Here is a 115,343-nt window from a genome sequence, read left to right on the forward strand (position 1 = left end):
TGATGAATGAACTGATGGCAAAGCACAATGAAGCACCACCCTCAATTCAATAGGGTGTTGCACTCAGAGCCTGCATCCGCCGTATTTTGAGATTTTTCTATTATAATTGTGATGGATTTGAAAGCCAAGATGTTCATGTTGTTCCAGTGAGAGTATCCAATACGGTGAGAGACGGCTACGACTTAGTATGCAAAAAAGATTCTACCCTATTATGGTTGGCGCGTTAATATGCGCCAACCATGGTTAGGCGCTTTTGTGCATGTCGATCAATTGTTTACTCATTCTTTTTCTCTTTTCGTACAGAAATAGTTTCTGTACTGACGCATAGAATCTTATTCTTTTGCGTAATGCAATTTTCTGAGTTTTAACTGGCCACGGAGTTTTGCGACGATAACTTTTATATAATTCCTTCAATGGATGCAAGCTATGCGCATCCCAAGGTTTACTGTTTTTCCCCATATAGTGAACCATGATCGGTTCCTGAATTGATTTCAAGAATTCATTTTTATCTCTATGCTGCTCGGTCATACGTTTTTCTAAAATTTTATAGGCAGGTCGTTGAGCATTCCAAGTCAACGGAAGACGATACCATTCCCCTTGGGCGACTTTGTTGATTGCGCATTGTTCATTGTGTGCACACAATTCAGGGTGAGCTAATAAAAACTCCAGTCCTCTCTTTCCTATTTTTTCTTCTTTCCACTGCTTCATATTGATAAGCATTAATCCACAGTTGAAGTAATCACCTTTTTTCAAACCAAGGCGTCTATATGGAGATCTACCGATATTTTCCACGGCAGCAATTGTGAAACTTCTCCCACTGGTTTCCCTGTATATATCCAATAAATCGCCAACGACAACAGTGTCACAATCCAAGCATAGAACTAGTTCTTCATCATCAAGCAATTCATCAAGATAGAATCTGAAGTAAATTGACTTGCCGTAGCGCTTTATTTTTAGACCACTAAATTTACTGTCGTCTAGATAAACAAATGCCACATGAGATCCATATTTTTCTATCATGGATCTCAATGTTGATCTTGTGCCTGCTTTGAGCCCAGCGTCGCCAATGATAAATTTGAGCTTTTCAGGCTCTTTACAATTGATGATTGCCGATATAATAGTAGTGGCTAGATGTGCGGCATAATTTTCATCGCATGATATGAATATAGGTAGCATCAATTCCTCTCGTGTAAAATACTTTTGATATTTATATATGATAATGTTTGTGTGTTTTCTAATCAATGCTGCGAGGTTTTCTCTTAGAATGGTTACTGTTCGGTTACAAAAGCAACTCTGGATATCTGCTCAGTGCGAGGATTGTGCTACTGACACGGAGGCTTAGCCCTTGCGGCTAAAGGTGAGGAGGCAGGGTGGTGGTACTTAACTTGTAAGCCTGCTTCCGCTAGAATGCGCTCAATTTACCAGCCTTCCCGCTGCTATCGTCCGAGCCGGCGGGAGGTAGTGCTGCGTATCGTTTGCACCATCTTCTGTCCCAAGAGGTATTTCCATGAGCGTCCATGCCATCAATCATCCACTGGTCCAGCACAAGCTCGGCCTGATGCGTGCAGCAGGCATCAGCACCAAGAGCTTCCGTGAGCTGGCCAGTGAGGTCGCCAAGCTGTTGACCTATGAGGCAACCCAGGACCTGGAGCTGGAAACTACCACCATTGATGCCTGGAGCGGCAACGAGCTGGATGTCCAGACCATCAAGGGCAAGAAAGTGACCATCGTCCCGATCCTGCGCGCCGGCCTGGGCATGCTGGATGGCGTGACGGACCTGATTCCCCCGGCACGCATCAGCGTCGTGGGTCTGTACCGTGATGAAGAGACGCTGGAGCCGGTGCCGTATTTCGAGAAGTTCGTGTCAGATCTCGACGAGCGTCTGGCCATCGTGATCGACCCGATGCTGGCAACCGGCGGCTCCATGATCGCCACGCTGGACATGCTCAAGGCCAAGGGCTGCCAGCAGATCAAGGTCATCGTCCTGGTCGCGGCACCTGAGGGGATCGCCAAGGTGCAGGAGTCCTACCCGGATATCGAGATCTACACCGCCTCCGTCGATGACCGTCTCGACGAGAACGGTTATATCGTGCCGGGTCTCGGCGATGCCGGCGACAAGATCTTCGGCACGCGCTGAGCGCCCGCCAGAGATGACAACGCCCTGCGCATCTGCGTGGGGCGTTTTTGTATCTGTCTGACCTGTCTGAGCAGTCAGGATCAGGCGGTTGACTCTTCCGCCCGTGAAAAGAAGTGCTGCCATGTCGTCTTCATCACCGTCCTCTGATACTTCCTCTCCCCATGCGTCGTCTGCCCATGTGCCCTTGCCGGAACAGGAAGGGTTCTCGCTGACGACTCTCGTCACCGGCGCGCAGATGCTGTTCGTCGCCTTTGGTGCGCTGGTGCTGGTCCCGCTGCTGACCGGGCTTGATCCCAACGTCGCCCTGTTCACGGCCGGTGTCGGCACCCTGGTCTTCCAGTGCGTGACCAAGGCCAGCGTGCCGGTCTTCCTCGCCTCATCGTTTGCCTTCATTGCGCCCATCCAGAGCTCGGTCGCCAACTTCGGCATTCCTGCCACCATGGGCGGTTTGTTCGTCGCGGGGCTGGTCTATGTGCTGCTGGCGCAATGCATTCGTCTCAAGGGTGTCGGCATCGTGCATCGCCTGCTGCCGGCTGTCGTGGTCGGGCCGGTGATCATGGTCATCGGTCTGGCGCTGGCACCGACGGCGGTGCAGATGGCCACCGGCGAGTTCAGCGACAACATCTCGCATGCCCAGGCGCTGACATTGTCATTGGCCAGTCTTGGCGTGACGCTGGTGCTGTCGATCTTCGGACGTGGCATGTTGCGTCTGGTGCCGATCCTCGGCGGTATCCTGACGGGATATGTGCTGGGGCTGCTGATGGGAGTGATCGATCTCTCGCCGGTGCATGCGGCTGCGTGGCTGGCACTGCCAAGCTTCACTGCGCCGACCTTCGAATTCTCCGCCATCCTGTTCATGATTCCCGTCGCCATCGCGCCTGCCGTCGAGCACATCGGCGACATGGTGGCGATCGGCTCGGTGACACGGCGTGACTACCTGAAGAAGCCGGGGCTGCATCGCACGCTGCTCGGTGACGGTCTGGCGACGTCGGCGGCGTCATTGTTCGGCGGTCCGCCAAATACCACCTATTCCGAAGTGACCGGCGCGGTGATGCTGACTCGCAACTTCAACCCACGTGTGATGACGGTCGCGGCCTGTGTCGCGATCTCGCTGGCCTTCATCGGCAAGGTCGGCGCCGTGCTGCAGACGATTCCCACGCCGGTGATGGGCGGCATCATGTGCCTGCTGTTCGGCTCGATCGCGGTGGTCGGCATGAACACGCTGGTGCGCGCGGGAGATTCGCTGACCGCACCGCGCAATCTGGTGATCGCCTCCTTGATCCTGGTGTTCGGGATCGGTGGCATGCAGGTCGGTGGTGGCCAGTTCACGCTGCAGGGCGTGAGCCTGGCCGCCATTCTGGGCATCGTGCTCAACCTGATTCTGCCACCGGCGAAAGAGGGAGAATGATTACCATCTGATGAGTGGTCGCAGGGAACATTTCCGCGAATGACGGTTCAGATAAATGCAACTCCCGTGTGCTGAGCGACTGGCACATGCGAGTTGCATTTTTCGTTTTCCTACCCGACGCCAGCTATCGTTTTCGCATGTCTTGCACGCGGCACAAAGCGGTACTGGTGGACATTCGAAGGAGTGATGCTTGCGTACCCTGGTCGTAGTGAGAAGCCTGAAAATGGGCGGCATGGAGCGAGTGGCGGTCAATCTTGCCGACAGTCTGGCCGCGAATGACCACGAGACGCATATGGTCATCTGGCGCGGTCGTGATCAGGTGCTTGAGCCACAGGATGCCAGCGTCCAGCAGCACATCGTGCCGATTCAGCAACGCGTTCAGCGTTCCGTCGGCGGCGCCCTGACGACACTGGCGTCACGCCTGGTGCTCAATCCCGTAATCCGCCGTTCCAATTTCGTGTGGGTCGGCAAGGCCGGTGGCGAGGAATTCGCCGCTTGGCTCGAGGAATTCGAGCAGGAACACGGCAAGGTTGACCGCATCATCTTCCGTGGCCTGGGGACCTTCGAGCAGGTGTGGGGGTTCAAGGATCCTCGTGCACGTTACGTGCTGGAAAATCGCGTCAATTTCAGCGGCCCGCAGTGGAAGCAGCGCATGTTTGCCCGCTGCCTGCTGGAGGACAAGCATCTGGTGGCGGTGTCCGAGGATGTGGCGCAAGGGGCACGAGACATTGCTCGCCAGCATGGGGTGACACCGGCGCATATCGAGACGATCGTCAATGCCTGCCCTATCTCCCGGATTCGCGAGCAGGCCGCCATGGATGAGCCGGATATCCCCGCTGAGCCCTTCATTCTCAATGTGGCGCGTCTGGTGCCGCAGAAAGATCATGCTCTCTTGCTCGAGGCTTATGCCCTGGCCAATCCGAAGGAGCCGCTGGTGATCGTGGGGGCGGGCAATTGCCGTGAAGCCCTGGAAGCCCAGGCTGAAAGGCTTGGCATCTCAGAGCGGGTGATCTTCGCCGGTCAGCGTGACAATCCCTATGCCTGGATGCGGGCCGCCAAGCTGTTCGTGCTCAGCTCGCGTGTCGAAGGCATGGGGATCGTGCTGATGGAAGCATTGGCCTGCGGCACACCGGTCGTGTCGGTGGATTGCCGTGGCGGAATACGCGAGATCCTGAAGGGCGAACTGGAACACGCCATCGCACCGCATTCCGCCGAAGGCCTCGCGCGACGCATGAACGAGTTGCTGGCAGACGAGGGTTATCCGGTTCGCGAGGAATGGCTGGCTGATTTCTGCCCGCACACCATGGTGGAGCGTTTCCTGGCCGAGCCGGCCACCAATGAGCCCTGGGGCGAGGCGCGCGAGCAGTCGCCTGATGCTGCGGGCCAGCCTCACTCCCGAGCTGCAAGAGGCTAGCGACGCGCTTTATGCCAACTCGGCCGCGCTGGCTTGGGTCTTGCCGGTCAAGGCCATGCTGGCCAGGGTTGAGCTGGCAGGGCCGATCAGTTCTCGAGCGAAGCCTGGCCTAACGACTCTTTGCGATGCATAGCCACTGGCAATCCGGGGCCTCGGCAGCGTCGGAGGTCCCGTGGTGAGTAACTTCACGGCTTGCGGCTTCAGGGATGTCGAGCTCACCGCTGGCGGCTTGCGATGCTTCAGGCTTGCGCCAGTGCAGTTGATAGCGCTCCCCGGCATGCAGTCGCGCAGCATCACCACATTCGAGAAGTGCCTCCTGGCAGGCCGCCGTCGCGGGGAGCTCGATACACAGTGCGCCGTGCGTGACCAGCACCAGGCTGTCATGCGTGGCCTGCAGATAGGCTCTGCACTCCGGTGCGAGGCTGCCCAGTTCGATCTGGGGCAGTGGCGATGTCTGCCGGAATTGATCGATGCGCCGCAGCGTGAGACCCGGCCCACAGCCCGCAATCGGCTCATGCTCGCTGTCACGCAGGATACGTGGTGGATCGACGGGCACCTCATCGCTGAAGAAGTCGCTCAGCGAGACCGGAAATACCTCGAGAATCTTGCTCAGTGAGCTGACGGAAGGGCTGACCGCGTCCTGCTCGACCTGCGAGATGGTCGAATTGGTCACCTGGGCGCGCTTGGCCAGTTCGCGCTGAGAGAGGCCGTGACGCATCCTCAGTTCGCGCAGCCGCTTGCCCAGCGTGGGAGACGCTGCCATTTTCTCGTCGTCAGTGGGCTGCGCTGCCTTGCCGGCAGTGAAAGGTTCGGGGGCAGTGCGGGAGGTATCGTGCGACATCAGTGGTGCCTGATTGAGTGAGCATGCGCGCAGGCTAGCACGCGGGCGGGAGTCCGTGGCAGTGCCCCTCGCCACGGCCAGTGTGTTCATCAGCCGCGTGTAGCTCAAGGCGAGCGACTGCTGCCCCCGGCGCTGAGCGTCTCGAGCAGATGGCGCCCTTGATCATCCTCGTGATGCCGGCGTGCGATGCACGGCAGCCACAGGCAGAAGGTGGCGCCGCCACCGGGCGTATCTTCCAGCCATAGCCTGCCTCCCAGCTGGGTGATCAAGCCCGATGAGACCGACAGACCGATGCCCGAGCCATTGGCGCGCGTGGTGAAGAAGGGCGTGAAGATGCGCGACTTCAGGTGCTCGGGCACGCCAGCCCCGTGATCGATGACGCGTATCTCGACACCCGCCACGGGGGCGAGCTCCTCTGTTGGCGTTGGCACTGCTGCTGGTACTGAGGCTGACGCTGGCACTGAGGGTGATGTATCCGGACGGCTGTTCGGCTCGCCGTTCATCACGGCCAGCGCTGCATCACGATCACGGCTGGTGATGCACAGCGTATCCGGCGCAGGCGCCATCTCGATGGCGTTGATCAGCAGGTTGACCAGCACCTGGGTCAGTTGCGCGCGATCGGCCTCGATCAAGCGGGTCGCCGCCAGCTCATGCTGCAATCGATGGCCATGATGATCCAGCGCATGCCTGACCAGCACCTCGACACTGTGGATCGCCTCATCGGGATGAATCTGGCTGAGGTGAGGCGCACCGAGCGATGGCGTCAGTGAGTTGCCATCGCCAATGTCATTGGAGGCGAGCGGATCGCGCGCGTACTGACGCAGGTTGTCGACCAGCGCGCGAATGCGTTCGACCTGATGGATGATGGTGGCGATTTCCTCGCGTACCGGCTCGGCCTGTTCGCCGAGAATCACCTCGATCAACTCGACATGGCCCAGAATCACCGCGGCGGGGTTGTTGATCTCGTGGCCGATACCCGCCGTCAGTTCGCCCAGTGCCGCCAGTTTCTCGCGGGTCAGCAGGCGTGCGCGCGCTTCACGCAGCAGGCGGACGTGCTCCTCCAGTGCCTGACTGCGTTCGCGCAGCGTGGCGGTCTGGGCGCTCAGATCGCGGGTGCGGTCCTCGACCTGGGCTTCCAGCGTCTGGGCCGCGAGCTGTATCTCATGGCGGTGCGCTTCCAGTCGCGCCAGCATGGCGTCGAATTCCTCGGCCAGTTCATCCAGCTCATCACCGTGTCGCTGCGCCGGCCCCAGAGAGGACAGTGGGCCTATGCGCAAGCCCTCCTGTGATGGTGTATCACGCACCGCATGCACCACACGGCGGATCTGTCGGATCGGCTGCATCAGACGCTCGATGCTGCTCCACACCAGCAGCACCCCCAACAGGCTGACCGCGATCAGCACCAGGCTGATATGTGTCAACGTCTCGCGATAGAGGCGCGCGTAGGGCGCCTGTGGGTAGCCTGCGTAGATCATGCCGATCCGCTGGCCATCCAGAGAATCCAGCGGGGCATAGGCGGCCACGAACCAGTCACGCACCACGAAGGCACGATTGATATAGCGCTCGCCATTGCCGATCACCTGACGCTTCACCTCCAGCGAGGCGCGGGTGCCCAGCGCACGCTCGCCGCTGGCGTCGGTGACATTGGTGGCGATGCGGACATCATCGAGAAACAGGGTGATGGTGCCGGTGCCATCTTCCGGCAGAGTACCGGGGCCATAGAGCAGATCGCGGATTTCATCGACCAGACGCGGGTCGCGATTGAGCAGGCGGCCCGCATCCAGCACGCCCAGCAGCTTGCCCTCGCCATCGAGGATGGGCACCAGCGCCCGCAACAGCATGCCGCGGTTCTCCTCGCGGCGGGCACTGGGTTGTGCGTAGGGCGTCTGGCGCAGCGCAAGACGCGCGCGTTCGGCAAGCGCTGGATCCAGCGTCGCCAGCGAGTCGCTGGACAGCATGTCGAGGCCATCCAGGCTTTCGCCGCGCGCCAGTTGCGGAATCAGCGCGGCGACACCGGGCGTCTGACGCAACTGTTCTGTGGGCAACCAGCGCAGCCAGTCGGCATTGAGGGTGTCCCGCATCGTATCCAGGCGCGGTGTCAGACGTGGCAACAGCTGTGCGGATTGCTCATCGGGTGCCACCAGCTGGCGCAGGTTGCGGCGCATCGCCTCCAGGCCATCCCGCAGGCGCTGATGTTGGCTTTGCAGCGTGCGGCTGGCGACATCGAGATCGCTGCGCACGTTCATGTATAGCTGGCGGTCGGTATAGGCCGTGGTCCAGTAGGCGGTCAGGCCGACCAGCGCCAGCATCAGCGCCAGTAGCGGCGCCAGTGTCAGCAGCAGCAGCCTGCGCCGCAGCGAACCGGCGAAGTAATGGCGCAGGCGCTTGATCATGCGCTGCCGTCGGCTCCGTAGGGAGCGGTAGATGCAGTGGCGGGGGCTGGTTGATCGCTCTCGATGCTGCTCTCAGCACCATTCTCAGCGCCGCTGTCCCCGCCGCTTTGCTGCTCGGCGCGCCAGGTGGACAGTTTGCGATCCAGCGTCTTGCGCGAGATGCCCAGCTGGCGGGCGGCGGCTGACTTGTTGTTGGCATGCCGCTCCAGTACCGCGCACAGATGGGCCTTTTCCACCGCATCCAATGACCACTCGAGCGGATAGCCGCTGCTGGCGGCCTCTTCCATGGTGGTGGTCGCGTCTCCGCTGTCGTTCCATGTCGGGTGGCCTGATGCCTGTTCAGTCTGACTCTCGGCCGGCAGGGTATCGCCGGGCAGGCGACCGAGCAGCAAGGCGCGCTCGATGACGTTCTTGAGTTCCCGCACATTGCCGGGCCAGGAATAGTGGCACAGGCGAGTGAGGTCTGAGTGCTGCCAGGGCACGGCGGGGAGGTTGAGCTCACGCGACAGCTGGCGCGAGAAGTGCTGGGCCAATGCCGGGATATCCTCCGGGCGCTCGCGCAGGGCCGGCAGTGTCAGGCTCAGCACGTTGAGGCGATAGTAGAGGTCTTCGCGGAAGCGGCCCGCAGCCACCTCCGTCTCCAGTGTGCGATGGGTGGCGGCCACGATACGCACGTCCACCGCCTGTTCCTGCTCGCCACCGACGGGGCGCACGCGGCGCGTTTCCAGCACTCGCAACAGCTTGGCCTGCATCGCCAGGGGCATCTCGCCGATTTCATCCAGAAACAGCGTGCCGCCATCGGCGAAGCTGAACAGGCCATCACGGCCACGGTGGGCGCCGGTGAAGGCCCCCTTGAGATGGCCGAACAGCTCACTCTCCAACAGCTCCGGGCTGATCGCGCCGCAATTGACCGGCACGAAGGCCCCGCGCCGACCGGACAGGCGATGCAGGTCACGCGCCGCCAGCTCCTTGCCGGTGCCGGACTCTCCCAGGATCAGCACCGGCGAGGGCGCGGGAGCAACGCGCGCGATGATATGCGCCAGCTCCTGCATGGCAGGGCTCTCGCCCTTGAGACTGGCCTCTTCCTGTTGATGGCGGGCATTGTCGCGACGGAGCAGGAAGTTTTCCCGCGTCAGTTGGCGGCGCTCAAGGCAGCGGTCCAGCGCAGCCTGCAACTGTTCGAGACGAAACGGCTTGATGATGAAATCACAGGCCCCGGCCCGCAGCGCGCGCACAGCGGTCTCGAGGTCGGCGTAGGCGGTCATGAAGATGACATCGCTGACCGAAGAGGGCGCAAGCGCCTCATCCCAGTCCAGGCCATCGCGCCCCGGCAGGCGAATGTCGAGCAGGATGAGGTCGAAATGCAGACGCGAGCGCAGGGCTTCGGCCTGCTCGATACTATCGGCGCATTCGATCAGCGCAAAGCGCGAAGACAGTGCCTTCTCCAGATAGCGGCGCATGCCGGGCTCGTCGTCGACGATCAGTACCGAGGCGGTGGGGAGGGGGTCGCTGCCGCTACGCCGGGTCTCACGGGGTGTGGAGGGGGCGTGGGCAGTCATGGCGTTCCTCGGGTCAACAGGGCAGTAATGGTCGCAGGGGGAATCATCTCTATCATGCGGGCATTGTGGCGTGCCGCTCACTGGTAATCTAGCGCTGGATACCACATTGCTGCCTCTTTCTGCATACGCTTGCCGCAGGCAGAGCCTTGCAGCCTTGTCAGCACGCGGCGCTGGCAGGCAGGGTTGGCAGGCTGGCCCGTTACGCCACGCAAGGCCCGGTGATGACGCGTCAATTGGGTCGTCATGGGTCAGTGGGGGCACGCCTGGGCTTATTGTCAGTATTTTTCCGGCCATCCCGGCTGTGCCATCTCACCAACGCCATTCGCTCCAGTCGATATAGCGACGTCATCAGGGCGCGAGAAGGGCGAAAGGGGCGAGAAGGGCGAGAGGGGCGAGAGGCGGGTGCCGGCAAATCTGCCTGCTGGTGAAGATTCCGGTATCATCGCCGGCTGTCTTGTGAGCCAGCCCCTGTATCAGCCTCGATGCCAAAGCCTGAAAGCCTTTATTTGATAGTCCCTTTCGGCACCAGAGCGCTTTCGGCATGTCGTTTGCAGAGTCAGCATTCACGTTGATGTCATCAAGACCGTCACGCCAGAAGAAATATTCAGGGAGCATCATCCATGTCGCAACGCCATACCTTGTCTTCTCGTCGCCTGCTGGCCACCCTCGCAGGCCTGTCATTCGGTGCGCTGAGCATTCTGCCGGCCCATGCGGCCGACGACATCATCCGTCTGGCCACCACGACCAGCACCTACAATTCAGGTTTGCTCGATCACCTGCTGCCGGAGTATGAAGAAGCCCACGATGTCACCATCCAGGTCATCGCGGTCGGTACCGGCAAGGCGTTGCGCATGGGACAGGATGGCGATGTGGACCTGGTAATGACCCACGCCCCGGGCGCCGAGCGCAAGTTCGTCGATGCCGGTTACGGTGTCGAGCCGCATGGCGTGATGTACAACGACTTCGTGCTGCTCGGCCCTGAATCGGACCCGGCGGCCATTGACGGCATGCAGGATGTGGACGCCGCACTGGGCAAGATCGCCAGCGCCAATGCCGGCTTCATCTCGCGTGGCGATGACTCCGGCACCCACAAGAAGGAATTGGCCCTGTGGCAGAGTGCCGATGTCACCCCTGACTTCTCCGGCTACAAGGCCGTCGGCCAGGGCATGGGCAAGGTGCTGAGCATGGCCAGTGAGCTGCAGGACTACACCTTGAGCGATCGGGGCACCTGGCTTGCGATGGAAGACAAGCTCGAGCTCGAGATTCTGGTCGAGGGCGATGCGCGTCTCTTCAATCCCTATCAGGTGATTCTGGTCAATCCGGCCAATCATGATGGGCTCAACACCCGTGGTGCGCGTGAGCTGGCCGAATGGCTGATTTCCAGCGAAGGGCAGCAGGCGATCGATGATTATCGTCTCAAGGGCAAGGCGCTGTTCCATGCCAGCCATGGCGAGACCGGCTTCGATGCTCGCCAGACAGCGGATCGTGCCTCTGAGCGCACGCCGGTGAAGGCGCAGGACGCACAGGCTGAGCCGCGTTCGTGAGCTTGTGGCAAACCACGCAGGAGGCCATGAGCCTCCTGCTGAGCATGGATGGCGCGCTGTGGGAGATCATCGGCGTGTCGTTTCGTGTCTCGCTGATGGCGATGTTGATCGCGGTGCCACCGGCACTGTTGATCGCCTTCGTGCTGGTTCGCTGTGCCTTCCCGGGGCGATGGCTGTTGATCTCGCTGATCAATACCCTGATGGCAGTCCCCACCGTGGTGGTGGGGCTGCTGCTGTTCATCCTGTTGTCGCGCGCTGGTCCGCTGGGCGACTGGCATCTGCTGTTCACCCAGCCGGCGATGGTGATCGGGCAGATTCTGCTCGCCCTGCCGATTCTGGTAGTGATGCTGCATGCCGCGCTGGCGGGCGTCGACAAGCGTGCCTGGGAGACGGCCTTGCAGCTTGGGGCGTCGCGCCGGGCGGCGTTGTGGCGGCTGGTGATGGAGGCCCGTTTCGGCGTAATGGCGGCGTTGGTGGCCGCGTTTGGTAGAATCATCGCTGAAGTGGGTTGCGCCATGATGGTGGGTGGTAACATTGCCGGTTTCACGCGCAATATCACCACGGCCATCGCGCTGGAAACCCTCAAGGGCGAGTACGCCCAGGGGGTCGCCCTGGGCATGGTATTGCTGGTGTTGGCGCTGGCGCTCAATCTGATGCTGGGGCTGTTGCGCGGTCGCGGTCAGCTGGTAGTACAGGCGTGACCCGCGGCCTCGCCGCCAGTCACATTCTGCTCCCGCAGCCTGCAAGCCGCCTGCCTGCCAGTTGAGACAAGCACACCAGCACTGATCGCGTCAGGCTGAATCGTCGTATGGAGTCATGATGTTCCCCCCTAGTTCTTCGTCCTCGTCTGTTCCCCCGGGCGACTCCTCCTGCCCGGTGGCGGGGACTGGCTTCGCGCAAGCCTCGTCGTCTTCTGCCCAGGTACTCGATGCTGACGCAAGCGTTGCCCCTCTGTTGCGTGTGCGCGACCTCGAATATCGCTTGCCGCCTGCGGCGCAGGCATCCGGCGAGGGCGCCGAGGCGCAAGGGCGCCTGTTGTGGCATGTCGCGGCGCTGGATTGGGCACCGTCCCCGGCGTCCGGCTGGGTGCACCTCAAGGGCGACAACGGCAGCGGCAAGACCACGCTGCTGCGCGTGCTGGCCGGCATGCAGCCAGCGACAGGCGGCAAGCTTGAATGGCAGACCCGTGACGCTCATCCGGTGCGCTACCTGCACCAGCAGCCGTATCTGTTCGACACCAGCGTGGCCGGCAATCTGGTGCTGGCGGCTCGCTGGCAGCCCGACAGTGGCTCTGCCGGCCAGCAGCGCGATCAGGTCGAGGAGATGCTGCGCTGGAGTGGGCTGAGTGATCAGGCCCGACAGCCCGCCCGCTCATTGTCGGGAGGCGAGCGAGCGCGCCTGGCATTGGCGCGCGCCTGGTTGTCGCGTCCGCCGGTGCTGTTGCTGGATGAGCCTGCCGCCAATCTGGACCAGGCCGCCGTCGAGCAGTTGGCGTTGCGACTGGAGCAGATGTGCCAGCAGGGGTGTGCGGTGATCCTTTCCTCGCATCAGGACAATGCCTTGAGTCAGGGCTCGAGTGCGCGCTGGACGCTGAGCGCTGCCAGCCTGCACACTGAGCCCACAGCGGGCTGAGTTGCCTTGAGGGGCTGAGTTGCCTTGAGGGGCTGAGTTGCCTTGAGGGGCTGAGTTGCCTTGAGGGGCTGAGTTGCCTTGAGGGGCTGAGAAAGCCCTGTTCATCAGCCGCTTGCACTGGATGGCCTGCCAGCAGCCCTGCTGCAGGACATGACCTGCGCCTTGGCGCACTCGACCGGGATACGCTTTCATGCCGAGCTCCAATCACACCTCTGACGCTACACCACTGCCGAGCGATGCCGAGCAGCTCAAGGCCTCGCTCACGCCCGCCAATATCACCGGGGTGGTGCTGGCCGGTGGCCAGGCGCGGCGCATGGGTGGCGTCGACAAGGGACTGGTCACGCTCAATGAGGTGCCACTGATGGCGCATGTGCTGGCGCGCCTGACTCCTCAGGTGGGTGAGCTGCTGATCAATGCCAACCGCTCGCACGCCGAATATGCCGCCTATGGGCATCCGCTCGTCGAAGACAGCGAGCAGGGTTACCACGGCCCCCTGATGGGCATGGCCAGTGCGCTGGCGGCAGCGCGGACGCCCTGGGTGATGATGGTGGCCTGCGATGTGCCGCACCTGCCCAATGAACTGGTCGAGACGCTGAGCGTGGCGCTGATCGATCATGCCAACGGCGATCAGCTCGAAGGCTTCACTGTCGAGGGCGGTCACGCAGTCGATGCCGGGCCTGCGCTCTTGGCCGTGGCGGCAGACGAGTTCCGTTACCATCCGGTGATCTGTCTCATGCACCGTGGCCTGCTGCCTTCGCTGCAGGCGGCGCTGGTCGCTGGCGAGCGCAAGATCGACCGTTGGTTCGATCAGCATGTCTGGCTCAAGGTGCAGGCAGGCAGCGAGCAGGACTTCGCCAATCTCAACACCCTTGAAGAATGCCGTGAGATGGAAGCCGGCTCGCGCTGAGCGTGCTTCTTTCCTGACGTCCTCTGCGTGTCATCCGTTCCCGCTTGTACGCCCAAGGTGTGTCATTGTGATGCAGGTGGTTATCGCTGGGGGCGTCTCTTCAGGAGTCTGGCGGGTTATTGTCTTTGCCTGCCCGGTATTGATGGCCTTGGCGTTGCACCTTTCACGTGTCGTGTCTGGCGGTTCTGGCGGGTGTCTTGCCACTCTGCGTCGTTGCCCCCATTGAACCCTTGCTCATATCGAGTCGTTGCCCCATTGAAATGAGCGCCGTGCGTGTTCACCTTCATGGCATCCGCTCAGCCCGCATTGCATCGTCATCTTTTCCCTTGCGGGCGCGAGAGCGCTGCGGTGAGCCCGTCGACAGGCCGCCATACGCCGGAATCATCAAGAGAACCTTCATGCCTGAGTCCTTCTCCATGACTGACCAGCGTGCTGATACCGCTGTCAGTGCTGAACATCCTTCCCGCCGTAGTGATGCAACCGCCCCGCGTGGTGGTATTTGTCATGAAGTCGGGATGTCGCCCGCCTGGCAGGCACGTCTGGCGGCGTCAGCGTGTCCACTGTTGGGCATCGCGGCCTGGAGCGGCACCGGCAAGACCACGCTGCTCGAACAGCTGCTGCCCGAATTGAGAGCGCGCGGCCTCCGCGTCGCTGTCATCAAGCATGCGCATCATGCCTTTGATGTCGATACGCCGGGCAAGGACAGTCATCGTCTGCGAACGGCGGGAGCCGTACCGATGCTTGTGGCATCTTCCAGGCGTTATGCGCTGATGATGGAAACGCCGGACCAGGCAGAGGCCGATCTGGAGCAGCTGGTGGCGCAGCTCGAGAGGCTGGAGGTGGACCTGATTCTGGTCGAGGGCTTCAAGCAGTGGCCGCTGCCCAAGCTTGAGCTGTACCGCGAGGCCGTGGGCAAGCCGCTGCGAGCCCCGGAGGACCCCTGGATCCATGCGCTGGCGACACCGGCGGCGCAGCTGCCGCCTCGTGATGATGTGCCGCAGGACCTCAAGCGGCTGGACCTTGACGATCCTCAGGCGCTGGCTGCCTGGATCGCTGCCTGGCCGGTGCACTGGCGTCTGGAAGGCGGCAAGCCGCGTGGCGAGGTGGGCGCATGAGCCTGTCGTGTTTCGATCCGCGTTTCGGTGAACGCATGCTGAGTGTCGATGAAGCCTTGAGCGTGCTGGGGGAGAGCCTGGCGGGCGTGAGGCGCACGCCGCGCAGCGAGCGTGTCGCTCTGGCGCAGGCACCCGGACGTGTGCTCGCCGAGACGGTCATCTCGCCGCTGGATGTTCCGGCGCAGACCAACGCAGCGATGGACGGCATCGCGCTGGCACGGGCTTCATTGCCAGACGCGGAGAGCGGCGAGCCCCTGAGCGATCGCGGCGAATTGAGCGATCACTGCGAGCTGAGCGTGATCGGCAGCTCGCTGGCGGGCCATCCCTGGACGGGTCGAGCGCTCGCCGCGGGGGAGGCCATGCGCATCACGACCGGCGCGGCCTTGCCTGCAGGCGCCGACACCGTCGTCATGCAGGAGCAGCTCGAGTATCGCTCCACACAGGGCGAAGCCGGCGAGCAGGTGGTGATCGAAGGCGTGGCCAGCATTCGCCGTGGCCAGAATGTGCGTCAGGCCGGTGAGGACATCGCGCGCGGCGACCGGGTGATGACGCCGGGCCAGTGGCTGACGCCTGCCGCCGTGGGCGTGCTGGCGTCGCTCGGGCTCGCCGAGGTCTCCGTCTATCGGCCGCTGACGGTGGCGATCTTCTCCACCGGTGACGAGGTCACGGCTCCCGGCGAGACGCTGCCGGCAGGCGGCATCTATGACGCCAATCGCTTCAGCCTCGTGGCGCTGCTACATGACCAGGGCATCGAAGTGCTGGATCTCGGCATTCTGGGCGATGACGAGGCGAGCGTGAGTGCTGCCCTGCGTGATGCCGCGAAGCGTGCCGACATGGTCATCACCTCCGGCGGCGTGTCGGTGGGCGAGGCCGATCATGTGCGCAGTGCTCTCGCTGCCTGTGGTGAGCTCGCGTTGTGGCGCATCGCCATGCGACCCGGGCGTCCGCTGGCGTTCGGCATGTTGCGTGCCACTCCCGCCGGCGCCGAGTCGTCATCTGGCCAGGTGCCGTTTTTCGGCTTGCCGGGCAATCCGGTGGCGACCATGGTCACCTTCCTGCAGTTCGTGCTGCCCGCGCTACGCCTGTTGTCGGGCCAGCAACGGTTGGCGAAGGGTGAGGCGAATGCCTCGGCGACGACACTGGCGCAGTGGCAAGCCCCGCGCCTGCAGCTGATCGCCGGCGAGACGCTGCGCTCACGTGCCGAGCGTGTCGACTATCATCGCGGCCAGATCGTGCTGGATGACCAGGGGCGTCAGGTGGTGATGACCACAGGTCGGCAGGGCTCGGGTATTCTGACCTCGATGTTGCTGGCCGAATGCCTGATCGAGATCCCCGCCGGCTGCGCCACGCTCCACGCCGGCGAGCCGGTCATGGTGCAGTGGCTGGGCAGTCGCGGCATCGTCTAGACGATGCCCATGCAGTGGTCATGCCAGCTGATTCATGAAAAGATAGTCTGCTAATTTTTTTGGTCGGTCCTGCTCATCAGGGCTTGCCTGCCTGCTTCTTCAGGCTTTGGTATTTCTGAGATTGCCGCCAGTCAGGCGCACCCGATACGGATACGAGACAGCTCATGAGCCTTACTCATCTCAACGCACGCGGCGAAGCCCATATGGTGGATGTTGCGGACAAGCAGGAAACCCGCCGCGAGGCGCGAGCCAGCGCACGCGTCAGCATGCTGCCTGCCACGCTTGCCCTGCTCGCCGAAGGTGGCTTGCCCAAAGGCGATGTGCTGGCGACGGCGCGTATTGCCGGTATCCAGGCGGCCAAGCGCACTCATGAGCTGATTCCGCTCTGCCATGCCCTGATGCTCTCCAAGGTGACGGTCGACTTCACACTGGACAGCACCAACAGCTGCGTGGAAATTCAGGTGCTGTGCCGCCTCAATGGACGTACCGGTGTCGAGATGGAGGCGCTGACGGCGGCCTCGGTGGCGGCCTTGACGCTCTATGACATGTGCAAGGCGGTCGACAAGGGTATCGTGATCGGCGATATCCAGCTCGAGACCAAGACCGGCGGCAAGAGTGGAGACTGGCAGCGTCCGGAGGAGGCTGCCGCTTTCGAGCAGACGCCCGCTGAGCCAAGCCGTGCTGAATCAAGCCGGGCCGAGCCAAGCCGTGCTGCGGCAGCTGAGCCCAACGAAGTGAGAGTGACAGCGGGACAGGCCGCTTCGGCGGCACGCGATGATGCCACCGTGCGGGTTCTCTTCCTGGCGGAACTGCGGGAGCGGCTGGATCTCGATAGCCTGGCGCTGAACCTGACGACCCTGTCGGAGGCGACGGTCGGGGGCCTCAAGCGCACCCTGGCGCTGCGTGACCCGCAGCTTGAAGCGCTCAATGACACCCGCGTGCTATGCGCCGTCAATCAGGACATGGTGCGCGATGACCATGCACTGAATGCCGGTGATGAAGTCGCCTTCTTCCCACCGGTGACGGGGGGGTGACATGACCCAGGTCGCAAACGAAGCCACGCAGGCCTTTTCGGTCAGTATTCAGGCCTGCGATTTTGATCTGCGTGTCGAGCAGGATGCCCTGACGCGTGGGCGCGGCAACATCGGTGCCGTGGTGTCCTTCACGGGGCTGGTGCGTGATTTCAATCAGCGTCCGGATGTCGTCGCGCTGACGCTGGAACACTATCCCGGTATGACGGAGCGCAGCCTCGAGCGCTTGATCACAGAGGCGCGCGAGCGCTTCCCGCTCACCGGGGTGCGTATCATTCATCGTGTCGGACGGCTCGAGCCCGGCGACAATATCGTGCTGGTGCTGGTCGCCAGTGCACATCGTCAGGCTGCCTTTGCGGGCTGTGACTTCCTGATGGACCACCTCAAGTCGCGAGCGCCTTTCTGGAAAAAGGAGCACACCGCCACAGGAGATTATTGGGTGCGAGAACGCTCGAGTGATCGCGAGGCACTCGAGCGCTGGCATCCCGAGTCCGCGGTGACGGCAGAGGGTGGAGCGGCAACCCCCTTTGCCGAGCAACACAAGGCTGATGACTCATTGGCCGAGGCCAGCCGCGAAGAGCGACAATCAGCGCTGGCAACACCCAAGTTTTCGGGAGAGTCATGATGGAAACCCTGGTCGATGACTTCGGTCGTCGCATCCGCTATGTTCGCCTGTCAGTGACGGACCGCTGTGACTTTCGCTGCGTCTATTGCATGAGCGAAGAGATGACCTTTCTGCCGCGCGATGAGGTGTTGAGCCTCGAAGAGATCGCGTTGCTGGCGCGCGCCTTCGTGGAATTGGGGGTCGAGAAGATTCGCTTGACCGGAGGGGAGCCGCTGGTGCGGCGTGATATCGGCAAGCTGGTCGATGAAATCGGCGCGCTCGAGGGCCTCAAGGACTTCTCGATGACCACCAACGGCGCGGGCCTTGCCAGGCACGCCGCGCAGTTGAAGGCCGCCGGCATGTCACGGCTTAATATCAGCCTTGATTCTCTGGACCCGGAGCGCTTCAAGGCGCTGACGCGTACCGGCGACCTGAACAAGGTGATCGCCGGAATCCGTGCTGCGCGCGAGGAAGGTTTCCGCATCAAGCTCAATGCGGTGGTGCTGAAAGGTCGCAATGATCACGAAGTGGTATCGCTGGTCGAATTCGCGCGTCAGGAAGGGTTGGACATCAGCTTCATCGAGGAGATGCCGCTGGGCCAGGTCTCGGATCACGGTCGTGACGAGACCTTCTGCTCCAGTGATGATGTCCAGGCGCGCATCGAGACGCGTTATCCGCTGATTCCCACACTTGAAGACAGCCTGGGGCCGGCACGCTATTTCCGCATGGCGGACAGCGAATCACGGGTGGGATTCATCTCACCACACAGTCATAACTTCTGCTCGACCTGCAACCGCGTTCGCGTCACGGTAGAGGGGCGTCTGTTGCTGTGTCTTGGCAATGAGCACTCGCTTGACCTGCGGGACATCATGCGTCGTCACCCGGGGGATATCGAGCCGCTCAAGGCCGCGATCATCGATGCCATGCATCTCAAGCCCGAGCGTCATCACTTCACGACGGACGGTGATGTCCAGATCGTTCGCTTCATGAACATGACGGGAGGCTGAGTCCCTTTTTCGTCATCAGTCGTGGCGCTCATGTTGATCGAGCCTTCCCGGATAACTCACAGGCGCTCACAAGAACCCCGCTATCAAGCGGGGTTTTTGTTGGTCTATCCTATGGAAACACTGCCTTGCTTTTGACAAGGCTTGTTAGTTCATATTTAGCGCTTATACTTTGCTGCATTATCACATCCAATGCGATGACTCGCAGGGATTCCAGCTCAGTGCATATGGTGGAGGTAGCGAAATGACAGCCGATTCTCTCGAAAAGATCGCCCGTAACAAGAATGTTGCTCGTGCAGCAGCGCGTCAGCTGTCCATGGAACAACTGCACAAGCTCTCCGAGGTCATCAATGAGGTGATCGAGCAGAAAGCCGAAGAAGACGAGCAGCGCCGCGAGGAAGAAATCGCCAAGGAGCGCAAGCTTGCCGAGATTCGTGATGCGATGATCGAAGCTGGCCTTTCCGTGGATGACCTGGTCAGTGATCAGCCCAAGCGTCGTGGCCGTCCGCCGAAGAACAAGTCCGTTTGAGCCCTTCGGTCTGACGTCATGGAGGTGGCTGAAGCGCTTGAGAACGAGATTGCCAGTCGGCAATCTCTCCATCACCAGCCCCTGAGCGCCTCCCAGCAGCAGAAAAGCCCGCCCGGTATTTCCCGGGCGGGCTTTTTCATGCTTCGCTTTGCGCAGGGCAGTGAGCTCGAAGCGGCCATCACTTCAATGATGGCGCGATACTCACTCCTGATTCATGGCCATGATATGCAGGAAGAGCACCGGCTCATGGCGCAGGTGGTTGCGCAGCCAGCGATTGATGCGTCCATCGAGTTGCTGCTTGAGTTCACGTTCATTGCTGGCATCCAGGCCTGCCAGGGTGTCATCCAGCCACTCGGCGAAGCTGTCTTCATCCAGGCTTGAGGTGCCGCTGATATCCAGCATCAAGCGGCCGATGCGAACCCAGCCGGCTTCCTGCAGCGTGACGGGCAACGCGAGCGAGACGCTGCCATGCCGGCCGAGACGCGCGCGGGCACGGCGGTCCATGGAGTCCAGCGGACGCACCTTGTCATGCTCGATGATGCGTTCGTGCAGTGTCAGTCGTTTCTCCACCGACAGCCCCTGAGCATCGAGGCGAATCACGTCACCATTGACGGGAATCAGCGGTGCCTCGATGCCCAGGGACTGTGCCACCTGGGTGTGAGCGAGCTGGTGGCGATATTCGCCATGCACCGGCAGCAGACGTACCGGCTTGAGCCAGCCATAGAAGGTGCGCAATTCTTCCTGTGCCGGGTGGCCGGAGGCGTGCAGCTCCGGGAACTGCTTCTCTTCCATGATGCTGACGCCGAGTCGTGTCAGGGCATTGTGCAGCTTGCCGATGGCCAGTTCATTGCCGGGAATCGCCTTGGAAGAGAAGATCACGGTGTCGCCGGCAGCCAGCTCGAAGTCCGGATGCCGGGAATTGGCCAGGCGTGACAGTGCCGCGCGCGGCTCGCCCTGACTGCCGGTGGCGATCACCATGACCTCTTCCGGGGGCAGATAGCCCAGGTCCTTCACCGGTACCAGTGGTGGGAAGTCCTCCAGATAGCCGAGACCGCGGGCGACGCGCACCATGCGCTCCATCGAGCGACCCAGCAGCGTGATGCGGCGACCATTGCGTGCGGCGGCGCGCCCCAGTGCCAGTATGCGGGCCAGATTGCTGGCAAAGCAGGTCACGACGACGCGACCGCGACAGCCGGCCAGCGTCTTCTCCAGTGCGCGCGCAACCTCGCCTTCACTACGCGAATGGCCTGCCAGTGGCGCATTGGTGGAGTCGCCGACGACCAGATCGACCGGCGCCAGTGCCTGATAGCGCTCCGGATCGGTAGGCTTGCCGATCAAGGGCTCCGGATCCAGCTTCCAGTCGCCGGTATGCATCACGCGATATTCCGGCGTGACGATCAGCAATGAGCAGCTTTCCGGAATCGAGTGGGTCAGCGGCAACAGTCGCAGCGCGAAGGGGCCGGATTCGAAGCCTTCATCCACCTCGATGATCTGCAGGCTGGAGGTTTCCAGCTCGCGCTCGGCAAACTTGGCGCGCAGCAGGCCAGCCGCCAAGGGCGTGGCGATGATCGGGCAGCGCCACTTCGGCCACAGCCAGGCGACTGCGCCGATGTGGTCTTCGTGGCCATGGGTGATCACCAGCATCTGCGGGCTGATGCCCAGGCTTGCCAGGGACTCGATATCCGGTACCTGCAACGGACCTTCCGGCAGGTCCTGACGAATCATCATGCCGCAATCCACGGCGATCCAGTGATCCTGATAACCATACAGCGTCAGATTCATGCCGATCTCGCCGCAGCCACCCAGCGGTAGCAGGTGCAGCGGCGGACGTTGTCTCTGACGGACTTGAACGCGGGGTTTCAACATGGATGTCATGCCATCTATAAAATGTGGCTCAACTATACGGGAATCCCGCGAAGCGCCACAAATGGCGCTGTTGTCCGGTCGCGTCGATTCGATAGCGGCCCAGCCGTCCGCGTGACGCCTTGAGGTGGGCCGGCGTGATGGCCGCTGATCGCAATGTCGTATTGACCATATGGACAGAATCGGGGCGCAACACTGTTTCAGGCCGCGTGATCAGCTACAATAGCCCACCTTTGCCGAGGGGCTGCTTACGGGCGGTGTCATGATTCCTCGCGCAGGCCGGCGTTTCGCCGGCTGAACATCATTCCCGCTATCACAATGGTTGAACTTACGATGTCTCACGCCTATCGCCTGGTGGTGTCCTGCCCTGATCAGGTCGGAATTGTTGCCCGAGTTTCCACTTTCATCGCCGAGCAGGGCGGGTGGATCACCGAAGCCAATCAGCATTCTGATCTTGGCGCCGGCCGTTTCTTCATGCGCTATGAGATCAACCCCGAAACCATCGGCCTGAGCGCCGATGAACTCGGCAAGCGCTTCGCACCGATCGGTGAAGAGTTCAGCATGCAGTGGCGCGTGCATGACACCGCTGCCAAGAAGCGTGTCGTGCTGATGGTTTCCAAGGACTCCCATTGTCTGGTGGACCTGCTGCATCGCTGGCAGTCCGGTGATCTGGATTGCGAGATTCCCTGCGTCATTTCCAATCACGATGACATGCGCTCGCTGGTGGAATGGCACGGCATTCCGTTCCATCACGTGCCGGTCGACAAGAATGACAAGGCTCCGGCCTTTGCCGAAGTCGAGCGTCTGGTGGAAGAATCCCGGGCCGATTGCATCGTGCTGGCGCGCTACATGCAGATCATTCCGCCGAGCCTGTGTGAACGCTATGCCGGTCGCCTGATCAACATCCACCACAGCTTCCTGCCTTCCTTCGTGGGTGCCAAGCCGTATCACCAGGCCTTCGGGCGCGGGGTCAAGCTGATCGGGGCGACCTGCCATTACGTGACCGAAGAACTGGATGCCGGCCCGATCATCGAGCAGGACATCCATCGCGTCACACACTGCCATACCGCCGAGGAACTGGTGCGCATCGGCCGTGATGTCGAGCAGAAGGTGCTGGCCCGCGGCCTGCGCTGGCACCTGCAGGATCGTGTGCTGATCCACGGCAACAAGACCATCGTCTTCGCCTGAGCCTCGCTTGCTCAACGCATGAGTCTGTCATCGACCTGAGGTCGTGACGATGAAGCCGGTACCTATCTCAGGTGCCGGCTTTTTTGGTCGCGGGAAATGCCTGACGGTCATCTGGTTGCCAGTGGAGATGTCGAGCAGGTCGGTATCGTCAGGACGCGCATGCCAAGGGAATGACTGGGAGGCCATGCACTGGGGGCTATTGACGGAGGGAGAGGTTCAACGAGGAGAGATTCAATAGTCCATCAGGTTAAATGCAATTCAAGTCAAACTTTAGGGTCAGTTTTCTCAGTCCTTGTCATTAGACAGATGTGTGTTTGATGACATGAGGGTATGAAACCACTGCTCAAAAGGCCGAGGTTGGCAATCCGCCATGAACTCCGTTTCATGGTGTCAGTCCCATGAGGTTGATTCTGCACCAGTGTTTCATCCGTGATATCTCATGCTGAAGTATGGGTGCGCGTGGTGGGGCGAAGACTGACCTCACGGGATTTTCTGATGTACATAGCCGTTGTTGGCCGTCCTGCGGCTGCAAGTAGTGAGCACTCAAGTGATGGGCATTCTCAGGTCGAAGAGAAAGAGTGGGCAGTCGAGACACAGGACCTGCTGGCGATGCTCGCGGAGCGAGCGCCATATCTCGCTTCGCACGCCGATGCGACTGGATTTCCTGCGACTGACGTTTCTGCGGGCAGCCAATGTGATGCCATCCATCTGGCGGTTCAGCCGGCGGGTAATCTGACGCTGCAGGAGGCCGAGCGCCTGCTGAGCGATATCCGAGCCACGGCGCCAGGTGCGCTGATGCCCGTGATCGTGACGGGGACAAGCTCTCCTTCCATCGAGGCACTGGCCAATCAATGGCCGGGCAGCCGTCTGCTTGACCTGTCAGATGTGGAGAAGCGGCTGGAGGCCTCGGCGCCAGCTGAGCAACACGAGGCTGGGCTGTCGGCGAGCGCCGAGCGGCTGCTGCGTTGGTGGCGCCTCTATCCCGACCATGTCCTGCAGTTCTCCCTGTCACCTGCACTGATGGCCGGGTGTGAATGGCCTCTGTTGAGTGCATGGGGCATGACTGCCAGCGAGCAGCATGATCTGCTTGCACTGTTCGTTCAGCGTGGCTGGACCCGCGAGGTGACGCTCATGACACGTACGCGTCATTGCCGACAGTGTCGCAGCGTGCACCTCAACTACATCGATGTCTGCCCGCGTTGCCGCCATCTGGATCTCGTGGCGCTCGATGGGCTGCACTGTTTCACCTGCGGTCATGTGGATCGTCTGGATCACTTCACGCATGACGAACGACTCGTCTGCCCGAAATGTCATGTCCGGCTGCGGCATATCGGGGTCGACTATGATCGACCGCTGGAATCGCTGGCCTGCGGGAAATGTGATCTATGGCTTGTAGAAGGCGAGGTGGAAGTCCAGTGCATGAATTGCGGCCAGTTGCAGCAGCCCGGAGAGCTGATCCAGCGGCGTGTAGCCTCGCTGGCGCTCAGCGAAGCCGGGCGTCGCGTCGTCGCCTTGCCGCGCAAGGAAGGCATGCCCGAGCAGATGGCGGGACAGCAGGTCTCACGCGCCGAGCTGCATCACATGCTGGACCTGCTGGTGCCTCTCGCCCGTCGTCATGCCCACCGCCATCTGCTGATGGTGATGTCCTCCGGTGCCCTTTCTTCTCGCTCGGTGGCGTCTCCGCTGCCGGCTTCATCACCGGCAGCGTCAACGAGCGCCATGGCCCAGCGTCTGACGAGCCTGCTGCGTGATACCGACCTTGTCTGTGAATACGACGCCGGCCATTGGCTCTTCCTGCTGCCCCATACCCCCCGCGAACACTTTGCGGATATCGCGCGCCGCATCAAGTCATTGACCGACCTGGCAGAGGACGACGCGGGGCTGGATATCGCGCTCGAGATGCATGAGCTACCCAGCGAGCGCTGCTCAGGCAAGGCGCCATACTGGCTGGCGCAATTGCTGGACGATCAGGCGTCTGGTCAACCGAGTGGCAAGATGCCATTTGAGGCCGAGGCATGAGAGAGCTGGATATCTTTGTCTCGCAGGTATTGATGGAAATGCACTGGGTCAGTGGCTCGATGCTGCACTCGCCGTGGGTGGCGGTATCCATCCTGCCCTTGTTGATTCTCTTCGAATTGCCGCTGGCCGCCATCGTGATTACTGGCATGGTTGGCCATCTGCGCGATCGCGGCTGGGGCAGCGCCCATGATGGCCAGGCCATGCCCGAGCGCTATCCCTCCGTCAGCTGCCTGGTGCTGTGCTATTCCGAAGGCGAGGGGGTGGCCGCCAGCGCCGAATCCTTGTTGCACCAGGATTATCCCGGCCACGTCGAGGTGATCATGGTGATCGATGGCGCCACGGCCAATCACGAGACGTTGGCAGCTGCCCGGCGCCAGGCCAGTGCCTTTCGGCAGCATGCCAACCGTACCCTGCGGGTGGTGCCCAAGTGGCAGCGCGGCGGGCGGGTCTCGTCACTCAATACCGGGCTCGGGCTTGCTACCGGTGAGCTGGTGTATGCGTTGGATGGTGATACCGGCTTCGCCAGTAACATGGTCACGCGCAGCGTGGTGGTGTTCGAAGACCCCGATGTGCTGGCGGCTGCCGGCAACTTGCGTATTCGCAATCGCAAGGTCTCGCTGGCGACACGCCTGCAATCCCTGGAATACCTGCTGTCGATCGAATATGGCCGTACCGGGCTGGCGCGCTGGAACCTGATCAACAACATCTCGGGGGCCTTTGGCATCTTCCGCACCGATATCGTGCGTCAGGTCGGCGGTTGGGACACCCATACCGCGGAAGACCTGGATCTTACCTTGCGTCTCAAGCAGTACCAGCGTCGCCATCCGCATATGCGACTTGCGTTCATCCCCGAGGCTGTCGGCTTCACGGATGGTCCGGAAACTCTGCGCAGTCTGGCGAGTCAGCGCATGCGCTGGGAGGGTGATCTCTATTTCATCTACCTGCGCAAGCATTGGCGCGGCATGCGGCCGCGCTTGATGGGCTGGCCCGGTACGCTGTTCACGATGACCTACGGATTGGTGCAAAGCGTGGCGCTGCCTTTCCTGATCGGTGGCTATGTCATCTGGTGGTACGCCACCCAGCCATTGGTGCATGCGGTGTCGATCAGCGTGCTGCTCTATCTCATCTATCTACTGTTGTGCAGCTGGTATGCGCTGGCCGGGCTTTGCTGTGTCAGTCGCGATATTCCGGTCGCTCTCAGGAACATGGTCTGGCTGCCGCTGCTTCCGTTCTACCAGCTGAGCATGCGTCTGTTGGCACTGGTCGCGATTCTCAATGAAATGCTGCGCCGCAGCCACGAAGAAACCAGCATGGCCCCGTGGTGGGTCCTGCGCCGAGGAAAACGCTTCTGATGGATATTCGATTTGACCCGGAAAAGTCTCGTCACCCGGACCAGCAGTCCGGGCTGAAGGTTCCTTACGCCAAGGCCAGGCGGGGCGGAGGACGCTGGCGCTGGATAGGGCTGATGGCCTTGGTGCTGGTGCCGGTGGTGGCCTTCTCCTGGTATGCGCTGCGAGACCGCTTGCTGCTGTTGGCCCCGGCGGTACTGACGCACGAGCCCCTGGTGATCACCAGTCCGCGTGATGCGCGTGTCGTTGATGTACCTCAGCGTGCCGGCCAGCGCGTCAGGCAGGGCACCACCCTGTTCGTGCTTGAGGATGGTGAGCTGGAGGCCGATCGCACCGCGCTCAAGGAGATTCTGGCCACGCTTCCCGACAAGGGGGCACAGCAAGAGAGCGAGTCGCTGGTCGATACCGCTCGCCAGCGGGTCGATGACGCTGAGGCTGCATTGCGCTTCCAGTCTGGGCTGGCTGACAAGTTCGATGACTTCCGTCGCCAGGGTGAGGTCCCCCTGACGGATCTCGCCAGTATCCACGTGGCTCGTGCTAGTGCTCAGGATCAACTGTCGGGAGCGCGTGAGAACCTGCTGCTGCAGCTGCGCGAGAATACGCGCTCCGAGCTGGCTGGCCCGGTCGTTCAGCGCCGTCAGGATCTGACTCGCCAGCTGGCGCGTATCGAAGCCAGCATCGCGGCGATGTCCTTGATGGCGGTTCAGGATGGCCTGTTGGCCAAGAGCTACGTGCAGCCCGGTCAGCAGGTGAGTGCTGGCGAACCCTTGGGCGTGCTGGTGCCTGCCAATGCGCCGGAACTGCATGCCTATTTCTCGCCGAAATATGTCGGCAAGGTGGCTGTCGGGCGAGTGGCCGAGGCGCATTTCGCGGATGGCCGCAGTGTCTTGGCGCGTATCGTGGCGCCGCCGGAGCTGACCCAGAAGCTGCCCTCACAGCTGGCGGGCCCCTTCGATGCCAATCAAGCGATGCTCGAAGTCAGGTTGCGCCCCCTCGAAGCCATCGACGTTCAGCATGATGTGGAAGGTCTGCCGCTGGAGATTCGTCTGCGTTCTCCCTCTGCGCTCTGGGGAGATTGGGGCGATGAAGGCGAAGCGGGTACCACTGCGGCAGAGCGCTCTTCGTCCGAGGCGAAAGCGGGAGCATGACCGCGAACGATCAAGGAGCTAGAACAACCCCAGCTGCTGGGCGTCCTCGCGGGCCTTGAGACGTACGCCGACGCCCAGCAGGCGGACAGGGCGGTGGCCGCGTTGCCAGGCTTGCTCCATCAGCAGAGCGAAGCTGTTGGCGCTCGGCAGCGTGGTGGTCGAGGCGGGGAGCAGGCTTTCCAGCGTGGTGCTCTCGAAGTTGCTGAAGCGGATCTTGACGAACTGCTTGGCCAGCACCGGCTGGTCATGACGGGCGTGACGGCTGGTCAGGCGTTCGAGCAGGGCGGGCAGGCGCTCCAGGCAGGCTGGCAGGTCAGGCAGGTCGTGATCGAAGGTGTGCTCGACACTGATCGACTTGCGTTCGCGTTCGACACGCACCGGTCGCTCATCGATGCCGTGCGCCAGTTCGTGCAGGCGTGTGCCGAACTTGCCGAAGTGCTCGGCCAGTGTTGTCAACGGTGTGCCGCGCATGTCTTCGCAGGTGGTGATGCCCAGGCGTGTCAGACGCGCCAGCGTCGCCGGGCCGACCCCGTGCAGCTTGCCGACGGGCAGCTGGCGGATGAAGGCGTCGCTGGTCTCGGGCGTGATCACCGTCAGGCCGTCGGGCTTTTCCCAGTCACTGGCGATCTTGGCCAGAAACTTGTTGGCGGCCACGCCAAGGGAGAGGGTGATGCCGGTGCGCCTGAGCGCCTCTTCCTTCAGCCAGCGCGCCATCCAGGTGGCGCTGCCCTGAAAGTCAGTCACGGCGCTGACATCCAGATAGGCCTCATCCAGCGAGAGGGGCTCCACCAAGGGCGTCAGTTCATGGAAGAGTGCCTGGATCTCGGCGGAAACGGCGCGGTAGCGCTCGAAATCCGGGGGTACCAGAATCAGCTGTGGGCAAAGGCGCAGCGCTCGGGCGGTCGACATCGCCGAGCGTACGCCGAAGGCGCGCGCGGGATAGTTGCAGGTGGCGATGACGCCGCGTTGCTCGGTGCGGCCACCGATGGCGATGGGCACCTCGCGCCACTCGGGATGGCGGAGCATCTCGACGGCGGCATAGAAGCAATCACAGTCGGCGTGGAGGATCTTGCGCATGCGCGCATCATGCTAAAATACTGGATGGCTGTCCAGTGCTTGTGCCCACTCATTGCGCTTGAGCAGGCTCACCAACGATAACGCCCGACAGTGAGGAGAGTCCCCACTGTCGGGCGTTGGCATGGCTGGCATCTTGCTTGGGCGCGAGACTGGCGCTCAGCGGATTACAGCGTCATCGCGGCCACCCAGCCGAACACGATCAGCGGGATGTTGTAGTGGAGGAAGGTCGGCACCACGCTGTCCCAGATGTGGTCGTGCTGCTGATCGACATTCAGGCCGGCCGTCGGGCCGAGGGTCGAGTCAGAAGCCGGTGAGCCGGCATCTCCCAGCGCGGCGGCGGTGCCGATCAGCGCGACGGTGGCCAGCGGCGAGAAGCCGAATTGCAGCGCCAGCGGCACGTAGATGGCGGCAATGATCGGAATGGTCGAGAAACTGGAGCCGATGCCGAGAGTGATGAACAGACCGACCATCAGCATGACCAGCGCGGCCAGCGGCTTGTTGTCACCGATGATGTGGAAGGAGGCGTCGACCAGGGTCTGGATGTCGCCGGTGGCCTTCATCACGGAAGCGAAACCTGCCGCCGAGATCATGATGAAGCCGATCAGCGCCATCATGCGCATGCCGGAGGTGAAGAGGTCATCCGCTTCGTTCCACTTGAACAGGCCACCCAGCGAGAGGATGGCGAAGCCGACCAGGCCGCCGAGAATCATCGAGCCGGAATACAACTGAATGCCGAGGGCGGCGATGATGGCGATGCCTGCCATGACCAGACCGCTCTTGGATGGCGTGTGCATGGGCGTGTGGTGCGGTACGTTGCTGGACTTGATCTCGCGGGTCGCGTAGTCACGCGGCTTGCGGTAGGAGACGAACAGCGCCGTCAGCAGGCCAAGGAACATGCCGCCGACGGGAATCGCCATCGCCATCGGCACCATGCCACGGGTCACGTCGAGACCGAGCGACTGGCCGGCATCATTGATGTTGGCCAGCAGGATGTCGTTGAGGAAGATGGAGCCGAAACCGACCGGCAGCAGCATGTAGGGCGCGGTCAGGCCGAAGGTCAGTGCACAGGCCACGGCACGACGATCCAGACGCAGGCGGTTCATGGCGACCAGCAGCGGCGGAATCAGGATCGGGATGAAGGCGATGTGAACCGGAATCAGGTTCTGGGAGGAAATCGCGACCAGAGTCACGCTGCCCAGCAGGCCGTACTTGATGGCCGTCTGGCGGCGCGGCGTGCTTTCGCCATTGAGCAGGCCGATCAGGCGTGCGGCGAGCAGGTCCGGCAGGCCGGAGCGAGACAGGGCGACGGCGAAGGCACCGAGAGTGGCGTAGGCCAGTGCGACCTTGGCGCCGCCGCCGACACCGTCATTGAAGGCGCCGAGCGTGTCGGTCAGGGACAGCCCGCTGAACAGACCGCCGACCAGGGCGCCGGCGACCAGCGCGAAGACGACCGAGACGCGAGCCAACGACAGGCCGACCATGACCAGGACGGCCAGAATTACCGCATTCATGCGAGTACCTCTATGTGGGGTTGTGCCAGCTTTGGGAGTGTTGCGGACAGAGCGGGCGAACTGTGGGTGCGTGGCCACCCGATCCCGGGGCAATGCCTCGCATGACGTGTACATTCGTGACGAATGCCTTGCTGTCGCAGTGTTCCTGCGGCTTCCTCCTGAATGCCGTCAAAAACGGCGCATAATCTTACCAGAAGGGCAACGCAAGCTGAATGGCCGATGAACGTGGGCGCTGCCAAATGGCACAAGTTGGCGTGCCATGACGGCTTTTTGTAGAATGCCACGCTGCCCGGCGGCTGCAGTCGCAGGCGTTATTCAACAGGAGTGCGCATGCTGGAGCTGGAAAATGCCCGCGTCATCGGCATGGGAAATGATCGGCGTGTCTATCAGGACCCGAACGACCCCCATCGCTGCATCAAGGTCCCGCGTTACCCTGACAAGGGCAGCCGCCAGAATGAACGCGAGCAACGCTATTTCGAGGGCCTGGTCAGACGTGGCATGCGCGACTGGTCCTATGTGCCTGCCTACCACGGCAGTATCGCCACCGCCGAGGGACTCGGGCTGGTCTTCGATCTGATTCTCGACAGTGACGGCTCCACGTCACGCCGACTGCGCGAGGTGCATCTCGAGACCCCCGAGCGCCTGAGCGCCGAGGTGCTGGTGAGCGAGCTGGCCAATCTCTATCGTTATCTCGAGAAACGCTGGTTGATTCCGTCTGATCTCAATGATCGCAATATCGTGGTCCAGTTCAGCGACGACCAGCCGCCCAGGTTGTGGCTGATCGACGGTGTCTCGAATCCTGACTTCATTCCGCTGGCGACCAGCGTCGCCTGGCTGGCACGGCGCAAGGTCGCGCGTCGCTATCGTCACTTCCTCAGGAAACTGGTCAAGGGGGGGCAGCTCTCGCCAGAGGATTATCAGGCACTCGAAGCCCGTCTGTGGGGGTGAATGCCTCTGATGGTGATGGCTCTCGAGACTGGTGGGTCTCGAGGGTGACTGCCCCTGATGGCGCTTGTCGCTGATAGCAATGGCCTTTGATGAACATCGTCTTTGATGAACATCGCCAGGAGCAGTCATGTTGTGTATCAGTGTATCAGTGCTCCAGGGCCTCGAAGTAGCTGGTCATCGCATGGGTGATCTGGCGCAAGTCCTGCGGCGAGGTGATATAGGCCGGCATGGTATAGAGCCAGCGCCCGAAGGGACGTAACCAGACGCCCAGTTCACGGGCATGGGCCTGAGCGCCTGCCAGACTGCTGGCATCGTGCACTTCTATCACCGCCGTGGCACCCAATACGCGTATATCGCGAATGGCGGGATGGGAGAAATTCAGCAGGGTGTCGCGCAACACTTGATTGAGCTCGTCAATCTTGCCCAGATAATTCTCTTCCTCGAATACCGCGAGACTTTCCAGTGCTACCCGACAGGCCAGCGGATTGCCCATGAAGGTCGGGCCGTGCATGAAGGCGCTATTGGCATCCTCACCATCAAATGCATGGAAGATATGACTCTGGGCCAGGGTGGCGGCATGTCCCAGATATCCCCCCGTCAGTCCCTTGGAGAGCACCATGATGTCAGGAGAGACATTGGCGTGTTCACAGGCAAACATCTTGCCGGTCCGACCGAAGCCGGTCGCGACTTCATCGAAGATCAATACGATTCCGAACTCATCACATAACTCGCGTGCCGCCTCGAGATAGTAGGGCGAGTACATGTTGAGGCCACCTGCCGCCTGTAACAGTGGCTCCATCAACAATGCCGCTATCTCATGCTGGTGTGTTTCCAGGCAGGCGCGCAATGCGCTGATATCGTCTGCTACCTCTTCACGACTGGCACTGAAACCGGCAGTCGGCGCCGGTGCGAAATGATGTCTGGGCAGGAAATCGGCGAACAAGGAATGCATGCCTTCCTCGGGGTCACACACTGCCATGCAGCCCGCCGTATCGCCGTGATAGGCCTTCATCAATGACAGCATGCGCGTCCGCCCCCGCGTGTCATTGCGGTCTTTGCGCTGTTGCTGATATTGCACTGCCATCTTCATGGCGACTTCCATGCCCACCGAGCCGCTATCGGAGAAGAAGACATGATTCAGGCCCTCAGGGGTGACACGCACCAGCGCATCGGCAAGCTCCTTGGCCGGTCGATGGCGAATGCCCCCCAGCATCACATGGCAGAGTTCTGCCGCTTGCTGCTGGATGGCCGCGACGAGACGCGGTTGTCCGTAGCCATGGATCATGCACCACCAGGAACATGTCGCATCCAGCAGTGTCTCACCTCCCGCCAGTGTCATGCGGGCTCCCGTGCCGCCGGCCACCTCCAGTGGCGCTGGCATGTCCTGCATCTGGGTATACGGGTGCCAGAGAGAAAGTGAGTCCGTATCGCGGGTCGGCATCTGGGAGAATGGCATGGAGTATCTCTGCGAGTGGCGGGATAGTGGTGTGGTGTGATGATGGCTCAATCTTTGTCAACTTTGACCATTCTATCAGGTTGACGGTTTTTTTGAAGTGACGCTTTCTGGAGAAAGTGTTGCATTTCGCACCACTATTAGTTCGTCACCTGCTTTAGTATGGACTGCTGTTGTTCGTTCAGGTGCATGCTTTTCGAGGTGCGCAGGCAATGATTGCCCTTCATCAAAAGTCTGTACTGTGACGCTGTCACGCCGAAGGGAAAAGTGGTTGCATAATACTTCCTTGTGGGTTGTCGTCATGAATTGTGCATATCCCGTGAATATTGGAGGCCTAGTCATGGCGGGCCCTCAAGCCCGATATCAGGTCGTGGCAAAGAGTTCTTCGTGTTGTTGCAGTGAGCCTTTTGGCAGACCTGTCTTCAGTTGTGACAGGAGATAATGAAGTGCCTGGGCGGTGAGTACTGTTTTTTTGTTGGCTATTGCATTGATCGGAAAGATTGCATACTTTGGGAACATGTTATTTAAGACTTCACCTTGCAGTTGACTCGGTCTATAATCGCCCTTGATCCGGTGTGGGCGCTTAACTGTCCCGAGTGTCCTGCACAAGTCTTTACGAAAACGCGCTGTTAAACATGTACGGCAGATGAATATCCACCGAACCTCTTTCAACATCGTGTTTTCGTGACTCAACTGTCTGTCCCGACATCCTGGAGATACTCATGTCCCTGTTGACTGATTTCATGCAGAAAGAGCAAGAGCTCAAGAAACTTCAAGAGCAGCTGGAAAGCCTGCGCAATGATGACCGTCTGAAGAACGAACTCGAATTCAAGGACAAGCTGGACGCGCTGATGGGCGAGTACGGCAAGTCCACTCGTGACGTCATCACTCTGCTGGACCCGAAAGCGTCCCAGGCGCCGGCTGCTGCCGCACCGGAAAGCAAGGCCGGTGGTGTGCGTCGCAAGCGCAAGCTGAAGGTCTACAAGAACCCGCACACCGGTGAAGTCATCGAGACGCGTGGTGGTAACCACAAGCAGCTGAAAGAGTGGAAGGAAGAGCACGGTGCGGAAACCGTCGAATCCTGGCTCGAGCGCACTGAAAGCTGAGCACTGGCTTTGTTGCCAGCCAGCTAGCTGACGCTGCCAGACATGAAAAAGCCCCGCAATCGCGGGGCTTTTTCATGTCTGGCGTTTGGCTGACGCCAGAGGGCGGACTCCCTATTTTGAGCAGGCCTTGGGCAGGTCTTGAACAGAGCGATAGGGCGCTTTCCCGTGAGACTCACTGTGAAATTACAGCGTCAGAAAGCGCCACTATCGGCAGTCGTCATGCCCGAGGGCTGTCATGAGGGCTATCAGCTATCACGCTGATTGAGGTCCACCAGGCGGCCGATGGCGAGAATCTTGCCCGTCGGTTTGCCGGTCGGCGAACCGCCTTCTGGCTCCAGTGTCATCTCAAGCAGCTGGCCCGGACTCATGCTGCCGATCTGCTCGGCGCTGAGTTCTATACCGGCAATCGGGTCGACCAGCCCCAGTGAGCGCGGCCCTTCTTGCGGGTCGGTCAGGGTCCACAGTTCGATGACGCGATCCGTCGGACGCTCGATGGAGACCTTCGGTGTCAGCTGCAGGCCACCGCTGGGCGTGACATTGGCCACCCAGGTCGGCGTACCCGGATCTTCCAGTGTCTGCAGAATAGCGACCATGCGTTGTGCATCGCCGTCAGGTGTCTGGGTAGCCACTTCCGGCGAGGTGCCTTCCAGCGACGCGCTGGGCGAGAAGGGCCCCATCTGCATGACCAGCGCCAGGGCGAGGCCTGCCCCCAGACCCAGCCCGAGGCCACCGCCGAGCCAGCGCAGCAGCCAGGGCGCCTTGGTCGAGGCGCTTGTATGCTCTGCGTCATGTCGAGCGGCGGTATCATGGGCGGCGGAGGACTGCTTGAAGCGCACCAGGCTGGCGTCGATGCGCTTCCATAATGAGTCCGAAGGGGGCTCCGGCGGCAGGCGGTCACTCACGCTCAGCCAATGTTGCTGCCAGCGCAGGGCCATGCGTGCGGCAATGTCATCGCGCTCGATCCAGGCGCGCACTTCGGCCTCGCGTTCAGGGTCCAGCAGCCCGAGGGCATGCTCGCCCAACAGCAGGTTCTGTTCTTCGGGGGATTCGGGAATCAGGGGGCTATTCATCGTGACAGGCACTCCTGCAGTAGCTTGAGACCGGCGCGGATGCGTCCCTTGATGGTGCCAAGCGGTGCGCTCAGCTTCTCGGCGATCTGTTCGTGTGTCAGTCCCTTGAAGAAGGCCAGCAGAATGGGCTCGCGTCGTGGCACTTCCAGCTCACCCAGGCAGTCGCTCAACTGATGGGCCGTCTGGCTGTCATCGGCCGCGGTTTCCGGGTTGGCGAGCAGATCGGCCAGGGTGTCGAGCGCATCGCTGTCGCCGCGTGGCGTCCGCCCCTGGGCACGCAGTTGGTCCAGTGCGCGATAGCGCAGGATGGTAAACAGCCAGGCGCGACCATTGCCGAGTTCACGGCGATACTGGCCCGCGTTGGACCACAGCTTGATGAAGGCGTCATGGACGGCATCTTCGGCCTGGTTGCGGCTGTTCAGCAGGCGCATGGCGAGCGCCAGCATGCGGCCCGATTCGAGATCATAGAGGCTGCGGAACGCGGCCTCGTCTCCGCGTGCACAGGCTTCTATCGCACTGGCGTGGTCAAAGCTTTCCGCGTCTGGCGGACTGACTGACGGCTTCTGTGCTGGCATGGGGCGGCCGGCTCCTTTGGCAGGGGGTCCATTGTTCAGCTGACGGTATGTGCACCGCCGGGGAATGGCAAGTTGCATGATAGAGGCCTTTGTTCGGGAAAGAATCAATGCCCGTGACACTCGGGATGGCGGTGCGTCAATTGCGGGGGGATAGTCAGGTAACGTCCCGCTTCCCACCTTGGATGTTCGCGGCCGGTTTTCAAATGTGTCTGGGCGTGGCGTCAGCCGGTCACCTCACATCTGATGGGAAAAGCGCGGCGCGGCTGCATTGCTGCTCGCGCGGTGAGTCCGCATAATGGCCGGCATGACAGCCTGGGAGGCGTGATGAAGCAGCAATTCAATACGATCGGCGTGATTGGCCGACTGGGCAGTGCCCAGGTGGTGGATACGCTCAAGCGCTTGATTCGCTTTCTGGATTCCCGTGGCCTGGCCATGGTGATCGAGGAACGCACTGCCACGCTGCTGCTGGACCACGGTCTGCAGGTGGCCAGCCGCCGTCAGATGGGCGAGCAGTGTGATCTGGTGATCGTGGTCGGCGGTGACGGCAGCCTGCTGGGGGCGGCACGTGCGCTGTGCCGCAGCGGTACCCCAGTGCTCGGGGTCAATCGTGGGCGACTCGGCTTTCTGACCGACATTCGCCCCGATGAGCTCGAGGAGAAGGTGGCCGAGGTGCTGGGCGGCGACTATCTCAGCGAGCAACGCTTCCTGCTCGAGGCCGAGGTCTATCGTGACGGCGAGCGCATCGGGGCGGCCGATGGCCTCAATGACGTGGTGCTGCACCCCGGCAAGGCGGCGCGCATGATCGAATTCGAGCTGTTCATCGATGGCCAGTTCGTCTATTCCCAGCGCTCGGATGGCTTGATCGTCGCCACGCCGACCGGCTCGACCGCCTATGCGCTGTCCGGCGGCGGCCCCATCGTGCACCCGCGCCTCGAGGCGATCACCTTGGTGCCGATGTTCCCGCACACCCTTTCCAGTCGTCCGATCGTGATCGATGCGGCCAGCGAGATCATCCTGCATATCAGTGCCAGCAACTCGACCTATCCGCATATCAGCTGCGATGGCCAGACCCAGGTGGTGGCCAAGCCCGGGGATGTGCTCAAGATTCGGCGCAAGAATGAGCGTCTGACGCTGATTCATCCGCTGGAGCACAACTATTTCGAGATCTGTCGCACCAAGCTCGGTTGGAGCAATCGCCTCGGCGAATGACCTCAAGGCTGACACCATGCAAGCATTCGTGCCGCCACAGGATGGCTATGATCTCATCGGCGATATACACGGCTGCGGCGCCACTCTGGCGACGTTGCTGGAGACGCTCGGCTATCACATCGTCGATGGCGTCTATCGCCACCCGACCCGCAAGGCCATCTTTCTCGGTGATATCATCGATCGTGGTCCGCGCATCCGCCTGGCGGTGCAGCTGGCCAGCAGCATGGTCAATGCCGGCGAAGCGCTGATCGTGATGGGCAATCACGAATACAACGCCCTGGCGTATTGTCGGCGCGCACGCCCGCGTGCAGGCGGGGAGCATCGTGATTTCCTGCGCTCGCATACCTCACGTCACAATCGCATCATCCGCGAGACGCTTGACCAATATCAGCATCATCCCGATGAGTGGGACGAGGCGCTGCGCTGGTTCATGCGCATGCCGCTGTGTCTGGAGCTGCCGCCGCTGGCCCATGGCCAGAGTGGGCTGCGCGTGGTGCACGCCTGCTGGGACGAGCCGCTGGTGCGTACCTTCCTGGAGCGCTACCCCGATGGCTGCATCGATGAAGACTTCCTGCACGAGTCCATCGAGCACGACAGCTTCGCCTATCGTGTGCTGGACCGCATGACGCGCGGCGCGAATCTGCGCTTGCCGGAAGGAGTCGAGATCCACTCCGGCGATGGCTTCACGCGCCGAAGCTTCCGCACGCATTTCTGGGCACGTGAGCCCCGCACCTACGGCGATGTCGTCTTCCAGCCCGACAACCTGCCCGGCGAACTGGAATCACGCTGGTTGAGTGAGCAGGAGCTGGCCAATCTGCCTTACTACGGGCCGGAGCAGCCGCCGCTGTTCCTCGGACACTACTGGTGCGAGGGCTTGCCGGCGCTGCCGGCCCCCAACATCGCCTGCCTGGATTACAGCGCGGTCAAATTCGGGCGCCTGGTGGCGTATCGCTTCAGTGGCGAAGCCACGCTGGATGCCGCCAACTTCGTGTGGGTGCCGGTACCGCGTGAGCCTTCCCGACGCCCCGTGCCGGAAGAGCTGTCCCGCGACACACTGTCGAACCCGTCATTGGCCAATGGCGCCAGTCAATAGCACTGGTCATTGGCTTGGTCGTTGGCACGTCCCAATAGCGTCAGTGATGCTGGCGATGGATGATGATTGTTTTTTACAATCACATGTCAGTGAACCAAAGCCCGATTGCGCACTCTGAGTAAGTGTTCCCTTGAATGATCCTTGCTCAGTCCGGTGCCCCCCACCGGGCTTTTTTTATGTCTGTCACAAAGCCCAGACGACTGCGGCGCTGTGGTAGCTTTTCGCAGGCTGGTCTGACTTCTCCTTGTTTATCAACGTGTACTGAGTCTGTTCAGTCGCGTGTCATCTTCAGAGGCATATATGTTCAAGGTTCTGACGCTGCCCGAATCCTTCGACAGCCGCCCCCTGCGTGAAGCCCTGTGGGCCGAGAAGATCGGTCACCAGATCACCCTGAGCCAGGCTCGCCCGACAGAGGCTGCGTCTGACGAGGATGCCGAGAGCCACGAGGGCGGCCAGGAGCTGTGGCTGGCTGACCCCGAGCAACTGCCGCGCGTCATCGCGATGCTCGAGCGCCAGTCACGCGGTGAGCCGTTGCGGGATGCCTCCGCAGGCGCCGCGACGCGTGGTACCGCCAGTTCTCAGTCCCTCATCGCCCTGATGCGCCAGACGCCGCTGACCTGGCTGGTCGGTCTGGCCTGCTGTATCACAGTGATGTTCCAGTATGCGCTGGGCCAGGCGGCGGTCTTCGAATGGCTGGCCATCGTGCCCTTCGAGCTTGTCGGCAGTCAGCACATCGCACCCGAGCCGCTGTCCGTGACGCTGGCGGGGGAGTGGTGGCGGCTCTGGTCGCCGTCGTTGATGCACTTCGGGGTACTGCACCTGGTGTTCAACCTGTTGTGGCTGTGGGTGTTCGGGCGTCAGATCGAGGCCATCGATGGTGGTTGGCGCTTCGCGCTGGTCGTGGTGCTGAGCGGCGTGGCGGCCAATCTGGCGCAATATGCCACCGGCAGCGTACTGTTCGGCGGGTTGTCGGGGATCGACTTCGCCGTGATCGGCTATGTCTTCATCGCTGCGCGCCGCCGCCCGGCGCTGGGCTATGAGATGCAGCGCTCGCTGATGATCTTCATGCTGATCTATCTGGTGCTGTGCATGACGCCGCTCTCGAGTGCCATCGGCCTTGGCACCATTGCCAACGAGGCCCATCTTGGCGGCCTGCTGACCGGCCTGCTGCTGGGCTGGCTGCTCCCCAGACGCAGCGCAGGCTGAGCGTTGGCGATTCGGCCCTAGGGATGACACCTCTGGAAATGACACTGCGCTAAATGACAATGCTAGAATGGCGGCCATCCCCAGTGACTCCGATGGCCCGCCTTCGGCAGTCGTGGACCCGCATCAGGAGAGTATGTGATGAGCAACATGTCCTTTGACGGCATGATCGAGCAGATGACGCCGACCATCTACGAGAGCCTCAAGCAGTCCATGCAGCTGCGCAAATGGCCGGATGGCCGTGTGCTGACCCAGGAGCAGGTCGAGCTGTGCATGGAAGCCGTCATCAAGTACGAAGCGCACAACAACGTGCCTGTCGAGTCGCGTGTCGGCTTCATCGACAACGGCACCTGTGGGCCGCGTGATGATGACAGCGCCGCAAGCGATGAGCCGGAGCAGATCAAGTGGGTCAACTGACGCTGGATGATGCCCTGAGCGCGGATGAGGCCTCTGGCACGGCTCAGGACGTCAGTGCCCAAGCTGTGGCGCCTATCACGCTGAGTGGCAACATCCGCAAGATGTCCATCGTGCCTGTCGGTGAAGCGCTTGCGATCGATACCTCGTTCGAGGCGCCGTCGGTCACGCGGGAGCCGCTGGCGGCCAGCTATGGCCTGCGCCTGGGCGAGATCACCCAGCCGCTGAATGCCTATATCGGCCACAAGGTGCGCCTGAGTTTCACTGGTCAGATCCACTGCAGCCATTGTGGTCGCAAGACCAAGAAGAGCTTCGCCCAGGGGCATTGCTATCCGTGCTTTCGCAAGCTGCCGCAGTGCGATGGCTGCATCATGAAGCCGGAGACCTGTCACTACGCCGAAGGTACCTGCCGTGATCCGCAGTGGGGCGAGGAACACTGCTTCCAGCCGCATATCGTCTATCTGGCCAACTCCTCCGGCCTCAAGGTCGGCATCACGCGCAAGACCCAGATGCCGACGCGCTGGTTCGATCAGGGCGCCATCCAGGCGCTGCCCATCGTCGAGGTGTCCAATCGCCTGCAGTCGGGGCTGGTCGAGGTGCTGTTCAAGCAGGCGCTGAACGACCGCACCAACTGGCGGGCGATGCTCAAGGGCGATGTGGCCGAGCTGGATCTGGAAGCCGAGCGGGACGCCTTGCTGGCCCAGATGTCAGAAGGCCTGGCAGCGCTGCAGGCGCATTGCGGCGAAGGCGCCATCCGGGTGCTGGACACCACGGCGCTGGCCTTCGAGTTTCCGGTGCGCACCGCGCCGAGCAAGGTCACCTCGTTCAACTTCGACAAGACGCCAGTGGTGGAAGGCGTACTCGAAGGGCTCAAGGGTCAGTATCTGATTCTCGACAGCGGCGTGATCAACCTGCGCAAGTTCACCGGCTATGAGATCGAGGCCCAGCTCGGCGAGCAATGAGCCGCGGCTGAGCCATAGCCAAGAGCACAGCACCGCACACACGACAGCGCCCACCCTCCTTCACGGAGGTGGGCGCTGTCGTTTCTGTGCCTCTGGTTTCTGGTTTCTGGTTTCTGGTTTCTCGCTTCTTGCTACAGGCTTGCAGGCTCGGGGCGTGTCAGCCCAGTACGGGCTGGCGGCGCGCCTGCATGCGGGCCAGAAAGACCTGCATCACGCGCCGGTAGAGCTCGCGTCCCAGCACCGCATCCTCGACGCCGGCATCCAGATTCGGGTTGTCGTTGACCTCGATGACCACCACGCGGTCCTCCAGCTGCTTCAAGTCGACGCCATAGAGGCCATCGCCGATCAGGCGGGTCGCCTTCAGGGCCGCCTTGATCACGGCCGCTGGCACCTCGCTCGGGTCGACTGTCGCGAAGCCGCCGGAGCGGGTGCGCGCGCCGCTGTGGTCGTAGATCTGCCAATGGCCGCGTGCCATGTAGTAGCGGCTGGCGAACAGCAGCTTGCCGTCGAGCACGCCGATGCGCCAGTCGAACTCGGTCGGCAGCCACTCCTGCAACAGCAGCAGGGCGGAATCCTGGAACAGCCGTTCGGCTTCGCGCACCAGCGTCTCCGGGCCATCGATCTTGACGATGCCACGGGAGAAGGCGCCATCCGGCACCTTCATCACCAGCGGGTAGCGCATGTGCTGACCGCGCTCGGCCAGCTGGCGCAGTTCGCCCCGATGGATCAGGCGACCCTGCGGTGCACTCTGGCCGCGTGCCTTGAGAAGTTCATGCAGGAAGACCTTGTTGGTGCAGCGCAGGATCGACTGACTGTCATCGATCACCACCAGCCCTTCATGCTCGGCACGCTTGGCCATGCGATAGGTGTGGTGATCCAGACTGGTCGTCTCGCGGATGAACAGGCCATCGAACTCGGCCAGGCGGCCCTCGTCGCGTCTGGTGATCAGACTGACATCGATGCCCAGTCGGCGCCCCTCGCGGATGAAGTGCTTGAGTGCGGTCCGGTTGGACGGTGGCAGCGCCTCGTCGGGATCGACCAGCATGGCGAGATCGAAGCGGTAATGGCGGCGTGCCTTGGGCGTGCGCCACACCTTGCGCGAATGGCGATTGAGCGCCTGGGCGAAGCGGTCTTCATCCGCCGTTGCCAGGTGGCTCAGGGATTGCGGGCGCACTCGCTTGAGCACCCAATGATCGCCACGGCCTTCAAGACGCACCTCCAGCAGCGGGCAGGGCAGACGCTCGAACAGCTTGCGTGCGAGACGCGCAAGCGCGGGGTCTGCGCTCTCGCCGAAGGTCAGCAGCAGGTCGAGTCGCGGCGGCTTGCCAGCTCCATGCAGCACGCCTTGCGGGGCGGGCAGTGCGCCCTTGCGGGTCAGCTCCTCGAGCAGCACGCGGATGCCGCCCAGCTCCATGTCGATCAGCGACTTGCGTGACAGCTGATTGAGGGTTTCCACTGACGGCAACGCCTTCTGACCGCGCGCCTGGGCCAGCAGCGAGACGTAATAGCCGATGCCCAGGTAATCCAGCCCGCCACACAGATTGATGACGTGGGTGGCGGGCTGCGGTGCATCGTCGGCGCGCTGGGCTGGCGCATCGCTTGAGAGTTCGGAAAGAAAGTCATGGGCGCTGATGACATCATCACTGGGATAGAAGGCGCGCCAGTCAGAAACACGGTCAACCACGATACGCAGGCGGGACATTGCGAAGCCTCGCAAGGCGGGCACCGAAGCGGTGCCGAGTCCGCGCATCATGAGAAACAATCCCCGTCATCGCAATAGGCTGGAAAGTGAAATAATTTCATGCAAAGAGACCAAGACAAGACGCTTCTGCATGCCCAGAATGCAGCGCATTGCTACCGCCCCGCGACACGCTGAACATCAAGCAGCGTCAGGGCGCTGACAGGCGGGAGAGCCTGCACCATGACCCCCATTCTGCGCCCGGCCATCCGGGCCGATCTCGACGCTCTGGTAGAGCTCGAGGAAGTCAGTTTCGACAGCGACTGGTTCAGTCGTCGTCAGCTGTCCCACCTAATACTGCGTGCCCATGCCCGTACCCTGGTGATCATCCAGCCCGATGACGATGTCATCCCATCCACAGCGGCGGTGGACGATGTCATGGCCGCGCTATGGCCAGACGGTAGCGTCGAGCGTGATGACGCTACGCCGCTGCGCAGTGTGCTTGGCTACGGCACCGTACTGTTTCGGCGCAATTCACGCCGGGCGCGACTCTACTCCTTCTGCCTGCACCCGGAATCGCGTGGCCGAGGCCTTGCCCAGCGCATGCTGACAACGCTTGAGCAGCTGGCCATCGCCCAGGGCTGTACGCAGTTCGATCTTGAGGTGCATACCGGCAATGGCGCGGCGATCACGCTCTACGAGCGACACGGCTTCGAGAAGTGTGGTCGCCTGCGCGATTACTATGCCGATGGGGCCGCCGCCTGGAAGATGCGCAAGGCACTGACGGTAGATTCGCCGGCGCCAGTGGCTGAGAAACTCGCGGCCGATGAGGCCGGTGAAGCGCACTGGGGGCCGCCCTCGACGGTGAATGCCGGCGCCGCCTGAGCCGGGGGCATGGCGCGCGTGGCCCCCATGGGCTAGGATGCGCTGTTTATTCTTCATGGCTTCAAAGGAATCGCTCCCATGCCGTCATTCGATATTGTCTCCGAACTCGACAAGCACGAAGTTCAGAATGCCGTCGATCAGGCCAATCGCGAACTCGCGACGCGCTTTGATTTCAAGGGCGTGACTGCCAGCTTCGAACTCGAGAAGGAAGAGAACGTCAATCTGGAAGCCGATGCCGACTTCCAGTTGCGTCAGATGGTCGAACTGCTCAAGGGCCGTCTGATCGCGCGTGGCATCGACGTGCGCTGTCTGGAAGAGAAGGATGCCGACACCGCTGGTGTGCGTGCCCGTCAGCAGCTGGTGCTGCGTCAGGGGCTGGACCAGCCGACCGCCAAGAAGATCGTCAAGGCGCTCAAGGATGCCAAGCTCAAGGTCCAGGCGCAGATCCAGGGCGAGAAGGTACGCGTCACCGGCAAGAAGCGTGACGACCTGCAGGGCGCCATGGCACTGCTCAAGGGCGATGAGAGTATCGATCTGCCGCTGCAGTTCAACAACTTCCGCGACTGATCCAGCGCTCAAGTGACTGGCGGTCGCCATTATCAGCACCGTTCGCTATCGGCGTGCGGTGCTGTATTCGTTTGACTCGCTGATTTGCGGTTTCGTGAGAGTCACTGACTCGCATGTTTTCTGGCTCAACGGATTCGCTTTGAAAGCGTCATGTCTCGTTGCTGGGGCTACGCTTGTCCAGCCCGGTGCATCACTCGAGACGACCGGACGCGTCGCTTTCAAAGCGTTTCACCCTATTCGTACGTGATATCTGCGCCATGCGGGCCGCTACGGCACCCGCCAACGCGCAAAGAGAGGTTATATGTCTGCTCCGCTCGCTATCGGCCAGCGCAACACCCTGACGATCACCAAGCGGGTCGGCTTCGGCGTCTTCCTCGATGGTGGGGATCGCGGGGAAATCCTGCTGCCGACACCTTTCATTCCGGCGGGGGCCGACATCGGTGACGAAGTCGAAGTCTTCGTCAGCCTGGATGATGAAGACCGCCTGCTGGCCACCACGCGCTATCCGCGTGCCATGGTCGGCGAATTCGCCGCGCTCAAGGTGGTCGAGGTCAATGACATCGGCACCTTCCTCGACAATGGCCTGGGCAAGGATCTGCTGCTGCCCTACGGCGAGCGCAAGCGTGAGCTCAAGGCCGGTCAGTTCGCCATGGTGCACGTCGGTCTCGACAAGCACAGTGACCGCATGGTGGCCTCGATGCGCCTGGATCGCTGGCTCGACAAGACGCCGGCCACCTACGCGGTGGGCCAGGAAGTCTCCGGTCTGGTCGCTGCCCGCACCGACCTGGGCATGAAGATCATCATCGACAACGCCCATTGGGGCCTGGTGCACCACGACCGGATCTTCACGCGTCTGCGCATCGGCAACCGTCTGCGTCTGTGGGTGTTGAAGAATGACGGCAACGGCAATGTCGATCTCACGCCGCAGGCGCCGGGCCCGGCTGGCCATCAGCAGCTGGCGGACCGCATTCTGGCTGCGCTGGAAGCCAGCCAGGGCGTACTGCCGCTAGGCGACAAGAGCGAACCGGAAGCCATCAGCGAAGCCTTCGGTGCCAGCAAGGCCAACTTCAAGCGCGCCATCGGCCATCTGAAGCGTGAAGGCAAGGTCACGCTGGCGCCCACCGAGACGCGTCTGGTCAAGTAAGCACTCCTGTCAGCCAGTGCTGCCGCTGCCACCCTCGGGAGACCGACGGGTGGCAGTTTGCGTTTCAGGCTGCTGCATGGCACCAATGACGGCGTATCATGAGGGAATCTTGTGCTGAGTCACCCCATTCGCTCCTTCACCTTCGACAAGGAATGTCTGCATGACTGTCTCTGCTTCTGCTGCCTCCGCTTCTGCTGGTTCGCCGCGCCTGTTGATTGCCCCTGACAGCTTCAAGGAAGCGCTGGCAGCCAGTGATGCCGCCGAGGCCATGGCGCGTGGTGTTCGCCGGGTGCTGCCCGAGGCACAGATCGACCTCTGCCCGCTGGGGGATGGCGGTGAGGGCACGTTGGCGGCATTGTTGGCGGCGGCCAGTGAAGCAGACCCCATCGAGGCGCGCAGCGCTCAGGTGCGTGATCCGCTCGGGCGCGACGTCACCGCCCAGTGGGGCTGGCAGCCGGGTAGCCGCACGGCCATCGTCGAGCTGGCCGAAGCCAGTGGTCTGCATCTGGTCAGCCTTGAAGAGCGCGACGCGCGTGTCGCCGATACGCATGGCGTAGGCGAGCTGATCCTGGCGGCGCTGGACGCCGGTGCCGAGCGGCTGATCGTCACGCTGGGCGGCAGTGCTACCAACGATGGCGGCAGCGGCATGCTGCGTGCGCTCGGGCTGCGTCTGCTCGACGCTGAGGGGGAAGAGCTGCCCGCGGGAGGCGCGGCCCTCGCGCGTCTGGCGAGTCTGGACGTCAGTGCGCTGGACCCACGCCTGGCCAACCTCAAGGTGTCTGCCGCGGTCGACGTCGACAACCCTCTGTGTGGCCCGCGCGGCGCGAGCGCCGTGTTCGGCCCGCAGAAGGGCGCCGATGCCGCGGTGGTCGAGGAGCTGGATGCGGCTCTGGCCCACTTCGCGCGCCTGAGCGCTGAAGTGCTGGGCGAAGACCAGCAGCAGTTGGCCGGAGCAGGAGCCGCAGGCGGCATGGGCTACGCGGTGGCGACCTGGCTGAACGGCGAGTTGCGTCCGGGCATCGAGCTGGTGATGGAGCGCCTCAACGTGAGCGAACGTCTGGCGGGCTGTGATCTGCTGATCACCGGGGAAGGCGGCCTGGATGGCCAGAGCCTGGGCGGCAAGACCCCCATCGGTGCGGCGCGAGCCGCGCGAGCCGCCGGGGTGCCCGCCATCGTGCTGGCGGGGCGACTGGCCGAGGGCTGGCAAGCCGCCCATGATGAGGGGGTCAGTGCCGTCTTCACGCTGTGTGACAGTGCCATGCCGCTTGAGCAGGCGCTGGCGCGCACCTCGGAGCTGCTGGCTGACCGCTGCGAGGCCATCATGCGTCTCTGGCAGTTGGCGCAGCCCGACTGAGCGCAGCCCGACTGAACGCAGCCCGACTGCGGCGTCGAATCCGGCAGCAGACACCGGCCCACGGCCCCCGTGGCGGGGGGCGTGGCCTTTCGCGATATCGGCAAGCCCGTTACCATGCACGCAGTTGCTATCAGGCGGATAGTCAGAAAGTACTTTCCCCATGAACGACTTGGCGTTTGACTGATAGCAGGAAGCACACGGTGTGTGACCGCAGGTGGTGAGGAACCGACATGATGATCTTTCGGCGCATGAAGCGTATCTGCTGGCTTGGCCTGGCCTGGTTGTTCTTCGGCATCGGCTTCGCTGGCATGTTTCTGCCGCTGCTGCCCACCACCGTCTTCATGCTGCTGGCGCTGGCCTGTGCCAGCCGAGGTTCACCGCGCTTTGCGCGCTATATCCGGGAACATCCCCAGATCGGGCCGACACTGGTGGCCTGGGAGCGCGAACGCGCCATTCCGCTGCGCGCGCGCATCATGGCGGTCAGCATGCTGGCCGTCTCGATGTTGATCATCCTGTTCACCGTGTCAGTGCTGGCCGTCAAGGTCTCGCTGCTGGTCTTCCTGTCGCTGCTGGCACTCTGGTTGGCAACGCGCCCGGAGCCCAAGGGCGAGGGGGCGAACCTTGCCGTCGGTGGCGAATCCCTTCCGCGCGAATGAGCGCTTCATCGCGGGCAGGTGAGGTGTCTGCTCCCTCGCTGTCCGCTGTCTTCCTGCCGTGAGGAGTCTCCTCCCGCGGCGCTGATTGCGGAGTCTTTGATGTCACAACCTGCAGCGATTCATCTGGCCGATTATCAGGCACCCGCCTGGCGTGTGCCGGACACCCGCCTGACGTTTGATCTGGCACCGTCCGCGACCCGTGTGACGACCGTGCTGACCCTCGAGGCCAATCCCGATGCCGCCGTGGGCAGTGATGCCACGCCGCCGCTGGTGCTCAATGGCGAGCATCTGACGCTGGAGTCCGTGCGTGTCGATGGGCGAGCGCTCGCCAGTGATGAATACAAGCTCGACGAGACTCACCTGACGCTGGCCGGCCTGCCGGCCAGCTGTGAGCTCGAGACGGTGGTGGTGATCGATCCGGCCGCGAATACCGCGCTGGAAGGCCTCTACGTGTCCTCGGGCATGTTCTGCACCCAGTGCGAGGCCGAAGGCTTCCGTCGCATCACCTACTACCCGGACCGCCCGGACGTGATGTCGGTGTTCACCACCACCATCATCGCCGACAAGGACAGCTACCCGATCCTGCTCTCCAACGGCAATCCCGTCGAGCGTGGCGAGCGCGAGGGCGGTCGTCACTTCGTCACCTGGCAGGACCCGCACCCCAAGCCGTGCTATCTGTTCGCGCTGGTGGCGGGTGACCTGGTCAAGCATGACGACAGCTTCACCACCATGAGTGGCCGTGAAGTCGCTCTGGAAATCTGGGTCGAGCCGGAAAATCTCGACAAGACCCAGCACGCCATGAACTCCCTCAAGGCCTCCATGAAGTGGGACGAGGAGGTCTACGGTCGTGAATATGACCTCGACATCTTCATGATCGTCGCGGTCAACGACTTCAACATGGGCGCGATGGAGAACAAGGGCCTCAACATCTTCAACAGCGCCTGCGTACTGGCCAACCCCGATACCACCACTGACGCCGCCTTCCAGCGCGTCGAAGGGGTGGTCGCGCATGAGTACTTCCACAATTGGTCGGGCAACCGTGTCACCTGCCGTGATTGGTTCCAGCTGTCCCTGAAGGAAGGCTTCACCGTCTATCGTGACCAGACCTTCTCCGCCGACATGAACTCGGCGCCGGTCAAGCGTATCGAAGACGTCGCCATGCTGCGTACCGCGCAATTCGCCGAAGATGCCGGCCCCACCGCACACCCGGTGCGCCCGGCCTCCTATATCGAGATTTCCAACTTCTACACCCTGACCATCTACGAGAAGGGTTCCGAAGTGGTGCGCATGGTCGCCAATCTGCTCGGGGAGGAAGTCTTCCGTCGTGGCAGTGATCTCTACTTCGCGCGCAACGATGGCAGCGCCGCCACCATCGAGGACTTCATCAGCGCGATGAGCGAAGCCTCCGGTCGCGACTTCAGCCAGTTCATGCGCTGGTACTCCCAGGCCGGTACCCCGAACATCGCCGCCAGTGGCGCCTTCGATGCCCAGGCTGGCACCTATTCCCTCACGTTGCGTCAGTCCACGCCGCCCACGCCGGGGCAGGCGGAGAAGCTGCCGCTGGTGATTCCGGTGCGCATGGGGCTGGTCGGCGCCGATGGCAGCGATCTCACGCTGACCCTCGACGGCGAAGCGCTGGGCACGGAAACCGTACTGGAGCTGACCGAGGCCGAGCAGACCTTCGTCTTCACCGGTCTTGCGGGCGATGCCGAGCCGGTGCCGTCGCTGCTGCGTGGCTTCTCGGCGCCGGTCAAGCTGGCCTTTGACTATAGCCGTGAGCAGCTGGCCTTCCTGATGCAGTACGACAGCGATGGCTTCAACCGCTGGGATGCCGGTCAGCGTCTGGCCATGGCAGCGATTGAAGACCTGATAGCGGCCTGGCAGCGTGGCGAGCACGAGGCCCAGCTGGATGAGCGCCTGCTGGCCGCCTATCGCTTCCTGCTCCAGAGCGAGGCTTCCGATCGTGCGGTGCTGGCCGAGATGCTGACGCTGCCCTCGGAGGCCTATATCGCCGAGCAGCAGAGTGTCGTCGATGTCGATGCCATACACTGGGCGCGCAAGACCGCCAAGGCGCAGCTGGCCAGCGCACTGCGTGACGACTTCGTGGCGCTCTATCACGCCAATGCACAGCAGGGCGACTACGCGCCGACCTTCGAGCAGATGGCGCGTCGCAGCCTCAAGAATGCCGCGCTCAGCTATCTGATGAGCATCGAGGATGAGGAGGGCGTGCGTCTGGCCCAGGCCCAGCTGGCGGCGGCCCACAACATGACCGACGTGCGTGCCGCGCTGACGATGCTGGTGCACTCCTCACGCACTGATCTGGGTGACCCGGCGCTCAAGTCCTTCGCCGAGCGCTGGTCGCATGATCCGCTGGTGATGGACCAGTGGTTCTCGATCCAGGTCACGCGTCCGCAGGCCGATGTGCTGGACCGCGTGCGCTTCCTGATGGAGCACCCGGCCTTCTCGTTGACCAACCCCAACAAGGTGCGTGCCTTGATTGGCGCCTTCGCCGGCCAGAACCGCGTCAACTTCCACCGTCTCGATGGCGAAGGCTATCGTCTGCTGGCGGATGTGGTCATCGAGCTCAATCGCCTGAACCCGGAGATCGCGGCGCGCATCATCACGCCGCTGACGCGTTACAAGCGCTTCGATGCCAAGCGTCAGGACTTGATGAAGGCAGAGCTTGAGCGTATCCGTGGCGAGAAGCTCTCGAACAACCTGTATGAAGTCGTAGAGAAGGCGCTGGCCTGATCCTCTGAACTGACCCTTGAAGACAGGCGGCAGTCGTCGCGCCATGGTGATGACTGCCGCTGACATGAAAAAGCCCCTGCCGATCGGCAGGGGCTTTTTCATGTCACGAGCCTGGCGCGAGTCCCGTCAGGGTATCGCTTTCAGGGGCATTGCGCGCGTCAGGCAATCATCCAGCCCAGGAAGGTCAGGCCGATGAAGGTCATCAATAGTCCGCCGATGATGGAGCCTCTCAACAGCGACGTGATGCCCTTGAAGAGCAGATAGAGCCCCAGCGCCAATCCCAGCAGGCTGAACAGCGATGTGCCAAGTCCCAGCTCGCCGGTCAGGCCATTGAAGAATCCCGATAGGGCATCATCGAAGTTGGCGAAGAAACCGCTCAGGCCTTCGACGATGAAGCGAATGGCGGCACCGAGCTGGGTGCCGATCCAGTTGAAGAAGTCTTCCATAACGCATGATGTCCAGACAGAAAAGAGGCCCCAGTGTGCCATGAAAGACGCGGATGCGCTGTCATCCGAGTTGATACCTGGCGGTGAATGCCTCGATCGCCATCGGCTTGTCCATCAGGTAACCCTGCAGGGCATCACAGCCCATCTCCAGCAACAGCTCGCGCTGCCTGGGGGTCTCGACGCCTTCCGCCACCACGCACATGTCCAGCTCACGCCCCAGCTGCACCATGAAGTTCACCATGCGGCGATTCATCTCGTCGTTCTCGAGATCATTGACGAAGCTGCGGTCGACCTTGAGCTCATCGAAGGGCAGGTGTTTGATGTAGGTCAGGGAGGAGAAGCCGGTGCCGAAATCATCCAGCGACAGGCGCAGGCCCAGCGAGCGCAGTTCGTGCATGCGTGCCACCGTGGCAGGCATGTCGGTGGCGAAGACGTTTTCGGTCAGCTCCAGCTGCAGATATTGCGGGTCAAGCGTATGTTGGTTGAGTGCCTTGGCGACGTTGCCGGCGCAGTGAGGGGAGTCCAGCTGCTTGACGCTGACATTGACCGACAGATAGAGCCTGGCGAAGGCGGTGCCTCTCTGCCAGTCCTCCAGCAGCTTGCAGGCCTGCTCCAGCACCCAATCGCCGAGGCTGTCGATCAGCTGGCTCTTTTCGGCCAGCGGAATGAATTCATAGGGCGAGATATTGCCGAGCTTGGCGTGTCGCCAGCGCAACAGGCACTCGGCACCGACCAGCTTGAGTCCTCGATCGAACTGCGGCTGCAGTTCCAGGTACAGCTCTTCGTTCTCGATGGCGCTGCGCAGGTCATTCTCCAGCTGTACGGCGCGCTCAAGCTCCACGCGCATGCTGGGGTCAAAGCGGACGGTCTGGTTGCGCCCGCCCTCTTTGGCGCGATACATCGCGATATCCGCACGCCGGATGAGCTCCTCCGCACTCAGGTGGCGATCATGGAACATGATGCTGCCCAGGCTTGCCGAGCTGTGATGCTGCAGCGGCTGCGACTGTGGGCCTGTGAGCGAATAGGGTTGGTTGAGTACCTGCTGCAGGCGCTCCAGCAGCTCATCCAGTTCGCGACAGGCAATCTGCGGGTCGTGGCTCAGGGGCTGTACCAGGATGACGAATTCGTCCCCGCCGAAGCGCGCCACCAGATCGCTGTCACGCACCGTTGAGCTCAGGCGATGGGCCACCTCGATCAACAGATGGTCGCCGGTGGTATGTCCCAGCAGGTCGTTGATCTTCTTGAAGTGGTCCAGATCGATGAAGATGAGTGCGCCGTGGGTGTCACGGGCATCGGTGATGATGATGGCCTGCTGCAGGCTGTCGATCAGCGTGGCACGGTTGGCCAGCTTGGTCAGCGAGTCGAAGCGGCTGTGCTGGTGCAGCAGGGCCTCTGATTCGACGATACGCGTGATATCGGTGATCGAGCCGATCATGCGCAGCGGATTGCCTTCGCTGTCCCGTTCGGTGACATCGCCCTTGTCGATCACCCAGACGACGTCGCCACCGCGGGTCAGCATGCGGTGGCGGTGATAATAGGCCGTCTTGCCCGCCATGCAGTCCTGGATGGCGATCATCGCCTCGGGCTTGTCCTCGGGGTGAAGCAGGCTTGCGAATTCTTCCAGGCTGTTGCTGAGCTCGCTCTCCGGGATGCCCAGAATCTGTGACCAGCGGCGATTGTGCGTCACGGAACTGGTCAGGATATTCCAGTCCCAGAAGCCTTCCAGCGAGGTGTCATAGATGTGATCGATCTGGCGGGTCTTGCGCTCATGTTCACGGACTTCTGCCGTGATGTTGTGTGCCAGAACGGCGACGAGCGGCTGGCCGTGAATGTCATGGAAGGGCAGCTTGATGGAGCGGAAATGGTTGACCTCGCCGGTGGTGCCGTCGGTGGCATCCTCGAAGACCGTCTCGCGCTCGAACCTGCTGAGCACCTGCTCCACGCTGCGCCGAAAGAAGTGGCTCTGCTCGGTGTTGCCGGTGTAATGGCTGTCGTCGCGCCCGATGATGTCTTCGAGCGTAGTGCCGTAGAAGTCGGTCAGGGTGCGATTGGCGAAGCGGAACAGTCCCTTGGCATCCTTGATGAACAGGATGTCGGGGTGGGTGTCGACCAGGGTGCGCAGCAGGTGGTTCTCGGCTTCCAGTGCCTCGAGACGTGACGTCATCTCCTGCAGGCGCGAGTGCAGGCTGCTGTCATCAGGCTGGTGGGATTCGTCTGAGCCTTCTGGGCGCGGAGGGCGGCGATCCCCGGCATCGGAAGGTGCGGTCATGGCAGGTTCCTGAGGCGACGGTCTGTGCTCCCAGTCTACGTTGCCGCTCGGTTGAATAGGCGAGGAGGCGGGGCCCATGTTCAATCAACGATCACGCATGCAGTCCACCCGAGAACGGGCTCTCGCCAGGCGCCCGGTGATCAAGTTCCAGTCATCAAGCCCCTGGTCATGAAGAAGACATCAAATCCTCATGTCTTGTGGCGTTACAGGTCGACCTTGTCCTTGTACTCGCAGAGGTCCTCGATGATGCAGCTGCCGCAGCGCGGCTTGCGTGCCACGCAGGTGTAGCGGCCATGCAGGATCAGCCAGTGGTGGGCGTCGACCAGAAACTCCTTGGGCACATGGCGCATCAGCTTGTGCTCGACCTCCAGCACGTTCTTGCCCGGGGCGATGCGCGTGCGGTTGGAGACGCGGAAGATGTGCGTGTCCACCGCCATGGTCGGCTGGCCGAAGGCGGTGTTGAGCACCACGTTGGCGGTCTTGCGGCCCACGCCGGGCAGCGCTTCCAGCGCCTCGCGGGTCTGCGGTACCTCGCCACCATGCCGTTCGATCAGCATGCGGCAGGTCTTGATGACGTTCTCGGCCTTGGTATTGAACAGGCCGATCGTCTTGATGTACTCCTTCAGACCCTCGACGCCCAGCGCGAGAATGCTCTCCGGCGTATTGGCGACCGGATACAGCTTCGCCGTGGCCTTGTTGACGCCTACATCCGTTGCCTGCGCCGACAGCAGTACCGCGATCAGAAGCTCGAAGGGCGTTGACCAGGCAAGCTCGGTGCGTGGCTCAGGGTTCTCGTTGCGCAGGCGGGTGAAGATCTCGAGGCGTTTCTGGGCGTTCATGTTATCTCGGGTACGGCGGTAAGGGCTTGGGAGCGGGCGTCGTCGACGCAGGCTGTCAGCCATCGGGCTGACAGTCTGCGTGAGCGTGGCTCAGGAGATGGTGCCGGTCACGCGCACACGACGCGACACCTTGGGCGCATCGGCGTTGGCTGCCTTGCGGCGCTGCTCGAGTCGCTCATCGATGGTCTTCTTGCCCGCGATGATCAGCCCCATGCAGAAGAAGGCGCCCGGTGGCAGCACCAGGAACAGGAAGGAGTAGTCCGGGAAGATCGTCAGCTGCCAGTCGGCGGCCATCGGCCCGACGAGCAGTTCCATGCCGGCAAACAGCGTGCCCTGGCCGAACAGCTCACGCATGGCGCCCAGCAGTACCAGCACGGCCATGAATCCCAGTCCCATCATCAAGCCATCGGTGGCGGCCGGCAGCACGGGGTGCTTGGCGGCGAAGGCATCGGCACGCCCGAGAATCGCGCAGTTGGTGACGATCAGCGGAATGAAGATGCCGAGAATCTGATAGAGCTCATAGGTGTAGGCCTTCATCAGCAGCTCGGCACATGTCACGAAGGAGGCGATGATCATCACGAAGGCCGGCAGGCGCACTGCAGAAGGCACCAGATTGCGGATCAGTGATACCGCCACGTTGGAGCCGATCAACACCAGCAGCGTGGCAAGCCCCAGCCCGATGGCATTGACGACGCTGGCGGTGACGGCCAGCAGCGGGCACAGGCCCAGCAGCTGCACCAGCGCCGGATTGTTGTCCCACAGCCCGTCGCGGCTGATCTTGCCAAGCGAGATATCACTCATGAGGGTCGTCTCCGCCGTGTTCAGAAGGCGCTGATGGCGTGAGTGTGCCATCAGCGGTGGGTGCTTGCGTGCCTTGCTGGGCCCTGGCGGCGCGGCGGGTCGCGGTCAGAGTCTCGCTGTCGCCTGCCAGCAGCGCCGTGCGGTGCGCCATGAAGTAGATCAATGCCTGACGAACGGCACCCACCACGGCACGCGGGGTGATGGTCGCGCCGGTGAACTGGTCGAAGTCTCCGCCATCCTTCTGCACCTTCCACTCCACCGAGCTGAGCGTCTGGTCATCGAATTCGTGGATCCAGTCGGACTTGCGCGCTTCGATCTTGTCGCCCAGCCCCGGGGTCTCGGCGTGCTTGACGGCGCGTACACCAGCCACGCTGCCATCGGCACGGATACCGACCAGCAGGCGGATATCGCCGCTGTAACCCTTGCCGGTCACCACCGGCAGCAGCACCGCGACGGTCTCGCCATTCCTGGTGGCTCGCCAGCCGGTATCGGCACTCTCCAGACCCAACACCTGGGAGGGTGGCAAGGCGAAGGCCGCGTCGAGCAGGTCATTGTCGTGCAGCGACGGCGGGATGATCTCGGCCAACGCTGCGCTCTGGGCGGCACGCTCGTTGTCGGCGATGGTCTCGGCGGTGGTCATCTGGGTGACGGCGACCACACCTGCGGTGACGACAGCGAAGACCGCCAGACCCAGCGCGGCCCGCGCGATGGTGTGCTTCAGGCCCTGCGCGGCCTGGGCTTGCTGTTCGGGCTGATCAGGCGTCAGGCTCATGCCTTGTCCTCCAGCTTGATGCCGCGACGGGCCCTCTTGTGACCATAGCTGCGTGGCTGGGTGTAGTAATCGATGAACGGCACGCTGAAGTTCATCAGCAGCACCGCGAAGGCGATGGCGTCTGGATAGGCGCCGAAGGTGCGAATCAGGTAGATCAGCACGCCGATGCCGGCGCCGTAATAGAGCTTGCCCTTGTTGGAGGTCGCCGCCGTGACCGGGTCCGTGGCGATGAAGAAGGCGCCGAAGATCGCCGCACCGCACAGCAGGTGGAACAGGGGGCTGGCGTGCTGCTCACCATCCACGAAGGCGAAGATGGCGGAGATCACCGCCAGGCTGCCCAGCATTGCCACCGGGATATGCCAGGTGATCAGGCGACGCGCCAGCAGCACCAGGCCGCCGAGTCCCCAGGCGATGGCCGTCTGCTGCCAGGCCAGCAGGTTGGCGGCGGGCAGCAGGCTCGGGTCTGCCCAGAATTCGCTGCTGGAAAGCTCACCCTTGTTGCGGAAGGCGTCCAGTGGCGTGGCGCCGGTCAGGGCATCTGGCGTGGCGATCACGCCGAAGAACTGCCGCAGGCTGTCAGTGAAGCCAAGCGCGAAGCCATCGGGAGACGACCAGCGCGACATCTCGACCGGGAAGGAGATCAGCAGCAGCGCATAGGCGACCATCGCCGGGTTGAACGGATTCTGGCCCAGGCCACCGTAGAGCTGCTTGGCGACCACGATGGCCGCGATCACGCCGGTCAGCACCAGCCACCAGGGTGCCAGCGGCGGCAACGACACCGCCAGCAGCACGCAGGTCACCAGCGCGGAATTGTCCTTGAGAAAGAAGCTGACCGGACGGCCACGCAGCTTGAGCAGCAGCGCCTCGAGGGCGACACCCGCCAGACAGGCGAAGACGAGGTTGAACAGCACACCCCAGCCATAGTGCCAGCACAGCACGGCGATACCCGGCAGCGTCGCGGCCAGCACCCAGGCCATCACGCGCGAGGTGGCGGTTGGCCCGTGGGCATGGGGGGAGCTTGCATGCATCAGGCTCATGAGACGGTCAGATCCTTGCGGTAAATGGGCAATGACACGAGGCGTGCTTCAGGATGAGTCGCCATTGGCGCGGTAATTGGGCTCGGGACACTCATTGTGCGTCCACCAGTGCCTGCACCTCGGCCAATGACTCGCGGGCGTGTTCCAGATTGCGGCGTGTGCGGTCGACCTTGGTCGCCAGGCGCTGACGGTTTTCGTCATCCGCCTCGCTCAATGCCGCCTGGGCCTTGCGGTGGGCCGCCTCGGCCGCCTTGACCGCGATGCTGACCTGCTTGTGACGCTTGGCGAGGTTCTCGGCGCGTGATGCCTCGATCTCGGCCTGAGAGAGCGTCACGTTGCTGGCCATGCTGCCGCGTCCCACAGAACCCGCGGCAGGCTTTGGCGCCTCGGGAATCAATTCGCCCGCGTTCTTGGCGGCAGGCGTCGCGTCAGTGCTGCCAGCTTGCGCGCTGTTGAGGCGCACTTCGGCGGCGCGCAGGTTTTCCTGGGCCGTGGCCAGCAGGGTCTGGAGGTCCTCGATATCGCCTTCGCCACTTTCGCTGGCGCGGGCCAGGGCCTTTTCGGCCTTCTTGACCGCGATATTGGCCGCAGCGCGCGCTGTCTTGAGTGCCTTGATGTCGGCGCTGGGTGCCGTAGCTGCCGGTGCAGCAGCGTTGGCAGAAGAGCCAGCCGCACCTGTATCAGTGGTTTGAGCAGAGCCAGTTGCAGCGCTAGCCACAGGGCCTTTATCTGCGCCAGCGGCGTCGGTCGCCGCCTTGAGATCACCTTCAGCCTTGTCCAAACGGGACTTGGCCTCGGTGACGCTGGCCTCCAGCGCCGTGATGTCACCCTCACCGCTGTCCTGAGCGATCTTGAGGGCCTTCTCGGCCTTCTTGACCGCGATATTGGCGGCGGCACGCGCCGTCTTGAGCGCCTTGAGGTCGGCTGCCGGGGCTGCCGCGCCTGTCGAGGAAGTGCTGGCCGGTGCAGGGGCAGCTGACTCGCTGGCAGCCTTGAGGTCGGCTTCGGCCTTGGCCAGTTTCGTCTTGGCCTCTGCCACGCTGGTCTCCAGGGCCGGGATATCGCCTTCACCGCTGTCCCGGGCGGTCTTGAGGGCCTTCTCGGCCTTCTTGACGGCGATATTGGCCGCAGCGCGTGCTGTCTTGAGTGCCTTGAGATCGGCTGCCGGAGCAGCAGCGCCTGTCGAAGCGCCGGCGGTCGCAGGGGCAGCTGACTCGCTTGCCTCACTGGCGGCCTTGAGAGCGCTCTCGGCGCTGGCAAGCTTGGTCTTGGCCGCGGTCACGTTGGCCTCGAGCTTGGCGATATCGCTCTCGGAGCTCTCACCGCCATCCTGGGCTGCCTTGAGGGCTTTTTCGGCTTTCTTGAGGGCGATATTGGCCGCAGCGCGCGCCGTCTTGAAGGCCTTGATGTCGGTGGCCGGTGCCGGCTGGGCAGCAGCGGTCGCTGTGGAGGCCGAGGCCGTGTCTGCGGCGGTGCTGGCATCGGCGCGAGCGGCGGCGGACTTCTGGGCCGCTTGAGCGCGTTGCTGGCGCTTGGCTTCCTTCTCGGCTTCCTCGCGCGCCATGCGCGCCTGCTTGAATTCAAAGCGGTGACGAGCGCGTTCGGACTTGCGCGCCTCGTGCTGGGCGCTGCGAATCTCGCCCTTGGCGAAGCGGTAATACTGCACCAGCGGAATCTGGCTGGGGCAGACATAGGAGCAGGCACCGCATTCGATGCAGTCCGCCAGATTGTAGAGCTCGGCCTTGTCGAACTCGCGTGCCTTTGAGAACCAGTAGAGCTGCTGCGGCAACAGCTCGGCCGGGCAGGCCTGTTCGCACATGCCGCAACGGATGCACGGTTGCTCAACCGCCGGTGCCGGCAGTGACTCGGGAGAGGAGGCCAGCAGGCAGTTGGTGGTCTTGATGATCGGCAGGGCGTCGCTCTCGAGCGTGAAGCCCATCATCGGCCCGCCCATCACCAGACGTGCGATGCCCGTTGGCGCCGGCGCCGCCAGACGCAGCAGGTCTGCGATGGAGGTGCCCAGGCGCGCCTCGACATTGTGCGGGTGCTGCAGCGCCTCACCGGTCAGGGTGACGACGCGCGAGATCATCGGCTCGCCGAAACACACCGCGCGCTGCACGGCGCGCACGGTACCCGGGTTGTGCACCACCACGCCGACATCGGCGGGCAGGCCACGGCTGGGCACTTCGCGGTCCGTCAGCAGCTTGATCAGCTGCTTCTCGCCGCCGGAGGGATACTTGGTCGGTACCACCACGACTTCGAGGCGTGAATCCAGCGGCGGCAGGCGCTTGTCGGCGCGGCGGGCGCGAATCGCCTGTTCCAGCGCGATGACGGCCTCGGGCTTGTTGTCCTCGATACCGATCAGGATGCACTCGGGGCCGATCAGGCTGGCGAGAATCTCGAGCCCTTCGATCAGCGCTTCCGGATGCGTGCGCATGGTCAGGTCATCGGCGGTGATGTAAGGCTCACACTCCGCCGCGTTCAGAATCAGGGTGTCGATGGCGTGGCGCTCACGCACGCGCGCTTTCACCGCGGAGGGGAAGCCGGCGCCGCCCTGACCGACCACGCCGGCGTCCTGCAGGCGCTGGATCAGGTCCTGGGCTTCCTGCTGACGCCAGTCGCGCCAGGCTTCCAGGCGCGCCCATTCATCGATTTCACCCTCGCGCTTGATCACGATGCACAGGTCTTCCAGGCCCGAGACGTGGGGGACCTGGCGTGGCTCGATGGCGGTGACCACGCCGGTGATGCTGGCATGCACCGGGGCGGAGATCATGCCCTGGGCGCGGGCGATCAGCTCGCCCGTCTTGACGCGCTGGCCGATCTCCACCAGCGGCTGGGCGGGCGCGCCGATATGCTGGCTGAGCGGCAGCACCACCTCACGGGGCAGCGGGGCGGCCACCAGCGGGGCGCGGTTGGAGAGCGCCTTGTGCTCCGGCGGATGGATACCGCCGTGGAAGTCGAACACGCGCGGCACGCCCTGACCCTTCTGTGTGTGTCCAGCCTCCGCCGTGGCAGCGGAACCTGAGGAAGTCACCATGGATTTGAGTAACGACAGAACCATCAGGCGACATTCCTTGCAGATGTTTCAGTAGAATCGGCGGCATCGGTCACGATCAGGTTGCCGCTGAAGCGGGCGTTGTCGCGGGTCGGGCCCGCCGGTTGCGGCCAGTGCCAGCTGCGGACATCAGTGGCGACCGGCACCATGTCGATGCAATCGACCGGGCAGGGTTCGACACACAGGTCGCAGCCGGTGCATTCGTCGGCGATCACGGTGTGCATGTGCTTGGCGGCACCGAGAATGGCATCGACAGGGCAGGCCTGGATGCACTTGGTGCAACCGATGCACTCGTCCTCGCGAATCACTGCCACCTTGGGGGTGTTGTCGGCATCGCCATCCAGCGGCGTGGCCTCGCGGCCCAGCAGGTCGGCCAGCGAGGCAATGGTGCTTTCGCCGCCCGGCGGGCACTTGTTGATCTCGTCACCTTCGGCGATGGCCTGGGCGTAGGGCTTGCAGCCCGGATAGCCACACTGGCCACACTGGGTCTGCGGCAGCAGCTGGTCGATCTGCTCGACGATGGGGTCGCCCTCGACCTTGAAGGCCACGGCGGCAAAGCCGAGCAGGCCGCCGAAGACGACGGCCATGGCCACCAGTGCAACGATGGCGGAGATCAGCGTATGGTCGTTGAAGAATTCGAGCATGTCAGATCTGCACCAGTCCGGAGAAGCCGAGGAAGGCCAGCGACATCAGGCTGGCGGTGATCATCGCGATGGCCGGGCCCTGGAAGGGGCGCGGCACATCGGCGACGGCCAGGCGCTCGCGCATGGCGGCGAACAATACCAGTACCAGCGAGAAACCGACGGCCGCGCCGAAGCCGTAGAGCGTGGCTTCCATGAAGCTGGAATTGCGGTTCAGGGTCAGCAGCGCCACGCCGAGTACCGCACAGTTGGTAGTGATCAGCGGCAGAAAGATGCCCAGCACCTGATAGAGCAGCGGGCTGGTCTTCTTGACTACCATCTCGGTGAACTGCACCACCACGGCGATCACCATGATGAAGGCGATGGTGCGCAGGTACTCGAGCCCCAGCGGCGCGAGAATGAAGTGATAGGTCAGGTAGGCGCACATCGACGACAGCGTGAGCACGAAGGTGGTGGCCAGCGACATGCCCATCGCGGACTCCAGCTTGTTGGAGACACCCATGAAGGGGCACAGGCCGAGGAATTGCACCAGTACGAAATTGTTGACCAGGATGGTGCTGATCAGGATAAGAAGGTATTCACTCATCAGGGGCGTCGCTCGGTCAGGGTGTTTCGAAGGCGCTTCCGTGCTCGCGGCATGCGTGAACCGGCGCTCGCAGGCGATCGGGGCTGGTGCTGCCGCAAGCTGTCAGGAAGCTGCAGGGCAGGGGATCGTCGAGCGCGGCGGTATTATACGCAAGATGCTGCTGGCCGACAGCCTGTAGCGTGGCAAGCAAGGCGTAGTGTTGCCAGCATGAGACGACCATTGTTTCGCGTTTTGCTTGGTTCTTGAAGTAATAAAGAAGAATTCCTTTATTACTTTTATTGATTGTGACGTGATCAGAGACTTTCACGTCATCCAGGGGTGGCACAAGGAGCGGGATATGCGCAGGACAGGAACACGCGGCCGTCGGCCGTTATGGGTCATCATCCTGGTGGTGGCGATGGCGGGCATCTCGCAGCTGACGGGCAATGGCAACTTCTCGCTTTCCCAGCTGTGGAATGACTTCCAATCGCCGCAGGCCGAGGCGACGCAGGGGGAAGGCGCCTCCTCGGCGGACGAAAGCCGACTCACGCGCGCCATCAGTGCGCAGCAGAGTGATGTTCAGGTACGTGGCACGGGGGAGGTGATACGTCTCCTCCGGGATGATCTCAAGGGCAGCCGTCACCAGAAGTTCCTGATCCGGGTCGCGGGTGGCACCACCATTCTGGTGGCGCACAACATCGATCTGGCGCCGCGCATCGACAGTCTTCAGGTCGGTGATCGCATCGGCTTCTACGGGGAATACGAGTGGACCGACAAGGGCGGCGTGATCCACTGGACGCACCATGATCCCGGTGGCCGCCATGTGGATGGCTGGCTGGAGCACGCGGGTCGCCGTTACGAGTGATCGTGATACTGCCAAGTCCTGAGCCAGATGCTTGTACGACAACGCCCCGCCAGAGAGTCTCTGGCGGGGCGTTGTGCGGAAGAGGCTTCAGCGAGGCTGAATCAGTGCATCATCACTGCATCAAGTGACGCGCTGCCCCGGCTTGGCACCGGTGTGCGGCTCCAGCAGGTAGATGCCTTCGTCGTCCCCGGCGGCCAGCACCATGCCCTCGGACACGCCGAAACGCATCTTGCGCGGCGCCAGATTGGCAACCATCACGGTCAGGCGACCTTCCAGGGCTTCCGGCGCGTAGGCGGACTTGATGCCGGAGAATACGGTGCGCGTCTCGCCGCCGATATCCAGCGTAAGCTTGAGCAGCTTGGCCGCCTTCTCGACGTGCTCCGCCTTGATGATCTTCGCCACGCGCAGGTCGGTCTTCATGAAGGTATCGAAGTCGATCTCCTCGGCGATCGGGTCGGCGTCGAGCGGACTCGGTGCGGCAGCGGCTTCGGCTTCCGCCTTGGCGGTGCCGTCCTTGATCTTCTGTTCCTCGACCAGCACTTCGCGCGAGGCTTCGAGCATCTTGTCGATGCGCTCCGGCTCGACGCGGGTCAGCAGCGGCTTGAACTTGTTGATCGCATGATCGGTCAGCACGCTTTCACGGCTGGCCCAGTCGAGGCTCTCGAGGTTCAGGAAGTCGCGTGCCTTGTCGGTCAGCTCCGGAATCACCGGCGCCAGATAGACCATCAGCTGGCGGAACAGGTTGATGCCCACGGAGCAGACGTCGAGCACTTCCTGCTCGCGGCCGTCTTCCTTGGCCATCGCCCACGGTGCCTTGTCGGCGATGTAGGTGTTGGCTTCATCGGCCAGCTCCATCACCTTGCGCATGGCGCGCGCGAACTCACGGGCTTCGAAGTCCGCCGCGATGCCTTCGCCGGCGGCGATGAAGCGTTCGACCAGCTCCGGCTCGGCGCAGGTCGCGGACAGCTTGCCGCCGCCGAACTTCTTGACGAAACCGGCGCAGCGGCTGGCGATGTTGACCACCTTGCCGACCAGGTCGGAATTCACGCGGGCGGTGAAGTCCTCGAGGTTGAGGTCGAGATCATCGACGCCGGAAGTCAGTTTGGCGGCGAAGTAGTAGCGCAGGTATTCCGGGTTGAGGTACTGCGCGTAGGTGTCGGCCTTGATGAAGGTGCCACGTGACTTGGACATCTTGGCGCCGTTGACGGTCACGAAACCGTGGCAGTTGACGCCGGTCGGGGTGCGCATGCCGGCACCTTCCAGCATCGCCGGCCAGAACAGGGCGTGGAAGTAGACGATGTCCTTGCCGATGAAGTGATAGACCTCGGCGTCGGAATCGGCCTTCCAGTAGCTGTCGAAGTCGATGCCCTGCTTCTCGCACAGGTTCTGGAAGCTGGCGAGATAGCCGATCGGCGCGTCCAGCCACACGTAGAAGTACTTGCCCGGCGCGTCGGGAATCTCGAAGCCGAAGTAGGGCGCATCGCGGGAGATGTCCCACTCGGCCAGACCCGCCTCGAACCATTCCTGCAGCTTGTTGGAAATCTGGCTCTGCACGCGGCCGCTCCTGGTCCACTCCTTGAGGAACTCGGCGAAGTTCGGCAGCTTGAAGAAGTAGTGTGTGGAGGTGCGCATTTCCGGCGTGGCGCCGGAGATGGCAGAGACCGGATCGATCAGCTCGGCCGGGGTGTAGGCCGCGCCACAGGCTTCACAGTTGTCACCGTACTGGTCTTCGGTCTTGCACTTCGGGCAGGTGCCCTTGATGAAGCGGTCGGCGAGGAACAGGCCCTTGACCGGATCGAACATCTGCTCGATATCGCGCGTGGCGATATGACCGGCATCGCGCAGCGCCAGGTAGATGCGCTCGCTGTGGGCGCGGTTCTCCGGCGAATGGGTGGAGTGATAGTTGTCGAAGCCGATGCCGAACTTGGCGAAGTCGGCCTGATGCTCGTCACTCACACGCTGGATCAGCTGCTCGGCGGTGACCCCTTCCTGCTCGGCACGCAGCATGATGGCAGTGCCGTGGGCGTCATCGGCGCACACGTAATGGCATTCGTGGCCACGGCTTTTCTGGAAGCGTACCCAGATGTCGGTCTGGATGTACTCAAGCAGGTGACCCAGGTGGATCGACCCATTGGCATAGGGCAGGGCACTGGTAACCAGAATCTTGCGCGCTGACATGAGGCCTCGTCTTGACGGTAAAGGGCGCCTGCTGCGCAGTGCGCAGCGGCTCGCCGGGATGACTCGTGATAAGGGGCGAACGCATCGCCCCGTCGGAATGGGCGCTACTATATCGCGAAGGCGCGGGCGGCGCGAAGGGCGCGTCGCGTCACCGGCAACGCAGCCGTGCGCAACTGTGAGGTTGCAACGCGTGCCGCTGCCCTCATGAAGAAATCAAGGACATTACATTTTCCGTTCCTGGAGGTCAGCATGCCAGCTCAGCTATCCGTCGCCGGTCAGATCAATCGTCTCATCCGCCAGGTGATGATGCCCGGCAGCAACGCCCGCCCCAACGAGGAGCCCGGCCCGGAACTCGCCATGGCCGTCCTGATGTTCGAGGTGGTGCGCGCCGATGATCATCTCGATGTACGCGAGCGGGAAGCCTTGGCGCGCCAGCTGGCCGAGCGCTTCTCGCTGGGGGATGAGGAACTTGCCAGCCTGCTGACCCAGGCCGAGCAGGATGCCGAGCAGGCCACGGACCACTACCGTTTCGTCAAGCAGCTCAACGAGCACATGAGCCTTGAGGAGCGCAGCGAGCTGATCGGCATGCTCTGGGAGCTGGCCTACGCCGATGGTGAACTGGACCCGCAGGAAGAGCATCGCATCCGTCGTCTTGCCGGACTGCTGCATGTCAGTCACAGCGAGTTCATCCGCACCAAGCTGGCGGCTCAGCCGGACAAGTAAGCGACACCCGCTTTCATGCAGACGCCCCCGTTGCCGATGGCAGCGGGGGCGTCGTGTTTTCGACATCTGGTCGCGGAGTCGGCTGGCACTCTGCAGCGGTCATCCAGCAGCAGTGGCTCGCGCTCAGTTGCGATAGAACAGGTGTTGACCGATGCGCGCGGTGCGCACGAAGCGCTTGGCCCAGTAGGGCGTGGCGTAGCGGGCATGGAAGTAGAGGGCGCCGTCGGTGACGTCTTCCAGCTGATGATTGAGTGCCTGGCGGGCCACGTCGCGGGCCTCGGCATAGGCGGCGGGTTCGCGAATGCGGTCGGAGCGCCCGTCACACCACCAGGAGAACTGGCAGCTGCCGCTTTCGCCACCCTGCTTGACCACGCCGCACAGGCTATCGGGGAAACGCGGGTCGGCGGCGCGGTTGATCACCACATTGACGATACCCTGCATGCCGCTTCTGCCTTCGCCCTTGGCTTCCCAATAGGCGGCGCGCGCCAGGCAGGTCAGCGGGTCATCCACCGGTCGCTGGCCGTTGGGGTCGATCGCCTTGGCGCCGGCCTTGCTGAGCAGCAGGCTCTCGGGCACATCACTCTCGCTCTGCACCAGCAGGCGTTCCAGCTGTTCGGCCTTGACGGCTGCCTTGGCCGCGGTAGTCGGTGCGGCAGGCGCGTCCGAGGCGTGTGGTGCGGAGCAACCCGCAGCCAGTGTCAGGCCGAAGATCAATACCAGATGACGAAGCGTGCGAGCGCTGCTGATGGCGTAGCGCCGAGTGTGAGTCAGCGGGCGGCGCGATGTGGGAGATAAACGCATGCAAGATACCTGTGAACGTGGCCTGGGAAGCGCAGCAAGGCGGGATGGCGCGCAGGGTCAATCCGGGGTGATCGCACACCTTCGGCTTGCGTGTCACTGACGGAGGCTCAAGCGTTGGCCACCGGCTTCCTCGGTAGCGACAGTTGACGCTCAAGCGCATCAGTTTGCCTGACCCTGACCTTGTATGGTTCAGGATGAGCTTCAACGCAACTCTGACGTTTTGCCGCGCAAAGGGTTCCGCAAGCGTCATCACGCGGTTGCGTGGCGATAGCGCATGACCAGGCGCAGTGGAACAGATGAACTGGCGGAGAGCAGCCCGGGACTTGGTGAGGCACGTCAGATGATCTGCCGAAGCGTATCGCGCCGATTTCTGGCCACGCAGCCTAGCATCTTCCGCGCGTCTCGTCCGTGCCATCCTCGGCGCATGCCGTTATCATGACGGGCTGACCTTGATGACCCTGTCAGGCGTTCCACTTCTTTTTATCTATCTGCGCTTCTGCGTGCTGCTGCTTTGCTGTTGCCTGCGTTGCCGCCTCGAGAGTCCCCATGACCGAACCCGTCCGTCTTTCCAAGTTTCTGGCCCATCAGCAGGGCATCTCGCGCCGTGAGGCCGAGCATCTCATCGCCAAGGGGGTGGTACGTGTCGCGGGCGAGATCGTGGAAGCGCCTTTCTTCAAGGTCACCGATGAGGAAGTCACCGTCGATGAAGGTGCCAGCATGGCACCCATCGAGCCGATGACCCTGGTCTGGTATCAGCCGCCGGGCACGCCGCTGCCGGACCCTCTGACCCTGCGTGACGGCGCGCCGCGCAGTGCACTCGACAACAGCGGTGCCGATTGGCTCAAGGTGCATTTCCTGTCCCAGCAGCCGCTGGCCGAGCTCGGCGAGGATGAATCCGGTCTCGCCGTGTGGTCACAGAACCGTGGCGTGATCCGCAAGCTGGGCGATGACCTGGACCAGCTGGAGCAGGAGTACGTCGTCGAGGTGGAGGGAACGCTGGATGACGAAGGCCTCAAGCGTATCGGCTTCGCGCTGTGCGCTGACATCCGCGGCCGCAAGCCCAAGGTCAGCATCAGCTGGCAGAGCGACACCCGCCTGCGCATCGCCATGAAGCGGGTGCCGGTGGGCGGTATCCGTGGCGCGGTCGAAGGGCAGGGCCTCAAGGTCATCGAGGTGCGTCGTCTGCGTCTGGGCGCGATTCTGCTCGGCCGCATGGCGCCGGGCGAGTGGCGCTTCCTGCCGGTCGATGTGCGCTTCTGATTCCTGATCTCAAGGGTATGGCGTCCACCGACCGGGTCATGGCTGATCGGTACTGATTCATCCGGGCATTGTCTATCTGGGCACTGTCCATCTGGACATGGTTCATCGGCTTGGCCCGTATCGCGGTGGCAGGCATACTGTGCCCATCGTGTTCCACGGCTTTTTCGCTGACAGTTCAGACGCCTGCGCGCCACATTCATCGCGCCGCGCAGGCCGTCACAGGAGTTTCAAGGTATGGAAGGTATCAAGCACATTGTCGCGGTCGCTTCCGGCAAGGGTGGCGTCGGCAAGTCCACCGTCACCGCCAATCTGGCGCTGGCATTGGCGGCGGAAGGTCTCAAGGTCGGCCTGCTGGACGCCGACATCTATGGCCCGAGTCAGGCGCAGATGTTCGGCGTGCCGACCGGTCAGCGCCCGGAAATGGCCGGTGAGCAGGTCTTCAGCCCCATCGAGGCGCATGGCATCAAGACCATGTCGATGGCCTATCTGGTCGACGTGAAGGACCCGATGGTCTGGCGTGGCCCGATGGTCGCCGGCGCCTTCCAGCAGCTGCTCAACCAGACCGCCTGGGGCGAGCTTGACGTGCTGCTGATCGACATGCCGCCGGGCACCGGTGACATCCAGCTGACCCTGTCACAGAAGGTGCCGGTCTCCGGCGCCGTCATCGTCACCACGCCGCAGGATATCGCACTGCTGGACGCCCAGAAGGGCATCGAGATGTTCCGCAAGGTCAAGGTGCCGGTGCTGGGTGTGGTCGAGAACATGAGCACTCACACCTGCAGCCAGTGTGGCCATAGTGAGGCGGTCTTCGGCGCGGGCGGCGGTGAGCGTATTGCCGATGAGTACCAGACTCGTCTGCTGGGCCAGCTGTCGCTGACCCTGAGCATTCGCGAGAATGCCGATGGCGGTCGTCCCAGCGTGATCGCGGAGCCGGACGGCGAAGTGGCCGCGAGCTTCCGCGCCGTCGCGCGTCAGGTCGCCGAGTCACTGGAAAGCGCCGGCGCGGACGAAGGTCCGAGCATCAGCTTCAGCTGAACCCGGCGCGGCACGCGCAAGCCGCGCGTGCCGAGGTTTCCAGCGACGCAGCGGGCCGGTATCATGCTGGCCCGCGTTTCATGGCGCTCACGCGTCTCTCCCCATCAGTCAGTCAGGTACGCTCGATGAGCATCAAATCCGACAAGTGGATCCGTCGCATGGCCGAAAGCCACGACATGATCGAACCCTTTGAGCCCGATCAGGTGCGCTTTCACGATGAGCGCCGTGTGATTTCCTACGGCACCTCCAGCTACGGCTACGATGTGCGCTGCTCGGATGAGTTCAAGGTCTTCACCAACATCCATTCGGCGACGGTGGACCCCAAGCATTTCGACGAGAAGAGCTTCGTGGACGTGAAGGGCGACTCCTGCGTGATTCCGCCCAACTCCTTCGCGCTGGCCCGTACCATCGAGTACTTCCGCATTCCGCGTAACGTGCTGACCATCTGCCTGGGCAAGTCCACCTACGCGCGTTGCGGCATCATCGTCAACGTGACGCCGCTGGAGCCGGAGTGGGAAGGCCACGTTACCCTCGAGTTCTCCAATACCACCAACCTGCCGGCGCGTATCTACGCCAACGAAGGCGTGGCACAGATGCTGTTCCTCGAGTCCGATGAAGTCTGCGAGACCAGCTACAAGGATCGCGGCGGCAAGTATCAGGGCCAGCGTGGCGTGACACTGCCGCGTACCTGATGCCCTTGCTGCATTCCTGGGTATTGCGTTCACGCAAGTGACCCGCACGCCCCAGGCCAAGAGTGCGGCAATACAAGAGTGTGGCAAGCCAAGAGCGCCTCCTGCGGGAGGCGCTTTTTTTGTGCTTGCCTGTGTCGTGTGGCGACGGTGGCAAGAAAGGGACGATGACAAGAAAGAGACGACGGCGGAATGGGATATGCCGATGGCAGTAGCGAGAACGTGACATGCTCGCAAGGTGCTGAGTCTTAGCCGGAAGTTGAACGAAACACGTGATTCAATCACTCGTTTTATTGCCTATGCTTGTCTACAGGCCACCCCCAGAGTGGCTGCAGGACGGTTTCCTCCCACAAGCAAGGGGCACGCCATGCCATCGCGTTCACATCGCGCTGTATTCCCTCCGGCCAGCGGTCTGGCCCGACGTTTCACTCTCACGAGTCTCGCTCTCGCCATCAGCACCACCTTGCTGGCGACTCCCGCACAGGCCTATTCGAACCTCTATCTCTTCGGCGACAGCCTGAGCGACTCCGGCCAGTTCCCCGATACCACCCTGGGTGGCCTCAACAGTCTGCGCTTCACCAACCGCAGCGGCCCGGATTACGAGAACTCAGCCTACGGCAGCGTCTCGACCCAGTTGCTGGCCACGGAACTGGGGCTGGCGGCAGACCCTTCCACCTCGGTGATCTATCAGCTGGCCGGCTTCAGTGACGGCACCAACTACGCGGTGGGCGGTTACACCACGGCGCAGATTCTGGCCTCGGTGACCGACGAGGATGGCTCCGAGGTGGTCATCCCCGCGGGCAGCCCGGGCGCCGGTACGGTGCTCAGGGTCGAGGATGGCTATCTGGTCAGCACCGGCGGCAGTGCCGACCCGGACGCCCTCTATTACGTCAACGGCGGTGGCAATGACTTCCTGCAGGGCGTGATCACCTCACCGGCCACGGCGGTCGCCTCTGCCGGCAATCTGGCCGCGGCGGTGGAGGCGCTGGCAGCGGCGGGCGCCACCACCATCATGGTTTCCAACCTGCCGGATGTCGGCAGCACCCCGGCCGGCCAGTCGGCGGGCGCGGCGCAGGCAGCGGGGACCTCCGCGCTGGTAGGCGTCTTCAATGATGCGCTGGGCGCGCGACTGGCGGCGCTGGATGGCGAGGTCAACATCATCCGCCTGGATACCGTCGGCATTCTCGAAGAGGTGCTGGCCTCACCGGCCGAGTTCGGCTTCGCCAGCGACGTGCCGCTGACCCAGGTGTGCTTCTCGGACAGCTGCAACGTCACGCCCTACGGGCTGGGCGGCGCCGCGGAAGACCCCGACAAGCTGCTGTTCAATGATGGCGTTCACCCGACCACCGCCGGTCAGGAGATTCTGGCCGACTACGCCTATGCGATGCTCGCCGCGCCCTCGGTACTGGGGCTGGCACCGCAGCTGGGCACGGGGGCGCTCAATGCCAATCAGCTCAGCCTCGCCGATGAATTGCGCCCCGGCGCGCAGAAGCAGCGCTCCGGTGATGGCGAGGGCAAGGGCGTGCGCGTGTTCGCCATCGGCTCGGCCAGTGGCGGCACCGGCGATGGCGAGACTTCCACCGGCCAGCAGGGCTTTGACAGTGAGCAACGCGGTGCGGGTGTCGGCGTGATGCTGCCGCTGGACAACGCGCTCGGACAGGCCTGGGGCGGCATTGCCGTCAGTCAGCGCACTGCGGACTTCGATGTCGATGATGGCAGTGAGCTTGAGCTGGAAGGCCGGGTGTTCAGCCTGTTCGCGCGTCAGCAGTTGGGCAGGTTTGGCGTCCAGGCGGTCGCCAGCTACGGCGATTTCGATTACGACCTCGACCGCCATGTCGCGCTGGGTCAGTCATCGCGCACCCTGTCCGGTGAGACCGATGGCGATGGCTTCAGCGCCGAAGCGCGTCTCGATTATCGCCTCACCGCTGCCGATTCGCTGTGGTACAACGCGCCCTTCGTGGCCTACCGCCACACCGAGTCCGACATCGATGGCTATACCGAATCCGGGTCTGCCGCCAACGCCTTGATCGTCTCGGATCAGACGCTGCGCGATCGTCGTGTCGAGGCCGGCTTCATGGTCGATCGCGCCATCGCGGAGGGTTTCGGCCTCTACGGTGAGCTGGCCTACGGCAAGCGTCTGGATGATGACGCCGACAGCGTCGAGGTGCGACTGGCGAGCCTGCCGACCAATGCCTACCGCGGCGAGGACCTCGATCGCGGCAGCGACAACTACCTGCGTGTCGACGGCGGCTGGCGCATGCAGCTGGGCCGCAATGCCATGCTGCATCTGGGCGCCGGCATCGAGACCTGGGATGAGGTGACGGCGCGCGGGGAGGTTGGGGTCAGCTACACCTTCTAGACACAAGGCGCCAGCTTGGGGCACAGCCCAGAAACAAGAAGACCCCGCGACATGTAGATGGCGCGGGGTCTTCTGTTTTCAGCTCGCTGTCAGCGCGCTATCAACTTGCTATCAGCTCAGTCAGCCTTGCCAGCAAGGCAGCGTCACTGATCAGTCTGCTTCGCCTTCCGGCAGTTCATCGCTGAGCTCTTCTTCCACATCGGCGTGGGAAAGGCGCAGACCGCCAACCGGCAGGGTGTGGCCGTCGAGCTTGGCCACTTCTCCGTCGAGCTTCAGGCGGCCTTCGAGGAACCAGCGCACCGCGATCGGGTAGATCAGGTGCTCACGCGTGTGCACACGCTCCTTGAGGCTGGCTTCGTCATCGCCTTCCAGCACGTTGGCGACGGCCTGGATCGCGACCGGGCCACCGTCGAGCTCCTCGGTGACGAAGTGCACGCTGGCGCCGTGTTCCTTCTCGCCGGCTTCCAGTACCTTGCGATGGGTATCAAGCCCCGGCCAGGCCGGCAGTAGTGACGGATGAATGTTCATCAGTCGGCCGAAGAAGCGCTGCACGAACAGCGGCGACAGGATACGCATGAAGCCGGCCAGCACGATGAGGTCCGGTTCATGACGCTCGATCACCTTGATCAGGGCGCCATCGTAGTGCTCGCGGTTCTCGTACTCATCATGCGGCAGCACCACGGCATCGACGCCGGCGTCACGTGCACGCACCAAACCGTAGGCATCGGCCTTGTTGGAGATGACCGCGACCACGTCGCCGCCCAGCTCGTCGTGTTCCTGCGCTTCCAGCAGCGCCTGCAGATTGCTGCCGCTGCCGGAAATCAGTACCACGACGCGTGGGCGAACCGGCGCATCGTCTGCCTCGAAACCGTTGCCGAAGCCGCCGAGAGTGTCACCGTTGGAGGCGTTGGTATTCGGTTCGATCATGCGGACAGATTCTCCAGCTGGACCTGCTCTTCCAGCCCCTTGCGGGCACGGATGGTGCCGAGGGTGAAGACGGTCTCGCCCTGGGCTTCCAGGTGAGCACGTGCGGCGGTGGCATCGGATTCAGCGACGACCACGACCATGCCGACACCACAGTTCAGCACGCGGTGCATCTCGTGTTCTTCGACGTTGCCCTGCTGCTGCAGCCAGTCGAAGATGGCCGGGCGCTTCCAGCTGGCGACGTCGATCTCGGCGGTGCAGTCTTCCGGCAGCACGCGCGGGATGTTCTCGAGCAGGCCGCCACCGGTGATGTGAGACATGGCGTGCACGGACAGGCCGCTTTCCTTGAGCAGCGACAGCAGCGGCTTGACGTAGATGCGCGTCGGCGCCATCAGGGCGTCAGCCAGCGGCTGGCCGTCGATTTCCTGCTCCAGCAGGGAGGCATCGGCGACTTCGAGAATCTTGCGGATCAGCGAGTAGCCGTTGGAGTGCGGGCCGGAGGAGGCCAGACCCAGAATCACGTCGCCTGCGCCGACCTTCTTGCCGTCGAGGATCTCGGACTTCTCGACTACGCCGACGCAGAAGCCGGCCAGGTCGTAGTCGCTGCCTTCGTACATGCCCGGCATTTCAGCGGTTTCGCCGCCGACCAGCGCGCAGCCGGACTGCAGGCAGCCTTCGCCGATACCGGTGACGACGTCAGCGGCAATGTCGACATCGAGCTTGCCGGTGGCGTAGTAATCGAGGAACTGCAGCGGCTCGGCACCGGCGACCACCAGGTCATTGACGCACATGGCGACCAGATCGATGCCGATGGTGTCGTGACGGTTGAGGTCCATGGCCAGGCGCAGCTTGGTGCCCACGCCATCGGTGCCGGTGACCAGCACGGGCTGGCGGTAGCCTGCCGGCAGTTCGCACAGGGCGCCGAAGCCACCCAGACCACCCATCACTTCCGGGCGGTGAGTGCGCTTGGCGACACCCTTGATGCGTTCGACGAGGGCGTTGCCTGCATCGATATCGACACCTGCATCCTTGTAGCTCAAGGAAGTCTTGCTGGGCGAGGAGTCCTGGGGGCGTTGCGTCATGTGAGGTTCCTGTCGGTGCGGCCTGGGCGGTGAGACACGATCGATCGCGGGAAAAGAAAGGCGGCCATTGTAGCATTGCGCTTCGCGGCTGACACTGTGCCGATTCACAAAACCGCATCAAAATGTGAAAAGTCCGCCGCGCCAGTCATGGCAAGCCTTGTCGCACCTTGGGTGGCGCCGGGGAAGGCAATGTCAGACGCGTGAGCGGCGCGTGTCTTGTGGGTGACTCGGCGACAGGCAACAATGGGTGATGCGTGCGCCGTCGGCAGTCAGCCGTCACGAGTGCCCCACGGCTTGTCTCAAGGAGTGAAGATGCAGCGTAAATGGTGGTTGCTGGCCGCAGGTGTGGCCTTCCTCGGCCTGTTGGTGATGCTCGAACCGATTCTGATGCCGTTCTTCATCGGCATGATTCTCGCCTATCTGGGTGACCCGCTGGCCGACTGGCTGGAAGACAAGGGCCTGTCGCGCCATCTCGCGGTCACGCTGGTGTTCAGCGTGCTCTCGCTGGTGCTGTTGATCGCCATGCTGATTCTGGTGCCGCTGCTCGGGCGCCAGCTGGCACAGTTGATCAGCTTCATGCCGGTGGTCTTCAACTGGATACGCGAGACGGTGCTGCCGGAAATCCAGGCGTTCACCGGGCTGGATTTCAGTGCCGATTTCGATCAGGTCCGCTCGCTGCTGCTGGGCAACTGGAAAGAGACCGGCACCTTCGCCGCCGCGCTGCTGGGTACCGTCTCCAAGTCCGGGCTGGCGATGGCCATCTGGCTGGGCAATCTGGCGCTGATTCCCGTCGTCACCTTCTATCTGCTGCTCGACTGGGACCGCATGAAGGAGAAGCTGCAGGGCCTGCTGCCGCGCCATATGGAGCCCACCGCCACGCGTCTGGCGCATGACTGTGATGAGGTGCTGGGCGCCTTCCTGCGCGGGCAGCTGCTGGTGATGCTGAGTCTGGGCATCGTCTACGCCATCGGCCTGGCGATCATCGGGCTCAAGTTCGCGCTGTTGATCGGCCTGGTGGCGGGGCTTGCCAGCATCGTGCCGTATCTGGGCGTCATCGTCGGTATCCTGATCGCGGCCACGGTGGCCTTCTTCCAGTTCGGCGAGTGGTGGGCGTTGCTGGCGGTCGGCGGAGTCTTCGCACTCGGCCAGCTGCTGGAAGGCGTGGTGTTGCAGCCGCTGCTGCTGGGCGACAAGATCGGCCTGCATCCGGTCGCGGTCATCTTCGCGGTGATGGCGGGCGGCCAGCTGTTCGGCTTTACCGGCATTCTATTGGCCCTGCCGGTGGCGGCCGTGATCATGGTGCTCTTGCGTTATCTGCATGATCGCTATAAAAACAGTACTTTATATGACCAACAGCGTGATTCTCGCCCCGCGGTGGCAGCCGATCAGCCAGCGCCGCCGGCGGCAGAGGATACCCAGTGATCGAGAGACGAGATCACGGCAACAACAATCAGCATGACGGATGGCAATGACTCAGGGACAGATGGCACTCGGCGTCGGGGTACGTGACGCCGCGACCTTCGACAACTACCACTTCACCTCGACCTCGCTGGCGGAGGCCCTCAAGGGGCAGCTTGCCGACGGCGGGGAGCCCTTCGTCTACCTGTGGGGCGGCGAGCAGAGTGGGCGTAGCCACCTGTTGCAGGCGGCCTGTCATCTGGCGGGCGAGCAGGGCAAGCGTGCCTTCTATCTGCCGCTCAATGAGCTGGGCCACTTCCCGCCGCACATGCTCGAAGGGCTGGATGAGATGGACCTGGTCGCCATCGATGACCTGGATGTGGTGATCGGTCGCCAGCGCTGGGAAGAGGCGCTGTTCCACCTCTACAACCGCCTGCGTGACGGCGGGCGGCATCTGCTGGTCAGTGCCAGCTGCGCGCCGCGTCTGCTGCCTGTCATCCTGCCGGATCTCGCCTCGCGCCTCTCCTGGGGCGTCACCTTCCATCTCTCGGGGCTGGATGACGCCCAGCGCCTCGAAGCGCTCAAATTGCGTGCCCGTGATCACGGCCTTGCACTGCCCGACGAAGTCGCCCGCTACATCCTGCATCGCGGGCCGCGCAGCCTGCCGGGCCTGTTCGCGGCGATGAGCGAACTCGACAACGCCTCGCTTTCCGCCCAGCGCAAGCTGACCATTCCCTTCGTCAAGCAGACGCTCGGCTGGTAGGGCAGCGTCTGCGCGGGCCCGGTGGCCCAATCTTGCCTTCATCACGACCGCGGCACCGATATTGCAGTCTCTTTCCATCATCTCTGTCTGAGGACACGCGGCATGAACAGGTTAGATAAGCATCGGGAGCGCATGCATAAGCAAGCCAACTCGATCGGCAACTTCCTGGTCGAAGGCTTTCACTATCTCGGCCTGTTCGCCATCGGCGGCGCGATTGCCATCGCCTCGGTATCGGCCTTCTTCGAGATGTTCGCCAAGGGCTCGGCCAGCGTCGATGACATCCTGCTGCTGTTCATCTATCTCGAACTCGGCGCTATGGTCGGTATCTACTTCAAGACCAACCACCTGCCGATCCGCTTTCTGCTCTACATCGCCATCACCGCGCTGACGCGCTACCTCATCGGCGATGTCTCCCACCACAAGGCCCCCGATATCGGCCTGCTCTACCTCTGCGGCGGCATCTTCTTCCTCGCCCTCTCGGTACTCGCCGTGCGCTTCGCCTCCTACAAATACCCCTCCAGCAAAGCCATCGACCCGATGGGTGGCACGGTAGGGGACGAGGACTCGACGCGATAAACCCGTGTTTCAGTAGCTTCTGAAGACCCAAAAGGCCGCGATCACTCGCGGCCTTTTTTAAGTTCTCATACTGTTTGAAGTGCTAGGTGTTCAGTCCCACGGTGTTGTTGCCTATGGTAACGGCTAGAAGTAGATAGCTATTTGGAATTTATTTTCGCCAATCTGATGCTTGGTTTTTAATGCTTGAAGTTTTTTGTCTTATCAATTATACATGGTTTATATTTCATTGTAGCGATGCTTCTTTGAGGGGTTGGGTAAATGACAGAAGAAGAAAATAGTACTCACTTTAAGTTTCAATCTGAATTGCCTGAGAGTATAGATGGATTCATAGGACAAGGTCATAAGAATGCTGCAAAGGCTCTACAAGATGTCATTGTGGATCACCCATATGTACATGTGTTAGGAGTTGAAGGAAATTTGGGTGCTGGTAAAAGCACATCGATTAAAATATTGGAATCACAACTTGATAACAATGAATATAAATTTATATATTTCGATGTTGATCAACATCATTACTCTTCGATAAAGTCTTCGTTCATTAAAATTTATTGTGATGGTCTGGATGAGATAATAGCAGATAAAGATAAGGAAAAGGCTCAGTGTTACAAGGATGAAGCATTGGGCAATACGATGTCTTATAAGAAGAAGACTAAAAGCAATATAAGTATGCTTGTCGTTGTTTTTGCAGTTACTCTTGTGCTTTTCACTAAATATATTACAGAGGCTATTGAAGCTTTATTTCTTAGCTATAATGCTATTGATGATAGTTTTTCTGGCAAAGAGCTATCCTTTAGTATGGAAAGAGCTGTTGTACTATTGTCTGCATTTTCACCATTTGCTTTCTTTATACTTTTGAAAATGAGCAATTATTATAATAAAAACAAGAAGGGAGGTGAGAGCTCCTTGTCCTTTGGTGACTTGCTTAAAAGGAATGGTGAAGACTCGATAAAAGAAACCATGGATATCACCAGAGAAGTTGGTAGCTATGAGCTTAAAAAAGCATTTTTAAATTTATCATCTCTTATACCTGAAGATAAAGTTGTAATTATTGTTATAGACAATATTGACCGTGTGGAGCCTTCTACTGTTAGAGAAGTTTGGAGTGATCTAGATGTGTTTACTTCACTAGAAAATCAAAGTGTTAGAATAATACTCCCTTATTCAGAGGTTCATGTAGCTAATGCTATTAATAAAGACAGCTTTACAGATGGTAAAGAATTTATCTCCAAAAGATTGCCAGTAGTTTTCAGGGCTCCCCCGATAGTTACAGTTGGTTGGAGGGAGAAATATAAAAATTACTGGAAAGAGACTCTAGGTGAGGTTGATGGGTTTGAAAATAGTGCAGATATTATCAATGTATGGTCTAGTGAAGCTAAGCAAATTACACCTAGATTTTTAAAGAAGCATGTTAATGACATAGCGTGCTTGATGGCTAGTAATGATTCTAAAGTTAATGATGCAACCTATAGTTCCGCATACCTACTTGTCGTAAAATATCAAAGAATTGACTTGAAAGAATTACTGTCATCTCAAAAAGAATCTTCAGAATCTGCTACGAGTAATGAAAATAAAGTAAAAAAAATTAAAGCTATGCAAAGTATACTTAATAGAGTTTCTGACGAGGAAAAGTGGTCTATAGAGTTAGCTTGTATACATTATCAAACTAGTGCAGAAATAGCCCAAAGTGAGCTTTTGGCAGAGCCGATATATAGATCAGTGATGAGTGGAGATATGCATACGGTTATGAGCTTGTCTAATGTATATGGCTTTGATTACTATTTTAAAGTCAACGTACGATCTGTAAGCTCGCAAAATCTTATTAAATTGTCTAGTGATATTTTAGCCAGTGAATATGCTGATAAGCAGGAATGGGTGCAACGATGGATGCCAGTCTTTAACCAGCGAGCCAAGAATGAAGGCAACTTGGTTGGTTGTGATAGAGAGTACATTAAGGCTATTAAGAATCTAATTGAGAATCATGGGCTTGAAGTAGAGCTAAGGCTTGTTAATAATGCTATAAAACAAATAAGTAAAGATGTTAGACATGACATCCAATCTGCCAATCAACTATTAGGCCATCTTTACTTGTATTCGACTGTCGAGGAGAAAGTTCCAGAAATAATAACTAATTGTCCATCGAAAATATTTGTTAAAGAGTTATGGTGGATTAAGGATAACTTTCCATTCTGGAAAGTAGAAGAAATAACATACCCTGCGAGTAAACGAAAAGAATTTTTGAAGGTTGCTTCCTTAGAATATACTCAGGATGATAGTTACTGGGAGATATTTGAATGGCTGATGAGGTCTCACCGTTTAGATGAGATAAAGATTGAAGACGAGAAAGAGTGGCCATTAACGATTAAATCTGGTCAGGTGAATTTAGATGATTACGCTTGCTATGTTGTGCCATTCTGTGCGGACAGATTTTTATCAGACAATTTGGATGCGTTAGTGAAGCGGTTGTTAAAAAATGAAATTACAAATAATGTAGAGCAATGGACTGCCTTCATGGTCATATCTTTAATATGTGGAGGTAACTATACTGGTAATACTGTGATTGTTAGAAATGGTCAAAGCTCACGAGTTAAGTTAGAACAGGTTGTATTCGAGATAGCTGATAATAACTCTGGGTATGTGCGTTTTCTCAAACAGTATATTGTTTTTGCTACAAGCTTCAATACTGTAATCAGATCCCTTAAACATGAGAAGGTTTTTAATGTCTTGGCTGAGCCTCTTTTGGAAATAGTTAATGAGAAGAGAGTATCTGATCTAGATATTAATAGTTTGCTAGAGCAAGAGACGTATAAATTGATGCGTAAGGCTTATAATGATAACTCAGTTGCCGATTTCCTTAACTTCTTGAAAGATTGGGAAAAGCAACTTGATATATCGCTGGAAAATATATGTACAGATTTTATAGAAGATGTGATAGAGGTAAGGGATGTGTTTTGGGTAAATAGGGTTACCTCTCTTTTTGAAACTGATTTGAAGGGTAAAGCATGCTGTGTAAAGTTGGTAGAATCACCACATGCTAATTATCAGGCGATACTTTCTCTACTAGTCGATACTAATAAAACAGTTAAAAGTTATAGCAAGTTAAGAACAGCTCTGGTAAGTATTATGGAAGGTAAGGAAGATGATGAAATGCTAGCATTAGATAACTCAAGTTGGTTAAGGTCTATAATGCTTGTTGTGCCTGATGGGATTAGAAGTGCTATTGCACGAAAATATCAATCCAGATTAATAGAGCAAACAGCAAGCATGGCAGAGCGCTTTGCTATCATACAGAACTTTGGTTGCTTTATTTCTCTTGTGAAGCCTGAAAGTGATTCTGCTTGTAATATCGTATTAGGTTTATTTGAACAGGCGGAAAATGATATAGAGATAAATTGGCTTGATAGTCAAAGCGAAAACTTGTTTGTTGAGGGCTGTGATTATAGCAAAAAGTTACTGAAGGGCTTAGCGGCGCATGAAAACTTAGAGCAGTTTGAAAATATTAACACAATGATTAAAGAGCACGATGTTTAAGCTATTAAGATACTTAGAATTAAGTGGTTTTAGAGCTTTGCTTCGTATTCTTAATTTATTATTTATTGTATTCGAGTTGAAAGTGGTAAGTTGAGCTCAGGTTATGTGATTAGCTATGCTTTTAAAGTTTATTTAACGCTAGAAGTTTGGTGTTAGAAATAGAAGGTTAGCCAAAAAAGGCTAGCCTTCCTATTCGCCACTCAGTGTCAGACACAGCCTGCGGCTGTCACCGTGGTCGCGGTGTTCGCCAAGCCAGATGCCTTGCCAGGTGCCGAGGGCGAGGCGGTTGACGCCGCGGCGGGCTTCGACAGGCAGCGTGAGTTGGGTACCGAGCAGGCTGGCGAGCATGTGTGCGGGCATGTCGTCATCGCCTTCAAGTGTGTGACGGAAGTAGGGCAGGTTGCCGGGCACCAGACGGCGCAGGAAGGCGTCCATGTCATGGCGTACGTCGGGGTCGGCGTTCTCGTTGAGGGTCAACGAGGCGGAGGTGTGCAGCAGTTGCACATGCAGCAGGCCGACACTGACTGGCGGCATTTCGGCCAATGCCTGTTCCACCTCGTCACTGATGAGGTGAAAACCGCGCTTGCGGGCGGATAGGGTGAGAGTGTCGCGTTGCCACATGAGAAGCCCTGCCTGTCATTGATTCAGTACATGCTAAACATGATAAGCCAGAACGCAAAAGGCCAGCCCCTGAGGGCTGGCCTTTTTTCTGCGCACCGCGCTGATTCATGTCACCACGAGGGTGAGAGCCAGCGTTGCAATGCTTGAATCAACCGGCAGTGGTGGCGGCTTCGCTGACGGTGCGGCGGGCGGCCTTGGCGGTGACGCGTTCCGGCTCTGACTTGCCGATCTCGCGGGCGAGCCAGTCGGCGAGCATGCGCACGCGGGTCGGGATCGGGCCACGCGGCAGCAGCATGCCGATCTCGACCGGCGAGATCTCGTCGCATTCCAGACGCTTGAAGGACTGGCCGTTGCGCTCGCTGAGGGTGTTGACCCAGTCGGTCGGCAGCACGGCGCGAATCAGGCCATCGGCCACGTAGTCGGTGAGGACTTCGAGGTCATCAGACTGGATGTGATTCGGGCGCGGGTCTTCCGGGTGACGCGAGAGGGAGGTGCCGGACACCAGCGGTTCCAGCTCGCCCCACGGCAGTTCTTCCGGGTTCTCGACGTGAGAGGCCGCGTAGGCCGCCTGATGCCAGTGGGTCAGCGGGCGGAAGACGTGGGTGCTGCCCGCCAGATGCGGGAAGCCGATCACCAGGTGCGGCTGATTCTCGAGAATCTCGCGGCCGTTGTGCCACAGCTTCAGCTTGATATCGACGCCTTCATGTTCCGACAGGAAGCTGGTCAGCGCGTGACCCAGGAAGTGACGACCCAGCGACGGCGTGGCGTGGATACGGATGGTACCGGTGAGGTCTGACTGGCGGTCTTCGATGGCGCGGTGCGCTTCATCATCGAGATTGGCCATCGAGCGTGCGTAACGGTAAAGGGTCTCGCCGGCTTCTGACAGGCGAATGCCACGATGACCACGCTCGACCAGGCGAGTGCCGAAACGGCCCTCAAGGGCGTCGAGGCGACGGCTGACGGTGGACTTGGGCAGGCGCAGGCGTTCTGCTGCGCGCGACAGGCTGCCGAGGTCCGCGACCATCAGGAAGGTGTTATAGGCGTCGATATCGCTCATCGAATAGGTCCGGTTGTTCAGAGGGTCGGGGTGTGCCGTCAGGGAAACACCCACCTTGTACGGGCCAAACGGGCCCGTTGCAGCGCCAGTCGCTGCACAACGGATTGCCTGTCGATGACCGTGCCCCTAAGGCCGCAGGGGGCTCCCCCCGGGCAAAGACGCGCTCATCGATCAACAACCGCCACTGCCAGCCGAGCACCTCAGCGCGCGGCGGCAGGTCTTGCATCTGCTGCAGATATCTTCAGGGCCGAGGCCATGACAGGGCACTGTCCGGCGTGACAGCAAGCGCCCTTAATCTGAGCACGCTAACTATATCACTCTGCCCGTAGTGTTGCATCCAAAGACGCACACATTGCGCAAATCCGATCTCCGCAAGACGAAACCCTGTCGTGAAGCGAGAAATTTGCGTGGGACAGGCACTTGTCGAGCCATGTCGGCTAAGACGTCAGTGGCTGGCGATGGTTCCGTATCTGATGACAGACAGGTGATAAAAAAGTGAATCCGGTGACTGCACGGGTGAAAAAGTGTGCAAATCAGGGCGTTTCTGGCGTTAGAGACGCGATCTGGCGCTGTAAGAGGCGAGAAGTGACTCGCCCTGATTGCAGAAATTGCAGTGCGGCGTTGCAGGGAGTGTTGATGACGCAAATGTGCAAACGCGTGCATCATCTCGTTCGCAAAAAGAATCATTATTATTATTACTCTTGGGAACCTTCCGCTCATGACCGACCGCCTCACTCCGTGCGTGGCAGCCAGCGCTTCCCGCGCCACTGCTTTCACTCCGCGTCCGCTGGTGGCAGCCATTGCGCTGCTGTGCGCCAGTACTACCCATGCAGAGACGCTGCAGATGGACACGCTGCAGATCGAGGACGATCGCATCAACGCCACGGCGGTCATCGATAGCGAAGAGATCGCCCTGCATCAGGCGCATGACCTCAAGGATGTGTTCCGTGATACGCCGTCAGTCACCGTCGGCGGCACCACCGCCTCGTCCGAGAAGATCTACGTGCGCGGTCTGGAAGACACCAACCTCAACATCAGCGTCGATGGTGCCAGCCAGAACGGCTATCTGTTCCACCACAGCTCCAGCTTCAACATCGAGCCGGAGCTGCTCAAGCGCGCCGAAGTTCAGGCCGGACCGGGCGCCGCCGACAATGGCCCCAACGCCCTGGGCGGCAGCATCAAGTTCGTCACCAAGGATGCCCAGGACCTGCTCAAGCCGGGCCAGACCTTCGGTGGCGTGGTCAAGGGCAGCACCGAGTCCGCGGCCGACGCCGTCAAGGGCACGCTGTCCGTCTACGGTGAAGTCGCGCCGAACGCGGGCCTGCTGTTCTCGACCAGCGCACGCAACAGCGATGACTACCGCACTGGCGGCGGTGATGAAGAAGAGGGCACCGGCGGCCATCAGCGCAGCTACTTCGGCAAGTTCAGCCTGCTGGATCAGGGCGCGCACAGCCTGCGCATCAGCGCCGAGCACAACGAGGACACCGGCATCTACTGCGTGCGTCCCAACATGGAATGTCAGGAGTTCAACAATGCCAAGGTCGATACCGACCTGAGCCGTGACACCTATACCGCCAACTATGACTTTGATCCGGACTCGCGTCTGGTGGACGTGCACACCAACGTTTTCCATACCAAGACCGAGCTGGAGCGCACCACGGTTTCCACCGGCGCCGAGCTGAACGCCGATGTCGAGAGCTATGGCGGCGATCTGAACAACACCTTCCGTTTCGGCCCCGAAGACATGGACAACCGTCTGACGCTGGGTAGTGATTATGTCTACGACGAATCCAGCACCGGCGGCTTCGACGAGAAGGCGCGCAACCTCGCGCTCTACGCCCAGCACCGCATGACACTTGGCGCGGTGGACCTGTCCTTCGGCGCGCGTGTCGATGACTACAAGACCGAATACGCCAATGGCGAGACGCTGGATGACACCGATGTCAGCCCGAACGCGCGCCTCAACTGGCGTGTCGGCGGCGGCGTCGAGCTGTTCACCGGCTACTCCACTGCGGTACGCGGCAACAAGGGCCGTGAAGCCATCCTGGTTGATGGTGGTGTCGGTCCCGGCGAGAGCCTGGTGGTTGAGCCGGGGCTTGAGGCCGAGACCTCGCGCAGCACGGAAGTCGGCGCGCGCTGGAAGGGCAATGGCCTCCTCACCCAGCGTGACCGCGCTGGCCTGGAAGTCACCTACTTCGATACCCACTTCGACAACTACATCACCGAAGAGAGTTCGGGCGGTGTGACCACTATCACCAACATGGAAGGTATCGTCACCAGCAAGGGTGTCGAGGCGCGTGCCACCTACGGCATCGGCGGCTGGGACATGACGCTGGGCTACCTGACCATGGACCTGGAAGACAACCAGGGCGAGACCGTGGTCGACGACATGGGCCTGGGCAACCAGACCGGTGATCGCTGGAGCCTGGACAACCGCTACACCTTCGCTGACCCGCAGATGACGATCGGCTGGACCGTGACCGCCTACGAGCGCCTCACTGACCTGCCGGATGATCAGAGCGAGCGCGCCGGTTACGCCACGCACGATGTCTATGCCAGCTGGGTGCCGCGTGACATGCAGGACCTGACCCTGACAGCCGGTATCTACAACCTGTTCGACAAGGAATATAGCGACCAGAACACCTATTACCTGGAAACCAACAGCGCACGCGGCATCATGCCGGGCGCCATCACCAGCCCGGGGCGTGACGTGCGTCTGTCAGTGGCTTACCGCTTCTGATCAGAAGGGCTTCGCGCCAGAAAGTCCGCACCTGACAGGGTTTTCTCGCCAGCGGTCGTGATCCAGGCTCGCAACGCAGGATGCTTCACTGGCAAGACCCCCGCAGCGCCATCGTGTTCTTCACGGTGGCGCTGTTTCGTTTGCGGGATGCTCAGAAGGGGGATGCCAGCTCCTGCTGCCTGCGTCCCGCAGGCGCGCTGTGCTACCATCGCGACCAAATGTCGGAGAGCGTCTGCGCGACTCTTCGCACTGCACTCACGTTCCCGCCACTGGCGGGTGATCGTTCGAATAAGGAAGGATGCATGGCGCTTCTGAAGATTTTTGTCGGCACGATGTATGGCGGTTCACTGGATGTGGCCGAGCAGGTCCAGCCGTTGTTCGAGCAGGCCGGCTACACGGTCGAGGTGCTCGACCAGCCGACACTGGCCGACCTGACTGACGCGCGTCCTGATCTGGCGCTGTTCGTCACCTCCACCACCGGCAGTGGCGATGTGCCGGGCAATCTGACCGGCTTCCTCAATGCGCTGTCTGCCGAGTCTCCGGCGCTGGATTGGCTGCGTTATGGGCTGATCGCCCTGGGCGACAGCTCCTACGGCGAGACCTACTGTGGCGCGGGGCGTCATCTGGATGAGCGTCTGGCCGACCTGGGCGCCACGCGCCACGGCGAGCGCCTCGAGATCGACGCCATGGAAACCTTCATGGCCGACGACGCGGCGCTGCCGTGGGTCGAGAGCTGGATTCCGACCCTGCCGGCCACGGCCTGATCCTGCGGCGGTGGGCTGGCCCGCCGCCTGCTTCTTCTGTTGTCCGTTCTTTCATCGAGACTGCTTCACATGCCGAAACTGAATCCTGATCATCCGCGTGCCCGCAACCTGACGCCGCAGCGCGTCTCCGTGCTGGCGGGTCTGGCGGTGGTAATGGTCGCCAATATTCCGCGTTTCCTGATCAGCGGCGAGAATACGCGTCTGATGCTGATCGTCGGCTTTGCCGTCGCCGTCAGCGCGCTGGGGATCTACATCTATCGCCAGCTGTCAGACACCGCCAAGGCCAAGGTACCGACCATGATGCGTCGTCTGCTGGTCTGGCTGGTGGTGGGGCTGGCGGCGATGGCGGCCTTCAACTTTGCCGCGCCGATGCTCAACCGCCCCCAGGAGGGCGCGCTTGAGGTGCTGGTTGATGGCCTCACACTGGGCCTGCTGGCGCACGTGATCAGCATGTGGATGCAGCGCCGTCGTGGCGAGGAAGGCTGAGCCTCGATTCTTGCGGTGCTGTCAGCTAGATCATCCCTACCGTCAGCAAGATCTTCCCTGCCAACAAGAACGCCCCGATCAGCAATGATCGGGGCGTTCTTGTGATGGCGTTCTTGTGATGACTTGTGAGGTGACGACACGCCTCAGCGTGTCATCACCGGGCCACTTACTTGCACAGGGTGTAGCAGGGCACGTAATCGCTGCCCGGCAGCTTCATGCGGCCCTGGGCGACGAAGGAGGTGAGCAGGGCGTCGAGACGCTCCATCAGCTCGGCCTCGGCGGTCAGGCGGAAGGGGCCGTCGCGCTCGATCTCCTCGATGCCTTCCTTCTTGACGTTGCCGGCGACGATGCCCGAGAAGGCACGACGCAGGTTGGCCGCCAGTTCGTGCACCGGCTGGTTGCGGTGCAGCGCCAGGCCCGACATGTTGGCGTGGGTCGGCGCGAAGGGCTGCTGGAAGTGCGGCGCGATGTGCAGGCGCCAGTTGTAGTAGAAGGCATCCTGATGCTGGCGACGGAATTCCGCCACCTTGTCGATGCCACTGCGCATGGTGCGTGCCACCTCGACCGGATTGTCGATGATGATGCGGTAGCGCGAGCGCGCTTCCTCGCCCAGGGTGTAGGCGATGAACTCGTCGATCTGCTTGAAGTACTCGGCGCTGGACGCCGGGCCGGTGAAGATGACCGGGAACGGCAGCTCGCTGTTTTCCGGGTGCAGCAGAATGCCCAGCAGATAGAGAATCTCCTCGGCGGTGCCCACGCCGCCCGGGAAGACGATGATGCCATGTGCGGTGCGCACGAAGGCTTCAAGGCGCTTCTCGATGTCCGGCATGATGATCAGTTCATTGACGATCGGGTTGGGCGATTCGGCGGCGATGATGCCCGGCTCCGAGATGCCCAGATAGCGCCCTTCGGTGCGACGCTGCTTGGCGTGAGCGACGTTGGCCCCCTTCATCGGGCCCTTCATGGCGCCCGGGCCACACCCGGTGCAGATGTCGAGATCACGCAGGCCGAGGTGGTAACCCACGTCCTTGGTGTACTCGTATTCCTCGCGGTTGATGGAGTGCCCGCCCCAGCAGGTGACCAGACTCGGCTCACGCGAGGACTTCAGCGCCCCGGCGTTGCGCAGGATATGGAATACCGCATTGGTGGTGCCTTCGGTGGTCGTGAGATCGAAACGCGGGGTGTTCTGGATCTCGTTGGCCACATAGACGATGTCACGCAACACGCTGGAGAGATGCTCGCGAATGCCGCGGATCATCTTGCCGTCGACGAAGGCATCGCCGGGCGCATTGTCGAGCTTGAGGCGAATGCCGCGGTCCTGCTGCAGTACCTCGATCTCGAAATTCTTGTGTGCGTTGAGCACCGCGACGCTGTCATCGGTCTGGCTGCCGCAGTTGAGCACGGCCAGCGCACAGCGGCGCAGGATGTCGTGCAACCCGTTGGAGGAGGTGTCGCGCAGGCGATTGACCTCATCCTGGGAGAGCACTTCCAGGCTGCCTTCCGGCGAGATGATGGTCGAGACCAGCATGGAGCTGGCATCACGTGAATAGGTCGTCGCTTCGCTGGTGACAGAATTCATGACTGTCTTCCTTGTGTCAGGCGCCCACGGTGGTCTGGGCGCGTTTCCGGGCTTCTGCCCAGAGTTCAGCAATGCGCTCGCGGTCGTCCACGCTCATGCTGTCCTGGGCAAAGGCGTGCTGCATCCACTCTTCAAAGGTGGCGTCAAAGTCTTCCGCAACCACATCCTCGGGATCGTAATCGGCGTTTTCCAGCACCAGTTCCACCTGGGGAATCATGTACCCCAGCGGGAACAGGTCGTTTTCGGCACACTCGCTTTCCATGGCGAGCAGCGCCTTGTGAATGGCTTCGCCGCGTGCAGCCAGAGCATCAGACATCTAAAGCATCTCGTGTTTCGGGCCAGTCCGAAGATTGGCCAGGACAGGGGTAAAGCGCCGGGCCCTGGCGCGTCATCGTGACGTTGAACACGGCAGACGCAGCCAGGGTGGCAGCTGGCATTGTCCATGATGCTAACACGCGAGAGTGGCGGGGCGCAGCGCTGCGCATGGCGGCCAGCTCTGGTAGAATCATGTGCTTTGCGGGTCGGTGGCCCCTGTGCTGACATGGCAGTTGCGTCATGCAGGTCGTCGCCGGCAACACGATGCGCCGAGTCGCGTCCCCCGTTCGTGAGTGGTCAGTGCCTTCATGTTCAACGCCCAGTATTTTCGTACCTTCATCACACTGGTGGAGACCGGCAGCTTTACCCATACCGCGCGCAAGCTGGAGATGACCCAGCCCGGCGTCAGCCAGCATATTCGCAAGCTGGAGCAGTATCTGGGCCGCTCGCTGCTCAATCGCCAGGGACGCAAGTTCTCGCTGACCGCAGCGGGGCGTCGCTGCTATGACTACTCCATCAAGCTGTTCGCCGAGCACACCCAGTTCATGCACTCGCTGGATGATGATTCCCCGGACAGCGGCGAATGCCGCGTGGCCAGTCCCTCAAGCGTCGGGCTGATGTTCTATCCGTTCACGCTGGGCTATCAGCAGCAGCATCCGGGGCTGACGGTCAGCTACAGCTTCGCCTTCAATTCCGAGATCGTGCAGGACGTGCTGGCGGGTCGTTTCGACCTGGGCATCGTCACCGAGCCGGTCAAGCATCCGGACCTGAACTTCGAGCTGTGGCATCAGGAGCCGCTGTGTCTGGTGGTGCCCGCCGACTTCGCCGGCAACAGTCTCAACGAGCTGATGGCGCTGGGCTTCATGAATTACGCCGATGGCGTCAACAATGCCAGTGCCTTGTTGCGTGAGAACTTCGCCGGTGAATTTCGCTCCATGAGCCACTTCCCGCAGCAGGGCTTCACCAACGATATTGGCATGGTGCTGGACGCCGTGGCGCGTGGTCTGGGCTTCACCGTCGTCTCGCGCACGGTGCTGGAGACCTCGCCGTGGCAGCGTCAGGTGCGCGAGATGCCGCTGACCGAAGCCGTCTATGAGAATCTCTACATCGTCACGCGTGACAATGCCGAGGTGCCGCGCCGCTACGAGCAGCTGCTGGGTGAATTCCGCCTGCAGCGTCGCAACACGCTCTACGGCTACGCCGATGCGCCGGAAAGCTTCGACAACATGGACTTCGACAGCATGGTGTAATTCCTCGCGACGTCATCTGCGCCTCCCGAAAGCCCGCTCTTCATGAGCGGGCTTTTTCGTGTCTCGCCGTCGCCATCTGCGCCGCATGCTGCGTCGCCCTTTGTGCACCACCGGGTTCCAGCCCCTGCCACCGCCTTGCGACCAAGGCCTGATGCGGGGGCGGCGTACTGCGTGGGATGCTGAAAGCCAGTGCCTGGTTATTGCAGACCTGTTTATTACAGCCCTGGCTATTTCAGGCTTGGCTATGCTTGGTCTGGTCTGGTCTGGTCTGGTCTGGTCTGGTCTGGTCTGGTCTGGTCTGGTCGGCGTCTGCCAGCGCCTTGTTTGCTCATTTCGTAGTGTCTTGCCCCTCAGGAGGTTCTGCCGTCGTGTCTTCATCCGGTTCTCGCTCCAGTGTCACGCCTCATGCTCCGTCAGCCTCCGCAGCCTCCACTGCTTCCGAGGCATCAGCCGCGCCTGTCGCAGCAGCTGCATCAAGCGAGGTCTTCTCGCTGCTGGCGCGCATGGAGGTCGGCGAGCTGACCCCGGAGCAGCACGCCGAGATCGCGCGCCGCTGTCGCTGGCCTGACTGGCAGTCGCGCCAGATGAGCGCCAGCCAGGCCGCCGAATTGATTCACGATGGCATGACGGTTGGCATGAGCGGCTTCACGCGGGCGGGAGAGGCCAAGGCCCTGCCGCTGGCGCTGGTCGAGAAGGCACGTCGCGAGCCGTTCTCCATCACGCTGATGACCGGCGCCTCGCTGGGCAATGACCTCGACGGCCAGATGGCGGATGCCCACATGCTGGCGCGGCGCATGCCGTTTCAGGTCGACCCGGTGCTGCGCCGCGCGATCAACGCCGGCGAAGTCATGTTCATGGATCAGCACCTGTCCGAGACGGTGGAGCTTCTGCGCAACCACCAGCTGAGCGACATGGATATCGCGGTGATCGAGGCCAGTGCCATCACCGCCGATGGCGGCATCGTGCCGACCACCTCGGTGGGCAACTCGGCCAGCTATGCGATTCTCGCCGACAAGGTGATCATCGAGCTCAATCTCGAGTCGCCGGCGGCGCTTGAAGGGTTGCACGACATCTACATTCCGCAGATGCGCCCCAGCCGGCAGCCGATTCCGGTGGTCGCGCCGGATTCGCGCATCGGCACGCCATATATCCCCATCGACCCCGCCAGGATCGCGGCCATCGTGCTGACCCGCGGCAGTGACAGCCCCTCGACCTGCACGCCGCCGGATGACGGCACCGAGCGCATGGCGGGTCATCTGGTCGAACTGCTCAAGCAGGAGGTCGCGCTGGGGCGTCTGACACCGGCATTGCTGCCGCTGCAGGCCGGCATCGGCAGCATGGCCAACGCGGTAATGAGTGGCTTGAAGAAAGGGCCCTTCGAGCACCTGACCATGTACTCGGAGGTGCTTCAGGATTCCACCTTTGACCTGCTGGATGCCGGCAAGCTCGATTTCGCCTCCGGCTCCTCCATCACCGTCACCGAGGAGCGTGGCCGCACGCTGTGGAAGGACCTCGAGCGCTATCGTGATCGCCTTATCCTGCGCCCGCAGGAGCTCTCCAATCATCCGGGCATCGTGCGGCGCCTCGGCGTGATCGCGGTCAATACGGCGCTGGAATTCGATATCTACGGCAACGTCAATTCCACCCACGTCTGCGGCACGCGGATGATGAATGGTATCGGCGGTTCCGGCGATTTTGCGCGCAATGCCCAGCTGTCGGTGTTCATCACCAAGTCACTGGCCAAGGGCGGTGATATCTCGAGCGTGGTGCCGTTCGCCAGCCACGTGGACCACACCGAGCACGATGTCGATATCCTCGTCACCGAGCATGGGCTGGCGGACCTGCGCGGTCTGGCGCCACGCGAGCGGGCGGTGCAGGTGATCGAGAACTGCTCGGACCCGAGCTATCGTCCTGCGCTGCGCGCTTACTTCGAGGAGGCGTGCCAGCGGGGCGGCCACACGCCGCATTGTCTGGAGCAGGCGCTGAGCTGGCATCGCGAGGTAGAGGTGAAAGGGCATATGCGCGCCATGCGCACGCTACCCGAGACAAGCCCGAGCCTTGAAGGAGCGGCCCCATCGGTGCCGGAAGCCACTGCCTGAGACAGCACATCAGGCCGGGCACGACTGGCAGACAATGAAGACGAGCGCTGGCAGGCGGCCTACTGATCGAGGCCGTTTTCCAGGCGCTCGTCTTCGCATTCGGGGCTACCCATCTCGTAATCGCGGCACAGCTGCGGGCGCCGGTCGTAGATGGTGCACATCAGCGTTTCGCGGTCGACGGCGGCACACCAGCCATCGTCGAGACGGCGCATGACTTCGCCGCCCCATTCATCCTCGTCGATCAGGTAGTCCGGCACGCCGGTATCAGTGAGCAGAATGACCTCAAGACGGCAGCAACAGGCCTGGCAATTGCTGCAGGCGATCTCGTGATTGGCAGGTGTCGCAGCGCCGGCAGTGGCCGGCGAGACGTCGGTAATCGGAATATTCATCGGGTCAGGGTCAGCCACAGTGAGTCAGGCGCCAATATCGGCACGCTTCAGCCGGCAGTGAAACACACTCACGCACGGATTACTTGTAGACCTTGTCGATGCCTTCCCAGTAAGTCTCGGGATCACGATCGCGCGTCATGTCATACAGCTGATAGCGGCGGTTGAGGCGTGCGCCACCATCACGGGTCAGCGGTGCCCAGGCAAAGCCGGTGCTGCCCTTGCTGGAGGTGGTGAAGAAGGCATCCAGCGGGATGCTGACGTAGAGGCCCTTGTCGAAGCTACCCTCGCCGTAGTCATCGCCGGCATCGGTCAGGGTCGCCCAGGCGCCGACGCTGACCCCGTTGGAGAAGCTGCGCGACAGGTCCAGCGTCGCACCGATATCGCCGGCCAGATAACGCCCCACCGAGCCCTTGACCAGTACATCGTGCCAGCCGGACTGCCAGTAGGCGGTGGCGTGGCCGGTGGTGACCGAGTAGTCACGCAGGCCGAATTGCTGGTCGAACTCGCGCTGGCGGACGCGGTTGATGTCCAGCCCCAGCGCCAGCGAGCTGTTCATCGGACGATAGAGCAGCTCGGCACCGACCCCGGCATACATCATCTCGAGAATGCCGCCGTAGGCCTGGGCGTACCAGTCGCGCCCGAACTGGTGGGTGCGGTTGTACTGCAGGCTGGTAATGCCCAGGTCGGTTTCCTTGATGTATTCCCCGACATAGGTGCGCACGCGCGGCAACTCGGAATCGGCGATGTACTCGTAGTTGTCGAAGTTGTCGGCAAGCTGATAGGTCGCCACGCCGGTGAACCAGCCATTGCGGTCGGTACGCCACAGGGCGTCCAGCTGCAGGTTGAGCTGATAGAGGTAGCCATCGGGGCCGCCGAAGTTCTGCTTGAGGCTCGGCGAGAAGCCCCAGCTGAAGCCGAACGGCTCGCGTGCCAGCTTGACGCCATCCCCTGTCGCCTGGCGTGCCGCATCATCGTCGCTATCGGGCGAGATGGTCTGAGGCGAGGCAGCATGGGCGGTGATGGAGTGCTCGTATTCAGCGCCGAAGCGACGGTCATTGGCGGCGGCCACGAAGGGCTGGCGCGGATGCTCATCTTCGCGCAGCGCCAGACCATTGCTGCTCAGGCGATAGCGGAAGGTGGTGATCTCGACGGGCAGGCGGTTGTGCAGCACGCGGTTGGCGCGGCCTTCGGCCTGCAGGTCATCACGGAAGCGCGTCGCTTCGGCCTCGACGATCAGGGTATCGCCATCGACCCGCAGCTGTGACACCTCAAGGCCGCTCTGGGCACGCAGGGTATCGGCCAGCGCGTCCCAGTCCACGTCGGCAAGACGCGGGAGATCTTCTGCCTGCGGGCCATCAGTCGTGCCGGGCTCGAGTGGGGTGTCCGCGGGCGCGCCGCCGAACGAGTCGAGGGTCAGCAGGCGGCCTTGTTGATCCTTGTTCGCTGACGGCTCTCTGTTCGCTGAAGGCTCTTCATGGGCTGACCGCTCAGCCGCCACGTCTGCCGGTCGGGCAGCGCTGGCGGTGGGGGCGGAGGGTGCGGTGTTTGGTGAAGCGTTCGCGTTGAGCGAGCGCACACGGAAGGCTTCCGGTGTCTGGTCGTTGCGATAACGGCTATGGGTGCTGGGGGCGACCGCCTCCGGCGTGCCATCGTCCTTGGCCTGGGCGAGCCCGGCCAGATTGGTCGACAGCGACAGCCCCAGCATGGCGGTGTTGCCTCGCTCCCAGCCGCCATGCAGCGACAGGTTGTCATTGACCTTGACGGTCGCCCCCAGATTGACCGGCGAATCCTGTTCGATCTCCACCGTCAGTGGCTCGTCGGAATAGTCGTTGCCTTCATATTCCAGCATCAGGGTCAGCGGGTCCCAGGGCGTCTGATATTCGATGCCGCCGAAGACGGCCGGGCTGCCACTGAACATGCTGCCGAGCTGGAAGTCGCCGCCGTCATCGCTGGTCGAGTCGCTGCGCGTCTCGAGACTGCTTCTCACTATTGCCAGTGGATTGCTGAAGTCGCCGCGCGTGCCCAGATAGCCCCAGCCGAGGCCCAGACTGAAGTCGAGGTCGCCGTAGCGCTTGCTGGCGACCAGATACTCGGAGCTGAACAGGCCCGTACCGCCGAGATCTCGCAGGCCCACCGCAACTTCGGGCTGATAGCGGCCTTCTTTCATCAGACGGAACTTGGTGTCGAAGGATTTATCCAGGTAGTCGCGGTCCGGGGCGGCCGCGCCGTAGCTGACGGTTTCCACCGAGACATAGCGAAAGCCCAGCTCCATCCAGTCGAAGGGCGCGGCGTTTACGCTGAAACGCTTGTAGGGCTGGGTGCGGCTGTAGGTGAAGCTCAATTCTCCCTGGGGCGCAAAACGCGCCGTGGGCGTCTGCATCAGGCCCACGCCACCGAAGTCGCTCTGGGATTCGCCGGTCGCTGCATGGGCGATCTGCGCACCCAGCAATCCGCCCGCCATGCCGAGTGCCAGCCAGCCATTGCGTGCCAGGGCAGGGCGCTGCTCGGGGCTTGAGTGCGTAACGTGATTGGCAGGGCGAAAAGGACTCGACATGGGCGTCTCGCATGCACGCAAGCCAGGGGCTCACGTACGTGAATAAGGGATTGGGTTCGCGGTCAGGTGCAGTGTGCTGCGCCGGGGCAGCCCCGCCGGCTAGCGCGGGGGCGTCGAAAGCTTCGCGGCGTCCAGCTGCCAGCTCTGGCAGGCATCGCCGGGGAGACGGCTGGCAAGCCAGGCCGGTAGCGCCTCGTTCACCCACTGCTGCGCGGTATCGATGCCCGGCGTACTGATCACCACGCTGGCGCCGGGGGCGACGGGCAGGTCGGCGTCGCCGCTGGTCAGACGATTCCAGCTCGCCACCGGGCGGGTCAGCACCTGGCCCTGCGGCGTCACCAGGCTGACCTCGACGGCTGGCCCGATGCCGCCGGCAGCGGCGCGCTCGTCGATCAGCGCATCCAGACTGAGATTCGGCGTCCACTTGCGCTCATGAACGCCGGTGGCGTCCAGAATTACCACGCTGCGCGGCGCCTGACAGGCACCGACCACCATGCCCGGGGCGATGCGGATCGCCTGCGGGCCGTCGTGCATGTCGCGGCGCGGGTCGAGCTGACCGGGCAGGCGTGCCACCACGGCGTCAGTATCTGGCGAGTGGGTGCCTGACGCGCGGCCCTGCTCGACATAGGCCTGCCAGGCCTGCAATGCCTCGGCGTAACGCGCCTGAAGGCTGTCTTCCTTCGCGCCGACGGCGTAGCGCGCCGCGATCAGTTCGAGCTCGGCGCTGACGCGGTTGGCCCGTGCGGCCATCTGCTGGCGAATCAGCGGCGTGCTGACGAAGCTATAGCGCCAATCCAGCGCTTTGGATGGCGCGAGGCTATTCCATTGCGCCTGCAGCACCTGACTGGCCAGCGGCGTGCTCGCGGCACTGAACGGCAGCGGGGTGTCAGCAGCGCTCGACAGGGGCGCGGCCAGCAGTGCGCTCAGCCCGAGGGGCAGCAGGCGGGCGGCACTGTTCAGACGGGCCAGTGATGGCAGACGGGCCAGCGATGAGAAGACGGGGGTCACCATGCCTTGGCGACCTCCCAACCGAGCCGCGGGCCATCGGGCCAGGCCGTCATGTCGGCCGCCCAGACGCGATTCTCGTCACGCCACAGGTCATTGCGCGTGGTGCTGCCATCGTCCCAGCTCAGAATCTCGCGGCAGTGCTGCAGCGGCAGTTCTGCCAGCGGCAGCGAATAGGGGGCGGCGGCCTCGCATTCGAGTCGCGCCGTGGCCTCGTGTACCTGCATCACGGCGACGTCATCCTGGCGCTGGCTGCCGGTGGAGGCGGCATCCTGACGCACCAGGCGACGCGGGTAGGGGGACAGCGCACTGACACTGACCTGATAGGTCGTGCCACTGGCCATCAACCAGGCCGGACGCGCCAGAGCGTGCCCGGTAGTACTTTGCTCACGCCTGTCCGCCACATCACGCGCAAAGCCTGAAGTGGCGGACAGGACGCCATCGCGCAATTCGACGATGCCGCGGTCGCGGCTCTCGAAACGCGCGATGCGCCCATTGCCTTCAAGCGTCGCGAGAACCACCAGCGCGGTGCTGTTGGCATGCTCAAGCTTGAGAGAGGCATAGGGCAGCTCGCTGGCACGTGTGGCGTCAAACTCGTCCTTGCCCATCACGTCACCGAGCGAACTCGCGACGATCTGGGCACACCCGGAAAGCGACACCAGACACGCGAGGGTGCCGAAGGCCGCCAACGACCTGTTGCGCAGAGCACGGGAGACCACCGAGGTAGCCGCCGTGCCCTGCGCAGGGCTTGAGAACGTGAAGCGTTGCGTCGCACGTGCCGTCTTCATCAGCGAGTCCCGGTTGAACCAGTGGTGCCGGTTGTCCCGGTGGTACCGCTCGTGCCGGTGCCGCCGCCGACGGTGCCGGTGGCGGCACCTGCAGCGACGCTGCCGCTGCTGGCGCTCGGCGTCACGCTGCCGGTGGCATTCTGGCTGGCAGTGCCGGTGCCGGCTGCGCTACCTGTCGGTACAGAGCCTGTCGTTCCGGTCGTGCCGGTAGTCCCGGTCGTGCCAGTCGTACCAGTCGTTCCGGTGGTGCCAGTCGTGCCGGTGGTGCCGGTAGTCCCAGTCGTACCGGTCGCACCCTGAGGCGCTTCTTCTTCCGCGATGGCATTGCCAGCGAGAAGCAGGGCACCTGTCAGGCCGATGATGGCTCCGAGATGTGTCTTGCGCATGGATAACTCTCCTTGATGAGCATTGCCGGCGGTCAGCCGACCAGGAAGGGATGTCAGACCACGATGTAATGACTCAAGGACTGAGACATCGGCGTCGAGGCTGCCAGCAGATGCTGGCGATCATCCAACCTGCTGCTGAAGATATCGATAGAGGAGAAGAGCGCCGTCCCTGACACCATCCCTGGCATCCTCCGTGGCGCGACCTCGTCCTGAGGTGTTCCTGTCATGACCGTATTCCCTGGTCATGCGCTTGCCGAAATTCATCGTTGCGCCTTGTTGTCTGCGCCTGACAGTCCTGTCAGGTGTCAGCCGCAGAGCGGTTGATGCAAGAAGTCCTTCTCCGCACAGAGACAAGGCCAATGAGTCACGGCAAAGCGAGGCTCATGTTAACGAGAATATGTGAACTGTCTAGCGCGTAGCCTTGCGTATTATTCGCGTTGATGGCTTGAGGATTATTTATGTAAAAAAGAGTAATTGGGGTGTGGGCGATTGGCGACGTGGCTGTCGATGATCCATCTAGCGCTGCGCCAGACGGGGTCCGCGTGGCGACTGGAATCCTGTGCTTGAGTGTGTCGCATTGCCGACGAAACAGGGTTTGAGGTGTCTGTCATCGGCAACGCGTCTTTCGTGGAAGTGGCGACATCGAGCGTACTTGTGGCGCTACAAACCAATGTTTTTATTGGATTTTTGTAACAGGGTGCTGATTGGCGGGAGGCGTGTATCAGGTAAAATGCACGGCAGACAGGGTTTGGTCACCTTGCCAAGAACGCCACGAATGGCGTGATCCAATGCAGGGCGATGCCGCTGTATTGGTGTTACTGATTCATCGGCAGATCCTCTGGAAGCTCCATGGGTCGTGGGCTGTAGTCGAAAGAGGTGTACCGTATTTCGGTAAAAAAACTACAGAAAGTTTGCTCTGCAATGGCGCTGAAGATATTGCCCAAATGCCAGCAAGAGGGGCATGAAGGCCGCCATGCAGAGAATGGTGTCAGAGTTGCAAGTGGAAAGTGCATTGAATGCACACGCTTGCTGAGTATCGTTGGTTGCGGTTCAGGGTCTTGCTTCGTAAATCTTGAACCATGTGCCTACATTCTGACTGGGGATGACGGCGGGACATGACAAGCCATGTGCATGATTCATATGGCGGAAATATCGCTGTAAGCGTTGCGGATCACACTGGCGCAGCGTGAATGAGGTCGCAGCAGCCAGTCGCCAGTCGCAAGACGCCGAGACCGCCAGGGTCCGGTACCCAATGCACGAGGGCCAACCCTCGGCAGCCGCGTGACAGCCAGGCAAGGCCGGCGACACGCATGACGCAGCAGGAACTGAAGACGTTATCGAATCCATCCCGGCGGCCATGTGCGGCGGGGGAAGGCGCGATGATCATGGCACTGGGGTGCCGGGTCATCGGGCCTGTCGACTCAACGGACTTCAGATGAAAAATGCACTGATAGCACGACTTCTGGGCGCCAGCTTGAGCATCGGCGCCCTCACCGGGCTCGCCGGGTGCGTCTTCGCCCCCGGTGGCAACATCGACTACGACACCAGCGCTGCGCCGGTGGACGACATCGTCGATGTGGAACCGATCACCTTTGGCCTGATCAAGGCCCAGGCGCGCGCAGACGCCGAATCGCGCCAGTCCAGTGGCGATGACAGGCAGCGTCGTGAGCTTGAAAAGGCGCTGACCCAGGAGCTCAACAGCAGCACGCGCGCCAGTCTGGCACCGGACTATCAGTACCGTGTCGGCCCCGGCGACATCCTGACCATCATCGTCTATGACCATCCCGAGCTGACCTTGCCGACGGGTTCCGAGCGCAGTGCGCAGGAAGCCGGCAACGTCGTGCATGCCGATGGCACGCTGTTCTATCCCTATGTCGGCCGCGTCAAGGTCAGTGGCATGACGCTGGACCAGATTCGCCGAGATCTCGGCGAGAAGCTGCAGCCCTACCTCAATGCGCCGCAGATCGACGTCAAGGTCGCCGCCTTCCGCAGTCAGAAGGTGCGGGTCACTGGCGAGGTCCAGTCGCCCGGCGTGCAACCGATCAGCGATGTGCCGTTGAGCCTGCTGGACGCCATCGCGGCGGCGGGCGGTCTGTCCGAAGACGCCGATTGGCACAACGTGGTGCTCAAGCGCAATGGCGAAGAGACCACCATCTCCCTTTATGAGCTGCTGGCCGAGCGCAATGCCAATGACGAGGCGGGCGATGATCGCCTGCTCAAGGATGGCGACACCCTCTACGTGCCGGACGTCGGTACCCAGAAGGTGTTCGTGATGGGCGAGGTGGACAAGTCCATCAGCCTGCCGCTGGGCAGAAGCCCTATCTCGCTGACCGATGCCATCGCGCGTGCCGGCGGCATCAAGGAAAACTCCGCCGATGCATCGGGCATCTTCGTCATCCGTCGTGATCGTGAAGACCCCGAGAAGCTGGCCACCGTCTATCAGCTGGATGCACGCAATTCCACGGCGCTGATTCTGGGGGCGGACTTCGGCCTCAAGCCGCAGGACGTCGTCTATGTCACCGCTGCACCGGTCTCGCGCTGGAACCGTGTGATTACCCAGCTGCTGCCGACGGTGAGCTCCATCTACTACAGCACCGAAATCCAGGACAACCTCGATACCCTCGGCCAGTAAGGCGAGGGGTCGTCAAGGCGTCCCTGCCCGGCACCGCCGTGGCCGGGCAGGACACCAGGAGAGTGACCCAACGATGTCGAACCGCAATTCCCACACCACGCGTCAGGCCTCGGCCAGCGAGTCGTCAAGCGTGCCCGCGCGCACCAGTCTCGATCTCGGCCGCATGCTGGGCCAGCTGTATGACAGCCGTCTGACGCTGGCGCTGATCACCGGCACCTTCACCGTGCTGGCGGTGCTCTACGCGCTGCTGGCCACGCCGATCTACAAGGCCGATGCGCTGGTGCAGGTCGAGGAGGGCGGCGGCAACATGAACCCGCTGCGTGATGTCTCCAGCCTGCTGCGTGGCGAGGCGCCGCCGTCCGAATCCGAGATCCAGATCATCACCTCACGCCTGGTGCTGGGCGAGACGGTCAAGAAGGAACAGCTGGATCTGGTGGTCAAGCCGTATCAGTACCCGCTGATCGGCACCTTCCTGCGTACCCACGAATTCACGCGTCCGAGCTGGTTTGCCGGGTCCAGCATGGTCTGGGCCGGCGAGTCGATCGACGTGGCAAGCCTCGAAGTGCCGGCGGCCTGGGACGACGTGCCGCTGACGCTCGTGTCGCTGGGAGAGGGCGGTGAGTACGAATTGCAGTACGACGGCGATGCGCTGGGCACCGGTGTGGTCGGCGACACCTCACGTTTCGATGGCCCGCTGGGCGAGGTGGCGCTCAAGGTCAGTGCACTGGACGCGGCCAGAGGTGCTGAATTCACGCTGATGCATCAGTCGACCCTGGAAGCGACCAATGCGCTGCGTTCGCGCTTCGCGGTGGCCGAGATGGGCAAGGAAACCGGGGTGCTGGGTCTGGCGCTGGTCGGCGAAGACCCGCTGCGCACCCAGCAGACCCTGCAGCGCATCACCGATACCTACCAGCAGCAGAACATCGAACGTCAGTCCGCCGAAGCCGAGAAGTCGCTCGAGTTTCTCAAGAAGCAGGTGCCGACGGTGCGTGAGCGTCTCGAAGTGGCCGAGAACCGTCTCAATGCCTATCGCGGCAAGAGCGATAGCGTGAATCTGGATCTCGAGACCAAGTCGGTGCTCGAGCAGCTGGTCAATATCGACAACCAGATCAACGAGACCCAGCTGGAAGAAGCGGAGCTGTCCGGCAAGTTCAACCCCAGTCACCCCAACTACGTGGCACTGCGCAAGAAGCGTGCGGACCTGCAGCAGACCCGCAAGGAGCTGGAGAAGCAGGTCGGTGACCTGCCGGACACCCAGCAGGAAATCCTGCGTCTGGAGCGTGAGGTCGAGGTCAATCAGCAGATCTACGTGCAGCTGCTCAACAAGACCCAGGAAATGAACATCGCCCAGGCCAGCACCATCGGCAATATCCGCATTCTGGACGAGGCCGTTGCGCAGCCGCATCCGATCAGCCCGCGCAAGGCGATAATCGTGGTGATCGCGACCCTGCTGGGCGGCATGCTCGGGGTGGTCTTCGTGCTGCTGCGCTCCATGCTGCATCGCGGTATCGAGACGCCGTCGGAGCTTTCCGACCTGGGGCTCAATGTCCACGCGACCCTGCCGCTCTCCGAGGAGCAGGCACGCCTCAACCGTCGTCTGGCGCGTGGCTTCAAGCGCTTCACCGGTCGTGGTGTCGCCGCAGCGGCCAATGACAACGTCGCGCCGGGGCTGCTGGCGATCCGCAACCCGGCGGATCTCTCCATCGAGGGTCTGCGCGGTCTGCGCACCAGCCTGCACTTCGCGATGATGGAGGCCCCCGACAATCGCCTGATGATCTGTGGCCCGAGCCCGGGCATCGGCAAGAGCTTCGTGTCCGCCAACCTGGCTGCCGTCTGCGCCCAGGCCGGCAATCGGGTGCTGGTCATCGATGCCGACATGCGCCGTGGCCATGTCCACCAGAGCATGGCGGGCGTCTCGCCCAGCGACGCCGCGCCGGGCCTGAGCGACTTCCTGCTCGGCAAGGTCGACCGCGACAGCATCGTGCGTGGCATCACTGATCCGAGTCTGGCGATGTCCGAGGCCGCTGCCGTGGCGCTTGGCGAAGGGGCGGCCGCCAATGGTGCGCCGAGCAACCTGTGCTACGTGGCGCGCGGTACCACGCCCTCCAACCCGTCGGAGCTGCTGCTGCAGTCACGCTTCAGCGATTTCCTCGACTGGGCCAGCGCGAACTTCGACATGGTCATCGTCGATACGCCGCCGATCCTGGCGGTTACCGATGCCGCCATCGTCGGCAAGCAGTGCGGTGTCAGCGTGATGGTGACGCGCTTCATGCATAACTCGCCCAAGGAAATCGAAGCGGCGCTGGAGCGCTTCGCCTCCAGTGGCGTGCATGTCGATGGCGCGATTCTCAATGCCGTCGAGCGCAAGGCCACCACGACCTACAGCTACGGCTACAGCTATCACGATTATCAGTACCAGGGTGGCGCCAAGGGTTAGCGGCCACTTGCATTAGAGCCCGCGAACCCGATGTCTGAGACTGCGTGCCTCGTTGGCAGTGGGGATCGGCAGTCGAGGCGAGAGCCGAGGCGGTACGGGTGAAGCATCGGGTAGCACGCCGTCGAGCGACGGCACCAGCGGCTCCGAGCGTGATGAACGGAACCACAACACGAACGCAAGCCAAGGGGGTAACGGCATATGAATACCACGACGAACCATGCAAGCTCCGGGCTGGAAGGGCGTCAGCGCCACTCCCGCATGTACGAGCGACTGATGTTCAACTCGCTGTGTCAGGCCATCGTCGGTCTGATTCTGGCAGTGGGCGTCCCGCTGCTGCTGATCAATGGCCTGCGCCCGTGGGTCAGCGAGATGCGCATGCACAGTGTCATCGCCGCCAGCGGCGGCTTCCTGCTCGCATTGCAGGCGATTCGTCACATGTCGCGCTACCCCGGCGCCAAGGCCTTCGCCTACGTGCTGCCGGCCATCACCATCAGCTATCTGCTGGCGATGAGCGTGTTGATCGCGCTGGATCTGCGCTTCAGCCGCATCGTGCTCGGCAGCTCATGGCTGGCGGCGATGCTGATCTGCTCCATCGGCTTCTGGGCCGAGCAGCGCACCCGCATCCGCAAGCTGGCCGTGGTGCCCTTCGGTGACTATCGCAGCCTGTTCACCACCCGTGGGGCACGCTGGAACCTGATGCGCGCGCCGGACCTGGGCGAAGAGCGCTACAACGGTGTGGTCGCCGACCTGGAAGCCGACATGCCGGCAGAATGGCAGCGTTTCCTGGCCAACTGCGTGCTGCATCGCATCCCGGTCTATGACGCCAGCGAAGTCCGCGAGTCGCTGACTGGTCGTGTCGAGCTTGATCAGGTGCGTGAGAACAGCTTCGGCCAGCTGGCTCCCAACAGCGAATATGAGCTGTTCAAGCGTCTGTTCGACATGCTGGCCGTGCTCGCCGTGGCGCCCTTCGTGCTGCCGATCTGCCTGGTGACCGCCGTGTTGATCCGCCTCGATTCGCCGGGCGGCGTGTTCTTTGTCCAGGAGCGTGTCGGCCAGGGCGGTCGTCCGTATCGCATGTTCAAGTTCCGTAGCATGTGCCACGACAGCGAGAAGACCGGTGCCCAGTTCGCCCAGGCCAACGATATGCGCGTGACCCGCATCGGTCGCGTGATCCGCAAGACCCGCATCGATGAGCTGCCGCAGTTCATCAACGTGCTCAAGGGCGAGATGAGCCTGATCGGCCCGCGTCCGGAGCAGGTCAAGTTCGTGAATGAATTCGCCGAACAGATTCCGTTCTACAACTACCGTCACGTGGTGCGTCCGGGCATCACCGGCTGGGCGCAGGTCACCCAGGGCTATGCCTCTGACGCCGACGAGACCCGCGAGAAGCTCGAGCACGACTTCTACTACATCAAGCGCTTCTCCGTGTGGCTCGACCTGCTGATCGTCGGCCGTACCATCAAGACCATGCTGACCGGCTTCGGGGCACGCTGAGCATGCTGACCGTCAGTGGCTATTACGTCGGCTTCATGGCCCTGCTGGTGGCAATCCTGCCGCTGGCTGCCAACGAGCGCACCCGCATGGTGGGTGCCTGGTTGGCCGGTGGGCTGTGTCTGGCGTTCATGGCATTGCGTTACGACGCAGGGTACGACTATTTCTCGTACCGCCAGATGGCCACCTGGCAGGTCGACCTGAGCTTTCTCGAGCCCGCACCTGCTGCCCTGGCACGCATGGCGCGGGCCTGGGGCGAGCCGCAGCTGTTCTTCATCATCACCGCCATTCTCTACGTGTCGTGCTTCGTCTCGGCACTGGTGATGAGCCGTCGCAATCTGGCCTGGTGCCTGCTGTTCTTCGTCTGCCTGCCGCTGATCTATCTGTCGGCCTTCGGATTCGTGAAGCAGCACGTGGCGATTGCGCTGTTCATGCTGGCGATGGCGTGCCTGGAGCGCGGCATGCGGCTGCCCGCGCTGGTGCTGATGCTCGTCGGCACCAGCTTCCACTACACCCTGGCACTGTATCTGCCCCTGCTGGTGATCTATCCGCTGTTGCGCCGTGCCTACCCGTTCTGGCTCTACCTGGGGCTGCTGCCACTGTGCTTCGTGGCCGGGCCGCTGGCCAAGAGCATTCTCAGTGCGTTGGGCCTCTATGCGCATTATTTCGAGGATTTTTCCGGCGGTGGCGAGAAGCTCTACGTCATCTACCTGTTGATCTGCCTGGGGACTCTGGTGCTGTGGAAGCATTTCCGCCTGTCACTGGACCCCTGGGCCTTCAACCTGATGTTCATCGGCGTGGCGCTTTATACCTTGTTCATCACCTACGGTGAGCATGTGGCACGTGCCAGCTATTATTTTCTGCCATTCGCCATCTTCGTCATCTGTGACGTGATCGAGCATTTCCGCGACAAGCTGTTGCCCAGCCTGATCAGCGGTGCGCTGATGATGGCGCTGTTCTTCATGTCGCTGAAGGTGGCGGCCGGCAATCAGGACCACGATTTCTTGAACAACTACGAGTTCTATTTCCTCAGCGATGAAGCCCTGGTCGTCGGCAACGGAGGCCAGTCATGAGCGAAGCGCTGATCTTCTCGCTGTTCAATCTGATGGCGCGCGGCCTGTCCTCAGCCGCAGGCCTGCTGCTGGCGCGTGCCGTGGCGCCGGAGGCCTTCGGTGAATACGCGCTGGCCCTCAACTACGCGGTACTGCTGGGCGTACTGGCGCGCATGGGCGGCAACGAGGTGTTGCTGGTCACCCGCGATGGTGCCAGCGGCGCGGCACTGCGTCGCTGGATGGGCGTCGGCATCTCGCTCTACGCCTTGCTGGCGATCGGCTTCGCCGTCGGCATCGCGCCGCTGCTGGGCCTGTCGGCCTTCATCTTCGCCTTCTGTGCGCTGCGCGCCGCGGCGGAGCAGGTCGGCCTGCAGATGATCAACTCGCGCCTGCAGCGTCAGGAGCGCCTGGGGCGCGTCAACCTGATGACGGTGCTGATCTCGCTGGCGGTGGCGATCGCGGTCGCCTGCGCCGCGGGCCCGGCGCTCTACCATCAGGGCGTCGCGCTAGTGACCGGCGCCGAGTTCGGCGCTGATCTGACCACCCCCGCCGGCATGTTCGGTCTGGCGCCGGTGCCGACCTTCGTGATGGTCAGCGCCATCGCGCTGGTCATCGTGATGGCGCTGGGCATGTGGCTGTCACGTGATGCGGCAGCGGATGCCCGGGCCGAGGCCGACGTGGCGGTGGGCCATGAGGGCGTGGGTCGAAAGGGTGCGGGCCAGCGCCGCCTGCCGAGCAAGGCCGATTTCGCGCGCGGTCGCGGCTTTCTCTACAACAACCTGATGTCGTTCGCCTACCTGCAGGCCTGGGTGATTCTGGCCGGGCTTGCCTTTGCGCCCGCTCAGGTGGCCAGTGTCTCGGTGGTGACCTCCATCGTGTTCGCACTCTATGTGTTCCCCACCAGCCTGTATCGCTACTACCTGCCCAAGCTGACCCACGGTGATGCGCGCCTCAAGGAGTACCTGGTCATCGCCAGTGGCTTCGCGCTGCCCGTGGCGGGGGGGCTGGCGCTGGTCGCGCCGTGGCTGGCGGAACACTTCCTGAGCGGCGCCTACCCGCGCCTGACCCTGACGCTGCGCGCCTTCGCGCTGGTCTATCTGGTGCACGCCTTCGTCACCTGCGCCTTCACGCGTCTGGCCGCGCTGCGCCTGAACGGCAAGCGCCTGCTGTGCCAGAGCACCGGCGCCACGCTGGTGGTCGGCGGGGGGCTTGCGATCGCGGCGCTCAATCACTCGCTGGGCAACGCGTCCGGCGACACTGGCAGCCTGTTGGGCATCGATCTCTACCGCCTTTTCCTGTGTGTGCCGGTCGCCGCCGAAGTGGTGATGCTGGCGATGGCGATCCTCTTCCAGCCATCACTGTCCCGTGGTGGCAAGGCACACGAAGACAACGCTGCGGCGAGTGCCTGACCGGGCTTCACGCGCGCAGCAGGAATCGGAAGGTCAGCATCTGTGACTTCCGGTTGATGACATGACGGCGATGCCGGGCATTCAGACACAGCCCTCAGGCATCGCGCGTTCCGAATCGCGACATTACGGACAGAAGGACGAACAGCATGGCCAAGATATGCATGACGCACGGATGGCATGACGACAACAAGGGCGACTCCGCCATCCTGATGGGCACCATCGATTTTCTCGATCAGTTGATCGATGCCGAACAGGGTCGCAGCGATGTGTCCGGCGCTGGTGTGGCCAAGGCCGAAGGCCACCGCATCGACATCCTGCCCATCGATGATCAGGTGTTCGCCACCGAGCGCGGACCCTTCCGTCATATCCGTCGCCGCTACCGTGAACGCGTCACCGTCGGCCAGCCGCTGATGCCGCCGATGCGTGACAAGCTGCGCTTCGTGACCTCGCTGCTCGGCCTGGGCGCCAAGATGATGTTCGGCAAGCAGGGCAAGAGTGGCAACGACATCATCGACGCCGCAGACCTGGTGGTCGTCAAGGGCGGTCATATCTTCCACAACGGCAGCTTCAAGAAGACGCTGTCCTCGTGGCTGGCGCTGATCGGCTATCTCGCGCCGGTGATGCTGGCCCGCAAGGCCGGCAAGCGCGTGCTTCTGCTGGGTCACTCCTTCGGCCCGTTCAAGACCCCGGCGCAGGAACGCTTCTTCCTGCGCACCCTGAGCGATTGCCTGGTGGTCTCGCGTGAGGAAATCACCCACGCCATGACCCAGAAGGCCGACCCGAAACTGCCGCATGCGCTGCTGGGCACCGACATGGCCTTCGCCATGGCCCCGCGTGCCAGCGACGAGCATGCCGCGGTGAAGGCGCCGAATGGCGTGGCCTCGCCGTACGCCGTGATCACCCTGCGCGACTGGTGGGGCCTGGATCAGCAAGCCTTCGCCGAGCGTGTCGAGGTGCTGTCGCGCTCACTGCTGGAATCCCGCGAACGTCTGGGCATCGAGCGCCTGCTGGTGGTCCCGCACGTGCTGGGCCCGACCGATATCGAGAATGACCAGCGCATCTCCCGGCTGGTGTTCGATCATCTGCAGAAGGCACTGGCCACGGCGGGCGGTGAAGACCTCGCCAAGCGCATCGAGCTGGTGCAGGGCGACCCGAGCCCGGATGCGCTGGTCGATCTCTACCGCGATGCCCGGTTCCTGGTCGGTACCCGCTTCCACTCGGTCATCTTCGCGCTGATGTCCGGCACGCCGGTCTACGCGCTGTCCTACTGCGGACCCAAGGCGCCGGGGATCATGCGTGACTTCGGGCTCGGCGACAGCGTGCAGGACATCGAGAACTTCGATCCGGCACGCATCGTGGCCGATATCGAACAGCTGGTCGCCGACACGGCCTTCCCGGCGCTGGCCGAGCGTGTCATCGCCGAGAAGCTGGCGATCACCGCCGACATCACGCGTGACTTCCTGCGTCGTGCCCCGGGGCGTGCCGGCGTCTGGGGACAGCGTGAATTGAAGCTCAATGACGCTGCCTTCCCGGCCCCGGTGGCACCCGAACCAGCCACTGCCGAGGCGGCCACTGCCATGGCGGCGGATGCGCCTGCCGGTGACGACAGCGCAACTGCCGACAACAACAGCGCGACTGCCGCTCACGACAGCGAGCCTGTCGTGCGAGGAGCCTGATATGGCACATGTCGCTCTGTTGATTCAGGACATCAGCGCCTGTGGTGGCGTCGAGAAGGTGATGCATGGTCTGGCGCGGGACCTGAGCGCCAGCCACCGGGTCACGCTGGTCTCGGTGCGCGAAGGCGAGCCCTACTGGGGACGTATGGAGGGTGTCGAATATCGCACCCTGGGACTGCCGGCCACCGGCACGCGCCAGAACTTCCGCCATTGGGTGACGCACCTGCGTCGCCTGATGCTGGAGGAGCGGATCGAGGTGATGATCAGCGGCTATTTCGCCTTCCATCTGGCGGCGCAGCTGGCGGCACGCGGTACCGGTGGTGTCGATGGCGAGGGGCGTCCGCGTCCACGCACGCGCATCATCGCCCAGGAGCACAGCGCCTATCACCACGACCGCCGTGCCAAGCGCATCGTCAAGCAACTGGCCTATCGCCATCTCGACGTACTGCAGGTGCTCAATGAGGTCGATGCCGAATGCTGGCGTCGCCGTGGCCTCACGCCGACGGTGATTCCCAATTATCTGGATGACCAGCGGGCAGACGAAGCACGCAGCGGCTGCGAGCATCAGGTCGATGTGGTGATGGTCGGGCGTCTGGCGCCGATCAAGCGCCTCGATCTGGCGATTCGTGCCTTCGCGAATTCCGGGTACCGTCGCGGTCGCCTGGTGGTGGTCGGTGACGGCCCTGAGCGTGAACGTCTGCTGGCGCTGTGCAACGAGCTTGGCCTGCGCGTCTTCCAGGGTGCCAACGACAGCACGGTGCCTGCCGGCACGCAGGTGCTGTTCACCGGCGCGCTCAGGGATGTCTCGCATGAGCTGCGGCGTGCACGCCTGCTGCTGCTGACCTCGGAGCGCGAATGCCTGCCGATGAACGTGATCGAGGCCAAGCGTGAGGGGCTGCCGTGCCTGTCGCGTCCGGTGCGTTCCGGCCCGCTGGCGCTGATCGAACATGGCCGCGACGGGGTGCTCAGCGCGGAATCGGATGGCAGCGAGGACGCCGCCATCATCACTGAGCTGGCCCACGAGCTTGCGCGTCTCGAGTTCGATGATGAGCTTCTGCTGCGCCTCTCGAATGGTGCCTGGCAGAGCTTTGACCGCTACAGCGCGCACGCGGTGTTGCCGCAATATCAGCGTCTGATCTCGCGTCTCGCGCCGCCGACGCCCGGCGATGCGGCGACGACCGAGCAGACGCGCCAGGGCTCGTCCGCGCAGTCGCGCCCAGACACACATTCGCGTCGCGTTCAGCGACAGCCGCTTGAGGAGAAGGCCCATGGCTGATGTCTCCGTCATCATGCCCAACTACGGCTATGACCGCCGCCTGCACGCTGCCGTCGACTCGGTACTGGCCCAGAGCGAGCCGGTACGCGAGATCCTGATCAGCGACGATGCCTCGCCGGATGGTGCCGCCAGTCGTCTGCGTGACGACTTCGCGGCGCTGGAGACCGCTGGCGTCGAGATCCGCGTGCTGGAAACCGACACCAACGGCGGCCCGGGCCGGGCACGCAACCGTGCCATCGCCGAGGCCAAGGGTCGCTACATCGCCTTTCTGGACGCCGACGATGCCTGGCTGCCCGAGAAGATCGAACGTCAGATCGCCTTCATGCAGGACACCGGCGCCGGGCTTTCCTACACCGGCTACGAGATGGTCGATGAGCAGGGCGAGCATGTCTCGTACTTCGCGCCGCCCGAGCGCCTGACGCGCGATGACATGCTGCGCTCCAACTCCATCGGCTGCCTGACTGCCATCTATGATGCCGGTCGTTATGGGCGTTTCTACATGCCGACGATCCGCAAGCGTCAGGACCTGGCGCTGTGGCTGATCATCATCGGTCAGCTGGGCCCGGCGCAGGGCATGCCGGAACCGCTGGCGCGCTACACGCGTCGCGAGAGCAGCGTGTCGTCCAACAAGTTCAAGGCCGCCGCCTATCAGTGGCGTCTGTATCGTGAGGTGCTGGGGATGGATGTGATCAGCGCCAGTCGCAATTTTGTCCATTACGCGGTGAACGGTTATGCAAAACATCGTTGAACAGGATGTCGCGGCGTCCGCGACATCTTCCACCGAGTCCACGGCGGCTTCCCGCCACGCCGATACTGGTGCGCAGCCTACTCACGACTCGCGCCCGCGCGTGCTGGTCGGAGCACGCCAGGTAGATGGCAGTACGCGTCGCCAGGTGCCGGAGCTGACCTTCCTGATCTCGACGCTGGATGACGGCCTCTATCGCGTGCCGCGTCATGATGCGCTGCCCGGGGCGCGCTTTTTGATCGTGCATCAGCTGTCTGACTCCGCGAGCCGCGAGCAATACCGCGAGTACGCGCTGGCCAATTTCGATAGCCGTTTCGAGTACCTGGCGATCGATGGGCGGGGACTGTCCAGGAGCCGCAACACGGCGCTGGCCGCCTGTGCCACGCGCTACGCCTATGTGCTGGATGACGACATCGAGCTGCACCCCCAGGCCGTCGCGCTGGTGATGGAAGCCTTCACCTGCACCGAAGCGGCCGCGATCAGCTTCCCCCACGTCAAGGCCTTCCCGCTGCATGAGCGGGACCCGGATCGGCCCGCGCCGCCGGTGTCCTTCAAGACCCACAGCCTGATGTCACTGGCGCGCGTGCGCTCGGTCGACATGGCGCTGGACCTCTGCCAGTTCCATGCACGCTTCGATGAGCAGTTCGGCCTGGGCACCGATCAGCCCTCCGGCGAGGAGTTCATCGTACTGAGCGATGCGCGTCGTCAGGGCGCGCGTCTGATGCGTGCCAATCTGGGCATCGTCGCCCATGCGGGGGTCACCTCCGGCAGCGACTTCTACAGCACGCCAGCCAAGGCGCGCACCAAGGGGCGCATGTTTGCCCGCGCCACCGGCAGTCGTTTCTCGCCCTTGTCATTGGCCTTTTTCCTGCGCAAGGCGCCGGTCGCCATGAAGCATGGTCACCTGGCGACCTTCGCGAAGCATTACTTTCGCTGATGGCTGCCGTGCCGCTGACGGCTCTTGTTGGCTGATGGCTCTCATTGGCTGTTGGCTCTGATTTGATGACGGCTCTAGCGCGAAGGAATGGCCCCCCATGAGGTGGCCATTGCCGCCCGGGTAGTCAATTGATCAAGCGGCATATCAGGGAAGTTGCGACAGGCAGAATCAGAAAGATAAGTCACAAGTTATATAGGGTCATGTTTTGGATAATATTGCGCCAGACAGGATGACTTTTCACGAAGTTGCTTTATAACAGAGCCACACTTCGGGCAGCGATGATTGCCCGTCACTGACTCAAGCGGCGCGTCTTTTCCCTGCGAGCTACCTGCAGCAGTCTACCTGAAATCACCTGCGAGCCTCCTGGCCCGTGGGTTGGGTAACCTCGCGCCGCTGTCACGAAACATCGCGGTTCAATGGGGATGAATCCTCATGCACAGGACATTGTCGGCGTTTCTTTTTCGGCCAATGAAGGCGGGGAATTCCGCCTTAGAAGATATCTCTTGAGAGAGATCCTAGGCAGTCTCAAGGGAGTCTAGAGGGACAAGGACTTTACGGCGTAATGCCCTGGAATCCGCCTCGATTGCCGCTGGAAGGCCGTCAGATGTGCACAGGATTCAGCCGCCATTGCCTCGTTTCACTTTGAGTATCACGACACGATCTGGCGACAAGGCCAGCAAGGATGACATCAATGAAGATCACGATTTTTGGAAGCGGTTATGTCGGTCTGGTCACGGGTACCTGCCTGGCCGACGTCGGCCACGACGTAGTGTGCATGGATGTAGACGCCGCCAAGATCGAGGGTCTCAAGCAGGGCGAGATTCCCATCTATGAGCCGGGCCTGGAAGGCATGTTGCTGCGCAACGTGGAAGCCGGTCGCCTGAGCTTCACCACCGACGCGCGTGAAGCCGTCGAGCATGGCGTGCTGCAGTTCATCGCCGTGGGCACGCCGCCGGATGAAGACGGCAGCGCCGACCTCAAGTACGTGCTGTCCGTCGCCACCACCATCGGCGAACACATGAATGACTACAAGGTCATCATCGACAAGTCCACCGTGCCGGTGGGCACGGCGGACCGCGTCAAGGCGCGGGTCAAGGACGTACTCAAGGACCGTGGTGCAAGCGTCGATTTCGATGTCTGCTCCAACCCGGAATTCCTCAAGGAAGGCGCGGCGCTGGACGACTTCACGCGTGGCGCGCGTATCGTGGTCGGTACCGATTCCGAAGCGGTGCGAGAGCGCATGCGCGAATGCTACGCCCCCTACAACCGCAACCATGAAAAGCTGATGTTCATGGATGTGCGCGCCGCCGAGCTGACCAAGTACGCCGCCAACGCCATGCTGGCCACCAAGATCAGCTTCATGAACGAGATCTCCAACTTGGCCGAGCGCCTGGGCGCGGACATCGAGGAAGTGCGTCGCGGCATCGGCAGTGACCCGCGTATCGGCTACCACTTCATCTATCCCGGTTGTGGCTATGGTGGCTCCTGCTTCCCGAAGGATGTCCAGGCGCTGGCACGTACTGCCAGCCAGATCGGCTATGACGCCGAGCTGCTGACCGCGGTCGAGTCGGTCAACAAGCGCCAGAAGGTCACGCTGTTCGACAAGCTGTCGCGGGCCTTCGATGGCGACCTCAAGGGCAAGACCATCGCCGTCTGGGGGCTGGCCTTCAAGCCCAACACCGATGACATGCGCGACGCGCCGAGCCGCACGCTGATGGAAGCGCTGTGGGCCGCTGGCGCCACCGTGCAGGCCTATGACCCGGAAGCCATGAAGGAATGCCGCCGCATCTACGGCGAGCGCGACGACCTGGTGCTGGTCGCGGACCGTCAGCAGGCGGTCAAGGGTGCCGATACGCTGGTGGTGTGCACCGAGTGGAAGGAATTCCGCACCCTGGATGGCGAGTGGCTGAAGTCCCAGCTCGGCTTCCCGGTGGTGGTCGATGGCCGCAACCTGTTCGAGCCCGCCGCCATGAAGGCCGCTGGCCTGATGTACTACGCGGTCGGTCGCGGTGACACCCTGCTGCTGAATCAAGCTTGAGCTTGCGGCCTGCCATCACAGCCCAGGCGTCATTGCTCAAACGTCAGTGCTCAAGCATCAATGCTCAGCCATCAAGGCTCAAGCAGGCATTGAACGTCGCTGAAAGATTCAGCACGCGTACCTGATCTGCGTACGCACTCCCTGAAAGACATCCATTCAGTCGTGCCATCCTCCTTCATGAGGGTGGCACGCAGTAGAGGAATTTCTCATGTGTGGCATCGTTGCCGGTCTGGCTCAGCGTGATATCAGCAAGATTCTGATCGAGGGGCTGCATCGCCTCGAATACCGCGGGTATGACTCCGCCGGCGTGGCGGTCATCGACCCTGCCGGTGAACTGCGTCGTGCGCGTGCCGTGGGCAAGGTGCGTGCGCTGGAAGACGAGCTGCGTGAGGCGCCGTTGTCCGGCGCCATCGGCGTGGCGCACACCCGCTGGGCGACCCACGGGCGTCCTGCCCAGCACAATGCGCACCCGCATCTCTCCAGTGAGCGGGTCGCTGTCGTGCATAACGGCATCATCGAGAACCACGAAGCGCTGCGCGGCGAGCTGGAAGGCGCCGGTTATGTCTTCACTTCCGAGACCGACACCGAGGTGGTCGCGCACCTGGTCGATCGCGAACTGTGCAGCGGTCTGGCACTGCCGGAAGCCGTCAATGCGGTTACCGCGCGTCTCGATGGCGCCTTCGCGCTGGCGGTGATGGAGCAGCGCAACCCCGAACTGCTGGTCGGCGCCCGTCAGGGCAGCCCGCTGGTGGTCGGCGTGGGGATCGATGAGCACTTCATCGCCTCCGATCCGCTGGCGCTGCTGCCGGTGACCGATCGCTTCATCTATCTCGATGAAGGCGACATGGTCGCCATCACGCCGGCGGGTATCCAGGTGCTGGAACGTACCGGCGACCGCGATGAGCTGACTCCGGTCACGCGTGAAGTGGTGCGTTACGAACACAGCGTCGAAGCTGCCGGCAAAGGTGAATATCGCCACTTCATGATGAAGGAGATCATGGAGCAGCCGCGTGTACTGTCGCGCACGCTGGCGGAGCGACTGGACCCGCAGGGCGTGCGTCTGGAGGCCTTCGATGTCTCGCGTCATTCCTTCCTCGCCGCCAGCGCTGGCAACGAGGGCGGCAAGCAGGGCGTGGATGTGGCGCGCCTGACACAGCTGTTCGCCGATGTGCGCCAGGTACAGATCATCGCCTGTGGCACCAGCTATCACGCCGGCATGGTGGCGCGTTACTGGCTGGAGGAGGTTGCGGGCATTCCGGCGCAAGTCGAGGTGGCCTCGGAATTCCGTTATCGCGAGCGCGTCGCGGCACCGGGGACGCTCTTCCTGACTCTGTCCCAGTCCGGCGAGACCGCCGACACGCTGGCGGCGCTGCGCGACATCCAGAAGCTCAACCGTGAAGGCCCGCAGGCCGGTCACTATCTGGCAAGCCTTGCCATCTGCAACGTGGCGGGCAGCTCGCTGGTGCGTGAATCCGACCTGTCATTGCTGACTCACGCCGGGCCGGAAATCGGGGTCGCCTCCACCAAGGCCTTCACCACCCAGCTGGTGGCCTTGATGTTGACCACCCTGGCGCTGCGTCAGGCCAAGGGCGATGGTCAGACGGATGATCTGCTGAGCCGTCAGCTGCTGATGCGCCTCAAGGACCTGCCGCACGTGATCGAGCAATCCCTGGCGCTGGATGGGGAGATCGCGCAGCTGGCCGAGAAGTTCATGCATCGTCACCACACCCTGTTCCTCGGGCGTGGCAGCCAGTATCCCATCGCCATGGAAGGGGCGCTCAAGCTCAAGGAAATCTCCTACATTCATGCCGAAGCCTACGCGGCAGGTGAGCTCAAGCACGGCCCGCTGGCATTGATCGACGAAGATATGCCGGTGGTGGCAGTGGCACCGATGGATGACCTGATGGAGAAGCTTAAGTCCAACCTGCAGGAAGTTCGTGCGCGTGGCGGCCAGCTGTTCGTGTTCGCTGATCCGGAAGTCAGCCTAAAGGCTGGCGAAGGCGTTCACGTCGTCACCGTGCCGGGCGTCTGCCGCTTCCTCGCACCGATCGTCTACGCGGTGCCGCTGCAGCTGCTCTCTTACCACGTGGCCGTGCTCAAGGGTACTGACGTCGACCAGCCTCGCAACCTCGCCAAGAGTGTCACGGTGGAATGATCGTCTGGGGAATCACTCCATGAGATGACGTGGCATGTAAAGAAAAGGGACCGCCTGTTGGCGGTCCCTTTTTTGTGTCGGTTGCTTGTTACGGCAGCCAGCGTGTCAGTAGTCGCCGCCACCATGGCGCCGGTGTTTTCCTGCAAGGCGTCTCTGCGTCAGGAGCCGGACGAGGGCTTGCCAAGCAGAAGCGATCACCGCTTGAGAGTGTGACCCAGTGCGAGCCTCCTGCGTTGACATCCCCGGCCTCGATTGCCAGACGCCGCTTTCTACCTGCTTCGCTCAGCTCTTCCAGTGTGCCGGGGGCCAGCTCGATGAAGCCTTCATCTTCTGCTGAATCTGTCGTGTCGTGTGCTGACGGGTTGCGATGCATCAGATCAAGCCCTTGAGTATCAGGTTGCCACTGGCGATCAGAAGGATGGCGTAGGCGACCTGGCGAAGGTGATTGTCATTGAGAGGGGGGGGGTAGCGGCGAGCCAGCTCGGTGAAGCCGATCACGACGAAGACGCCAGCCGCACCAATCATCAATAGCTCGCTGAGGTGCTCACCTGCACGCCCGGGGGAGACAATGGCGAGTCCCATGCGCATCAATCCGCCAATCAGAAACACACCGAACAGAGTGCAACGAATCGCGACCAGCGTCATCGGTTGCCGATAGAGCATCACGACCAGGGGCGGGCCATTGGCAGCAAATAGCCCACCCATCAAGCCCGATAGTCCCCCTGCAAAATGAAAGTGCCAACGCGGTGACAGCGTGCTACGTGGGCTGGGCTGTGCCAGTAGCGCCACGCAGGCGATCAGGATGACGATTCCCAGCAACATGCCAAGCAAGGGTGTGTGTGCTTCACCGAGCCAACTGGCGAGAAAGTAGCCGACGGGCAGCAGGGGCAAACTGGTCAATAACAGGCGCCTCGCCAGTGTGAGGTCGATCTCGCGCCAGCGGCCGCGCAGTGCCATGAAGTTGTTGAACAGACTGAGCAGGGCGCACAGCAGGGCGGCACTCTCGATGGGCAGCACATCGAGGGTCGCCAGCAGGCCCATCACGATCAATCCGAAGGCGAAACCGGTCAGGGTCTGGATATAGCTGGCGAGTGCCAGGCTCATCATGATGGCGACAAGTTGCCAAGGCTCCATGAAGTCTCCGTGGGCAAGGGGGATAGAACAGAAAGGGCAGGGCGGCGTTGGCTCCGTCATGCATGACGCCTGGCGCTGGCAGGCAAGAGAGCTTGAGAGCGGGGCGCCGTACGCGTACGGGGAGGCCGACCAATGCCTGCCATCATAGCCTGCATCGCGCTCTGGCAGTATGACACTCGCGTAAAACGCTCACGTTGATGTGCGTCACATAAGGCCGCGGGCATGACGGTCTTGGTCGTGCTGGCTCAATTGGCTCAGTTGGCGGGGCGTATTTCAGTAGTCACTGATTCTCAGTATCTGGCATGAGTTACCGGAGGATTGACGCATAAACGCTCATGATTTCGGCTTTTGACGACAGCGCAGCTTGTTTGGGCTGGGGGGGATTATTAGTCTGTGGTCAACGGTGGGGCAGGAAGTGTCGCCATTTGCTGCCACTTCCTGCCACTTCCTTTCTTCAGAGTGGTCATCCCTTGAGAGATCACCCCTCACGGTCACGTCGCTTACCTGTTCATCTTCAGTGCAGGATCAACTCCTGTCGGGTGATCGGGACTCGAGCACTGGAATCCAGGAAATTGCGAATACAAGTCAGTCGCGAGAACTGACCCACTCTTCAGTGCAGTGTGTGCCCTGCTTAGGGGCGCTGGTCGGCTGTGCTGGTCAATGACAGTGAACAATAAAGAAGGCAGGGCATGGAACGCTATACAGGGAAGTCGCCTTACTTTTCCATCGTGACGCCAAATCATGATTCAGGGGATGGTCTTGCGCGCTGTATCAACAGCTTGCGTGACAACCAGGCATCCTATGAACACATCATCATTGATGATTGCTCGACGGATGATGGATTCCTGTGGGCTGAGCGGCAGGCGCAGCAGCAAATCGAGCAGCAATCCTCAGTACCCACGCCAACCGGAGAGGCGCCTGACATCCACGGGCGGCTGGTCCTGCGCCGCAACTCCCGCAACATGGGGCCGGGTGGCACGCGCAATCATGGTCTGAGCCTGGTCAGCGGCCGCTATGTGCTGTTCTGTGACGCCGATGATCATTTCGCGCCCGGCGCGCTGGATATTCTGCAGGCGCGCATCGAGGCGTTCGACTCGCCCGAGGCGGTGGTCTTCCGCTACTGCCTGCAGGGCCCCAAGGGCGATCACGACAGCCTGGCATTCTGCCAGCAGGCCGAGGAGCGCCCGCTGGACCGGGCCTTCCGTGACTTCATGCATGACACCATCGTTTCATCCCCTTGGGGCAAGGCGATCCGCGCCGATCTGGCCTGTTCGCTGAGCTTTCCTGATCTGCCCGTGTCGCAGGATGGTCTCTACAACCTGGATCTGTTCGGACGCGCAGAGCGCGTACTGTATCTGCCCGAGGTGCTGTATTACTTCGACAAGCGCAATGACGGCTCTCTGACGCGCAAGCCGTTCAGCAACCAGGAGCTGGACAAGTTCCACCGCAGCTGGCGGGTCTTCGCGGAGCATTATCGTGAGCATTTCGCCGCGAAGCACGGCATGGCCCTGCTGGAAATCCGCGGCCTGCGGTTCGTCGGCGTCAGCTTCATCATGCGCCAGGCGATCAACAAGACGGCGGATGATTCGCGGGTGCGCAAGGTTGTGCTCGACCAGGTGCGACAAGCGTCCTGGTCATCTCTGCGCCAGCTCTCGCTGAAGGAGCAGGCGCTGTTGGTGAGCTATGCAGTGAGCCCGGCATTGTCCCGGCAACTTGTTCGTCGGAGTCAATACGCCTCATGAGTACTCGCAAGCATGTCCTGTTCTATACCGGTGCTCAATCACGTACCGGTGGCACCGAGCGTGCCTGTGCCGATACCGCCAACATGCTGGCCGCCAGTGGCGATTATCAGGTCGAGATTCTCAGCGAATATGGCCCGGCGGAGAGCCCCTATCCGCTGCATGACGACATCGTGCACGAATCACTCTATCCCGAGCGCTCACACCTTGGGGCCGTGCGCGGCCTGTGGCTGTTCCTGCGTCTTTTGTGGGTGGTGCTGCGCAAGCGCCCGGATGTAGTGGTGGTGGTCGAAAGCATCGGCTTTTTGCCCTTCCTGCTGCCGACGCTGCTCTGTCGCCGCACGCGCTACCTGTGCTGGGAACACTTCAACGCCACCTCGGATCTCGGCGTTGCCCGCCGTGATACGGCGCGGCGGCTGGCGGCGCATCGTGCCGATCGCATCGTGGTGCTGTCGCATGAAGATCGCCAGTACTGGGAGCGTCTGCATCCGGCCGCGCGCGAGCGCCTCAGTGTGGTGCCCAATCTCAACCCGCTTGAGCATGTCGTCGTCGAGCGTCAAGCGCTTCAGAATCGTGGCGGCTGTGCTGAGCAAGTGGCGGAGTCACGCGGTGGCAAGTCGCCCAAGGTGGCGGTGGCCGTCGGCCGCCTCGAGCCGCAGAAGGGCTTCGATCTGCTGCTTGAGGCCTGGGCGGCGTTGCCGGAGGCGACCCGCGATGGCTGGGTCTTGCGCATCGTCGGCGAGGGCGCACAGCGTGACGCTTTGGCGGCGCAGGCCGAGCGCCTGAAGATCACCCATCAGCTGCAGATGCCGGGCCAATGCCGGGACATCCGGCGCGAATACGCCGCGGCGGACCTGTTCGTGCTCTCGTCGCGCTTCGAGGGCTTTGGTCTGGTGCTGGTCGAGGCGCTGAGCTGTGGTGTGCCCTGTGTCAGCTTCGCGTGTCCGGCCGGGCCGGGCGAGATCATCAAGCATGGCGTCAATGGCTATCTGGTCGCGCAGGGCGACGTGGAGGCCATGACCCGACAGCTTGACGAAGTGCTGGGGGATGAGGCGGTGCTCGACAGGTTGCGCGCCAATGTGGATTACGGCCTGGAGCGCTTCTCGCGCAATACCGTCGAGGCCAGCTGGCGCACGATGCTTGAGGGACTGGAAGCCCCGGCGCTGTTGAAGGTGATCTGATCAGCATGGCGACCGCCTGGATGACGGTGGTAGGCAAGACAGCTAGTGGACAGAC

Annotated in this window: 93 protein-coding genes; 58 read left to right on the forward strand and 35 right to left on the reverse strand. The window is 62.0% G+C overall.

Annotated features, from left to right (window positions below; genetic code table 11):
* Positions 1–243 precede the first annotated feature (243 nt).
* Complete coding sequence (locus QQF40_RS12180) at positions 244–1,176, reverse strand: glycosyltransferase family 8 protein (protein ID WP_285461487.1); 933 nt, start codon at positions 1,174–1,176, stop codon at positions 244–246.
* A 331-nt stretch (positions 1,177–1,507) separates the two neighbouring features.
* On the opposite strand from QQF40_RS12180, the gene upp reads away from it, so the two are divergent.
* The 3 genes from upp (at position 1,508) to QQF40_RS12195 (ending at position 4,959) form a co-directional block, all read left to right on the forward strand.
* On the forward strand, positions 1,508–2,137 hold the full coding sequence (upp, locus tag QQF40_RS12185) for a uracil phosphoribosyltransferase (RefSeq protein ID WP_043335602.1): 630 nt from the start codon (positions 1,508–1,510) through the stop codon (positions 2,135–2,137).
* A 121-nt stretch (positions 2,138–2,258) separates the two neighbouring features.
* A complete protein-coding gene (locus QQF40_RS12190; protein WP_175089381.1) occupies positions 2,259–3,545 on the forward strand; it encodes a uracil-xanthine permease family protein in 1,287 nt (428 codons plus the stop codon).
* Between the two features lie 190 nt (positions 3,546–3,735).
* Positions 3,736–4,959 carry a glycosyltransferase gene (locus tag QQF40_RS12195; RefSeq protein WP_285461488.1) on the forward strand — a complete coding sequence of 408 codons (1,224 nt, stop codon included), beginning with the start codon at positions 3,736–3,738 and terminating at the stop codon, positions 4,957–4,959.
* Between the two features lie 109 nt (positions 4,960–5,068).
* Here the strand turns inward: QQF40_RS12195 and QQF40_RS12200 are convergent, their stop codons facing one another.
* The 3 genes from QQF40_RS12200 to QQF40_RS12210 form a co-directional block, all read right to left on the reverse strand.
* Entirely contained in the window at positions 5,069–5,800 is a 732-nt protein-coding gene (locus QQF40_RS12200) for a helix-turn-helix domain-containing protein (RefSeq protein ID WP_502871434.1), read from the reverse strand.
* 104 nt (positions 5,801–5,904) lie between these two features.
* On the reverse strand, positions 5,905–8,193 hold the full coding sequence (locus QQF40_RS12205; RefSeq protein ID WP_175089383.1) for a sensor histidine kinase: 2,289 nt from the start codon (positions 8,191–8,193) through the stop codon (positions 5,905–5,907).
* Positions 8,190–9,752: a sigma-54-dependent transcriptional regulator gene (locus QQF40_RS12210; protein WP_285461489.1), complete on the reverse strand. Its 1,563-nt coding sequence runs from the start codon at positions 9,750–9,752 to the stop codon at positions 8,190–8,192. Before QQF40_RS12210 ends, QQF40_RS12205 begins: the two co-directional genes overlap by 4 nt.
* 620 nt (positions 9,753–10,372) lie before the next feature.
* Between QQF40_RS12210 and QQF40_RS12215 the strand changes: the two genes are divergently transcribed.
* The 10 genes from QQF40_RS12215 (at position 10,373) to QQF40_RS12260 (ending at position 19,524) form a co-directional block, all read left to right on the forward strand.
* Positions 10,373–11,296: an ABC transporter substrate-binding protein gene (locus QQF40_RS12215; protein WP_175089386.1), complete on the forward strand. Its 924-nt coding sequence runs from the start codon at positions 10,373–10,375 to the stop codon at positions 11,294–11,296.
* Between the two features lie 26 nt (positions 11,297–11,322).
* Entirely contained in the window at positions 11,323–11,997 is a 675-nt protein-coding gene (locus tag QQF40_RS12220) for an ABC transporter permease (RefSeq protein ID WP_199852303.1), read from the forward strand.
* 118 nt (positions 11,998–12,115) lie between these two features.
* Positions 12,116–12,928, forward strand: a complete 813-nt coding sequence (locus QQF40_RS12225) for an ABC transporter ATP-binding protein (RefSeq protein ID WP_175089389.1) — start codon at positions 12,116–12,118, stop codon at positions 12,926–12,928.
* Positions 12,929–13,118: 190 nt separating this feature from the next.
* Complete coding sequence (gene mobA, locus QQF40_RS12230; protein WP_175089391.1) at positions 13,119–13,835, forward strand: molybdenum cofactor guanylyltransferase; 717 nt, start codon at positions 13,119–13,121, stop codon at positions 13,833–13,835.
* 515 nt (positions 13,836–14,350) lie between these two features.
* Positions 14,351–14,950: a molybdopterin-guanine dinucleotide biosynthesis protein B gene (gene mobB / locus QQF40_RS12235; RefSeq protein WP_285461490.1), complete on the forward strand. Its 600-nt coding sequence runs from the start codon at positions 14,351–14,353 to the stop codon at positions 14,948–14,950.
* Complete coding sequence (moeA, locus tag QQF40_RS12240; protein WP_175089394.1) at positions 14,947–16,356, forward strand: molybdopterin molybdotransferase MoeA; 1,410 nt, start codon at positions 14,947–14,949, stop codon at positions 16,354–16,356. The genes mobB and moeA overlap by 4 nt, the downstream gene beginning before the upstream one ends.
* Positions 16,357–16,520: 164 nt before the next feature.
* Positions 16,521–17,390, forward strand: a complete 870-nt coding sequence (gene moaC / locus QQF40_RS12245) for a cyclic pyranopterin monophosphate synthase MoaC (protein WP_285461491.1) — start codon at positions 16,521–16,523, stop codon at positions 17,388–17,390.
* Position 17,391: 1 nt separating this feature from the next.
* Positions 17,392–18,012 carry a molybdenum cofactor biosynthesis protein MoaE gene (locus QQF40_RS12250; protein WP_487886045.1) on the forward strand — a complete coding sequence of 207 codons (621 nt, stop codon included), beginning with the start codon at positions 17,392–17,394 and terminating at the stop codon, positions 18,010–18,012.
* The gene (gene moaA / locus QQF40_RS12255; protein WP_175089399.1) at positions 18,009–18,998 is read left to right on the forward strand and encodes a GTP 3',8-cyclase MoaA; all 990 of its coding nucleotides are present in this window, start codon (positions 18,009–18,011) and stop codon (positions 18,996–18,998) included. The genes QQF40_RS12250 and moaA overlap by 4 nt, the downstream gene beginning before the upstream one ends.
* 241 nt (positions 18,999–19,239) lie before the next feature.
* The gene (locus tag QQF40_RS12260; protein WP_043336782.1) at positions 19,240–19,524 is read left to right on the forward strand and encodes an H-NS family histone-like protein; all 285 of its coding nucleotides are present in this window, start codon (positions 19,240–19,242) and stop codon (positions 19,522–19,524) included.
* Positions 19,525–19,725: 201 nt separating this feature from the next.
* On the opposite strand, the gene QQF40_RS12265 is transcribed toward QQF40_RS12260, so the two are convergent.
* Positions 19,726–21,306: a ribonuclease J gene (locus QQF40_RS12265; protein WP_285461579.1), complete on the reverse strand. Its 1,581-nt coding sequence runs from the start codon at positions 21,304–21,306 to the stop codon at positions 19,726–19,728.
* Between the two features lie 414 nt (positions 21,307–21,720).
* Here QQF40_RS12265 and purU point away from each other — a divergent pair, with 414 nt between their 5' ends.
* From purU to QQF40_RS12285, 4 genes are all read left to right on the forward strand, one after another.
* The gene (gene purU / locus QQF40_RS12270) at positions 21,721–22,575 is read left to right on the forward strand and encodes a formyltetrahydrofolate deformylase (RefSeq protein WP_285461492.1); all 855 of its coding nucleotides are present in this window, start codon (positions 21,721–21,723) and stop codon (positions 22,573–22,575) included.
* 495 nt (positions 22,576–23,070) lie between these two features.
* Positions 23,071–24,594: a TackOD1 domain-containing metal-binding protein gene (locus QQF40_RS12275; RefSeq protein ID WP_285461493.1), complete on the forward strand. Its 1,524-nt coding sequence runs from the start codon at positions 23,071–23,073 to the stop codon at positions 24,592–24,594.
* On the forward strand, positions 24,591–25,946 hold the full coding sequence (locus QQF40_RS12280) for a glycosyltransferase family 2 protein (RefSeq protein WP_285461494.1): 1,356 nt from the start codon (positions 24,591–24,593) through the stop codon (positions 25,944–25,946). The genes QQF40_RS12275 and QQF40_RS12280 overlap by 4 nt, the downstream gene beginning before the upstream one ends.
* A complete protein-coding gene (locus QQF40_RS12285; protein WP_285461495.1) occupies positions 25,946–27,091 on the forward strand; it encodes an HlyD family secretion protein in 1,146 nt (381 codons plus the stop codon). Before QQF40_RS12280 ends, QQF40_RS12285 begins: the two co-directional genes overlap by 1 nt.
* Positions 27,092–27,109: 18 nt before the next feature.
* Here the strand turns inward: QQF40_RS12285 and dinB are convergent, their stop codons facing one another.
* Positions 27,110–28,168, reverse strand: coding sequence for a DNA polymerase IV (gene dinB / locus QQF40_RS12290; RefSeq protein ID WP_175089403.1), 1,059 nt, complete (start codon positions 28,166–28,168; stop codon positions 27,110–27,112).
* A gap of 164 nt (positions 28,169–28,332) precedes the next feature.
* The gene (locus QQF40_RS12295) at positions 28,333–29,679 is read right to left on the reverse strand and encodes a Na+/H+ antiporter family protein (protein ID WP_175089404.1); all 1,347 of its coding nucleotides are present in this window, start codon (positions 29,677–29,679) and stop codon (positions 28,333–28,335) included.
* A 330-nt stretch (positions 29,680–30,009) separates the two neighbouring features.
* On the opposite strand from QQF40_RS12295, the gene QQF40_RS12300 reads away from it, so the two are divergent.
* Positions 30,010–30,627, forward strand: a complete 618-nt coding sequence (locus QQF40_RS12300) for a YrbL family protein (protein ID WP_175089406.1) — start codon at positions 30,010–30,012, stop codon at positions 30,625–30,627.
* Between the two features lie 145 nt (positions 30,628–30,772).
* Here the strand turns inward: QQF40_RS12300 and bioA are convergent, their stop codons facing one another.
* Entirely contained in the window at positions 30,773–32,083 is a 1,311-nt protein-coding gene (gene bioA / locus QQF40_RS12305; RefSeq protein WP_285461496.1) for an adenosylmethionine--8-amino-7-oxononanoate transaminase, read from the reverse strand.
* 719 nt (positions 32,084–32,802) lie between these two features.
* Between bioA and QQF40_RS12310 the strand changes: the two genes are divergently transcribed.
* Entirely contained in the window at positions 32,803–33,186 is a 384-nt protein-coding gene (locus QQF40_RS12310) for a histone-like nucleoid-structuring protein, MvaT/MvaU family (protein WP_285461497.1), read from the forward strand.
* A gap of 245 nt (positions 33,187–33,431) precedes the next feature.
* On the opposite strand, the gene QQF40_RS12315 is transcribed toward QQF40_RS12310, so the two are convergent.
* Together QQF40_RS12315 and QQF40_RS12320 are read right to left on the reverse strand one after the other, a co-directional pair.
* Complete coding sequence (locus QQF40_RS12315) at positions 33,432–34,256, reverse strand: anti-sigma factor (RefSeq protein WP_285461498.1); 825 nt, start codon at positions 34,254–34,256, stop codon at positions 33,432–33,434.
* Positions 34,253–34,831: a sigma-70 family RNA polymerase sigma factor gene (locus QQF40_RS12320; RefSeq protein ID WP_285461499.1), complete on the reverse strand. Its 579-nt coding sequence runs from the start codon at positions 34,829–34,831 to the stop codon at positions 34,253–34,255. The genes QQF40_RS12315 and QQF40_RS12320 overlap by 4 nt, the downstream gene beginning before the upstream one ends.
* 324 nt (positions 34,832–35,155) lie before the next feature.
* On the opposite strand from QQF40_RS12320, the gene QQF40_RS12325 reads away from it, so the two are divergent.
* From QQF40_RS12325 to QQF40_RS12345, 5 genes are all read left to right on the forward strand, one after another.
* On the forward strand, positions 35,156–36,040 hold the full coding sequence (locus QQF40_RS12325) for an NAD(+) kinase (RefSeq protein ID WP_175089409.1): 885 nt from the start codon (positions 35,156–35,158) through the stop codon (positions 36,038–36,040).
* 16 nt (positions 36,041–36,056) lie between these two features.
* The gene (locus tag QQF40_RS12330) at positions 36,057–37,133 is read left to right on the forward strand and encodes a metallophosphoesterase (RefSeq protein WP_285461500.1); all 1,077 of its coding nucleotides are present in this window, start codon (positions 36,057–36,059) and stop codon (positions 37,131–37,133) included.
* A 300-nt stretch (positions 37,134–37,433) separates the two neighbouring features.
* Positions 37,434–38,339 (forward strand): rhomboid family intramembrane serine protease, encoded by a 906-nt coding sequence (locus QQF40_RS12335; protein WP_285461501.1) that lies wholly within the window; start codon positions 37,434–37,436, stop codon positions 38,337–38,339.
* A 138-nt stretch (positions 38,340–38,477) separates the two neighbouring features.
* A complete protein-coding gene (locus tag QQF40_RS12340) occupies positions 38,478–38,753 on the forward strand; it encodes a YeaC family protein (protein ID WP_175089415.1) in 276 nt (91 codons plus the stop codon).
* On the forward strand, positions 38,741–39,712 hold the full coding sequence (locus QQF40_RS12345; RefSeq protein ID WP_285461502.1) for a DUF2797 domain-containing protein: 972 nt from the start codon (positions 38,741–38,743) through the stop codon (positions 39,710–39,712). Before QQF40_RS12340 ends, QQF40_RS12345 begins: the two co-directional genes overlap by 13 nt.
* A 157-nt stretch (positions 39,713–39,869) precedes the next feature.
* On the opposite strand, the gene QQF40_RS12350 is transcribed toward QQF40_RS12345, so the two are convergent.
* Positions 39,870–41,465 (reverse strand): RimK family ATP-grasp domain-containing protein, encoded by a 1,596-nt coding sequence (locus QQF40_RS12350; protein ID WP_352230737.1) that lies wholly within the window; start codon positions 41,463–41,465, stop codon positions 39,870–39,872.
* Between the two features lie 168 nt (positions 41,466–41,633).
* On the opposite strand from QQF40_RS12350, the gene QQF40_RS12355 reads away from it, so the two are divergent.
* The 6 genes from QQF40_RS12355 to pepN all read left to right on the forward strand — a co-directional run bounded on the left by QQF40_RS12355 (position 41,634) and on the right by pepN (position 48,747).
* Entirely contained in the window at positions 41,634–42,275 is a 642-nt protein-coding gene (locus tag QQF40_RS12355; protein WP_285461503.1) for a GNAT family N-acetyltransferase, read from the forward strand.
* Between the two features lie 78 nt (positions 42,276–42,353).
* Positions 42,354–42,842, forward strand: coding sequence for a YajQ family cyclic di-GMP-binding protein (locus QQF40_RS12360; protein ID WP_175089418.1), 489 nt, complete (start codon positions 42,354–42,356; stop codon positions 42,840–42,842).
* Between the two features lie 301 nt (positions 42,843–43,143).
* Positions 43,144–43,986, forward strand: a complete 843-nt coding sequence (locus QQF40_RS12365) for a CvfB family protein (RefSeq protein ID WP_175089419.1) — start codon at positions 43,144–43,146, stop codon at positions 43,984–43,986.
* Between the two features lie 160 nt (positions 43,987–44,146).
* Positions 44,147–45,340, forward strand: a complete 1,194-nt coding sequence (locus QQF40_RS12370; RefSeq protein WP_285461504.1) for a glycerate kinase — start codon at positions 44,147–44,149, stop codon at positions 45,338–45,340.
* 230 nt (positions 45,341–45,570) lie between these two features.
* Positions 45,571–45,996: a YbaN family protein gene (locus tag QQF40_RS12375; RefSeq protein WP_254627065.1), complete on the forward strand. Its 426-nt coding sequence runs from the start codon at positions 45,571–45,573 to the stop codon at positions 45,994–45,996.
* Between the two features lie 99 nt (positions 45,997–46,095).
* Complete coding sequence (pepN, locus tag QQF40_RS12380) at positions 46,096–48,747, forward strand: aminopeptidase N (protein ID WP_285461505.1); 2,652 nt, start codon at positions 46,096–46,098, stop codon at positions 48,745–48,747.
* A gap of 158 nt (positions 48,748–48,905) precedes the next feature.
* On the opposite strand, the gene QQF40_RS12385 is transcribed toward pepN, so the two are convergent.
* The 10 genes from QQF40_RS12385 to QQF40_RS12430 form a co-directional block, all read right to left on the reverse strand.
* Positions 48,906–49,193 (reverse strand): hypothetical protein, encoded by a 288-nt coding sequence (locus QQF40_RS12385; protein ID WP_175089424.1) that lies wholly within the window; start codon positions 49,191–49,193, stop codon positions 48,906–48,908.
* Between the two features lie 61 nt (positions 49,194–49,254).
* Positions 49,255–51,462: an EAL domain-containing protein gene (locus tag QQF40_RS12390; protein WP_285461506.1), complete on the reverse strand. Its 2,208-nt coding sequence runs from the start codon at positions 51,460–51,462 to the stop codon at positions 49,255–49,257.
* 203 nt (positions 51,463–51,665) lie between these two features.
* The gene (gene nth / locus QQF40_RS12395) at positions 51,666–52,301 is read right to left on the reverse strand and encodes an endonuclease III (RefSeq protein WP_043334098.1); all 636 of its coding nucleotides are present in this window, start codon (positions 52,299–52,301) and stop codon (positions 51,666–51,668) included.
* A gap of 90 nt (positions 52,302–52,391) precedes the next feature.
* On the reverse strand, positions 52,392–53,102 hold the full coding sequence (locus QQF40_RS12400; RefSeq protein WP_175089428.1) for an electron transport complex subunit E: 711 nt from the start codon (positions 53,100–53,102) through the stop codon (positions 52,392–52,394).
* Positions 53,095–53,874 (reverse strand): electron transport complex subunit RsxG, encoded by a 780-nt coding sequence (gene rsxG / locus QQF40_RS12405; protein WP_175089429.1) that lies wholly within the window; start codon positions 53,872–53,874, stop codon positions 53,095–53,097. The genes QQF40_RS12400 and rsxG overlap by 8 nt, the downstream gene beginning before the upstream one ends.
* Positions 53,871–54,911 carry an electron transport complex subunit RsxD gene (rsxD, locus tag QQF40_RS12410; RefSeq protein ID WP_285461507.1) on the reverse strand — a complete coding sequence of 347 codons (1,041 nt, stop codon included), beginning with the start codon at positions 54,909–54,911 and terminating at the stop codon, positions 53,871–53,873. The genes rsxG and rsxD overlap by 4 nt, the downstream gene beginning before the upstream one ends.
* Before the next feature lie 91 nt (positions 54,912–55,002).
* Positions 55,003–57,972: an electron transport complex subunit RsxC gene (gene rsxC, locus QQF40_RS12415; RefSeq protein WP_285461508.1), complete on the reverse strand. Its 2,970-nt coding sequence runs from the start codon at positions 57,970–57,972 to the stop codon at positions 55,003–55,005.
* On the reverse strand, positions 57,972–58,610 hold the full coding sequence (gene rsxB / locus QQF40_RS12420) for an electron transport complex subunit RsxB (RefSeq protein ID WP_285461509.1): 639 nt from the start codon (positions 58,608–58,610) through the stop codon (positions 57,972–57,974). The genes rsxC and rsxB overlap by 1 nt, the downstream gene beginning before the upstream one ends.
* Before the next feature lies 1 nt (position 58,611).
* Entirely contained in the window at positions 58,612–59,193 is a 582-nt protein-coding gene (gene rsxA / locus QQF40_RS12425; protein ID WP_043334102.1) for an electron transport complex subunit RsxA, read from the reverse strand.
* A gap of 16 nt (positions 59,194–59,209) precedes the next feature.
* Entirely contained in the window at positions 59,210–59,500 is a 291-nt protein-coding gene (locus QQF40_RS12430) for a hypothetical protein (protein ID WP_285461510.1), read from the reverse strand.
* Positions 59,501–59,530: 30 nt separating this feature from the next.
* On the opposite strand from QQF40_RS12430, the gene QQF40_RS12435 reads away from it, so the two are divergent.
* On the forward strand, positions 59,531–60,037 hold the full coding sequence (locus QQF40_RS12435) for a DUF3465 domain-containing protein (protein WP_254627067.1): 507 nt from the start codon (positions 59,531–59,533) through the stop codon (positions 60,035–60,037).
* A gap of 120 nt (positions 60,038–60,157) precedes the next feature.
* On the opposite strand, the gene metG is transcribed toward QQF40_RS12435, so the two are convergent.
* Positions 60,158–62,215 (reverse strand): methionine--tRNA ligase, encoded by a 2,058-nt coding sequence (metG, locus tag QQF40_RS12440; RefSeq protein WP_285461511.1) that lies wholly within the window; start codon positions 62,213–62,215, stop codon positions 60,158–60,160.
* A gap of 249 nt (positions 62,216–62,464) precedes the next feature.
* On the opposite strand from metG, the gene QQF40_RS12445 reads away from it, so the two are divergent.
* Positions 62,465–62,938: a tellurite resistance TerB family protein gene (locus QQF40_RS12445; RefSeq protein ID WP_285461512.1), complete on the forward strand. Its 474-nt coding sequence runs from the start codon at positions 62,465–62,467 to the stop codon at positions 62,936–62,938.
* 123 nt (positions 62,939–63,061) lie between these two features.
* On the opposite strand, the gene QQF40_RS12450 is transcribed toward QQF40_RS12445, so the two are convergent.
* Positions 63,062–63,739, reverse strand: coding sequence for a cell wall hydrolase (locus QQF40_RS12450; protein WP_285461513.1), 678 nt, complete (start codon positions 63,737–63,739; stop codon positions 63,062–63,064).
* A gap of 546 nt (positions 63,740–64,285) precedes the next feature.
* Here QQF40_RS12450 and QQF40_RS12455 point away from each other — a divergent pair.
* From QQF40_RS12455 to QQF40_RS12470, 4 genes are all read left to right on the forward strand, one after another.
* A complete protein-coding gene (locus QQF40_RS12455) occupies positions 64,286–64,999 on the forward strand; it encodes an RNA pseudouridine synthase (protein ID WP_175089441.1) in 714 nt (237 codons plus the stop codon).
* 198 nt (positions 65,000–65,197) lie between these two features.
* Complete coding sequence (gene apbC, locus QQF40_RS12460) at positions 65,198–66,034, forward strand: iron-sulfur cluster carrier protein ApbC (protein WP_285461581.1); 837 nt, start codon at positions 65,198–65,200, stop codon at positions 66,032–66,034.
* A 125-nt stretch (positions 66,035–66,159) separates the two neighbouring features.
* A complete protein-coding gene (gene dcd / locus QQF40_RS12465) occupies positions 66,160–66,726 on the forward strand; it encodes a dCTP deaminase (protein ID WP_043334107.1) in 567 nt (188 codons plus the stop codon).
* A 364-nt stretch (positions 66,727–67,090) separates the two neighbouring features.
* Entirely contained in the window at positions 67,091–69,082 is a 1,992-nt protein-coding gene (locus QQF40_RS12470) for an autotransporter outer membrane beta-barrel domain-containing protein (RefSeq protein ID WP_285461514.1), read from the forward strand.
* Positions 69,083–69,232: 150 nt separating this feature from the next.
* Here the strand turns inward: QQF40_RS12470 and purN are convergent, their stop codons facing one another.
* Together purN and purM are read right to left on the reverse strand one after the other, a co-directional pair.
* Positions 69,233–70,009 carry a phosphoribosylglycinamide formyltransferase gene (gene purN, locus QQF40_RS12475; RefSeq protein ID WP_285461515.1) on the reverse strand — a complete coding sequence of 259 codons (777 nt, stop codon included), beginning with the start codon at positions 70,007–70,009 and terminating at the stop codon, positions 69,233–69,235.
* A complete protein-coding gene (gene purM / locus QQF40_RS12480) occupies positions 70,006–71,088 on the reverse strand; it encodes a phosphoribosylformylglycinamidine cyclo-ligase (RefSeq protein ID WP_285461517.1) in 1,083 nt (360 codons plus the stop codon). The genes purN and purM overlap by 4 nt, the downstream gene beginning before the upstream one ends.
* A gap of 312 nt (positions 71,089–71,400) precedes the next feature.
* Here purM and QQF40_RS12485 point away from each other — a divergent pair, with 312 nt between their 5' ends.
* From QQF40_RS12485 to QQF40_RS12500, 4 genes are all read left to right on the forward strand, one after another.
* Positions 71,401–72,510 carry an AI-2E family transporter gene (locus QQF40_RS12485; RefSeq protein WP_175089449.1) on the forward strand — a complete coding sequence of 370 codons (1,110 nt, stop codon included), beginning with the start codon at positions 71,401–71,403 and terminating at the stop codon, positions 72,508–72,510.
* Positions 72,511–72,550: 40 nt separating this feature from the next.
* The gene (hda, locus tag QQF40_RS12490) at positions 72,551–73,249 is read left to right on the forward strand and encodes a DnaA regulatory inactivator Hda (protein ID WP_043334111.1); all 699 of its coding nucleotides are present in this window, start codon (positions 72,551–72,553) and stop codon (positions 73,247–73,249) included.
* Positions 73,250–73,381: 132 nt separating this feature from the next.
* Complete coding sequence (locus tag QQF40_RS12495) at positions 73,382–73,825, forward strand: phosphate-starvation-inducible protein PsiE (RefSeq protein WP_285461518.1); 444 nt, start codon at positions 73,382–73,384, stop codon at positions 73,823–73,825.
* 258 nt (positions 73,826–74,083) lie between these two features.
* Complete coding sequence (locus tag QQF40_RS12500; protein WP_285461519.1) at positions 74,084–77,353, forward strand: P-loop NTPase fold protein; 3,270 nt, start codon at positions 74,084–74,086, stop codon at positions 77,351–77,353.
* 189 nt (positions 77,354–77,542) lie between these two features.
* On the opposite strand, the gene QQF40_RS12505 is transcribed toward QQF40_RS12500, so the two are convergent.
* Entirely contained in the window at positions 77,543–77,974 is a 432-nt protein-coding gene (locus QQF40_RS12505; protein ID WP_285461520.1) for a secondary thiamine-phosphate synthase enzyme YjbQ, read from the reverse strand.
* A 148-nt stretch (positions 77,975–78,122) separates the two neighbouring features.
* Positions 78,123–79,031 (reverse strand): LysR family transcriptional regulator, encoded by a 909-nt coding sequence (locus tag QQF40_RS12510; RefSeq protein ID WP_285461521.1) that lies wholly within the window; start codon positions 79,029–79,031, stop codon positions 78,123–78,125.
* A 718-nt stretch (positions 79,032–79,749) separates the two neighbouring features.
* Here QQF40_RS12510 and QQF40_RS12515 point away from each other — a divergent pair.
* From QQF40_RS12515 to QQF40_RS12525, 3 genes are all read left to right on the forward strand, one after another.
* Entirely contained in the window at positions 79,750–81,771 is a 2,022-nt protein-coding gene (locus tag QQF40_RS12515; RefSeq protein WP_285461522.1) for a TonB-dependent receptor domain-containing protein, read from the forward strand.
* 302 nt (positions 81,772–82,073) lie between these two features.
* Entirely contained in the window at positions 82,074–82,535 is a 462-nt protein-coding gene (locus QQF40_RS12520) for a flavodoxin domain-containing protein (RefSeq protein WP_043334117.1), read from the forward strand.
* A 69-nt stretch (positions 82,536–82,604) separates the two neighbouring features.
* On the forward strand, positions 82,605–83,021 hold the full coding sequence (locus tag QQF40_RS12525; RefSeq protein ID WP_107336349.1) for a hypothetical protein: 417 nt from the start codon (positions 82,605–82,607) through the stop codon (positions 83,019–83,021).
* 166 nt (positions 83,022–83,187) lie between these two features.
* Here the strand turns inward: QQF40_RS12525 and ppnN are convergent, their stop codons facing one another.
* Positions 83,188–84,600, reverse strand: a complete 1,413-nt coding sequence (gene ppnN / locus QQF40_RS12530; RefSeq protein ID WP_285461523.1) for a nucleotide 5'-monophosphate nucleosidase PpnN — start codon at positions 84,598–84,600, stop codon at positions 83,188–83,190.
* A 16-nt stretch (positions 84,601–84,616) separates the two neighbouring features.
* Complete coding sequence (locus QQF40_RS12535; RefSeq protein WP_166018474.1) at positions 84,617–84,916, reverse strand: hypothetical protein; 300 nt, start codon at positions 84,914–84,916, stop codon at positions 84,617–84,619.
* A 307-nt stretch (positions 84,917–85,223) separates the two neighbouring features.
* On the opposite strand from QQF40_RS12535, the gene QQF40_RS12540 reads away from it, so the two are divergent.
* On the forward strand, positions 85,224–86,165 hold the full coding sequence (locus QQF40_RS12540; protein ID WP_043334148.1) for a LysR family transcriptional regulator: 942 nt from the start codon (positions 85,224–85,226) through the stop codon (positions 86,163–86,165).
* A 368-nt stretch (positions 86,166–86,533) separates the two neighbouring features.
* The gene (gene scpC / locus QQF40_RS12545; protein WP_285461524.1) at positions 86,534–88,264 is read left to right on the forward strand and encodes a succinyl-CoA:acetate CoA-transferase ScpC; all 1,731 of its coding nucleotides are present in this window, start codon (positions 86,534–86,536) and stop codon (positions 88,262–88,264) included.
* A gap of 59 nt (positions 88,265–88,323) precedes the next feature.
* On the opposite strand, the gene QQF40_RS12550 is transcribed toward scpC, so the two are convergent.
* The 5 genes from QQF40_RS12550 to QQF40_RS12570 form a co-directional block, all read right to left on the reverse strand.
* Positions 88,324–88,653 carry a YkgJ family cysteine cluster protein gene (locus QQF40_RS12550; RefSeq protein WP_054556269.1) on the reverse strand — a complete coding sequence of 110 codons (330 nt, stop codon included), beginning with the start codon at positions 88,651–88,653 and terminating at the stop codon, positions 88,324–88,326.
* Positions 88,654–88,732: 79 nt separating this feature from the next.
* Complete coding sequence (locus QQF40_RS12555; RefSeq protein WP_285461525.1) at positions 88,733–91,207, reverse strand: YjbH domain-containing protein; 2,475 nt, start codon at positions 91,205–91,207, stop codon at positions 88,733–88,735.
* 99 nt (positions 91,208–91,306) lie between these two features.
* Positions 91,307–92,218 (reverse strand): hypothetical protein, encoded by a 912-nt coding sequence (locus QQF40_RS12560; RefSeq protein WP_175089462.1) that lies wholly within the window; start codon positions 92,216–92,218, stop codon positions 91,307–91,309.
* Positions 92,212–93,000, reverse strand: a complete 789-nt coding sequence (locus tag QQF40_RS12565; protein WP_285461527.1) for a YjbF family lipoprotein — start codon at positions 92,998–93,000, stop codon at positions 92,212–92,214. Before QQF40_RS12565 ends, QQF40_RS12560 begins: the two co-directional genes overlap by 7 nt.
* The gene (locus QQF40_RS12570; protein WP_285461528.1) at positions 93,000–93,386 is read right to left on the reverse strand and encodes a hypothetical protein; all 387 of its coding nucleotides are present in this window, start codon (positions 93,384–93,386) and stop codon (positions 93,000–93,002) included. The genes QQF40_RS12565 and QQF40_RS12570 overlap by 1 nt, the downstream gene beginning before the upstream one ends.
* 1,435 nt (positions 93,387–94,821) lie before the next feature.
* On the opposite strand from QQF40_RS12570, the gene QQF40_RS12575 reads away from it, so the two are divergent.
* From QQF40_RS12575 to glmS, 11 genes are all read left to right on the forward strand, one after another.
* Positions 94,822–96,018, forward strand: a complete 1,197-nt coding sequence (locus QQF40_RS12575; protein ID WP_175089466.1) for a polysaccharide export protein — start codon at positions 94,822–94,824, stop codon at positions 96,016–96,018.
* Between the two features lie 73 nt (positions 96,019–96,091).
* A complete protein-coding gene (locus tag QQF40_RS12580; protein ID WP_285461529.1) occupies positions 96,092–98,455 on the forward strand; it encodes a GNVR domain-containing protein in 2,364 nt (787 codons plus the stop codon).
* A 198-nt stretch (positions 98,456–98,653) separates the two neighbouring features.
* Positions 98,654–99,949, forward strand: a complete 1,296-nt coding sequence (locus tag QQF40_RS12585) for a sugar transferase (RefSeq protein WP_052384635.1) — start codon at positions 98,654–98,656, stop codon at positions 99,947–99,949.
* A gap of 2 nt (positions 99,950–99,951) precedes the next feature.
* Positions 99,952–101,019: an EpsG family protein gene (locus tag QQF40_RS12590; protein ID WP_285461530.1), complete on the forward strand. Its 1,068-nt coding sequence runs from the start codon at positions 99,952–99,954 to the stop codon at positions 101,017–101,019.
* Positions 101,016–102,407 (forward strand): polysaccharide biosynthesis protein, encoded by a 1,392-nt coding sequence (locus QQF40_RS12595; RefSeq protein WP_285461531.1) that lies wholly within the window; start codon positions 101,016–101,018, stop codon positions 102,405–102,407. The genes QQF40_RS12590 and QQF40_RS12595 overlap by 4 nt, the downstream gene beginning before the upstream one ends.
* Positions 102,408–102,553: 146 nt before the next feature.
* Complete coding sequence (locus QQF40_RS12600) at positions 102,554–104,083, forward strand: polysaccharide pyruvyl transferase family protein (RefSeq protein ID WP_285461532.1); 1,530 nt, start codon at positions 102,554–102,556, stop codon at positions 104,081–104,083.
* A gap of 1 nt (position 104,084) precedes the next feature.
* Complete coding sequence (locus QQF40_RS12605) at positions 104,085–105,359, forward strand: glycosyltransferase (protein WP_175089474.1); 1,275 nt, start codon at positions 104,085–104,087, stop codon at positions 105,357–105,359.
* The gene (locus QQF40_RS12610; RefSeq protein WP_175089476.1) at positions 105,352–106,107 is read left to right on the forward strand and encodes a glycosyltransferase family 2 protein; all 756 of its coding nucleotides are present in this window, start codon (positions 105,352–105,354) and stop codon (positions 106,105–106,107) included. The genes QQF40_RS12605 and QQF40_RS12610 overlap by 8 nt, the downstream gene beginning before the upstream one ends.
* Positions 106,091–107,041: a glycosyltransferase family A protein gene (locus QQF40_RS12615; RefSeq protein WP_175089478.1), complete on the forward strand. Its 951-nt coding sequence runs from the start codon at positions 106,091–106,093 to the stop codon at positions 107,039–107,041. The genes QQF40_RS12610 and QQF40_RS12615 overlap by 17 nt, the downstream gene beginning before the upstream one ends.
* Before the next feature lie 691 nt (positions 107,042–107,732).
* The gene (locus QQF40_RS12620) at positions 107,733–109,079 is read left to right on the forward strand and encodes a UDP-glucose dehydrogenase family protein (protein ID WP_285461533.1); all 1,347 of its coding nucleotides are present in this window, start codon (positions 107,733–107,735) and stop codon (positions 109,077–109,079) included.
* A 208-nt stretch (positions 109,080–109,287) separates the two neighbouring features.
* Entirely contained in the window at positions 109,288–111,234 is a 1,947-nt protein-coding gene (gene glmS, locus QQF40_RS12625; protein ID WP_176677433.1) for a glutamine--fructose-6-phosphate transaminase (isomerizing), read from the forward strand.
* A gap of 372 nt (positions 111,235–111,606) precedes the next feature.
* On the opposite strand, the gene QQF40_RS12630 is transcribed toward glmS, so the two are convergent.
* The gene (locus QQF40_RS12630) at positions 111,607–112,368 is read right to left on the reverse strand and encodes a TSUP family transporter (RefSeq protein WP_285461534.1); all 762 of its coding nucleotides are present in this window, start codon (positions 112,366–112,368) and stop codon (positions 111,607–111,609) included.
* A 689-nt stretch (positions 112,369–113,057) separates the two neighbouring features.
* Between QQF40_RS12630 and QQF40_RS12635 the strand changes: the two genes are divergently transcribed.
* Together QQF40_RS12635 and QQF40_RS12640 are read left to right on the forward strand one after the other, a co-directional pair.
* Positions 113,058–114,110 (forward strand): glycosyltransferase family 2 protein, encoded by a 1,053-nt coding sequence (locus QQF40_RS12635; protein ID WP_285461535.1) that lies wholly within the window; start codon positions 113,058–113,060, stop codon positions 114,108–114,110.
* A complete protein-coding gene (locus tag QQF40_RS12640) occupies positions 114,107–115,288 on the forward strand; it encodes a glycosyltransferase family 4 protein (RefSeq protein WP_175089488.1) in 1,182 nt (393 codons plus the stop codon). The genes QQF40_RS12635 and QQF40_RS12640 overlap by 4 nt, the downstream gene beginning before the upstream one ends.
* Positions 115,289–115,343: the final 55 nt, after the last annotated feature.

The organism is Cobetia sp. LC6, assembly GCF_030264805.1.
In the GTDB taxonomy this organism is placed as follows: domain Bacteria; phylum Pseudomonadota; class Gammaproteobacteria; order Pseudomonadales; family Halomonadaceae; genus Cobetia.

Coding starts and splice junctions, on each gene's coding strand:
- QQF40_RS12180 (WP_285461487.1), bottom strand. CDS start 1,176: ATGCTACCTATATTCATATCATGCGATGAAAATTATGCCGCACATCTA.
- upp (WP_043335602.1), top strand. CDS start 1,508: ATGAGCGTCCATGCCATCAATCATCCACTGGTCCAGCACAAGCTCGGC.
- QQF40_RS12190 (WP_175089381.1), top strand. CDS start 2,259: ATGTCGTCTTCATCACCGTCCTCTGATACTTCCTCTCCCCATGCGTCG.
- QQF40_RS12200 (WP_502871434.1), bottom strand. CDS start 5,800: ATGTCGCACGATACCTCCCGCACTGCCCCCGAACCTTTCACTGCCGGC.
- QQF40_RS12205 (WP_175089383.1), bottom strand. CDS start 8,193: ATGATCAAGCGCCTGCGCCATTACTTCGCCGGTTCGCTGCGGCGCAGG.
- QQF40_RS12210 (WP_285461489.1), bottom strand. CDS start 9,752: ATGACTGCCCACGCCCCCTCCACACCCCGTGAGACCCGGCGTAGCGGC.
- QQF40_RS12215 (WP_175089386.1), top strand. CDS start 10,373: ATGTCGCAACGCCATACCTTGTCTTCTCGTCGCCTGCTGGCCACCCTC.
- QQF40_RS12220 (WP_199852303.1), top strand. CDS start 11,323: ATGAGCCTCCTGCTGAGCATGGATGGCGCGCTGTGGGAGATCATCGGC.
- QQF40_RS12225 (WP_175089389.1), top strand. CDS start 12,116: ATGTTCCCCCCTAGTTCTTCGTCCTCGTCTGTTCCCCCGGGCGACTCC.
- mobA (WP_175089391.1), top strand. CDS start 13,119: ATGCCGAGCTCCAATCACACCTCTGACGCTACACCACTGCCGAGCGAT.
- mobB (WP_285461490.1), top strand. CDS start 14,351: ATGTCGCCCGCCTGGCAGGCACGTCTGGCGGCGTCAGCGTGTCCACTG.
- moeA (WP_175089394.1), top strand. CDS start 14,947: ATGAGCCTGTCGTGTTTCGATCCGCGTTTCGGTGAACGCATGCTGAGT.
- moaC (WP_285461491.1), top strand. CDS start 16,521: ATGAGCCTTACTCATCTCAACGCACGCGGCGAAGCCCATATGGTGGAT.
- QQF40_RS12250 (WP_487886045.1), top strand. CDS start 17,392: ATGACCCAGGTCGCAAACGAAGCCACGCAGGCCTTTTCGGTCAGTATT.
- moaA (WP_175089399.1), top strand. CDS start 18,009: ATGATGGAAACCCTGGTCGATGACTTCGGTCGTCGCATCCGCTATGTT.
- QQF40_RS12260 (WP_043336782.1), top strand. CDS start 19,240: ATGACAGCCGATTCTCTCGAAAAGATCGCCCGTAACAAGAATGTTGCT.
- QQF40_RS12265 (WP_285461579.1), bottom strand. CDS start 21,306: ATGAATCTGACGCTGTATGGTTATCAGGATCACTGGATCGCCGTGGAT.
- purU (WP_285461492.1), top strand. CDS start 21,721: ATGTCTCACGCCTATCGCCTGGTGGTGTCCTGCCCTGATCAGGTCGGA.
- QQF40_RS12275 (WP_285461493.1), top strand. CDS start 23,071: ATGTACATAGCCGTTGTTGGCCGTCCTGCGGCTGCAAGTAGTGAGCAC.
- QQF40_RS12280 (WP_285461494.1), top strand. CDS start 24,591: ATGAGAGAGCTGGATATCTTTGTCTCGCAGGTATTGATGGAAATGCAC.
- QQF40_RS12285 (WP_285461495.1), top strand. CDS start 25,946: ATGGATATTCGATTTGACCCGGAAAAGTCTCGTCACCCGGACCAGCAG.
- dinB (WP_175089403.1), bottom strand. CDS start 28,168: ATGCGCAAGATCCTCCACGCCGACTGTGATTGCTTCTATGCCGCCGTC.
- QQF40_RS12295 (WP_175089404.1), bottom strand. CDS start 29,679: ATGAATGCGGTAATTCTGGCCGTCCTGGTCATGGTCGGCCTGTCGTTG.
- QQF40_RS12300 (WP_175089406.1), top strand. CDS start 30,010: ATGCTGGAGCTGGAAAATGCCCGCGTCATCGGCATGGGAAATGATCGG.
- bioA (WP_285461496.1), bottom strand. CDS start 32,083: ATGCCATTCTCCCAGATGCCGACCCGCGATACGGACTCACTTTCTCTC.
- QQF40_RS12310 (WP_285461497.1), top strand. CDS start 32,803: ATGTCCCTGTTGACTGATTTCATGCAGAAAGAGCAAGAGCTCAAGAAA.
- QQF40_RS12315 (WP_285461498.1), bottom strand. CDS start 34,256: ATGAATAGCCCCCTGATTCCCGAATCCCCCGAAGAACAGAACCTGCTG.
- QQF40_RS12320 (WP_285461499.1), bottom strand. CDS start 34,831: ATGCCAGCACAGAAGCCGTCAGTCAGTCCGCCAGACGCGGAAAGCTTT.
- QQF40_RS12325 (WP_175089409.1), top strand. CDS start 35,156: ATGAAGCAGCAATTCAATACGATCGGCGTGATTGGCCGACTGGGCAGT.
- QQF40_RS12330 (WP_285461500.1), top strand. CDS start 36,057: ATGCAAGCATTCGTGCCGCCACAGGATGGCTATGATCTCATCGGCGAT.
- QQF40_RS12335 (WP_285461501.1), top strand. CDS start 37,434: ATGTTCAAGGTTCTGACGCTGCCCGAATCCTTCGACAGCCGCCCCCTG.
- QQF40_RS12340 (WP_175089415.1), top strand. CDS start 38,478: ATGAGCAACATGTCCTTTGACGGCATGATCGAGCAGATGACGCCGACC.
- QQF40_RS12350 (WP_352230737.1), bottom strand. CDS start 41,465: ATGATGCGCGGACTCGGCACCGCTTCGGTGCCCGCCTTGCGAGGCTTC.
- QQF40_RS12355 (WP_285461503.1), top strand. CDS start 41,634: ATGACCCCCATTCTGCGCCCGGCCATCCGGGCCGATCTCGACGCTCTG.
- QQF40_RS12360 (WP_175089418.1), top strand. CDS start 42,354: ATGCCGTCATTCGATATTGTCTCCGAACTCGACAAGCACGAAGTTCAG.
- QQF40_RS12365 (WP_175089419.1), top strand. CDS start 43,144: ATGTCTGCTCCGCTCGCTATCGGCCAGCGCAACACCCTGACGATCACC.
- QQF40_RS12370 (WP_285461504.1), top strand. CDS start 44,147: ATGACTGTCTCTGCTTCTGCTGCCTCCGCTTCTGCTGGTTCGCCGCGC.
- QQF40_RS12375 (WP_254627065.1), top strand. CDS start 45,571: ATGATGATCTTTCGGCGCATGAAGCGTATCTGCTGGCTTGGCCTGGCC.
- pepN (WP_285461505.1), top strand. CDS start 46,096: ATGTCACAACCTGCAGCGATTCATCTGGCCGATTATCAGGCACCCGCC.
- QQF40_RS12385 (WP_175089424.1), bottom strand. CDS start 49,193: ATGGAAGACTTCTTCAACTGGATCGGCACCCAGCTCGGTGCCGCCATT.
- QQF40_RS12390 (WP_285461506.1), bottom strand. CDS start 51,462: ATGACCGCACCTTCCGATGCCGGGGATCGCCGCCCTCCGCGCCCAGAA.
- nth (WP_043334098.1), bottom strand. CDS start 52,301: ATGAACGCCCAGAAACGCCTCGAGATCTTCACCCGCCTGCGCAACGAG.
- QQF40_RS12400 (WP_175089428.1), bottom strand. CDS start 53,102: ATGAGTGATATCTCGCTTGGCAAGATCAGCCGCGACGGGCTGTGGGAC.
- rsxG (WP_175089429.1), bottom strand. CDS start 53,874: ATGAGCCTGACGCCTGATCAGCCCGAACAGCAAGCCCAGGCCGCGCAG.
- rsxD (WP_285461507.1), bottom strand. CDS start 54,911: ATGAGCCTGATGCATGCAAGCTCCCCCCATGCCCACGGGCCAACCGCC.
- rsxC (WP_285461508.1), bottom strand. CDS start 57,972: ATGGTTCTGTCGTTACTCAAATCCATGGTGACTTCCTCAGGTTCCGCT.
- rsxB (WP_285461509.1), bottom strand. CDS start 58,610: ATGCTCGAATTCTTCAACGACCATACGCTGATCTCCGCCATCGTTGCA.
- rsxA (WP_043334102.1), bottom strand. CDS start 59,193: ATGAGTGAATACCTTCTTATCCTGATCAGCACCATCCTGGTCAACAAT.
- QQF40_RS12435 (WP_254627067.1), top strand. CDS start 59,531: ATGCGCAGGACAGGAACACGCGGCCGTCGGCCGTTATGGGTCATCATC.
- metG (WP_285461511.1), bottom strand. CDS start 62,215: ATGTCAGCGCGCAAGATTCTGGTTACCAGTGCCCTGCCCTATGCCAAT.
- QQF40_RS12445 (WP_285461512.1), top strand. CDS start 62,465: ATGCCAGCTCAGCTATCCGTCGCCGGTCAGATCAATCGTCTCATCCGC.
- QQF40_RS12450 (WP_285461513.1), bottom strand. CDS start 63,739: ATGCGTTTATCTCCCACATCGCGCCGCCCGCTGACTCACACTCGGCGC.
- QQF40_RS12455 (WP_175089441.1), top strand. CDS start 64,286: ATGACCGAACCCGTCCGTCTTTCCAAGTTTCTGGCCCATCAGCAGGGC.
- dcd (WP_043334107.1), top strand. CDS start 66,160: ATGAGCATCAAATCCGACAAGTGGATCCGTCGCATGGCCGAAAGCCAC.
- QQF40_RS12470 (WP_285461514.1), top strand. CDS start 67,091: ATGCCATCGCGTTCACATCGCGCTGTATTCCCTCCGGCCAGCGGTCTG.
- purN (WP_285461515.1), bottom strand. CDS start 70,009: ATGATCGAACCGAATACCAACGCCTCCAACGGTGACACTCTCGGCGGC.
- purM (WP_285461517.1), bottom strand. CDS start 71,088: ATGACGCAACGCCCCCAGGACTCCTCGCCCAGCAAGACTTCCTTGAGC.
- QQF40_RS12485 (WP_175089449.1), top strand. CDS start 71,401: ATGCAGCGTAAATGGTGGTTGCTGGCCGCAGGTGTGGCCTTCCTCGGC.
- hda (WP_043334111.1), top strand. CDS start 72,551: ATGGCAATGACTCAGGGACAGATGGCACTCGGCGTCGGGGTACGTGAC.
- QQF40_RS12495 (WP_285461518.1), top strand. CDS start 73,382: ATGCATAAGCAAGCCAACTCGATCGGCAACTTCCTGGTCGAAGGCTTT.
- QQF40_RS12500 (WP_285461519.1), top strand. CDS start 74,084: ATGACAGAAGAAGAAAATAGTACTCACTTTAAGTTTCAATCTGAATTG.
- QQF40_RS12505 (WP_285461520.1), bottom strand. CDS start 77,974: ATGTGGCAACGCGACACTCTCACCCTATCCGCCCGCAAGCGCGGTTTT.
- QQF40_RS12510 (WP_285461521.1), bottom strand. CDS start 79,031: ATGAGCGATATCGACGCCTATAACACCTTCCTGATGGTCGCGGACCTC.
- QQF40_RS12515 (WP_285461522.1), top strand. CDS start 79,750: ATGACCGACCGCCTCACTCCGTGCGTGGCAGCCAGCGCTTCCCGCGCC.
- QQF40_RS12520 (WP_043334117.1), top strand. CDS start 82,074: ATGGCGCTTCTGAAGATTTTTGTCGGCACGATGTATGGCGGTTCACTG.
- QQF40_RS12525 (WP_107336349.1), top strand. CDS start 82,605: ATGCCGAAACTGAATCCTGATCATCCGCGTGCCCGCAACCTGACGCCG.
- ppnN (WP_285461523.1), bottom strand. CDS start 84,600: ATGAATTCTGTCACCAGCGAAGCGACGACCTATTCACGTGATGCCAGC.
- QQF40_RS12535 (WP_166018474.1), bottom strand. CDS start 84,916: ATGTCTGATGCTCTGGCTGCACGCGGCGAAGCCATTCACAAGGCGCTG.
- QQF40_RS12540 (WP_043334148.1), top strand. CDS start 85,224: ATGTTCAACGCCCAGTATTTTCGTACCTTCATCACACTGGTGGAGACC.
- QQF40_RS12550 (WP_054556269.1), bottom strand. CDS start 88,653: ATGAATATTCCGATTACCGACGTCTCGCCGGCCACTGCCGGCGCTGCG.
- QQF40_RS12555 (WP_285461525.1), bottom strand. CDS start 91,207: ATGTCGAGTCCTTTTCGCCCTGCCAATCACGTTACGCACTCAAGCCCC.
- QQF40_RS12560 (WP_175089462.1), bottom strand. CDS start 92,218: ATGGTGACCCCCGTCTTCTCATCGCTGGCCCGTCTGCCATCACTGGCC.
- QQF40_RS12565 (WP_285461527.1), bottom strand. CDS start 93,000: ATGAAGACGGCACGTGCGACGCAACGCTTCACGTTCTCAAGCCCTGCG.
- QQF40_RS12570 (WP_285461528.1), bottom strand. CDS start 93,386: ATGCGCAAGACACATCTCGGAGCCATCATCGGCCTGACAGGTGCCCTG.
- QQF40_RS12575 (WP_175089466.1), top strand. CDS start 94,822: ATGAAAAATGCACTGATAGCACGACTTCTGGGCGCCAGCTTGAGCATC.
- QQF40_RS12580 (WP_285461529.1), top strand. CDS start 96,092: ATGTCGAACCGCAATTCCCACACCACGCGTCAGGCCTCGGCCAGCGAG.
- QQF40_RS12585 (WP_052384635.1), top strand. CDS start 98,654: ATGAATACCACGACGAACCATGCAAGCTCCGGGCTGGAAGGGCGTCAG.
- QQF40_RS12590 (WP_285461530.1), top strand. CDS start 99,952: ATGCTGACCGTCAGTGGCTATTACGTCGGCTTCATGGCCCTGCTGGTG.
- QQF40_RS12595 (WP_285461531.1), top strand. CDS start 101,016: ATGAGCGAAGCGCTGATCTTCTCGCTGTTCAATCTGATGGCGCGCGGC.
- QQF40_RS12600 (WP_285461532.1), top strand. CDS start 102,554: ATGGCCAAGATATGCATGACGCACGGATGGCATGACGACAACAAGGGC.
- QQF40_RS12605 (WP_175089474.1), top strand. CDS start 104,085: ATGGCACATGTCGCTCTGTTGATTCAGGACATCAGCGCCTGTGGTGGC.
- QQF40_RS12610 (WP_175089476.1), top strand. CDS start 105,352: ATGGCTGATGTCTCCGTCATCATGCCCAACTACGGCTATGACCGCCGC.
- QQF40_RS12615 (WP_175089478.1), top strand. CDS start 106,091: ATGCAAAACATCGTTGAACAGGATGTCGCGGCGTCCGCGACATCTTCC.
- QQF40_RS12620 (WP_285461533.1), top strand. CDS start 107,733: ATGAAGATCACGATTTTTGGAAGCGGTTATGTCGGTCTGGTCACGGGT.
- glmS (WP_176677433.1), top strand. CDS start 109,288: ATGTGTGGCATCGTTGCCGGTCTGGCTCAGCGTGATATCAGCAAGATT.
- QQF40_RS12630 (WP_285461534.1), bottom strand. CDS start 112,368: ATGGAGCCTTGGCAACTTGTCGCCATCATGATGAGCCTGGCACTCGCC.
- QQF40_RS12635 (WP_285461535.1), top strand. CDS start 113,058: ATGGAACGCTATACAGGGAAGTCGCCTTACTTTTCCATCGTGACGCCA.
- QQF40_RS12640 (WP_175089488.1), top strand. CDS start 114,107: ATGAGTACTCGCAAGCATGTCCTGTTCTATACCGGTGCTCAATCACGT.